This is a genomic window from Caballeronia mineralivorans PML1(12) (assembly GCF_001028175.1).
Taxonomy (GTDB): Bacteria; Pseudomonadota; Gammaproteobacteria; order Burkholderiales; family Burkholderiaceae; genus Caballeronia; species Caballeronia mineralivorans.
Map to the genome: position 1 here is coordinate 1 of NZ_AEJF01000121.1, position 94,982 is coordinate 94,982.

Here is a 94,982-nt window from a genome sequence, read left to right on the forward strand (position 1 = left end):
CGCCCGCGCGCTGCCCGCCTGGCGCGACTTGCTGCCGAAAGAGCGCGCAACGATCCTGCATAAATGGAACGCGCTGATCATGGCGAACCAGGACGCGCTCGGCGCGCTGATCTCGCTGGAACAGGGCAAGCCGCTGGCTGAAGGCCGGGGCGAAGTGGCGTATGGCGCGTCGTATGTCGCATGGTTCGCCGACGAAGCCACGCGCATCTACGGCGACATCATTCCGCAGCAGCAGCGCGGCAAGCGCATGACCGCGGTGAAGGAACCTATCGGCATTGTCGCGGCCATCACGCCGTGGAATTTTCCGCTCGCCATGATCGCGCGCAAGATCGCACCGGCGCTCGCGGCCGGTTGCACGGTCGTCGCGAAGCCCGCCGAAGACACACCGCTGACTGCCTCGGCACTAGTGCTGCTGGCACACGAAGCGGGCGTGCCGGCGGGCGTGCTGAACCTCATCACGGCTTCGCGGGATCACGCCGTGGCCACCGTCGCTGACTGGCTTGAAGACTCGCGCGTGCGCAAGATCACGTTCACCGGTTCGACGCCGGTGGGCAAATACCTGGCGCGTGAATCGGCCGGAACGCTGAAGAAGTTGTCGCTGGAACTCGGTGGCAATGCACCGTTCATTGTCTTCGACGACGCCGATCTCGACGCCGCCGTCACCGGCCTTCTTGCTGCCAAGTTTCGCAATGGCGGCCAGACCTGTGTGTGCCCTAATCGCGTGTATGTACAAGCTGGCGTGTACGACAAATTCGCGGACATGCTGAGCCGCCGCGTAGCCGAACTGAAGGTTGCACCGGCCACCGACCCCGACGCGCAGATTGGTCCGATGATCAACATCCGCGCACTCGACAAGATTGCGCGCCATGTCGACGACGCCCTCGCCCACGGCGCGCGCGTGCTCGCCGGCGGCAAGCGCCTGCCCGAACTCGGCCCGCATTATTACGCGCCGACCGTACTCGCCGACGCCACCCACGAGATGCTCCTGTGCGGCGAAGAAACCTTCGGGCCAGTCGTGCCGCTGTTCCGTTTCGACGACGAAGCCGAAGCCGTCGAAGCCGCGAACAACACGCCGTTCGGCCTCGCTTCGTATTTCTATAGCCAGGATGTGCGTCGCATCGACCGCGTCTCGCGCGCGTTGCAAGCCGGCATCGTCGGTATCAACGAAGGCGCGCTGGCAAGCGAAGCAGCGCCCTTCGGCGGCGTGAAGGAATCGGGCTACGGCCGCGAAGGATCGAAATACGGCCTCGACGACTACCTGTCGATCAAATATCTGTGCCAGGGGAATCTCGCATGAGCACGCCAGCCGAACATTATCCGATCGAGGTCACGTTCCCCGATATCTCGATCCACAAAGAGTCCGGGTCGGGCACTCCCTATGTGCACACCTTCGACTCCGGCGTGCCCGGTCCGCACGTGATGATCAACGCGTTGACGCACGGCAATGAAGTGTGCGGCGCGATTGTCGTGGATGCATTGTTGCGCCTGAAACTGCGGCCACGGCGCGGCCGCCTGACGCTCTCGTTCGCGAACGTCGCGGCGTATGCCAGCTTCGATCCGTCGAAGCCCGACGCCGCCCGTTTCGTCGATCAGGACTTCAACCGCGTATGGACCAGCAAGGTACTCGACGACACATCGCGTACGTCCAGCGAGCTCGCGCGGGCTCGCGAGATGCGCCCGGTCATCGATACCGTGGACGTTTTGCTCGACCTCCATTCAATGCACGAGCGCAGCAAGCCGCTGATTGTCGCGGGTCCGTTGGATAAGGGCATTGAATTGTCGTTGCGGCTCGGCACGCCGGCCACGGTGATCTGCGACGAAGGTCATCCCGAAGGCCGCCGGATGCGCGACTACGAGGGTTTCGGCGACGCCGAAAGTCCCAAGAACGCGCTGTTGATCGAATGCGGACAGCATTGGGAACGCAGCGCCGTCACGGTCGCACGCGATACCACCGCGCGTTTCCTGCTGCTGTCCGGCGTGGTCGACAGTGAAGACTTGCCCGGCGATTGGCTTGCCCCCTTGCCGCAAACAATGCATGTCGTGCGCGTGACGCAACCGGTCGTGGCCCAGAGCATGGATTTTCGCTTCGCCGCGCCTTACACCGGCCTGGAAATTTTCCCCGAGGCGGGTAGCCTGATCGGCTGGTCGAACGGCGAGCCGATTCACACGCCTTACGACGACTGCATGCTGGTGATGCCGTCGTTGCGGCAATTGCGTCCCGGCGTGACGGTCGTGCGCTTAGGGAAAATCGAGCGAAAGGTAGAGCGGGAAACTGCCGTCTGACATCACGGATAACGAATCGAAAAGGTCCACATGAAGGTTCAGCAAATCAAACAAAGCGTCAGCCTGCAAAATCTCGAGAATTGGGGCACAGCCGGCCTGCCGGGCACGACGCCGATTCAGGTGTCGGGCGTGCAGCGCGTGATCGAAGGCAGCGAAGCTATCGATACCGGTATTTTCGAATGTTCGGCGGGAACGTACCGGCGCTCGGTCAAGCAGGCGGAAGTGATGCATTTTCTCGCGGGTCGTGGCCGCTTTACGCCGGACGGCGAAGACACGATTCACTTTGCCAGCGGCGACACGCTGTTCTTCGAAGCGAACACGGAAGGGCTGTGGGAAGTGGAAGAAACCATGCGCAAGGTGTATGTGATCTTCTAAGTACTTGAAGTCGCCAGGTGATGTGAGCGCATGGACCCCATGGGCCGATAAACACTAGCGCTGGCGGCGCTAACCGATCAAACTCGGGCCCCTTGCGCTCGCGAGTCTTCAATACTGTTGCCCTAAACATACGTTTGATGCCACGCAGCCCCAGCCAGAGCGGGCTTGAGCAGGTGCATTGGTGACACTACCAATGTCCTGAACCTGGCAGTTGGCGCTTACTGGAAGAACACGAACTTCGGCTGTCCGGTGTTTAGTCTCGGGAACGCGCCATCGGGCGCATACGTCTACCTGACACGCCGTTGTTTGCGCCGATAAATAATCGAAGTGGTGTTCAACATGAAGACGTTCAATCATCTCAATGCCGTAACCTCATCGCTCGCAGGAAACCGTAGCAAAATCTCCAAGGCGAGTGTCAAAGCCGAAAAGCAGTGCTCTTCTTATATGTCCATGCTTCAGGCGCCCATGACCGTGCTGGCTTGCAACGTGTCCGATCGTGCCGACATTTCAGCCGTGGCGATACTTGGCTATAACTAGTCACGTTGTTGCAAGACTGCGCATGTGAAGCTGCAAGGAGAAAACCGCATCGACTATATCGATGCGGTTAACGACTTCGGTCAGGTCATGCCGTGACTGAAGCCGTGCCTCCTGCACCTCGTTCATGAACGCTGAGCCGTGCTTTGAACCGCGGTCAATTCATGCCAGCGGTTCCACGCATTCTTGCGACCTGCCCAGCTTGGTTCGCCGACTTAACTTAGTTAGCCGACACTACCGGCATTGACGCAGGGGCCGCAGCCGCCGTGTTTGCCGGTGCGCCGCCATGCGAAGCGTAAGCGTTATCCGCTGCTTGCACGCGTGCTTCAGCCGCTTGAATCTCATCGGGATAATGATTCTGCTTCGCTGCAGGCTGGTAGCCCGCTTTTTCCAGTTGAACGAGTTCGGCGCGTACTTCGGCACGCGTAACGGGACCATTGCTGGTTTGCGCGAACGATACAGCCGGAACGATCAGAACAGCAGCCAGTATTGCGCAGATAAGGTTTTTCATAATAAGCAGACCTCGCGAAATGTGGCTCCAGTCACCATGATTGAAGCCCGTGTCTCATCGTCTTAAGGTGGTGATGAGCAGGACTTCATTCTGCGTAACCAGCACTGTCCTTACGCTGACACCGCGATTACAAGCTTGTTATCTGCACGGTCGGGTCAACTCGTGGTCCAGCCGATAGTGGGTCGGACACCACGCAATTTTCGCAATAGAGAATTGCATGTCGCCGCCATTTATGACGATTTTAAAGTTCCCCTGGCGTGCCGCGGAGACCTCGATCAACGACGTCGAAGATCCGTGTCGCACGATTAAATCGAAGTCATCCAAGGGAATCGAAAATGAAAAAACTATTGGTCGCCGGCGCGACAATGGGCGTGTTTTCCTGTCCGCTTTCGAGCTTCGCTCAGAGCAGCGTAACGCTTTACGGCGTGATCGACGAAGGCTTCAACTACACGAGTAACGTGGGAGGTCATTCGAACGAACAACTGCAGAGCGGCTACGCTCAAGGAAGCCGCTGGGGCCTTAAAGGATCAGAGGATCTGGGCGGTGGGCTCAAGGCAATATTCCAGCTTGAGAATGGTTTCGACGTCAATTCTGGAAGCCTTAACCAGGGAGGCCGCATGTTTGGCCGGCAGGCTTACGTGGGCCTGAGCTCAGCGAAGTTAGGCACTGTAACCCTCGGCCGGCAGTACGACTCGGTTGTCGACTACCTTGCGCCGCTGACGGCAAACGGAAATTGGGCGGGCTACCTGATGTCGCACCCGCTGGACAACGACAACACTGACAACTCGTTCCGCCTCAACAACACGGTCAAGTACGCCAGCAACAACTATGGCGGCTTCACCTTCGGCGGCTTGTACGGGTTCAGCAATCAGGCCGGCGGCTTCGCGAACAATCGCGCGTACAGTCTCGGCGCACAGTATGCAGCGGGTCCGCTGACAGTCGCGGCAGCGTACATGCAGATCAACAACCCGGGCGGGACGACGGGCGGCTCGCTCGCCACAAATGACACTAACTTCTTCGCGAGCCGCGAGCGTGTCTGGGGCGGCGGAGTCAACTATACAATCGGGTCCGCCGCGACGCTGGGGCTGGTCTACTCGCATACCGACCTGACCAACGCTACGGGATCCACGTATGTCGGCAATTTTGCCAACACGGCGAGCTCGTTGAAGTTTGATAACTTCGAAGCAAATTTCAAATACCAGTTCTCCAAGGATCTTTTCGCGGGGGCCATGTACACCTACACGATGGGTCATTTCAACAGCTCTGCCGGAGACTCCAAGCCTAAGTGGAACCAGTTCGGCATGATGGTGGACTACAACCTGTCGCTCCGGACAGACGTCTACGTGCAGGGTATGTATCAACACGTCTCGGCCGTTTCCGCTTCGGCAGCGCCGCTTAACGGAGCCTTTATTCCCGGCACCGACGCTCCGTCATCGACGCAGAACCAGTTTGTCGGCCGCGTCGGGCTGCGGCATGTCTTCTAGAAAGATATCAATTTTGTAATCGGGCGGTTCGTCTGTCGTCACCAACGCTGCTGCAAGCTAACAGCAATGTTGGTGACCCTGGATGACAAGTCATGAATCAGCTCGATTCGATGCGCATTTTCTCGAAGGTCGCGGAGTGCCTGAACTTCGCCGACGCGGCACGCCAACTCGGCATATCGAACGCAGTGGTGACACGCAGCGTAGCAACGCTCGAAAACCATCTGCGTATCCGGCTGATCAATCGCACTACCCGGAGGGTGGCGCTTACAACGGCGGGCCAGGCGTATTTCGAAGGATGCCAGGACCTGCTCAGGCAATTGACGGCGATGGAGCAGCGCATTCTTTCGACGACGGCCCACCCTGTGGGATGCCTCAGGATCGCGTCGCCCGCTTCATTCTCGCAAAGCAAGCTTGCGATGATTCTGACCGCGTTTCGCGCGGAGCAGCCGCACGTGTCTTTCGATGTCACCGTGTATGAAACGATCAACGAGATCGCGGCGGAAAATTATGATCTTTGCTTCACGGCTGAGCGGCGCCTGCGCGACTCCTCGATGGTATGCAGGCCGCTGGTACGCATGCATGACGTGGTCGTCGCCGCTCCGGCTTACATCGCGCGCCGGGGGCAGCCGACCACGCCTGCTGCCTTGACCGAACATGACATCCTGCTGGCAACGGATGCGCCAAACCGCTATTGGGAGTTCAGGGACCTCAACGGCGCGCATCGGGTTTCGTTGAACCCAATCCTGACAACCCAAAGCTTGCTGGCAGTCAAAAGCGCTGCCGTCACCGGTCTGGGCATTGCGCGCATTGCGAACGTTCTGGTTGAGCGGGAGCTGGCCGAGGGATCGCTTGTTGCTCTGCTACGCGATTTCCAGCTCGACAGCAATGAGCGTACGGTCTGGATGCTTTACTCGGGCCAGCCGTTCATCACTCAGGTTGTGCGGTCTTTTATCGATTTCGTTGTAGACCGGTATCGTGATGAGGACGCTGTCCTGGCCCGGCCTACACGTTCGACACGCATGGCGCTTGGGAGTAATGACGCCAGGATTCAATGAGGGGATTTTTCGCTCGCGCTCGGGGTTAGCCAACATATAACGACCGCAGACCTAAGCAGCAGCAACCCAGCGCCAACCACGACGCCCGAAACCCCGTGCAACCCGCCCCCCCAACCGCCAACCGCCAACCCCACCGAAACCCGTCCACCGGCGCGAGCGAAAACAATCTCGCAACGGCTTCTTAAGCCAGCATCTTGAGGCGATAGCCGTTACCGCGAATCGTGATGATCTCGTCATTACCCAGTTTCTGACGAAGGTAATGCACGTGCACTTCGACCGCCTTGCTCCGGATTGATTCGCCACGCTTATAAAGCCGCTGCTCGAGTTCGGTCCGCGAAAACACGCGATTAGGTTCTTCCAGCAAGGCTTGCAACAGAGTGAACTCGCGGGGCGAGAGGTGTATGCCTACGCCGTTTTTGCTTGCGCTACGAGCGGCCGGGTCGAGTTCAAGCAGACCATGGGTATAGACGGGAGTCCGGCCAATTCGATGCCGGCGTAGCCATGTCTGTATCCGCATGGACAATTGCCCCATGACCAAGGGCTTGCAAAGGTAGTCGTTGGCCCCCGCGTCGAGCCCGACCAAGGCGTCTTCGATAGCCTCGGCTTCGGTCACAAGGATTACTGGTGCTTCCCCGCCAAGCCGCCGGTACTGCGTCAACGCGACAATGCCTTCGCGCCTGTCATGGCAGACATCAACAATAACAAGATCATAGTGCGCGCAGCCGAACGCCCGCCGCGCCGCTTCCCTTCCCTGCACACAATCGACCAGGTAGCCTTCGCGGCGCAAGGACACCGACACGTCGGTGTCGAGCTCGCCCGCGTCCATCAGCAATACTCGCATCTTCCTTGACTCTCCAGGAACGTCCCTTTAACCGGGACAAGTCGATCCGCTGTAAGCATTGTTGCGTTGACCGGATAACGTGAAAGTGACTGCAAGATTACGTTTTCGACATAAACCGGACGGCAACAACCAGAACGCGGATTACCCTGCCTTATTATAAAATTCGATTTCGCTTAAGCTTCTCATAAGCAATCCGGCAAAGTATTATGCTAAGCGAAAAACATTTACCGATGCGACGCATGAGTTTGAAGAATTAAATACCGAATGATCATTATCATTGAATTTTTACGCTAACCCGACATCAAGCTTTAAAACATAATTCACCCATCCATAAAATATCCGGGTCAGTCAAAAATTGATGAATAAATACAAAAACTACAGGCAGAAATGACAATTGATATTTAATCGCGCAAGCATTTGAATTAAAACAATAAATTCTTACCAATCATTACCCCGTACTTCACGGGCCTTCCCTGACCAATGTTTCCACCTATTACAAGTGCCGAACCGCGCGTTAATGTGTCGGTGACGCCCGTGCCAGTTCGGCGTTTCTCGATATAGACCGAGTGCGTCCTGCCTTCAAACACGCAGGGCACACGAAAACCAAAGCAGGTTCAGGAGATAGCGATGAAGATACAAACGTCGATCGCGGCGGGATTCTGTGCGATTGCAATTACCACCCTTATTGCCGGTTGCGGCGGAAGTGACAACTCCAACAATGGGCCCCGGATCGTCTCGACAATTTCGGTTCCCAATTCGGCATCGCCGCCATTTAACTTCGACATTAGCTACGCCGATTCGGGCAAGTATTATCTGGCGGACCGCAACAATACGTCAGTCGACGTCGTCGATACCAAGACCAATACGTTGATCGCGCAAATCAAAGGCCCCTATGCCGGCATCGGCGCCACCAGCAATGCGTCGGGTCCCGACGGACTAGTGGGCATTCCGGGCACCAACACCATTTACGTGGGCGACGTGAACTCGGTGAAAGTGTTAGACGTGGGGGCGCAGCAGGTGACAAAGACCATTCCCATCAGTACGTCCGGTTCGCGTGTGGATGAAGGCTGTTACGACCCGGACGACAAGCTCATCATGTTCGCCAGCCCCGGCGACTCTCCACCCTTCGTCACGTTCATCTCAACCACGACGCAGGCCGTTGTGTCGAAGCTCACGTTCACCGGCTCAAGCGGCCTTGAAGCGTGCGCGTACGATCCGAAAAACAAGAACTTCATCATTAACAACGACGGCACCACGGCCAACCCCGAGGGTGAAGTTAACATCATTCCCGCGGCTGCGGTCGTAGCAGGCGCACCCGCGGTCACCCGGGTGTTTCCGCTAGGTCACTGCAGTCCGACCGGACTCGATCTCGGTCCGAACAACGACATGGTCGTCGGTTGCGATCCCCTGCCCGGCAATCCGCTGATCACGCTGATCCTGGACCGGACAAGTGGCGCAACGCTTGCCACTGTTCCGTTCGGCGGCGTGGATCAGATCGCTTACGACAGTGCGACAAATCGATACGTCCTGCCCGCGCGCCACTATCAAACCAACAATATTGCGGCGGCGTCCAACTTCGTTCCCACGCTTGGCCTCGTCGATGCCTCCAGCCGCTCGATCATCACGACGCTGGCCATTGGCAATAACGCGCATTCGGTGGCGGTGGACAGTGCGACAGGGCAAGCGTACTTGCCGTTCGCGCCGGGCGTCGCAGCGTTCCCGAACGGAGGTATCCAGGTCGTGACCATCCATTGATGGCATAGCATGCCGGCAAGCAGCGAACCCGACGTTCAGGCTGGGTTCGCTGCACCCCATCACTCTCATTCTGCAACAGAAAATTACAGCTTTATCAGAAAAGTCATAAGCATCAACTAAGCCTTCTTCGATAAGCTCGCGGGTCATTCACGAATTTATCGACGGAGCTATGGAAGCACTCAACCAGACTCTTTTCTTGCTGATCAATGCATCGGCGCAACCGAACTCCGACGTCGTTGCATTGGCCATGCTGTTCGGCGAATACGCCATCTGGCTGGTGCCCGCCACGCTCGTCCTGGGCTGGCTGCGCGGCAACGACACCCTGCGGCAGCGGCTGATCGAAGCCAGCGCGTCGGCACTGCTGGCGTTGCTGGCGGCGCAGATAATCGGCGTGATGTGGCCGCATCCCCGGCCGTTCATGATCGGCCTGGGGCATACGTTGATCGTGCACGGAGCGGATTCATCCTTTCCGAGCGACCATTTGACGTTCTGTTGGGCGGTCGCCTTCAGCCTCCTGATGCACCCCGAAGCGCGCCGCGCGGGCTCGGTACTCGCGCTTATTGGTCTGCCGATGGCATGGGCGCGGATCTATATCGGCGTGCATTTCCCATTCGATATTGTGGGTGCCGCGCTGGTCTCGGGAATCAGTGCATGGCTGTGCGCACTCACCGGACGCTGGTTCGCGGCTCCGGTCGTGCGCGCCGCGATGATCGCTTACCGGCCGCTGTTCGCACCGCTGATCCGGCGCGGCTGGGTGACCCGATAACCCGCGCGTTCCTGACTCGACGCAAAGTCCGCCGCTGATCTTCGGCATCCGTAAAAAGCAAATGGCGACCTGCTGCAAATTGCCGGTCGCCACCAAGCTGGCCAGACATCAATGGCCAGCGCCCCCTACCGCACCGGCGCGCTTTCAGCCGTCACGTTGCTCTCACGCTTCCGGTCGATCCAGTGTGCGAGCCGGTCAAACCACAGATGCACCACCGGCGTGGTGAACAGCGTAAGCATCTGCGAGACGATCAAGCCGCCGACAATCGCGATCCCGAGCGGCACCCGCAACTCTGCGCCGGCGCCATGCCCCAGCGCCAGCGGCAAGGCACCGAACAGCGCAGCAAGCGTGGTCATCATGATCGGGCGAAACCGCAGCACGCATGCCTGCCGGATTGCGTCGTGAGGAGACAAGCCCTGCTCCCGTTCAGCGACCAGCGCGAAGTCGATCATCATGATCGCGTTCTTCTTCACAATCCCGATCAGCAGGATGATGCCGATCATGCCCATGATCGACAGGTCCTGGCCGCATAACATCAGCGCGAGCAGCGCGCCCACGCCCGCGGACGGCAAAGTGGAGATGATGGTCAGCGGATGAATTGCGCTTTCATACAAGATGCCGAGTATCAGGTACACCACCACGAGCGCGGCAGCAATCAGGTAAGGCTCGCTCTTCAGCGACGCCTGGAATGCCTGTGCCGTTCCCTGGAATGTACCGGTTAGCGAATCCGGCTTGCCCGCCGTTACTTCCGCTTGATGAATGGCGTTCACCGCATTACCCAGCGACTGACCCGAAGCGAGATTGAACGAGATCGTCACCGAGGGAAACAAGCCCTGATGATTGACCGATATCGGCGATACGGTGTTCTCGACTTTCGCGAGCGTGTTCAGCGGCACAAGCGAATTGGTGAGCGGCGAGCGCACGTACAGGTGAGCGAGAGCGTCAGCCGTCAGCTGGAACTTCGGATCGACCTCCTCGATGACGTGATACTGGTTGAGCTGCGTGAACAGCGTCGCGATCTGGCGCTGGCCGAAGGCGTCGTAGAGCGTGTCGTCGATCGCTTGCGCCGTGATGCCGAAACGCGATGCGGTGCTGCGATCGATCACCAGGTTCGCGCTAGTCGCCGACGCCTGCTGATCCGAGGTGACATCGGTCAGTTCGGGCAACACCGACAAACGTTGTGTCATCACCTGCGCCCAATGATTCAACAAGTTGACGTCGGGTGCCTGCAGCGTGTACTGATATTGCGCCGCACTGATCCGTCCGCCCACCTGGATATCCTGGCGCACCTGCATGGCGAGCGAAATGCCGATCACTGTGGCAAGCCTCGGTTTGAGACGGTTCAGCACTTTGCCGGCGCTGTCCGTGCGCTGCCCGAACGGCTTCAGGTTGATCATCACGCGACCCTGGCTCACGGTCGGATTGGCACCGATCCAGTAGTAGACGTTGTCGACGGCGGGATCGGCCTCGATGATAGACCCAAGCTGCTGCATCTTCGCCGCCATCGACTGCGGCGAGATATCGGGCGCCGCTTGCGCCACCCCCATGATCAGCCCGGAATCCTCTTGCGGAAAGAAGCCCTTCGGAATCGCGATGAACAGCCCGGCCGTTGCAATGACCGTTGCAACCGTCACACCGAGCATGATCTTCTGATGGCGAAGCACCCGGTCGAGCCCTCGCTCGTAATGCCGCTCGGTCCACGTAAAACCCCGTTCCAGCCAAACTTCCAGCTTGCGCATCCGGCCGCCGTCCGTGCCCGGCGCGCGGATGAGCCAGCCGCAAAGCATCGGCGTGACCGTCAGCGACACCACTGCTGACATCAGGATCGCCGCACTCACCGTCACGGCAAACTCGCGGAACAACCGCCCCACAATGCCACCCATCAGCAGGATCGGGATGAACACGGCGATCAGCGAGATCGTCATCGAAATGATCGTGAAGCGGACCTCGCGTGCACCTAGCAAAGCGGCCTGCATTCGCGGCACGCCTTCCTCGATGTGACGCATCACGTTCTCGATCACAACGATCGCATCGTCGACAACAAAACCCACCGCGATGGTCAGCCCCATCAGCGAAAGATTGTCGAGGCTGTAGCCAAGCACGTACATCACGGCGAAGGTCGCGACCAGCGAGAGCGGGATCGTCAGACTCGGGATCACGGTCGCCCAGAGGTTGCGCAGGAACGAGAAGATCACCATCACCACGAGTCCGACAGTCAGCATCAGCGTGAACTGCACGTCGTGGACGGACGCATTGATAGTCTGGGTCCGGTCGCCCACCACATGCAGATGCGCAGCGGCCGGCAGCGTCGCCTCGAGCGCGGGTAACGCTGTCTTGATGTTGGCAATGGTCTGGACAACGTTGTATCCGGGCTGCTTGTGCACGTCCAGGATGATCGCGCGTTCATGCTGCAGCCACGCGGCCTGTTGCGTGTCTTCGGACGCGCTTATGACCGTGCCCAGGTCCTGCACTCGAACGGGCGCGCCGTTCTTGTAAGCCACTACGAGGTCGCGGTATCCATCGACGGTGGTGAGCTGGTCCGTCGCGTTGAATACGACCGAGCGGTCGGGACCGTTGAGGCTCCCCTTAGGCGCGTTGACTGTCTGCACACCCACGATCGAACGCACGTCTTCCAGCGTGAGACCGCGTGCTGCGAGCTTGTCGGGGTCCAGCTGGATACGTACGGCCGGACGCTGCTGTCCATGAAAGTCGACGAGACCGACGCCCGGCATCTGCGAGATCTGCTGCGCGAGATAATCTTCCGCATAACCGTCGAGCTGCGTGAGCGTCAGCGAAGGCGATGTCAGCGCGAGCGAGAGCAAGGTGAAATCGGCGGGGTTGACCTTTTCATACGTCGGCGGGTTCGGCAGGTTCTTCGGCAGCGTGCCGCCGGCTGCGTTGATCGCCGTTTGCACATCCTGCGCCGCGCCGTTGATGTCGCGTGTCAGATCGAACTGGACGGCAATATTCGTCGTGCCGAGCGAACTCGACGAGGTCATCTGCGTGATGCCGGCAATCAACGACAGTTGCCGTTCGAGCGGCGTCGCTACCGATGTCGCCATGGTCTCCGCGCTGGCGCCCGGCAACTTCGCGACAACCTGGATGGTCGGGAAGTCGACCTGCGGCAACGGCGCGACCGGCAACAGGAAGTAGGCGACCGCGCCGACGAGCAGCACGGCGATAGCCAGAAAACTCGTCGCAATACGGCGCTGGATGAAACGTTCGAGAAGGCTCATGACGGATCGCCCACGGTGCCGGTGTTGGCGGCGTCAGCGGCCGTGTCGGGCGTTGCGGCTACCACCTTCGCCGCTACCCGCGCGCCGGGATTCAGACGGCTTTGGCCATCGAAGACGATCAGGTCCGCCGCCGTGACACCGCCGCGAATTTCCGTCATGCCGTCCACGCTGACGCCGACCTGAACCGGCCGCAACTGTGCCTTCCCGTTCGGACCGACCGTGTAGAGCTGCGTGCCGTTCTGTGTATTCACCACTGCGCGGCTGGGCACGGCCAGGCGCTGCTTGTCGGTGCGGATCAGCACGCGCGCGTTGACCAGTTCGCCCGGCCAGAGCTTGCGGTCCTGGTTCGTGAACGATGCCTTGAGCTTGATCTGGCCCGTGGTGGCATCCACCAGGCTATCGATGAAAACCAGTGAGCCCGAAGCGAGCTCTGTGCTTCCCGAACGCGTGGAGACGTCCACCGGCAGCGGTGCTTTCGCCTGTCCCGCGAGCAGGTCGGTCAAGCCGTCCTGCGGCACGGAGAACAGCACTTCGATCGGTTCCATCTGCGTGACGGTAACAATGCCGGTCGTATCCGCCGGATGAACGATCGCCCCCAGGTCGGCCTCGCGTGCGCCGACGCGGCCCGTGAATGGCGCGTACAGCGTCGTGAAGCCGAGTTGCAGGCGGTCGCTCTGGACCAGCGCGGCATCGGCTGCGACGCTTGCCGCGAACGACTCGACCTGCGACTTCGCGGTGTCCACGCTTTGCGTTGTCGCCGCCCCGATGCCTACCAACTTCGAGAAGCGGGCAAGGTCCAGGCGGGCGTTGTCGAGGCTTGCCTGATCCTTGCGCTGCGCGGCTTCCGCCTGCCGTAATTGTGCGGTGAGCGGACCCTGGTCCAGTTGCGCGAGTAATTGCCCGGCCTTCACGTCCTGCCCTTCATTGAACGCAACGCGCGCCAGTTGTCCGTCGACCCGTACTTTCACGTCGACTGTGTTGAGTGCCTGGACCGTCCCTACGGCCGCGAGGCGAATCGGGAAGTCGAGCAAGGTGGCGTGACCGGCGTTGACCGGAACGGCAGCAGCCGGAGCGCTGACCGGATGTTTCGGCCATAGCCACCAACCGAGCAGCACGATAAGGACAAGTATCGCCACGATAAACGGCGCACGCATGGACCGCTTATCTTGGCCGCGAGGTTCCGGCTGAAGAGGAATGTCTTCTTGTTTCATGAGTTGCCAGGATTCGATTGGGAACTTGATGGGGACGCCTGGGGTGCGGAATCGGTGACGCCAAAACCACCGCCGAAAGCACGGAACAAACCCACCGACGCTTGCAGCCGTAAGAGCCGTGCCTGCACCAGCGTGTCCTCTGCCTGATACAGCGTGCGCTGTGCATCGAGCACCGTCAGGAAGTCGACCGTGCCGAACTTGTACTGCGCCTCGGCGAGCGTCGCGGCCTGGCGCGCTGCGTCGGCGGCGGTCTGATCGGAGGCTTCCGCAAGCTGCTGTTGCTGCGCGGCCGTCAACGAATCTTCAACGTCCTGCAGCGCGGTCACGATCGTCTGCCGGTAGTCCGCCACGCCCTTGGTCACTGCTGCCTGGTTCGCATGAAGCTGGCCGTGCAACGCGCCGCCATCGAAGATCGGTGCAGCAAGGGAAGTCGCAATGCTCGCAAACGGGCTTGTCAGGAAATGCGACAGCGAACCGCTGCTCAAGCCGCCGTCGGCCGTGAGCAGGAGAGTCGGAAAGTACGCTGCGCGTGCCGCGCCGACGCTGTAGTTCGCGGACTGCAGGGTCGCTTCCTTCGAGCGGATATCGGGGCGCGTTTCCAGCAGGCTCGACGGCAAGTTGGGCCGCACCGCCGGGATGGGAATGGCGCTCAGCTGCACGTCGCCCACGTTCATTTGCTCGGGCGCGCTGCCTGTGAGCACGGCCAGCGAATGCAGGCTTTGATCGAGTTGCTGCTGCAAGACCGGCACGTTTGCCTGAAACGTGGCCAGCGCATTGCGCTGCTGCTGGATCTGCAACTCCGTCGCCACGCCGGCGTCCTTCTGCGCGATGAGCAATTGAAGAATGTGTTCGGCGTCGGTGGAAATGGTGCGTGCGAGCATCACGCGGCGCCGCAGGGACTGGATCTGGAAGTACGTGTTCGCTACCGATGCCGTCAGCGTCAGCGCGACCGTATCGCGGTCGAATTCCGATGCCCGCGCGAGCAGCATCGCGGCGTTGGCATTCGCCGCGTTCAGTCCCCAGAAATCGACTTCATAGCTGGCTTCGAGAAAGACGCTCTGGCTCTTTCCCGTCGAGCCTTTTTTGCCGCCGGCACCGCCCTGATGGCTGCGGTCGAAGGTTGCCCCAAACGTCAGCGACGGGTACAGCGGCGCACCGGCTTTCTCTGCATTGCCGCGCGCTTCTTCGACGGTCGCCACCGCCGACGCCAGCGAGAAGTTGTTCTGCAGGCTCCGCTCGACCAGCGCGTTCAGCGCGGGGTCTTGATACGCGCGCCACCATTCGCTTCGAACCGGCGTGGTATTGGCGAGCGAGGTTGACGCGGCGCCGTCGAAGTGTTGGGCGAGCGGTGCATCGGGGCGCTTGTACGCGGGCACGAGCGAACAGCCGGAAAACAGCAGCGCCAGTGCCAGTACGACCGCGCAGGCCGGACGCACCGGTTCGGCGCGGCAAAATGCGGGCAACAGCGCCGAACGAGGCGGTTCGGACATGGAGTAGTGTCTCTTGCAACAATGAAGTTGCAAGCGTAGCGAGACCGTCCTGTCAGCTCTTTCGCGCGATGATTAAAAAACTTTAATGCGGGAGAGAGGGGAACGAAAATCAGCCCCCCAGAACGTAACCAGCGCCTACTACGGTGCGAATCAGCGGCGTCGGGAAGTCGCGGTCCACCTTGGCGCGCAGCCGGTGCATATGCATGTCGATAATATTTCCGCGCGGCTCGAAGTCATAATTCCACGCCGCCTCGAGCAACATGCTCCTCGTCACGACCTGCCCGGCATGGCGCATCAGGCATTCGAGCAACAGGAATTCGCGATGCTGCAAGTTCAGGTTTCGTCCGGCCCGGGAAGCGGATCTGGCCCGTGTATCAAGTGAAAGGTCCGCGCACGACCACACGTGTCCCGTGCGCCCCCGATTGCTCCGGCGCACGAGCGCCTCGACCCGCGCAAGCAGTTCCGCGAACGCGTAAGGCTTGACCAGATAATCGTCGCAGCCGGCCTGGATGCCCTCTACCCGATCCTTCAGCCCACTGACCGCCGACAGCATCAACACCGGCGTAACGTCCCCGCCCGCGCGCAATTGCCGTACCAATTCCACCCCGTCCAGAGCGGGCAGCAACCGATCGGTGACCAGCAGGTCGTAGATCCCCTCGCGTGCGAGTACGAGGCCCGTGGCGCCGTCCTCGGCGGTATCGACTATGTGGCCGCTCTCCGTCAGCCCGCGGGCCAGGAACAGCCTGCCGCGCGCATCGTCTTCGATCACTAGAATCCGCATACGGGACTATCCTCGCGCGCTTGCATTAAAATTTTTTCATGCTGAGGCGAAATGCCCGACCGGTTCGGCGCGGCATACTGCCATGGCAAAGGGTAGTTTACAGGCGGTGCGCGGCGAATGTTCCGCCCGGGCACACCCGCAACAGGAGACAGTATGCCGAACGTACTCGTTATCGAGGACGACGCTCAAACCCTCGACGAGATCGTCGAGGCACTCACCGACCACGGCTGCGCGGTCGACACCGCGCAAACCGGCCGCGAGGGACTGATGCTAGCAATCGCCAACGCCTACGACGCGATCGTGCTCGACCGCATGCTCCCAGGCGGACTGGAGGGCCTCGGCATGCTCGCGTCGCTGCGCAGCGCAGGCGTCGTTACGCCGGTGCTGATCCTGAGCGCGTTGTCTGCGGTCGACGAGCGGGTGCGCGGCCTGCGCGCGGGCGGCGACGACTATCTGACGAAACCCTTCGAGTTCATCGAGCTGACGGCGCGGCTGGACGCGCTGATGCGTCGCCGCGACGCGCCGCCGAGCGTGCAGGAATATCGCGCAGGCCCGCTGCAACTCGACCTGCTCAAGCGCGAAGTCACCTGCGCCGGGCGGCCCGTGGCCTTGCTGCCGCGCGAGTACCGGCTGCTCGAGTACCTGATGCAGAACCAGGGCCAGGTGGTCAGCCGCACGATGCTCTTCGAAGCGGTCTGGGATTATCGGCTCGATGAACGGACCAACGTGATCGACGTGCATATCAGCCGTCTCAGGAAGAAGCTCGATCCCGCCGGGTCGATGCCCATGATTCATACCGTGCGCGGTTCGGGATACCTGCTTCGTGCGCCTGACTGAACTCCATCGCACAACAAGCTTCCGGCTCGCGACGCTGTTCCTCGCGATGTTCGGCTTCGCCTCCATCCTCCTGTTCGGTTATCTGTATGTGGAGATCACCGGCTTCGAGACGGAGCGTGTGGACGAGTGGCTGCGCCGCGAGCACGCTCAGCTGATTCGCGAGCATCCGGACGATCTCGTCGCCCGCTTCGAAAATCAGAACAAGTACGATCCGCACACGCAACGTCCGTTCGGTCTTTTCGACGCCAGCGGACATCATCTGGCCGGCGGATATCCAGGTGAGCGCCCGGTTATTCCGGCCTTCGACACGCCGTTCACGCTGCGCCTACATGGCCTGCAACATAATCCTCCGGGCCGTTGCATCGCCGCGCATTTCACGGATGGACGAGTCGCGCTTCAGTGCCAGAACACGCGCGAACTCGATCACTTCGATGAAGAACTGGTGCACGCCCTGCTCTCCGCCGCGGTGCTGACGCTCGTGGCCGGGCTGCTGGGCGCGGCGCTGATCGGCGTGGGGTCGGTGCGCCGCCTGGATGCGGTTACCGCGAGCATCAAGGAAATCGTCGCGGGCAACCTGAGCCAGCGTCTGCCCATGCGTTCGAAGCAGGACGATCTCGACCGGCTAGTGCGCGTGGTGAACGGCATGCTCGATGAAATCGAGCGTCTGATGCGCGAGGTCAAGGGCGTGTGCGACGCGATTGCACACGACCTGCGCACGCCGCTCACGCGGCTGATAGCCGGTCTTGAACGGGCGCAAAGGCGCGCGACGACGAAGGAGGAATATCGCGCCGCGCTCGACCATACGATCGTCGAAGCGGGCGGCATGTTACGCACTTTCAATGCGCTCTTGCGCATCTCCGAGATCGAGAGCGGCGTGCGGCGAGAGAGCTTCGAGCCGGTGGATCTTGCGGCGGTGGCAATGGATGCCGTCGAACTCTATGAGCCGGCAGCGGAGGACAAGGACATCACGCTCGTGCTGGAGCGGTCATCGCCCGAGCCTTATCCAGTGCATGGAGACCCCAGCCTGCTGTTTGAGGCGCTCGCCAATCTCGTGGAAAATGCCATCAAGTTCGCGCCGCCGGAAGGCCATGTTTGCGTGCGCCTGTTCAGCGACGCCAGCGGCTTCGGCGTGTCGATCCGCGACGACGGTCCCGGCATCTCGGTCGAGGAGCGCCAGGCCGTGCTGGGACGTTTCTATCGCGGTGAAGCGAGCCGACATACACCCGGCAACGGACTCGGCCTGAGCCTGGCGAATGCGGTAGCCGCGATGCACGGCATGGAAATCCGCTTCCCGGACGTTGAGTCTGGCTGCGAAGTTCAGTTGGCCAAGCCGCACGAATCGCCTGATACAAGGAGCAGCCGCCGGGAAGCGGCCAGCTCGCTGACTGCCACGAGTTGACGAGGCTCGCGCCCGTCAGCTCTCCTCATGCTCCCTGACAATGTAGCCGAGCCCGCGCAAGGTCATGATCCGCGCGGTGGAGTGCGCAAGATGCTTGCGCAGGCGGTGGATGTATATGTCGATTGCGTCGGCGCTTGCTTCGTCATCGAGGCTGAAGACGCTTTCTATCAGCGTCGCTTTCGAGACCGTCTTGCCCTGCTTGAGGATGAGCGTCTCGAGAATCGCATGCTCGCGGCGGCGCAAGGTAAGTAGCTCGTCACGCACGCGGAACTCGCGTGTGTCGAAGAGATACTGAAGGTCGCCGCAAACAATCTCCTGCCCTTGGTCACCCGCCGACTGCCGTCGTATCAGCGCCTTGATGCGCGCAACCAGTTCGCGGGCGTCGAACGGCTTCACGACGTAATCGTCCGCTCCGGCGGCGAAACAGGCGACCTTGTCATCCGTCGATCCGTTCGCGGTCAGCATCAGCACGGGCACGTTGTCGCGCTTGCGGCGCAATCTCGCCAGCACGTCTTTTCCGCCAATTCCCGGCAAGCGCATGTCGAGCAGCACCGCGTCATAACGTTGGGTGCTCAGCAGCGTGCCAGCATGCTCGCCGTCCGGTGCCCAGTCGACCGCGAAGTTTTCAACCTGCATCAGATTGATGACCCAGCGCGCGAGTTCGGCGTTGTCTTCGACCAGTAGCAGCTTCATGCTTCACTCCTCAGTGTCTTGTCGACCGTGCGTGTTTCCTCACGCCCGGTGCGCAACTCGACGGTGACCACCAGCCCAATTCCTCCCGCGCCAGCCGCGAGCGCCACTGTTCCGCCCTGCCGGTACGCAATCTCGCGCACGATCGCCAGTCCGAGACCCGTGCCCTCCGTATCCGACGACGCGCGGTAGAAACGCTCGAAGGCGCGACTGCGCGCTTCGGCCGAGATGCCGGGGCCATTGTCCACCACCCGCAGGATCACCCTGTCTTCATCGCGCTGGGCGGTGACTGTCACGCAACCGCCGGGTTGGGTATAACGCAACGCGTTGTCGACAAGGTTGGTGACGAGCGCCGTGGTCAGCGCTTCGTCGCCGATGACAATCAAGTCCTCCTCCAGTTCCGCCCCAAGGTCTATGTCGCGCTTCTGCGCAAGCACAATGAGCTGTTCGAGCACGCCGGCAATCACCATCGTCAAGTCGACCTGGTCCTGCACGCCCGATGGCGTCACCGACTCGGCTTGCGCCAGCAGCAGCAGCTTGTTGGTCAGCGTCGTCATCTTGCGGCTGCTGGTATGCATGCTGGTGAGCGCATCGGACAGCGGTTCGTCGTGACCACCGCGTTGCCGGGCAAACTGGATCTGCGCGTCGAGCAAGGTCAGCGGCGTGCGAAGCTGGTGCGCCGCGTCCGAGATGAACTGGCGCTGCGTGGCGGTCTGCTGGCTCATGCGCGAGATGCATTGATTGATTGCATCGACGATAGGCCTCAATTCAAAGTGCAGGTTCTCGGCGCGGATAGGCTCGAGCTGCAACGGACCGCGATCGGCGACGTCGTCCTTGAGCTTCATCAGCGGGCGCAGCTCGAATGTCAGCCCGAGGTAGACCAGGGACATGGCCAGCACGAGCATCAGGAACAAGCGGATGAGTTGCGGGTGCCAAAGCCGCGTCACCATGGCGTCACGTGAGCGCTGCGTCTTCGCGACCGCGACCGTGACCTCTTCGGTGCGCCCGGAGTCGAAAAGCTGGCGAACATAAGCAACCGCCCTGACGCGCCGCCCGTCGTCCAGTGTCGTGGTGTAGAACACGGGCACGGACGAAAGTCCGGCTGGCAAGCGCAGGTCGGGATTGCCGGCGAGCAGCCGGTGCTGCGTGCCCTCGACCCTGTAGAACACATTGTCCTGCTCGGGCGACTCGAACAACTCCAGTGCGGCGGGCGGGATCTGCACGACGATATTGCCGTTGTCCCAGTCGATATCCTCGCCAATCACACGCACCGACGACAACAACGCGTTGTCCTGGAGCAGGTCCGCGGTCTCCTGCATGTTTTGATAGGACAACGCACCGGAAACCGCGACGAACAACGCCAGGGGCAGTAGAAGCCACCACAACAACCGACCACGCAGGCTGCCCGAAATCACAGTGAATTGCCCCTCCGTGTGGAGAGTCCGGCGAACGTCAAAACGCAGCCGGCTTCCACTTTAATAAATGACGTTCGAGGCTGGTCAGCAAATAATCCGCGGCGAGTGCCACCACAGCGAGCACGATCATGGCAGCGAACACGCCGCTTGCGTTGAACGCGCCCTGCGCCGTCGAGATTAGCAGGCCTATGCCCTGCTTCGAACCGAGAAATTCCCCAACCACCGCGCCGACCAATGCGAAGCCGAAGCTCACATGCAGGCTTGCGAGAATCCAGCTTAGCGCCGACGGAATCACGACGCTCATGGTCACCTGATGCTTCGAGGCTCCCAGGATCTGCGCGTTCGCAATCATGTACCGGTCCGCTTCCCGCACGCCCTGGAACGCATTGCCAAAGACCACGAAGAACACCATCACGACGGCCAGCGCGACCTTGGACGCCATCCCGAGACCCAGTGCAATAACGAACACGGAGCCGAGCACGACACGCGGTATGGAGTTGGCGATCTGTATGTAAAGGCTGAATACATCGGACAGCAACTTGTTACGGCCCAGCACTATGCCACACACAATACCCGCCACCGAGCCGATCAAAAATCCCAGGCCCGTTTCTTCCAGCGTGACCAGGACTTGAACCAGCAGCGGCCCCTGCGACGTGCCGTTCGTGAACCATTCAACGAGCTGCTGATAAATCAGCGACGGCATGGAGAAGAAAAACGGATCGATCCATTTCTGGCGCGCCGCCACTTCCCAACCGCCCAGCACAAACACCAGCACTGCGATCCGCAACGCGATAATGGTCCACTTGCGCGCCCTGATGCGCCGTTGCGCGATCTGCTCATCCTTCGCCAGCGACGTCAGATCCGGATGGCCGCTTGCTGCCGGGTCGTTCATCTTCAAGCTTCCTTGCTTACCCAATTTTTACTTCCTCGCGCAAGTCGTGCCAGATTTGGCGCGAAATCTCAACAAAACGCGGTTCATAGCGGATCTCGGAGGTCACGCGCGGGCGCGGCAGATCGATCTCGTACACGTTCTTGAGGGTGGCCGGCCGGGCGCTCAGCACGAACACGCGATCGGCCAACGCGATGGCTTCTTCAAGGTCGTGCGTCACGAACACGACCGAGCCCGCGTTGCCCGACCATAACTGCAGCAGTTCGTCCTGCATCAGCGTGCGCGTCTGCATGTCGAGCGCCGAGAACGGCTCGTCCATCAACAAGATTTCCGGATTGTTGATGAAGGTCTGCGCCAGCGCCACGCGCTTGCGCATGCCGCCCGACAATTGATGCGGATAATGTTTGGCGAACTTGTCCAGTCCCACGCGACGAATCCACTCATGCGCCAGGTCGTGCGCCGCGGCCTTCGACCGCCCTCGATACAGCGGCCCGGCCGCCACATTCTCCAGCACCGTGCGCCAGGGAAACACTGCGTCGGCCTGGAACACGAAACCGATACGCGGATCGATACCGTCCACCGGCTGGCCCATCACGCGCACTTCGCCCGTGGTCGGTTTCAGCAAGCCGGTAATCATGCTGAGCGTGGTGGACTTGCCGCAACCGGTCGGACCGACGATGGCGACGAACTCGCCCTTCGCCACCGACATGCTGAAGTCCCGTAGCGCGAGCGTCGCGTGGCCGTCGGGTGAAATGAAGCGGCATGACACATGATTGAACTGGATTGCCGGCGTGTCCCGAACGGAAGGCTGATTCATCCAATACCTCACTTCACCTGATTCACGAACTGATTGGTGAAGGTCCTGGACAGGTCGATATGCTTGTCCTTGACCGACGGGTTGAAACCCGCAAGCACTTTCAGAACCGTATCCGGACCATCGGCGGGCATCTTGCCGTCGACGGTGTACATCGGCAGCGAGGCCTTTAGCGCACTGACGTACAGGGCTTTGTCGCTGCCGTAGTAATCCTTCGGCATCTGCGCGGCGATCTCGTCGGCGCTGTGGGTGTGCAGATACTGCAACGTGCGTACGAACGCGCGCGCGAGTTTCGCGGCTTCGTCCTTGTGGGTATCGAGCCAGGCGCTCTGGACATACAAACTAGATGCCGGGTAGGTGCCGCCGAGCGCGGCGCGCGTACCCGCCACGTCGCGCATGTCGACCAGCACCTTCGCGTCGCCCGACTTGAGCAGTTGCGAGACCGTCGGCTCCGTGGTCATGCCCGCGTCGATGCGGTTCTGCTTGATGGCCGCAATGAAGCTGTTGTCAGCGCCGACCGGCAGCACCGAATACTGCGAGCTGGAAATGCCGTTGAGGTGCGCGAGATACTGCGTCAGGAAGTTGGTCGACGAGCCCAGCCCCGTCACGCCCAGTGTCTTGCCCTTGACGTCGGCCATGCTCTTGATCGTGGCGGCCTGGCTCGACGCCACCATTTCCACTTCGCCCGGCACCTGGCCGAACACGACGATCGCCCTGACCTCCTTGCCCTTCGCCTGCAGGTCGATCGAATGATCGTAGAAGCCAACGACGGCTTGCACGGCACCTGCCAGCAACTCGTTTTCCGCATCGACGCCAGCGGGTTGCGAGAGCAGCTCGACGTCAAGACCTTCGTCCTTGAAATACCCAAGTTGCTCGGTAAGCCGTGCAGGCAGATAGATAAGCTTGGTGATGCCGCCGACCATGATGGTCACTTTTTGCGGATCCGCCGCTTTGGCCGGCGATGAAAACACGGACAGCGCCAGACAGGATGCGAGCGCGAATTTCGTGAGGCGGGCTGAGCGGCTAAAGGCGTGATTCATTATTGTCTCCGTTTTTGACCCGATGACCGGGCTGGCGTCTGATTGATCGCCTTATAAAAATTCTACGGGGGTGAATCCTTCTCCAACCTTTCACGTTTCCGCTTTGATGGGCTGCTGCGGGTTTGTCCTGAGTGATCAGAGGCTCGGATAGTGTGACGGGAAGGCTTGCTGTATCTGCCGCGAGCCGAAGCTACGCCGCGGGTCGTTTCCGGCGCAGGCAAGGCAACGTCACACGATGCTCTTCAACCGGTAACCCACGCCGCGAATGGTCATGATCTGGTCGGCGCCAATTTTGCGGCGCAGGCTGTGCACATGGACTTCAATCGTGTTGCTGCCGATTTCCTCGCCCCATCCATACAGCTTCTCTTCGAGTTCAGCACGCCTGAACACGCGCGCCGGTTGTTCAAGCAGGACCTGAAGCAACGCAAACTCGCGAGGCACGAGCGGCAACGGCACGCCGTTCTTCGTCGCTTCATGCGACACCGGATCAAGGCTCAGTTCACCATGCGAGTACGTCGTCTGCTTCTGGCCGGTGCGACGCCTGAGCAGCGCCCGCACCCGCGCGCTGAGTTCGTCCAGATCGAAGGGCTTCATGAGATAGTCGTCGGCGCCGGCATCCAGGCCGCGAATGCGATCGTCCACCGCGTCCCGTGCGGTCAGGATGATGACCGCTGCATCGCCCCCTGCTTTGCGATAACTGTTCAAGACATCGATTCCGTCCCGCTTCGGAAGACCGAGATCAAGCAGGACCAGGTCGTATACGCCGTTGCCCAGCGACAGTTCCGCCTCGCGCCCGTCCGCCGCCCAGTCGATGGCGTAGTCCGCGCGACGCAAGTGGTCGAGCACGGTCTCCGCAATCATGTCGTCGTCTTCAACCAATAGCAGTCTCATTGCCGCCTTCCATCTCTTAAGCATTCAGATTCCACCATTGTTCTTGGGGCGAGCTTAAGGGTTGCTTAAGGTGACTTTTAATCGATGAAGTTATCGATTTAGCGGTTTCCGTGTCGTGATAATCACCCTTTTTACGCGGCCGTAGCACACGGGCTTCGGCACTTGCTTAAGGCATGCTTAACCAGGTCGAATAATAAAAAAATATACCGCTCAATACGCTGTTAATACTGCCGATACACCGTAGGCATTACCGCAACTTACCTAACCCGGGGAATATCCAAATGAACGTCAGTCCACTCAGCCAGCCGGCAACGCCGCCGGCGACTGCCGCTGTTGCAACGACGACTGCATCAACGGCGTCTGCGTCAACGGCTGCATCGACAAGCACTACATCAACAACCGCAACCAGCAAGACGGCCGCTGCGAGCCCGGCAGCTCCGCCGCCGTCGTCGACGACAGTCAGCATCAGCAACGCGGCGCGCGCAGCGTTGGCGGAAGCCACTGAATCAGCAGCGACGACGGCAAAGGAAGCTGGCGGTGGCGATATGCAAGCGCAGAGGCTGTTGGCAAAAGAAGCCGCCAATAAGATCGGCTAAGCTGAAGTAGACGCGTTCGAGGTTGCGGGAGAGCAACCTCGAACGGCTGACTATGATGGACTGGGCTCAGATGGACTGGACTCAGCGCATTTTGCGCGTGCCGGGCAGCATCCTGCCCAGGGTGCCGTCACGGATGACGAACTGATGAAACAACGCAGCAGCGACGTGCACGCCAATGAGGACCAGCAGGACCCAGGCGGTGAGTTTGTGGACGTCACCGAGCGTATGCCCAAGCGCTGAACCTGTAGTCGCGAGTGCCGGCAGCGGCACGACATGGAACAGCGACACATCCCACCCGCGCGCCGACGCGTTGGCCCAACCCATCAGCGGCAGCGCGATCAGCAGCACGTACAGCAACCCATGCGTGACGCGAGCGGCCAATCGCATGACTGGTGGCACAATTTGCGATTCAGCAGGCGGCTTGTGACTGAAACGCCATGCGAGCCGAATCAACACCAGCAGCACGATCGTTGCACCCACAGACAGATGCAACCCGACCAGACCAACAGGTTTCGTGTCTCGATGTACATCGGGCATAAGCCAGCCGATCGCGTACTGCACGGCTAGCACCAGCACGGTGAGCCAGTGAAAGAACTTGGCGGGCGCGCTGAAGGCTGGGGTTTCACTTGTCTGCATCAGGAGGTCGCTGGAAGGGTTGTTTTTGGGGTCGACTGTTCGCGTTGCGGCCAGCATAAGCGAATGGAACCTATCTTACATACTAATAAAACAAGCGCCTTAGCAGAGACTTAGGAGTGGTCTCGCGCAAGCCTCTTACTTGCGAGCCGAAACGCCAACGCGCGCTAAAGCAAATGATAATAAGTCGCATGAAAACCATCGCTGGCATTCTCCAGCACCAGTCGCCCGCCGTTGCGGCGAGCGATCTCCGACACGATCGACAGTCCCAGCCCGCTGCCGCTGGACGCCGTACCCGGCACGCGATAAAACCGCTCGGTAATACGCACAAGCTGGTCATCGGGAACACCTTGTCCGGAGTCCTTGACGCTGCAGACGAGGAAACCCTCCCGGTTCACCACGGCCACGTCGACCTTCCCCCCTTCAGGCACATACCTCACCGCGTTGTCGACGAGGTTGCGCAGGGCAATGGTGACCGCCGACGCATCCAGGTCGACCTGGAGGTCGTCCACCTGCTTAAGCCCGAGATCCACATTTTTCGCATTGGCTACGTTCACTGCGTCCTGGATTGCATCCGTCGCGAGCTTATGAAGCGACACGAGCGAGCGCGCAGGCGCCGCCGCATGTTGTGAGCGCGCCAACGCGAGCAGTTGCTCGACCAATCGCGCAGTCCGGTGCACGGCGACTTGCAAGGCCATCAACCGCGTGCGCGCGTCCTCGGGATCGGTTGCGACCGTGAGACTCTCCGCCTGCAATGTCAGCGCGGCCAGCGGCGAGCGTAACTCGTGCGCAGCGTCGGCAATAAACCTCCGCTGCTGGGCCATGGCATCCTTGAGCCGGCTGATCAGGCGATTGATCGAGCGGATGAACGGCAGCAACTCCTTCGGGATTCCCGCCTCCGACAACGAGTCGAGCGTGACCTCATCCTGCCCGTCCACCGTTGCGGCCAAGCGACGTACCGGCGCTAGCGCACCGCGAACGATCAGCACGATGACGATCAGCAGGAGCGGCGTCAGTGCGAGCATGGGCACCAGGGTTCGCAGCGAGCCGTCGTGTGCGATTTCGTCCCGGATGGTCGACCTCTCAGCCACTACCAGGCGGTCGCCACCCTGCAGCGTCTGTACATTGACTCGCCAGCGCTTGCCGTCGAAGTCGACGTTCTGAAAGCCGTCGGCGAGCGTCTCGAGCCGCGGCAAAGGCACGTCCGTGCTCGTGCCGGCCCCACCCGGACTCACGCGTGAAATAATCAGCGACATACCGGCGTCATGCTCGTCTGGCCACATTACGGTGGGAGTCGCGGGCACCAGCTTGCCGCTGTTGACCAGGACGCCGATGTCATGGAGATGGTGGTCCTGCAGCCGGCTAGCTTCGCGATAACCGCCAACGAACGACAGCACGCTGCCTATCAACGCAAACAGCACAATGATGCCGATGATCGACCACGTCAGTTGCCTTGTCAGCGCGCGTGGTTTTCGTCCCGATCGACCATCCATCCCACACCTCGTATGTTGCGAATCGCGCTATGCCCGATCTTTTTTCTAATCGTATGGATCAGGTATTCGACGGCGTTGCTGTCGACCTGCTCGTTCCATCCGTACACCCGGTTCTCGAGCTCACTCCTCGAGAGAATGATGCCGGGACGCGAGAGCAACGCTCTCAGCACCGCAAATTCGCGACCCGACAAACGGCATTCGACGTTGTTATACACCGCGACCAGCGTACGCGGATCGAGCGACAGCTTGCCGCTCGAAAGCGTGGCGTCGGGATGGTGGCCGAGCTTGCGGGTTGCCGCGCGCAGCCGCGCCAGCATCTCGTTCAGGTTGAACGGCTTGACCAGGTAGTCGTCGGCCCCGCTGTCGAGCCCTTCGATCCGGTCATCCACGCCGTCACGCGCAGTCATGATCAGGACCGGCGTGTCCGTGTCACGCTTGCGCAGGTCGCGCAAGATGCTCAGGCCGTCTCCCTGGGGGAGGTTCAGGTCGAGTAGCACGGCGTCATGTTCACGGCCGAGCAAGGCGCCCATTGCCGAGGGCGCGTCCACGACCCAGTCCGCGACATAAGCCGCGTCGTGCAGTGCGCGAGCAATCGCGGTGCCGATCAGCTCGTCGTCCTCTACTACCAGGATGCGCATGCGAATATTTTCCGTTGCATGAGTTTACAAATGATTCAAGTTGCCTAATTATGGGCTAAGTATGTCGGTCTATTTTACTTTGAGGTGCGGCAGCACGCCGTTTTTTACATGCTTGCTTTCAGCGTTTTCCCTATTTGTCACGCTGCGGACATTTTCGCAGTGCTTTGTGCGTCTATTGCCGAAGTGCGGTCAGATAAAAATCACTAAAGGCTATCGGCTAACTTTCATTTTCATTTTGAAGACAGTTGCCCCTCTCTTTTCTCAAGACCGGTGTCAAACTCACCGTCCGCAGGACCTCGACTCCATTCAAAATGGTTAAGCCTTTCACGACTCCGCGGTTTCATTCGTTCCGCGCGATCGATCCCCGTATTTACCCATATTGCGTCTTCCCGGAGTACCCATGAAAACACTGTTCCTGCAGGCCCCTTCTTACGACGGCTTTGATGGCGGAGCGGGTTCGCGTTATCAGGCCAAGCGCGAAGTCCGATCGTTCTGGTACCCCACGTGGCTCGCGCAGCCGGCCGCACTGATTGAAGGAAGCCGCTTGCTCGACGCCCCCGCCGATGGACTCTCGGTGGAAGCATCGCTCGACATTGCACAACAATACGATCTCGTTGTCATTCATACGAGCACACCGTCGTTTCCGACCGACACGCTGTTCGCCGAGCAGTTGAAGCAGAGGAAACCGACCGTGCTCGTCGGCATGGTGGGCGCGAAGGTCGCCGTCGACCCGCACGATTCGCTCGCGGCGAGCGAGGCGATCGACTTCGTGTGCCGCGAGGAGTTCGACTTTACCTGCCGCGACATCGCGCAGGGCCTGCCGCTGGCCTCTATTCCCGGCCTGAGCTTTCGCCAGCCCGATGGCGGGATCATGCACAATGAAGCCCGGCCGATTCTCGAGAACATGGACGAGTTGCCGTTCGTCGCGCCCATTTACAAGCGCGACCTGAAGATCGAGAACTATTTCATCGGTTATCTGAAACACCCGTACGTATCGATCTATACCGGGCGCGGCTGCAGGTCGAAGTGCACCTTCTGCCTCTGGCCGCAGACCGTCGGTGGGCATCGTTACCGCACCCGTTCCGTAGAGAACGTGCTGGAAGAAGTGAAGTGGATCCGGGACAACATGCCCGAGGTCAAGGAGATCATGTTCGACGACGACACCTTCACCGACTTCAAGCCGCGGGTTGAAGAAATCGCGCGCGGACTCGGCAAGCTCGGCGTCACGTGGTCCTGCAACGCGAAAGCGAACGTGCCTTATGCCACGCTCAAGATCATGAAAGAGAACGGCCTGCGCTTGTTGCTGGTCGGGTATGAGTCGGGCGACGACCAGATCCTGCTCAACATCAAGAAAGGCTTGCGTACCGACATAGCACGCCGCTTCAGCGAAGATTGCCGGAAGCTTGACATCAAGATTCACGGCACGTTCATTCTCGGTCTCCCGGGCGAAACCCGCGAGACGATCGAGAAGACTATTGAATACGCGAAGGACATCAATCCGCACACCATCCAGGTGTCGCTGGCCGCGCCCTATCCCGGCACGACCTTGTACAAGCAAGCGGTCGACAATGGCTGGCTGCAGGAAAACAAGGTCATCAATCTCGTCAGTTCAAAGGGCGTGCAGCTTTCAGCAATCGGCTATCCGCACCTGTCGCGCGACGAGATTTATCACGGCCTCGAGGAGTTTTATAAACGCTTTTATTTCAGGCCGTCGAAAATCTGGGAAATCGTCCGCGAGATGCTTTCAAGCTGGGAAATGATGAAACGGCGCCTGCGTGAAGGCGTGGAGTTCTTCAAGTTTCTTCGGGCGCACGAGGCATGACCCCGGACGTGCCCGGTCAATTTTCCGGCTTGTCGCCTCCCCCGAGGCGTAGAAGGTTTCGAGGGCTGTACGTCAGAATCGCGTGGCTGGTAGTTGCCGTCCTGCTGACGGTGTTCGCCATCCACGAAGGCAGCCCTCACCTGGCGCGCGTTACGCTTGGATGGGCAGCCTATGTGTGCGGCGCGAGCGCGGTCTTCGGAATCCTGTACATGCTGGCTGCGGCGGCATTGACGAGGCGCTTTCTTGCGGGCGCCTGCGCCGAGCCCAGTTCGTTTCCGGGCGTGACTATCGTCAAGCCGCTGCATGGGAACGAGCAGGCGCTGCTCGAAAACCTGTCGGGATTCTGCAAGCAGAATTATCCCGGTCCCGTACAGTACCTGTTTGGTGTCCACGACAAGACGGACCCCGCCCTCGACGTGGTGGGACGTTTGCGGGAACTGCATCCGCAGGCTGAGATCTCGATCGTGGTCGATTCCCGGCTGTATGGTCCGAACCGCAAGATGAGCAACATTCTCAACATGTTGCCGCACGCCCAGCACGACATCCTGGTGTTCGCCGATAGCGACGTGGGGGTCGGGCCCGACTATCTGCGCGGTATTGTCGGCGAGTTGCAGAAGCCTGGGGTCGGCCTGGTGACCTGTCTTTATCGCGGGCTGCCGGATGCCGGTTTCTGGCCTCGCCTGTCCGCCAAGGCGAGCAACTACCACTTCCTCCCTAGCGTGGTGGTCGGCATGGCGCTTCGGCTTGCGCGCCCCTGTTTTGGGCAGACCATTGCGTTGCGTCGGGCGACGCTTGAGAAAATCGGGGGTTTCTCGCAGTTCACCCATCATCTCGCCGAGGACCATGCAATTGGCGAAGCAGTGCGCCAACTGGGAGAAAAGGTCGTCGTGCCGCCGATCATCGTGACGCATGCGTGCGTCGAGACCAGTGCCTCGCAGCTCATTTCTCACGAACTGCGCTGGAGCCGCACCATTCGAACGATCGATCCGGCCGGGCATCTCGGTTCGGCACTCACGCATCCGCTCGCGTTCGCCCTGTTTGCTATCGCTCTGTCCGGCGCCGCCGTGTGGACCTTGCCGCTCACGCTTGCGGCCTTGTTCACCCGGCTGGCACTGAAACTGCAATTGGACCACGCGCTTGGTCAGGCCTCGAGCGACCTCTGGTTATTACCGATCTGGGATCTCGTCTGCTTCGCCATTTTCGTCAGCAGTTTTTTCTCGACTCGCGTACTCTGGAGAGGTTTCCAGTTCAAAGTCGGCCGTGATGGCCTGCTTTATCCGCTTGGGGAGAAGTAAATCGTTGTTGTTCAAAATCCTGCCTTCGCATGGGCCACGGAGCGCTTGGCGCACTCGTGGCCCACGCGAGATTTCACTAGTATTGCATGACTAAATATCTTGGCCGTGCGATCGCCGCACTCGGACTGATCGTGGCATTGGCGCTCGTGTGGCGCGAAGACCCGCGCTCGGTATTCGCGCTGCTGCGCACGGCGGGCCCCGGCCTCGTCCTGGCCGCCGCGGTACATGTCCTGCCCATGCTAGCCAATGCTCGGGACTGGCAAACAATCATCGTTGGAAAACCGCGTCCCAGTCTGCTGACCATGCTTCGTCTCGTCTGGATTCGCGAGTCCGTCAACGGCCTGCTCCCGGTTGCACGAGTCGGCGGCGAGATCGTCTCGTTCAAGTTGCTGACCCGCGCCGGCTTACGGGCATCGACAGCGGCGGCGAGTCTTGTCGTCGACATGCAGCTCACGTTGATCAGCCAGCTCGTGTTCACGCTGGTCGGCATAGCGTTCCTGATGGGCCACGCCACGCCCGGTGAACGCCAGCTCGCAATAGATGTGCTCTGGGGAATAGCCCTGCTCGCCCCGCTCCTCGCCGGATTTGCGCTGATCCAGCACGTCAACCTGTTCGAGAGAATGACGCGCTTGTTCAATCGCATGACAAGCGGCCAGATCGCGGCACTAGTCGGTCCGTCGCTGCGCATCGACCAGTCGATCAGGCGGGTGTGGAGAAGGCGTGGAGTCGTCCTGCGTTACCTGTTTTTCTGGCAGCCGGTGCAGTGCCTCGCCACGTCTCTCGAGATCTGGCTGGCGCTTTATTTTCTCGGCGCGAAAATCAGTTTCGCTGAGGCTGTCGTGCTCGAATCGCTGATTCAAGCGCTCAGCAGCGCTGCATTTTTTGTACCCGGCGCATTGGGCATTCAGGAAGGTGGTTTCGTTTTGATCGGCGGCGCACTGGGTCTCGATCCGTCTGTGAGTCTCGCGCTCGCGGGTGCAAGACGCCTGCGCGACCTCCTCGTTTTTGTGCCCGGACTGTTCGCATGGCAGCTAGCGCTGGCACGCAAGAAGGGCTCGCCTGGCCTCGATGGTTCAGCAAACGAAGTCGAACGCCGCCCCGAACATCCCGAACATCAATACGCAGACCACTAGACTTTTCAACCCCCTCCGGCTCAGGATATTGACACCCCGAGCAGGTGCCCCACACAGAAGGTGAAGCCCGCGGCAATACATCCGATGATGATCTGCCGCAGGGCCGAAAACGTCGCGGTACGGCCATTGAACAGCGACGTGAACACACCGATCGCGGCGAGTGCCAGCGCGCTTAACGCGACGCACTGGATGATCGCCGAGAGTCCGCTGGTCCATAGGAAAGGCATCGCCGGAAAAATGGCTCCTACAGAGAAAAGACAAAACGAAACGCCCGCAGCCGACCACGGATTGCCACCCAGTTCGGCAGGATCGAGGCCGAGTTCTTCCCGCGTCAGGGTGTCGAGGGCCTTGTCCTTGTCTCGCATGATCTGAGCGGCGACACGCTTGGCTTCGTCACTATCAAGGCCCTTCGCCTGAAAGATAAGCGCAAGTTCATGCCGCTCTGCATCGGGCGTATGTTCGAGCTCGTCTGCTTCCTTCGCAATTTGCGTGCGTGCCAGTTCGCGGGCATTGGTCACGGAGAGCCACTCGCCCAGCGCCATGGAACACGCACCCGCTATCAGGCCGGCGAAGGCCGTGAGCAGGATGGTCTTGTTGTTGGTGCCGGCGCCCGCCACCCCCATGATCAGACAAAAATTCGATACCAGCCCGTCGTTCGCACCAAGGACAGCCGCACGCAGGTCGTTGCCCGACGAGACACCCTTGTGCCACGACTCCGCCTCGGCAATCTCCGCACCTTTCGACTGCTGCGGGCGCTGCTGATTCGCGACGCGTTGCACCATGTCCGCATGCCGATGCTCTTCCTCGGCCATTTGAGCAGCATCAGGCTGCCCCGCGTATTTGTCCCTGTCGGCATATTCCGTGGCAGCGACCGTACGTAGAACAAAATTCGGCCCGAAGACTCGCACGAGCGCCCGCATGACGTGGGTCTTGGCGCTGTACTGATGCGCCCGGACCTTGACGCCGTTCGCCCGCAGTTTCTCCAGCCATACCTGCGCGTGCTTGCGCTCGGACGCAGCGAGTTCCGCGTAGATGGCCTTCCTCGAACCGTCCTGCTCGACGGTTGCGAGCGTTTCGTATAGCGCTGCGCTGTCGAGTTCGTCGGCCAGATTCGACCTGAATCTCTTTAATTCTGTCTTTGAGGCCAAAGCTCGCTCCCCTCGCCGGATGACTGAAAGTAATTCTTCAGCGAATCCTAACGGATCAAGCGTACCAACCGGTTAAAGACCCTTAACGCGCTCGTAATTGCGAATAGCAATGGTTTGTACGACGTTCGTAACCGGGGGGGTTTCGTTCGCACTCAGGGTTCTGTTTGGGGGTTTTGGGGTTAGTGGTCGGGGTCAGTGCCGCGTTGCTGCTTTCGGCCTTAGCGGTCTGCGTGAGTTAGCTGATTTCTTTATCACTATTAGCCACTGTGCGTGGCCGCCCGTCATTTCTTTGCAAACGCGCAAAGAAACGAAGCAAAGAAACGCGTTCCAACCATCGGCAAGTTAGTGTCCCTAGCGTGCAGGCCTCAGTTTTTGGCACCTGATAGCACGGTGCTCGCCAGACTGAAGGATGTTTGAACCCCTCCTTCTCGCGAATCCTGACACGAACACGCTTCGCCCCCAAACGCTCTCGGGCAAGCACCATGACCCACAGACCAGCACGGCCTGACGTGTGCTGGTTGCCTCGTTTCCGGGTGGGTTGGCTACGTGGACTGCGAGGTTATTTCTTGAGGTGGTTGTACGCGGATAGCGCGGGGTGTCCCTGTGGCAGATTCAGTCACTGGTGGCGAAGCGTGTGGGTATCTGTGTTCGGAGAGGTCGGGCTTCAAACATCGGTGGCTCTTGCGAGCACCGTGCTATTTAAGTGCCAGAGACAATAAAACTGCACGCTAGGGACACTAACTTGCCGATTGTTGGGAGGCGTTTTCTTTGCTTCTGTTTCTTTTGCGCCGTCGGAAAAAGAAATGAAGTGCCGCCACGCACAGTGGCTAATAGTGATAAAGAAAATAGCCAACATATAACGACCGCAGACCTAAGCAGCAGCAACCCGGCATCGACCCAGTCCCACGAGCACCGACAGACCCAAACCAACCCCGAGTGCGAACGAAAACCCCGTCCACCGGCGCGAGCAGGACACCCGTCATGGGCTAAAGATCTCCAGGTACACCATACGACGGCGCCTGCTCAGGGCGCTTTGCACGCGTCGCGTAGTCGTTCATCTGCGGTTCGTAGCGCTGCCAGAGCGCACGCAAGTCGGCGATGGGTTCATCGGACCAGTCCACACGCAATTCCGCGAGCGGCCAGACGTCCCGCCCGTACACGCAAAAACCTGCCGAATGCACCTGGCCTGCCTCACCGCCTGCCGCCGCACCGGCTTCCAGCGCAACGATCAATCGCTCCGGAAGCGAGCTCGCGTGAGACGCTTCAAAGGCTGCGACCATAGCCGCCGGAATGCCGTCGTGCGCAAGCAGATTGCCCGCGGCGATGCAGTCGCGCCCCGCCTTCGTCGCGATAATGCCAAGCCCTTTCGCGCCCGTTGCCGCGCCCCGCGAACCATCCGCGTCGAGTACCGCAAGCTGTCGCCACTCGGCGTAAGGCCGCGCGTCCTGCAACTGCCGCAACGTACTCTCAGCGCCGAAGCCCTGCGCGAGCAATTGCAGGCCAAGCACGCCAAGCCGTGGATCAGTCACGTTCTGGCTCAGCACCACCCCGTGCGGACTGGCCCACAGGCAGCGGCTAGGCACCGCGATACTCGAACTGCATACAAAACCGCCGACCATGCCCGTGCGCTCGCATCGGCCAGCCAGTGAAAAGGTCATGAGAAGGCTCCGCTCAACTATTTGGAATCACGGCAATCACGTCGATCTCGACCAGCCACTCGGGCCGCGCGAGCGCTGAAATCACGAGTCCGGTGGACACCGGATACACGCCCTTCAGCCACTTTCCTACCACCGTATAAACGGCCTCGCGATAACGGACATCGACAAGATAGATGGTGATCTTGCAGATATCCTCGAGCTTGCTGCCGGCTTCGCCGAGCAGCATCGCGATGTTGGCCATGGCCTTTTCTGCTTGCGCGGCGACGTCGCCGATACCAACTGATTCGCGCGTATCCAGATCCTGCCCGATCTGGCCGCGTACGTACACCGTACCGTTAGCGACAACCGCCTGACACAGATCGTTATCCAGTTTCTGCTCGGGATACGTATGGCGGGTATTGAATTTGCGGATGCGGGTATGGCTCATGGACACCTCACACAACGCGCTTGAGCCGCGGCTCTGCGCTGGATTGAACAACACGGTCCGACAGGTTCGCGGCCTTCTTCACATAGCCCAGCGTGCTGTCGAAATCGAAGTTGCGGAACACCGCGCCCAAATGCGCGAACGGCGGCGATTGAGCAAACAACTGGAACGTGAGCCGATGCCCGGCGTAGTCGGAATTCAGCAAGTCACGGGCGAAGGCGAGCAGCTTGCGGCGGTCGCCCGCGACCCAGTTTTCATTGACGGTGTAGTACTTGTCGAGCCAGTCGCTGATCTCGGGATTGGCGAACGATGCCGCATCCGGCGTGACGCAAATCTGGCCACCGCACAACTCGCGCGCAAGATGCATCATCTCGTGAAGCCGCGAGCAGGCCTGCACTCGGCCCGTATAAAGCAGCGACTGGTTGGGCATCATCAACCCTGCTGGACTACGCTCACCGCATGCAATGGACGCCGTCAAATGCGCGTTGATAGTCTCGCGATACACGGCGAGCGTGGACAACTTCTCCTGCACGGCCTGCTGCTTTTCAAGCCCGGTCTGACGCGCATTGAACAGTGCCGTGCCGATCATCAGATCCGCCAGACGCAGGTTGCGCTGCACGAACGCGAACGCGCTATAGCGATGCAGCGTGGCGCGAATAAACGTGGCGGCCTTCGTGTGCTGATAAAACAACACGTCTTCCCACGGGATCAGGACGTTGTCGAAGATCAGCAACGCATCGATTTCATCGCAGCGGTTGGAGAGCGGATAGTCCTCCGCATTCGCCCGCCCAGTAAAGCCCGTGCGACAGATGAACTTGAGCCCCGGCGCAGACATGTTGACGATGAAGCCCACCGCGTAGTCGGAGAGCTTCGCATCGCCCCAGTTGGCGATAGTCGGCTTGACGAACGCCTGGTTCGCATACGCCGCCGCCGTTTCATACTTCGCACCACGCACCACAATGCCCGCATCGGTTTCTTTCACCACATGCAGCAGCATGTCGGGGTCCTGCTCCTGAGGCGGCTTCGAGCGATCGCCCTTCGGATCCGTGTTGGCGGACACGTGGAACGGATCTTCATGCAGCGTGCGATGAATGTGACGCTCGATGTTCTCGGCAAAACGCGGATCGACTTCATTCAGCACGTCCTTGCCGTCATATAGCGACCACATCTCGCCGATGGTTTCATCCCCCACCCGCGTCGCAATGCCGCCAACGTCGTCCAGCACGGTATCCACCGCCAGCCGCTTGTCGTGCCAGTCCTGCTGCGTGTACGGCAGCTTCAGGCCGACGGCGTTGCGCTCGCCGGTTTGAGTATCGACGTAGCTCATCACGTCCTGCGTCGCCTTCTCGTGAGCCATGTCGTAGATGCGCGCACGGATATCGACGATAGGCTTGAACATGGGGTGCGTGGTCACGTCGTTCACGCGTTCGCCGTTGATCCAGACCTGCCGTCCGTCGCGAATGGAATCGCGATACTGTTCGCCTGTTCTGATCATTTACTGTGCCTCGGTCCGTTGGGAATATCGTTCATGCCGGCAGCGCCCGCATATTCTGAGTCGTCTAAAACGCCAGGAACTGGCCGTAGTCGCGTTTGCAATAAAGCAGGGGCATGTGCTGCGCCGGCGCCCGGGTGATGGCCGCCACTTCGCCGAAAAACACCGTGTGCGTGCCAATGGTTTGCTGCGCGACCACGCGGCACTCGATCGCGGCAACCGCACCGTCGATGAGCGGCACGCCGAGCGTGCCGGGCGTATTCGTACAACACGAAAAATCGAAGGGCTTGGCCGTGGCCGACCGGCCCGCGAACGTATCCGCAATACCGCGCTGCGCCACGTTCAGTAGGTTCACCGCGAACACGCCGTTCGCCGCGACGGCTGCGTTAGCCGGACTGCGTGTATTGATGCAGACCAGCAACGTGGGCGGGTCTGCGCACACCGAACTGCAGGCGCTGACCGTCACGCCGAAACGCTCGTCGCCGCTACCGGTCGTCACCACATGAACCGAGGTGGAATTCGACGCCATGGAATCCAGAAACGCGGTGCGTAGGGTTTCCACCGTGCCGTCAAGTTCCGCTGTGTTTTCCGTTGAACCGCAGTCTCGTTGCATGTCGTCCCCCTCGCGTGTCCGCTAGCCTTTCGCAAAATCTACGCTCGGGCAACGCATCTGAAAAACATATTTCAAAAATGCAAATCATCGGTTTTGCCTATGCAAGCCGATTTATGTCCACGCACAATGAGACCGATAGAAGACCACGGGGCGGATCATGGAACCTGCGCAATTACGCTATTCGCTGCGACAGTTGAGGTATTTCGTCGTCACGGCGGAGGTCTTGTCGTTCACCGCCGCGGCCAAGCTGCTGCATATCTCCCAGCCGTCCATCTCAACGGCGCTCGCGGACCTGGAGGTGTCTTTCGGCATCCAGCTTTTTATCCGCCATCACGCCAGCGGGTTATCCCTTACTCAGGCAGGCCGCGAGATGCTCGGCCGCGCGCGCGACCTGCTGAAGAACGCTGAAGACCTGCAGACGGCGGCCAAGGAAATGGACGGCGGCATGTCCGGCGCCATCACGCTCGGCTGCCTCGTCTCTCTCGCGCCACCGCTCATGCCCGCCATGATGAGCCGCTTTATAGCGGGCCATGCGGGCATTGCATTCCGTACGCTCGAAGCGCATCAGGAGGATTTGCTGCGCGGCCTGCACGATGGTTCGCTAGATATAGCGCTGACCTACAACCTCGACCTGACCGATGACATCGCCTTCACGCCGTTGCTCTCGCTGCCGCCTTATGTGATTCTGCCGAAGACCCACAGGCTTGCACGCGCGCGCACGGTTGCGCTGGCCGACCTGCGCGACGAGCCCTACGTGATGCTGGACCTGCCGCACAGCCGCGAATACTTCGCCGGACTCTTCGACGCAGTCGGCGGCCGGCCCATCGCAGCGTTCAAGTCGTCGCAACCCGAAGTCGTGCGCGGTATGGTGGCGAACGGCCTCGGCTACAGCATCCTCAACTTTCCGCTCAAATCGAGCCGCACCGTGGACGGACAGGACTTCGTGATCAAGCAGTTCAGGGACGAAGTGAACGCGACCACGCTTGGCATTGCGCAATCCAGAAGCATGAAACCGCGGCAAGTCGTCCAGCATTTTGCAGCGTTCTGCGAGGCGGAAATCAAGCGCGAACGCGTAGGCTGAAAGCACGTTTGAAAACATCCTGCTAGATAGGGAAAAACTTGGTTCTACATGCAAAAACAATATTTTGGCTGATAATTTGACTTGATAGATTGATGTCCATGCAGCGAGCAGCCCGTAGAAAGGGTTGCAGCATTCACTGAACGGGACAGGGAGGCGCGATGAGTTCTTCAACGGCATCCTCGATGGCAGCTACGAACGCGTCCGGCGCTGGCATGGAGATCGTCCATCAGTTGCAGGCCAACTGCGAACGCCCCTTCAGCGACGCACGCTCGATGCCGCCCGCCGTCTACACCTCGCCCGACTTCCTCGCGCTGGAACAGGCGCGCATCTTTCATCGCGAGTGGCTTTGCGTCGGCCGTGCGAGCGCGCTGGCTGAAGCGGGCGACTACCTCACTGCCGACATCGACGGCCAGCCGATCGTCGTCTTGCGCGACGAGAACCTGGAGTTGAAGGCATTCTCCAACGTGTGTCTGCACCGCATGTCCGTCCTGCTCGAAGGGCGCGGCAACGTCAGGCGAATCGTCTGCCCATATCACGCATGGAACTACACACTAGATGGCGCGCTTCAAGGCGCACCGATGATGGAACGGCAAAGCGGATTTTGTAAGGAAAGCTACCGGTTGCCGTCCGTTCGATGCGAGACCTGGCAAGGCTGGATCTACGTCACGCTCGACGCCGATGCGCCGCCCGTTGCCGAGAAGCTCGCGAGCCTCACGGACCTGATCGCCAGCTACGGCATGACTGATTACAAGGAAACGTTCTACGAAGAGCACGTCTGGGATACGAACTGGAAGATCCTCGCCGAAAACTTCATGGAGAGTTATCACCTGCCCATGCTGCATCGGGCAACCGTAGGACCGCATTCGCGGCTGGACGAGATGGAATGCCCGCCCGGCAGCGACGCGTTCAACTACCACTGGATCACCAAGGAAGCGTCCCTGCCCATTGGCCAGGCGCATCCGGACAACCAGCGACTGCAAGGCCACTGGCGCAAGACCACCGCCCTGCTCGCGATCTATCCGACCCATCTCGTCACGCTGACGCCGGGTTACTTCTGGTATCTCGTGCTGCAGCCGGTGGGCACCGGCCGCGTTCATATCCTCTTCGGCGGTGGACTGGCGCCTGAGTTCATCGCCGATCCGAAGGCCGCTCAATATATGGCGTCGCTTAAAGAATTGCTGGACGCGGTCAATGAGGAAGACCGGCGCGGCGTGCAGGCCGTGTTCCGCGGCGTGCAGGCGCCGCTTGCGAAACCGGGCCATCTCAGTCATCTCGAACGGCCGAACTATGACTTCGCCCGTTACCTCGTGCAGCAGCTTGCCTGACCACCCCATTCACCAGAGCACGACACGATGTCAACCCACTCCTTCATCTCCTTCGCGGGCGTGAGCAAGACGTATGACGGCGTTCACTACGTCGTGGAAGGGCTCGACCTCGAAGTGGCGAAAGGCGAATTCGTCTCGTTGCTGGGACCTTCCGGCTCGGGGAAAACCACGACGCTGATGATGCTCGCCGGTTTCGAATCCGCGACGCAGGGTGAGATCCGCCTGAACGGAAAACGTCTCGACGATAAACCGCCGCATCAGCGCGATATCGGCATGGTGTTTCAAAACTACGCGCTGTTTCCGCATCTGACGATCGAGCAGAACGTCGCGTTTCCGTTGTCGGTGCGGGGCATCGGCAAGACCGAACAAAAGGCGCGCGTGAAGCGCGCGCTCGAGACGGTCGAGTTGCCGCATTTGGCTTCCCGCCGGCCGTCGCAGTTGTCAGGCGGCCAGCAGCAGCGTGTCGCCCTTGCCCGCGCGCTGGTGTTCGAGCCGAGCGTGGTGCTGATGGACGAACCGCTCGGCGCGCTCGACAAGCGGCTCCGAGAAACGATGCAATACGAAATCATGCGGCTGCATCGCGAGCTGGGGTTGACGGTGGTTTATGTGACGCATGACCAGGCGGAAGCGTTGACCATGTCGGATCGCGTGGCTGTTTTCTCCGATGGCCGCATCCAGCAGGCAGCCACACCCACCGAACTCTATGAGAACGCGCACAACGCGTTCGTGGCGAATTTTGTTGGCGAGAACAACGGCTTGACGGGCCGTGTGCTCGAACAGGATACAAGCTGGGCGACGCTGGAACTGCCCGATGGCGCGGTCATTCGCGGACGCTGCGGGCGCGGCCTCCGGAACGGCGAGGAAGCGATGCTGGCGCTGCGCCCCGAGCGCGCGCATTTAGCGTCCCCTGACGGTGCGCCAAGCGCTGCGGACACCAACGTGGTGACCGCGCGCGTGGAAGAACTCGTGTATTGCGGCGACCATCACCGCGTTCACTTGAAGCTCGGCCATGGCGACAACCTCATTGTCAAAGTGCCGAATACGCAGCACCACGATCTTCCGTCTCTCGGCAGTGCAACCGCCGTGGCATGGCGCCACGACGACTGCAAGATCCTCGCAACGGCCGTGACTTACGGCCCTGCTCCGTCCCTCACCGCAGGAGTCAACTGACATGAAAGCAACTATTATTCGAACCGGTCTGACGGGCATCGCCGGACTCGCCCTTGCCGCGGCGAGCCTGTTCTCCGTGACCGCGCACGCAGCCGATACCATCTCGGTCGTCACCTTCGGCGGCGCTTACGAGGCCGCGGCGAAAAAGGCATGGTTCGAGCCGTTCACGGCTGCGACCGGCATCGGCTTCTCGACCGAATCGTACGATGGCGGCCTCGCCAAGCTGTCGGCAATGGAACAGGCCAAGAACCCGACGTGGGACCTGATCGACCTTGAATCCAACGACGCGATTACCGGTTGCGATGAAGGTCTGTTGAGCAAGATCGATAAAAAATCGCTTGGCAACACTAGCGCCTTCATTCCCGGCTCGATCATGGATTGCGCGGTGGCAGCCATGGTGTGGTCGACCGTATACGCCTACGACACCACCAAGCTCAAGACCGCACCGACCACGATCAACGACTTCTTCGACCTGAAGAAATACCCCGGCAAACGCGGCTTGCGCAAGTCGCCGAAGGTGACGCTCGAATGGGCGCTGCTCGCCGACGGCGTGAAACCCGCCGACGTCTACAAAGTGCTCGGCACACCCGCCGGCGTCGACCGCGCGTTCAAGAAACTCGACACAATCAAGTCGAGCATCGTCTGGTGGGAAGCCGGTGCGCAACCGCCGCAACTGCTCTCCGACGGCGCAGTGGTCATGACGCAGGCCTACAACGGGCGTATAGACAATGCTGTGCATACGGACCACAAGCCGTTCGCGTCGGTGTGGGATGGCCAGGTCTACGACTTCGAATGGTGGGGTATCCCGATGGGCGCGAAGAACGCCGACGCCGCAGCGAAGTTCATTGCCGCATCCTCCACGGCGAAAAGCTATGCAGAGCTGACCAAATACATCGCTTACGCGCCGCCGCGCAAGGACTCCATTCCGCTGATCGCAAAGGAACGCCTGAACGACTTGCCGACTGCTCCTGCCAACTTCAAGCGCGCAGTGCAGATCAACGCGAGCTTCTGGGCTGATAACGCCGACCAGATCAACAAGCGCTTCCAGGTCTGGCTGACACAGTAAGGCGACTCGTGACCGTGACAGTGACCAGCAATCTGCGGGAACCGGCTGAATCATCGACCGGTCTCGACGGCCGCGCGGCGTACGACAAGACCCGCCGCCGGGCTTCGGCCCAGGCGCTCTTGCTCGCCCTGCCGCTGCTGTTGTTCCTGCTCGCCACCTTCATTGCGCCGATCGCGATCCTGCTTTCCCGGAGCGTCGAAAATCACGAGGTGCCGGTGAACCTTCCGGCGTTATCGGCGGCGCTCAATGCGTGGAACGGCGAAGGTTTGCCTGACGAGCACACCTACGCCATCCTCGCGGCCGATATGCGCCGTGCGTCGCAGGAGGGGCAACTGGGGACCGTCGCGCGGCGGCTGAATTTCTATCTGCCGGAGTTTCGCAGCTTGCTCATGCGGACCGCACGGCAGTTGACGCAGGACGCGCCGCCCGCGTGGAAGCCTGCGTTGATCGAACTCGATCCGCGCTGGGGCACGCATGACATCTGGCGCATCATGAAGCGCTCCGCCGCAACGCCTACGCCCGACTACCTGCTGGCCGCCGTCGATGCCACCGTTGCGCCGAACGGCTCACTCGCCTTCCTGCCCGCCGACAGTTCGGTGTTCCAGAGCGCGTTTGCACGCACCGTGTTGATCAGTGCGACGGTCACGCTGCTGTGTCTCGTGTTCGGTTATCCGGTCGCGTATTTGCTCGCCACGCTGCCACCGGCCAAAAGCAACCGGCTGATGCTGCTGGTGATCGTGCCGTTCTGGACGTCGCTGCTCGTGCGAACAACCGCATGGTACGTGCTGCTGCAACCGAGTGGTGTCATCAACAGCCTGCTCATGGGGATGGGTCTTGTCAGCCATCCGTTGCCGCTCTTGTTCAACCGTACCGGCGTGTTGATCGGCATGACGCATATTCTCCTGCCCTACATGATCCTCGCGATCTATTCGGTCATGAAGGGCGTGTCGCCGGTCTACATGCGCGCGGCGCAATCGCTTGGCGCGCATCCGGTCACGGCGTTTATCCGCATCTATATGCCGCAGACCATGCCGGGTGTCGGCGCGGGCTGCTTCCTCGTCTTCGTCCTCGCGCTCGGCTACTACATCACGCCTGCCTTGCTGGGCGGTGCCGGCGATGAAATGATCAGCCAGTTGATCGCAGCGCAGACCAACGAGCAACTCAACTGGGGGCTGGCCGGCGCGTTGTCGGCGTATCTCGTGATCTTTACGGCCGTGTTCTATTTCGTGTTCAACCGGCTTGTTGGTATCGACCGGTTGCGCTTCGGCTAGTTAAAGGTAACGGAGGGGAGAAACACTCATGAAAAGCCAGCGCCATCTCGTGCTCTCCGAACGCATTGCGTCGAAGTGGTTGCGCGTGCACTCCGCGCTCGTCCTGTTCTTCCTGATCGCGCCTATTCTCGCCATCGTGCCGCTGTCGTTCAACTCCGGCTCGTATTTCTCGTATCCGATGCAAGGCTTCTCGCTGCATTGGTATACGAAGGCGCTAGGCAGCAGCGACTGGCAACGCGCGTTCGTCAACAGCATCGGCATTGGCGCTGCCTCCACGCTGCTGGCCACTTGCCTCGGCACGCTCGCGGCACTGGGCTTAAGCCGGTCGAACTTTCCGTTTCGTGCGGTCATCATGCCGCTGCTTATCTCGCCGATGATCATCCCTATCGTCGTCGTTGCGGCTGGCTTCTATCTGGTCTTCGCGCCGCTTGGGCTGGTGAATTCCTACGTCGGCGTGGTGCTCGCGCACGCGGCGCTGGGCACGCCGTTCGTGGTGATCACCGTCACGGCGTCGCTGCTTTCCTTTGACCAGAGCCTCATTCGCGCTGCATCGGGACTGGGGGCTACGCCGTGGATTGCTTTTCGCCGCGTGACGTTGCCATTGATCACGCCGGCCGTGGCGACCGGCAGCGTCTTTGCGTTCGCTACTTCGTTCGATGAAGTCATCGTGATTCTTTTTATCGGCGGCCCGGATCAGCGGACCGTGCCGCGCCAGATGTGGAGCGGCATTCGCGATTCCATCGATCCATCGATTCTCGCTGTAGCCACCATGCTGATCCTGTTTGCGGTGGCGCTGTTCAGCAGCATCAACTGGCTTCGCGGGCGCAGCGCGGCGGCAGCGCTGCCTGGAAGCTGAATACGTTGAGGGAACCCGGTTCCTTCGCTAGCGGCAAGCGGGTTTGGACAAGGCCAAACGTGCGGTGTCGCTTGATCAATCGTCAAAGGAGAGCAGCATGCTGGCCACGGAACGGGAAGTGTTTGAGCGTGACGGCGCCGCCGTCTTGCGCGGGGTGTTCACGGACTGGATCGAACTGTTGCGCGAAGGCGTGGAGTACAACGCCACGCATCCGGGACCGTCGTTCAGGAACTACACGCCCGAGAAAACGACGGGACGCTTCTTCGGCGATTACTGCAACTGGCAGCGCATTGAACCGTTCAGGGATTTCGTCGAACACAGTACGGCTGCGTCGGTTGCGCAGGCTTTGATGGGCTCGCAGCGCGCGCGTATTTTTCATGAGCATGTGCTGGTCAAAGAGGCTGGCGCCGCGAAGCGCACGCCGTGGCATCACGATGAACCCTATTACTGCGTCAGCGCCGAGCAGGCCGTTAGCCTATGGATTCCGCTTGATCCGGTGCCTCGCGAAACTTGCGTCGAGTTCGTGGCCGGGTCGCATAAGTGGGGGAAGCTGTTCCGTCCGCGCAAGTTCAGCGGCGTGGCGTATGACCACAAATCGGATCGGCTCGAAGAGTTGCCGGATATCGATGCGAACCGGGATGACTATCGGATTCTCGGCTGGGATCTTGAGCCGGGCGACGCCATCGCGTTTAACTTTCATACGGTGCATGGAGCGCCGGGGAATCTCGCCAGCCAGCAATCGCGGCGGGTGGTGTCGTTCCGGTGGCTCGGCGACGGTGCGCATTATGTGGACCGTGGCGGAGAGACTTCGCCGCCCTATCCTGAGTTAATGGGCCGGCTCAAGTCCGGCGATCCGCTGCCTGAAGCGGAGTTTCCTTTTATCGTTTAGTGCCTGGTCACGGGGGGTTTTCGTTCGCGCCTAGGCGATCACGGGGCGTTAGCCTCAAGTCTCCAGCGCCAGTAAAACCCGCCTGAAACTCTCAGCATATGCCCGATGTTGTACGACGTCATTTAACATGAAAGCAACACTTAACACCGCCTCATCCCTCTTCAGTCCCGCCATTACGCGCGAAAACTAAAATAAAGCTCAATATTTAAAAGCTCGTAGGAAATTTAACTAGTGTAAACGCTGATGTCTAGCAGGTTGCGCGAGATAAGTCATCTGACATACGATGCGTTGACATTACGTAACCTACCTTACTTCTGCGAAATGTCGGGCACGGCGGACAAGGACTCACATCGGCCACGCGAACGAGCAACCGCCATGCATGACAGCGCGCCGCTCTGAGCAGACAGCGGCCGCACCCACCGCGCGCAAACACAGTAACGATTGGAGAGACAACCATCATGGCGATCAAATTAAGAGGCCTGCGCTGGTGGATGATTGCCCTGCTGACGCTCGGCACGGTCATGAACTACCTTGCGCGCAGCTCGCTGAGCGTTGCCGCCCCCACGGTCATGCAGGACCTGCATATCAGCACCGCCCAGTACGGCTGGATCACCGGCGCGTTCTTCGTGATGTACCCGCTCGGCGGCCCGCTGACGGGTTACCTGATGGACCGTATCGGCCTGCGCTTCGGCTTCCTGATCTGCGGTGTCATGTGGTCCGTCGTGTGTATCGGCCACGGCTTTGCGAACGGCTGGGTCGGCCTCTTCGTGCTGCGCGGTTTGCTCGGTCTGGCTGAAGCGTCGTTCATCCCTGCAGGCATGCGCATGGCCGCGTTCTGGTTCCCGGCACGCGAGCGTGGACTGGCTGCGGGTATCTTCAACATCGGCACGTCGATCGGTGCAATCGCCGCGCCGCCACTGATCGCCTGGTCGATCCTCAAGTACAACTGGGAGATGGCCTTCATCATCGCAGGCTGTCTTGGCCTCGTATGGGCCGTACTGTGGATCGTCTTTTACCGGCACCCCAGCGAGCACAAAGCACTCACGTCGACGGAAGCCGCTTATATTGTTGAAGGTGAACACGCCGAACTCTCCGACAACGGCGCCAAGCCCAACCTGCGTGCGATCTTCAAGCAACGCAACTTCTGGGGCATCGCACTGCCGCGCTTCTTCGCCGATCCGGTGTGGACCACTCTCGTGTTCTGGATGCCGCTCTACTTGCATCAGGCGCGCGGCTTCGACCTCAAGGCCATCGCCATGACCGCATGGCTGCCGTTCGTGGCGGCGGACGTTGGATGCCTGATGGGCGGGTCGATTTCGCTGTACCTCAACAAGCGCTTCAATATCGCCGTGATCAACGGCAAGCGGATCGTTTTCACGATCGGGGCCGTGATCATGACCGCGATGGCCGGCGTAGGTTACGTGAAGGATCCCGGCATGGCGATCTTCCTGCTGTGCCTCGGCGGCTTCGCGCACCAGACGCTTTCCGTCGCCGTCATCTCGATGTCCGCCGACCTGTTCCCGCGTCGTGAAGTGGCAACCGTCACGGGCTTTGCGGGTCTTTCTGCGGGACTCGGCAACCTGATTTTTACGCTCGTGATCGGCGGACTTGTCGCGACCATCGGTTACGCACCGTTCTTCGTCGCACTCGGCTTCGGCGACCTGATCGGCGTGGTCCTGCTCTGGACGCTCGTGCGGCCAGCTTTGGTCAATCGACGCACGGACGCCGGCGTACCGAGTCCCGCCAACGCCTAGCGCGCGGTTAGGGTGCAGATTAAGGACAGTGCAGCCAAAGCTTGCTGCACTGTCCGCCGAATACGACAGAATGAAAAATCCACAACTGGAAACACCGGTCGTCGAACGCGTGGAAGCTGCCGGTCAGGCTCCTTGCGAAGTAGGCGAAAGTCCCGTCTGGCGGGATGCGGAACAGGCGCTGTACTGGGTCGACATCCCCGCGCGCACGATCGCTCGCCTGGAGGCCGGAACAGGCAAGCGAACTGACTGGCTCCTGCCCGAAAAAGTAGCCTGCATCACCTTCGACCGGAACGGCACTGTGCTCGCGGGATGCGAGACCGGGCTCTTTGCAGTGACGCTATCGAACACGAGCGCGGCGAGCGTACGCAAGCTCGCCGCGCCGGCGTTTGCGCTGCCGGGCATGCGCTTCAACGACGGCCGCTGCGATCGCCAGGGCCGCTTCTGGGCCGGCACGATGGTGCAGGACATGGCGGCGGCCAACCCGGCGGGCGCGCTGTATCGATACGACGCTGAAGGCACGCTTTCCGCGCCCATCGTCAATGAGCTGATCGTGCAGAACGGCCTTGCGTGGTCGCCGCAAGGCACGACGATGTACCTCTCGGACTCACATCCGTCGCGCAGGCTTGTCTGGGCTTTCGATTACGACGCCGATACCGGTGAACCCCGCAACCGCCGCGTCTTCGCCGACCTGAACCGCTTCGCCGGCCGCCCGGACGGCGCTGCTGTCGACTCGCACGGCTGCTACTGGACCTGTGCCAACGACGCCGGTTTGTTGCTGCGTTTCACGCCCGAAGGCCGGTTGGACCGGACCATCGCGCTGCCGGTCACGAAGCCGTCGATGTGCACGTTCGGCGGTCGTGAACTCGACACGCTCTTTGTCACATCGATTCGTCCGGCGAGCGGAGCAAACGAACACGACGGTCATCTGCTCTCAGTCCGTCCGGGTGTAAGCGGCGCACCGGAATGCGGTTACGCGGGCTTTCTATAAGGATTACCCATGATTCTGACAAGCGGCCTGAGAGGAACTGCTTAAGGCTTGGCCTGGACCTGAAACATCAGAACACGATTTGTCGTTACGTTAGCAAGAAAAACCCGCGACGTTGCTGGCCGCGTCGCAATCATTGATACAACAAGAGGAGAAACCATGCAGTCACGTCACGCCAAGAAAGCCGTATTAATCAGCCTTGCCACCCTCGCCTCGCCGGTCTTCGCTCAAAGCAGCGTGACGCTGTACGGCATTGTCGACGACTCGATTGCTTATCAAAGCAGCCAGACGTCGCTCGGCTCGACCAAAGGCGGTCGCTCCAACATAAAAATGGCTTCGGGAATCTGGGCCGGAAGCCGCTTCGGTCTCAAGGGCGCGGAAGACCTGGGCGGCGGCACGAAGGCCATCTTCCAGCTCGAATCGGGCTTTAACATAGCGACCGGCGGCCAACAATACACGAACGCCATGTTCGGCCGGCAAGCATGGGTCGGCATGACCAACCCGACCTACGGTACGTTCACCGCGGGCCGGCAATACACGTCCTACTACTCGCTGCTGTCGCCTTATAGCCCGACGACCTGGCTTACCGGCGCCTACGGCGCGCATCCGGGCGATCTCGACGAACTGGACACGATCTATCGCGCCAACAATTCGCTCGTGTACACGTCGCCGAAGCTGCTTGGATTCACCGTCAGCGGTTCCTATTCGTTTGCCGGCGTTCCGGGCAGCGTGAACCAGGGCTCGACATGGAGCGGCGCGATCCAGTACCTCAATGGCCCGTTCGGGATCGCTGCGGGTATCACCCGGATCAACAACTCGACGCCGGGCGGCGGCGCTTTCGGCGCGGATTCCACCACAACTTCCGGCGGCCAGTCGGGCGTATCCGCGATCACGAACGGTTACCAGACCGCTCAGGCTCAGCAGCGGATTGCAGTGGCCGGCGGTTATACGTTTACGCCGACGCTGGATATCTCCTTCACTTATTCCAACGTGCAGTACATCCCCGGCATCAACTCGAGCTTCAGGACCACGGCGATCTTCAATACGGGCGGCGCCGTCCTGCACTGGAAGGCATTGCCGCTGGTCGACCTCGCGGCGGGCTACAGCTATACGCGTGCAACGAAAGCCAACGGCATCACGAGTTCGGCGCAGTATCAGCAGTTCAACCTGTCTGAATACTATTCGCTCTCGAAACGCACCGGCCTTTATGCATTGCAAGCCTATCAGCGCGCGAACGGTAAAACGCTCGGGACCGCTGGCGCGGGCAGCATCATCAACGCGACCGCGAGTATTGGCGATGGTTTTCAAAGCGCCCCGTCGTCGTCTCCCAGCCAGTTTGCCGCTGGCGTAGGCATCATCCACCGGTTCTGATCTGACCTGATCCGGCCGCGCGGCGCGCTGCTTATGCAGTGCGCCACGTCTGGACGACGCCCGGTATCAGGAGAGAACCGATATCGAGAAACCATCCCATCCCTTGCTTCCCACCGTCTGGACCGCCGTCGAGGTCAGCCGGGAATCCGCCGCGAGCAACTCCAGAAAGCTACGGACGCCCAGCACATCCGTGTCGTTGTCTTTCTCATCGGCAACCCGCCCGCTGCGCACGACGTTGTCGCCGACAATCACCGTCCCAGGCCGCGACAGCTTGACCGACAGCTTCAAATAGTCAGGATTACTCTCTTTATCGGCATCGATAAAGACAAGATCGAATGGCTCGACTTTGTCTTCAATCAACCGCTCCAGCGACCGGACTGCCGGCCCGACCATAACGGTCACCACACTCGACAACCCTGCCGTCTCAATGTTTTTCCGCGCGATCTCCGCATGGCCAGGATTCACTTCCATCGAGACAAGCGTGCCGTCGGCGGGTAAAGCACGCGCTAACCAGATCGTGCTATATCCGCCCAGGGTACCGATCTCGAGAATGCGGCGAGCACCTTTGATCTTCGCTAGCAGATGAAGGAACTTGCCCTGGTTCGGCGCGACGTTAATAGCACGCAGGCCGGACTCGGCACTCGTCTTTAACGTGGCGTCGAGCGCCGGGTCGGAAGGGACAAGCACGCGGGCAAAATATTCGTCGACAGCGCTCCATCGTTCCTGGCTCATTACGGTGCTCTCCTATTCCAACTAAATTGGCAAGATTAAATGTCGGTTACCGCGCCTTCGAAATTCTACGGGATGCCGGAGCCGGACTGCACTAACGGCCAGTCGCTTGGTCAGCGCCTACAGCCTTTGCCAGCGAATCCCTCAATGGCCATTCTGCCGGCGGCAGGCTGCCGCAACTTGTTGCGCAGCGTAGTCGTTTTCTATTCCTTGCAGGTTCTGTAGAAGACAGAGGTGGTAGTTTTTCTCTTTGTGATTCAGAAAAGCACTTCCATATTACCTTCAGCCGGAAAATAGCCCTGATGGGCCCACGTCCACGGTTTGTCCGCTGCCGCGTCGAGCGCTTGTCGATGCTGCGACGCAAAACCGGCACGCGCATTCCGACTCTGCATTGACCCACTAAGCGGGGTTGTCTCGAACTCACTAAGTCAATCCGCCGAATAGCGCTTCGTGCTTCTCCCTGGCGCTTGACGCGTCACAAAACCGCCATTGCCTTGTCTTCTTGCCCCCTGGCGTAAGCCAGAGCCGGCGCTGGGCATAACATCATATTTATTAGGGCAGCGGACTCATTTACCGGGATAATTGGCATCAGAAAAAAGCCAGCCGCGCCGATAACCAAGTACCTACCTATATTGCGCACTCCATGGCGTTCAGTGAACCAAGGTCGCCATTTTTCAAATGGCTAGTGGGGTCCGCTCAAGACCTGAGCGCTGATAATCGACAAGTATTGCTGTCCAATCTGTTCACCAGGACGGCCTCGATCGCCCTTGCGTCGATCTGCGAGATCAGCGTTTGCGTGACCGCTTATTATCTGCATCCGAACATCGGTTACGCGCTATGGACCCTCGCCGTAGTCGCGCTCCTGATGGTGCGCCTGTCCCTGATCACCCTATGTTGCAAGCTGAGCGCGCGCAACGAACCCACGCCAACCTCGCTTTTCCTGCTTGCCAGCATCCTTTGGAGTGCGCTTCTCGGACTCGGCAGCCTGCTGTGCAATATCAGCGGAGACCAGACGCTGTTCCTGCTGGGCAACGTATGCGCCGTTGGGGTTGTCGGCGGGCTGGCCGGCCGTAACGCAGGCACGCCTCGCCTCGTCATGATCCAGATCTCGATCATCTTCACACTGCTGGGAATCGGCGCCGCGCTGTCTCCGGGCTCGGGGAAAATCGTCTTGCTGTTCCAGGCCCCGTTTTGCGCTGCCGGTTTTTTTACTGTCGCCGTTCGCAGCAACAAGGACACCATCGCTCTGCTGCTGGCGCAGGAAACCAGTAATCGCCTGGCTCGTCATGACAGTCTCACGGGCCTGCCGAACCGCGCGCGGATCAGCGAACTCCTGCTAAACCGTACCGATGCCGAGCCGGCGCAAAGGTCTGGATCCTTTGCGGTTCTGCTCATCGACCTTGACGGTTTCAAGGCAATCAACGACAGCCTCGGACATGCAGCCGGCGACCTGGTGCTTCAGGAATCCGCTAAACGCCTAAGGGCGGTCTTACGCAAAGGCGACATTGTCGGACGCCTGGCCGGCGATGAATTCGTCGCTATTTCCAATGAAGCCTCCATGAGCGAAGAGGTCCGGCTGCTAGCAGACCAGATCGTGAAAACCCTGGCACGCCCGTTCGTGCTTAACGAGGCGCTCGTGCGTATTGGCGCAAGCGTGGGCATTTCGCAGTATCCCGAGCATGGGGAAACGGGACCGCAGCTCTTGATATGCGCCGACCGCGCCTTGTATGCGGTCAAGCGCAGCGGTAAGAGCGCCTTTGCAGTGTTCGATGCCAAAACGCACGCCTCCGACGACAGCCTGAGCCTGCTGCGAAGCGACCTGGAAGGCGCGCTTCAATCGTTTGGCAGCGGCTTGCGGATGGAATACCAGCCGATCGTCAATCTATGCAGCGGCCTCGTCACGGGTCGCGAAGCGCTGGTCCGCTGGGCCCATCCCACGAGAGGCGAGCTGCCGCCCACGACCTTCGTTCCCATTGCGGAACGCACGGGACTGATCCTTCCGTTAGGGGAATGGGTTCTTCGGCGTGCCTGCGCGGAAGCGACCCATTGGCGCGAGCCGGTGGTCGTGGCCGTGAACGTTTCGCCTGTGCAACTGCGCGAAGAATCGTTCGCCGAACTGGTGGCCGCAGTCCTGCAGGATTCCCGGTTGCCGCCCTCGCGCCTGAACATCGAGGTCACGGAAACCGTGTTCATGAGCGACGATGGCCCAACCCGGTGCAATGTGGAAAAACTTCGCGCAATGGGTATTGGACTGGCGCTTGACGATTTCGGAACGGGCTTTTCAACGCTGTCGAACCTGTGCCGTTTTTCGTTCGATACGCTGAAGATCGACAGCTCTTTTGTCCGGGAAGCGGTGCATCGGCGAGAGTCGGCAGCGGTGATTCGCGGGATCGTGGCGCTGGCCCACGAACTGGGGATTCCCACCACGGCGGAAGGCATCGAAACGCACGAGCAACTGATCTTTGTCCGGGCGTGCGGATGCACGAGCGCGCAAGGCTTTTTCTTAGGGCGCTCGGAACGCGCGGAATGCATTTCACAGACCTGAGAGGTCGACTGGGCGAGCGTTACGGGCATTTTTGGCGATGCACCGGCTGATTACTGCCGGCGCATCGCCCAAAAAAATTTACCCATATCTGCTCGTTTACGATAATTTATGCTCGTTTATGCACGATTCATTCTTGACGGAGATCGACGTAATGCAAAGAACGCGGCGTGATGCGGTAGACGGGCTGCTGCCCGACGAACGTGCAAAGTTGATTCTCGACCGGCTACGCGCGCACGGCCGCGTGCTGGCCGCCGAGCTCGCGCTCGAATTCAACACCTCCGAACACACGGTTCGCCGCCATCTGCGCGATCTGGCGGACGCGGGTCATTGCAAGCGTGTGTATGGCGGCGCGCTGCTGACCTCGCCCGCTGCGCAGGCCGGATCGACGCGCATGCGTCAAGCTGCCGATCGAAAAGCGCGGTTGGCTGTCGCGGCGGTGTCCATCGTCCGGCCGCGGCAGATCATCCTGCTCGATGCGGGATCGACCAATGTCGCTATTGCGGCGGCGCTTCCGGATAACGCAGACCTCACCGTCGTGACGAATTCCCCGGATGCCTGCTCGCGTTTGCTGGATCGCCCAGGCTTCGAGGTCATCCTGATTGGCGGACGGATGAGTCCGCGCGGGGCGGGATCGCTGGGATCCACCGCGCTTTTGCAGGTTCAGCAGATCAGGGCCGACATATGTTTCCTCGGCGCTTGCGCCATCGATCCAGCCGAGGGGGTGGCTGCGTTCGAGGCAGAGGAAGCCGAGCTTAAACGCGCGATGGTCAAATCAAGCGGCCAGATCGCCATTGCGATGACGTCTGAGAAGCTGATGACCGCGGCACCGTTTTTTGTCGTGGCGGCGTCCGGCGTTGAACACCTGATCGTGGAAGCGGATGTGCCGGCACAACGGCTAGGCGAGTTCAAAAAAATCTGCAGCAATGTAATCGTGGCTCAGGGGTTGACTCCAGTTGCTCCGGGGGCTCGATCATGAAACCTGTTGCCGAACGAATCGCAACAACAGCGGTGTTTCTCGCTAACGGCTTAGGCATCGGCGCCTGGGCTGTCGAGATTCCACAGATCAAAGAAGGCTTGTCGCTAAGCGACACATCGCTAGGGATCGCGCTGTTCGCTTTTGCGTTAGGCGCAATCGTCGCCATGCCGCTTGCCGGCCGGCTAGCGCCACGCTTCGGAAGCGGTCGTGCGACAGCAATCCTTGGCATTGCATTCGTCATCGCGCTGCCCTTGCCTGCGCTGGTCCCGAACTTCGCATTGTTATGCGCCGTGCTCTTTGCATTGGGAGCCGCGAATGGCGCGCTGGATGTATCGATGAACGGACACGCCAGCGCGATCGAAGGCGAATGGAAGACACCGATCATGTCGTCGTTTCACGCGGCGTGGAGCATGGGCGGTCTGCTGGGTGCTGCGTCGGGCGCGGCGCTTCAGGCCCACGGCATCGGCACGATGGGCGGGCTACTCGTCCCCGACTTGGTGATAGGCACACTCATTGTGACAAGCGCATTGCTGGCATTGCGGGATATCGGGCCACGCGCCTTGGCGTCGGCTAGCGGTTTTGCATTGCCTAGCGCGGGCGTGATGAAACTGGCGGCCTTAGCATTTCTTTGCATGCTGGTCGAAGGCGCGGTGGCGGACTGGAGTGCGGTGTTCCTGCGCTCCGCGCTCGACACGCAAGCCAGCGCAGCGGCACTCGGTTATTCGTCGTTTGCATTCGCGATGGCAGCATGCCGCGTGGTCGGCGACGTATCGGTTCGACGCTTGGGCTCGAGCGTAGTGGTGGCAACCGGAGGGCTTATCGCCGCGCTTGGATTGGCGTTGGTGCTAGGTTATCCGAACGTGGTCACCGCTTGCGTGGGCTTCGCGCTTGTGGGGATCGGCTTGGCGAACATCGTCCCTGTGATCTTTAGCGCGGCGGGCCGTTCGACCGCGACGCCGGCTGTTGGGGTTTCGATGGCCGCTACGGCGGGTTATGCCGGGTTTCTCGTGGGTCCGCCGCTGATTGGGCTGGGCGCGGGCATTATGGGTTTGCGGCTTGCCTTATGTGCGTTGTTATTGGCCGCGGTGATTGTTTGTCTCGTGGGCGGCAAGGCCGTGGGCAAAGCTGGTGTCGGGCAGGCGCTTTAGAAGTTTGGTTCGCTCACGAAAAATCAATGCAATGCCGGTATCAGATCGCCGTCTGCCTGACGCTGAAGATCCTGCACCTTGGTCTGTAACGCACGCAATTCAGCTTGCGCCGCGTCCTGCTGGGCACGCAACGTACGAATCGCTTCCTGCTGCTGTGCCTGACGGTCGACCACCTGGCTTTGCTGCGCGCGCGCCACATCGACATCCGCTTGCAGGCGGTCCGCCCGCTGCTGCTGCAAGGCGATCAGCCGATCCGCGAAAGCATTTTCCGCCTGCAACTTCTCACGGCGGATTTCCGAATCCGCTAGCTGGGCAGTGCTCTTGGCGAAGTCGGCATAGACGGCTTCGGCGCGAGTATCGGTCTGCGTCTTGATCACCCGCCAGAACTTCTTTTGCTGGAAAAGCGCGACGTAATACAACATCTGATCGGGATAGAACAACAGGCTTGCACCGTAGCTGCCGTTATAAGTGGTGCGCATTTCGACCACCTTGCCGTCGCGGATCATCTGCTGCAACTCGGTAACGTTGCCGTTGCCCTGCGCCTGCGGTTCGTCCGCCGCACCGTTGGTCAGAAGACTGCGCCGTGCGCTCGCGTCGCCGAGTGCATTTCCCGGTGTCGATGCCGGATCTTGCGCCGCCAAGGCGGTTGTCGCGGTTGTTGCAGCGTAAGTCGTCGTGCAAACCACCGCGCATGCCAATAGAACTACCCCGTACGGCCATTTATTATTGGATTTCATGGAATTTCCGAGTACTTTGAACAAAGCGAAACCGACGGAATTATGGCAGATAGAATGCCTGGACATTAATGAACGATGGCCAAAAACCTCGTTCGTTAAATGGAAATGGGAGCGCCGGATAATCCCGATGGTTAGTGAGGCAGCTACGGAGGCAGCTGCGGAATCAACTGCGATATTTTTCAAACACCTTGCTAAGAACAAGGCCCCCGCCCCGACGCCCCGGCGTCACCTGAAAATATCCGCAACAAGATTCGACACCGCCCGGATCCGCTCGCTCCCGCGAAGCGCCGGGTGCAGCACCATCCAGACGTCCTGATCCAGCTCCCTGATATGCGGTTCGACGCAGACAAGATCGCTGGTCGTATCGCCGGCAAGTTGAGCCAGCACGCCCAGCCCCGAGCCGCCCAGCACGCCGTCGAACACACCCAGGACGTAACTGCTGCGAAGACTCGGAGCAGGCGCACCCGGCAATGTCTTCAGCCAGCGGGCCGCGGGATGATCGCCGCGGCGCTCGTCATAACCCACGAAGGACAGCTTGCTCCACTCTTTTTTCTTGATGGCCACCTTGTGGCGCAGGTAATAGTCCCGCGATGCATACAAGCCAAAGCGGACTTTGCCGATCCGGCGTACATACAGGTCGCCCTCGTCGGGGCATTCCGACCAGATGGCGATATCCGCTTCGCGCCGGGCAAGGTTGTACGGCCGTTGCGAGGTCAGCACTTCGATAGCCAGTCCGGGAAACCGCTCCTGGAACGAGCCAAGCAGCTTCATCAGGATGTAGGACATCCATTCGACCGCATTGATCCTGACCGTCCCTTCCAGCCCATGAGAACCTGTGACGTCTCCCGCGCGCTCGATCTGATGCGCGAGCGCCTCCATCTGTTCGGCCCACGTAAGCACCCTCTGCCCGAAAGCCGTTACTGCGCACCCGGAGGGCACCCGGTCAATCAGGGGTTCACCTAGTCTCCTTTCAAGCTCCGTCAGCCGGCGCGACAACGTCGCAGCGCTCAGATCGCAGGCCGTGGCGGCGGCTCTCATGGTTCCTTCGCGGGCGATGGCGAGCAAAATTCGCAGGTCGTCCCAGTCAACGTGTTCCATTTTTGAAACGCTCGCTTTCGATTTTAGACGTAGCATATCGCGAATCGCGAGGATAGCATTAGACCCCGATGGGCCGGATTGGCACTCGCTATACACCACGGCTCATGCATCGCCTTTTCTCGATGCGGCGTTAAAGGATGTGCCAACAAGAATGTCCTTTCAAATCGATTAATTGACTAATCGACCAACCGACTAACGACTCGCCGGCTATCACTCAGTAGACCGAAGAGCAAACTAACGGAGACTCTATGACCCGCAAGGCCAACCAAGCACGGCGCCGTGTACTCGCTGCAACCGCCGTATTCGCCGCATTCTCGCTGCTGCCTGTCTCATCGGCATTCGCTCAGTCGGCGAAAAAACCCACCGTCGCCCTCGTGATGAAGTCGCTCGCCAACGAGTTCTTCCTGACCATGGAAACGGGCGCCAAGGATTATCAGGCCCATAACGCGAGCAAGTTCACGCTCATCACCAACGGCATCAAGGACGAAACCGATACCGCGAACCAGATTCGCATTGTCGAGCAGATGATCGTCTCGAAGGTCGATGCGCTCGTGATCGCCCCCGCTGATTCCAAGGCGCTCGTCCCGGTCATCAAGAAGGCCGTGGACGCCGGGATCATTGTGGTGAACATCGACAACCGGCTTGATCCGGACGTGCTCAAGTCGAAAGACCTGAACGTGCCGTTCGTCGGCCCGGACAATGCGAAGGGCGCAAAGCTGGTCGGGGATTATCTTGCCAAGAAGCTCAAATCCGGCGATGAAGTCGGCATTATCGAAGGCGTGTCGACCACAACCAACGCGCAGCAACGCACGGCCGGCTTCAAGGACGCGATGCAGGCGGGTGGCATGAAGGTTGTTGCGCTGCAATCCGGCGACTGGGAAATCGACAAGGGCAACGCAGTGGCGTCGCAGATCCTGAATGCGAACCCGAATGTGAAAGCGCTGCTGTGCGGCAACGACAACATGGCAATCGGCGCAGTTGCTGCAGTGCGGGCGGCCGGCAAGGCGGGCAAGGTGCAGGTGGTCGGTTACGACAACATCAACGCCATCAAGCCGATGCTCGCCGACGGCCGCGTGCTCGCCACCGCCGATCAATACGCCGCGAAGCAAGCGGTATTCGGTATCGACACGGCTTTGAAGGCGCTCTCCACGCACCAGAAGCAGTCGGAATTGTCGAGCGTGGTGGAAACGCCGGTCAACCTGGTCACCAAGTAAGCGCATCAAGTCATCCAGCATGCGTCATCGCGGTTAGCTGCGGCGACGCATACATGAACGCTGCATGAGCGTAGAGTGTCCCGACGCGTCTTGCTTTGGTTTCAAGTGTTCAAACGCGTAGTGCGCCCCGGCTCTTTATGGCCGGGGCGTAACTCGCATTCAAGTACTCGCCCCAGCCTCTCATAAGCGATGCCAAGTCCAATCGTTCCTTCCGCAGACATAGCGCCAGTGCTGACCATTCACGGGATCGGCAAGACCTACGTCGAACCGGTGCTCGCGGACGTCTCGCTCCACCTGCGCCCCGGTGAAGTACTCGCGCTGACAGGCGAAAATGGCGCCGGCAAGAGCACGCTGTCGAAAATCGTAGGCGGTCTTGTGACGCCCACGACCGGTTCAATGCAGCTGGGTGGCATCTCGTACACACCGACGAGCCGCAGCGACGCCGAAGCGCTGGGCGTGCGCATGGTGATGCAGGAACTGAACCTGCTCCCCACGCTGTCTGTAGCTGAAAACCTCTTTCTGAATCGCCTGCCCAAACGCGGCCTCGGCTGGATCGACCGCGCCACGCTACGCGAAGATGCGCGTCAGGCGATGGCCCAGGTCGGGCTCGACGCCATCGACCCGGACACGCTGGTGGGTGAGCTCGGCATCGGCCATCAGCAGATGGTCGAGATCGCGCGCAACCTGATCGGCGATTGCCGTGTGCTCATCCTCGATGAACCCACCGCCATGCTCACGGCTCGCGAAGTCGACCTGCTGTTCGAGCAAGTCGATCGCCTGAAATCGCGCGGCGTGGCGCTGGTCTACATCTCGCATCGGCTGGAAGAATTGGCAAGAATCGCTGAACGCGCAGCGGTGTTGCGCGACGGCCGGCTCGTCCACGTTGACGCCATGCGCAACCTCACCAGCGACAAACTCGTCACGCTGATGGTCGGACGCGATATTGGCGAGCGCATCGATCTCGGCGAACGCCGGATCGGCGCAACGGCATTCAAGGTGCAAGGCATGACGCGCGGCAACGCCGTGCGCGACGTATCGTTCGAAGTAAAAGCAGGCGAGATCTTCGGCATCAGCGGTCTGATTGGTGCGGGACGCACCGAACTCATGCGGCTGATCTATGGCGCGGACCGCGCGGATAGCGGCAGCATTGAAGTCGCGCATCGCGGTTCGGCGCTCAAGACGGTCAACATCAAGTCGCCGTCCGACGCGGTGAATCAAGGTATTGCGCTTATCACCGAAGACCGCAAGGGCGAAGGTTTGTTGCTGCCTCAACCGATTGCCGCGAACATTTCGCTGGGCAACATCGGCGCGGTATCGAAGCATGGTTTCATCGACGCCCGCCGAGAAACCGCGCTCGCACAAAAGCAGATCGACGCCATGCGGATTCGCACGTCGAGTGCCGCGCAACCGGTGTCCGAGCTCTCGGGCGGCAATCAGCAGAAGGTGGTGATCGGCCGCTGGCTGGCACGCGATTGCACGGTGCTGCTCTTCGACGAACCCACGCGCGGCATCGACGTCGGCGCCAAGTTCGATATCTACGCGCTGATGGGCGCCCAAGCTCGCGAAGGCCGCGCGCTGGTGGTGGTGTCCAGCGACCTGCGCGAGCTGATGCTGATCTGCGACCGGATCGGCGTCATGTCGGCGGGACGCATGACCGGCGTCTTCGAACGCGATAACTGGTCGCAGGACGCACTGCTTGCCGCAGCATTCGCGGGTTATGCGGGCCGCGATAAAATCCTCAGCGAATCTATCGAACCGGAAAAACATATTACGGAGCACCAGTCATGACGCTACAAACCACTACGCAGAAATCGCAGACGGAGCCGCCCAAAAGTGCGAAACCGATCGGCACGCGGCTGGGGTTTTCCAATTATCTGGGGCTGCTCGGTGCGCTGATCGCGATGATCGCGCTGTTCTCCGTGCTGAGCTCGCACTTCCTGACCTACGATACGTTCAGCACGATCGCGAACCAGATTCCCGATCTGGTCGTGATGTCGGTGGGCATGACGTTCGTGCTGATCATCGCGGGCATCGATCTGTCAGTGGGTTCGGTGCTGGCTCTAGGCGCGGCCGTCACCAGCGTTGCGGCATTGCAATGGCACTGGGGCGCGTTGCCGGCAGCGTTGCTCGGCATGGCCGGCGCCACGCTCACCGGGTGCGTGACCGGCGCCGTGACGGTGGGTTGGCGCATCCCTTCATTCATCGTCTCGCTGGGCGTGCTGGAAGCGGCTCGCGGCCTTGCGTACCAGATGACAAACTCGCGCACCGCGTACATAGGCGACGCCTTCGACTTTCTCTCGAATCCCATCGCGTTCGGCATTTCTCCGTCGTTCCTGATTGCTATCGTCGTGATGGTCGTGGCGCAGCTTGTGCTCACCCGAACGGTTTTTGGCCGCTATCTGGTCGGCATCGGCACCAACGAGGAAGCAGTGCGGCTGGCCGGGGTCAACCCACGGCCGTACAAGGTCATTGTGTTCGCGCTGATGGGCCTGCTCTCGGGTCTCGCGGCGCTGTTCCAGATCTCGCGGCTTGAAGCGGCGGACCCCAACGCCGGCTCGGGGATCGAACTGCAGGTGATCGCCGCGGTGGTGATCGGCGGCACGAGTCTGATGGGCGGACGCGGTTCCGTCATCAGCACCTTCTTTGGCGTCCTGATCATTTCCGTGCTTGCGGCAGGTCTCGCGCAAATAGGCGCGAACGAACCGACCAAGCGGATCATCACCGGCGCGGTGATTGTCGTGGCGGTCGTACTCGATACCTATCGCAGCAAACGGCGCATCATGTGAGCCAAGTGTTGGCAAGCCCGGTGCTTAGCGCTTTTACAGCGGCGCTTTGGACGTTTCATTCGTGGTTATCAGGCACGAATGGCGGGCGGCTTGTGAAAGTGCTTCCCTATTACCGGCGACGTTCGTGAGGTCCGGCTTGGCTTAGCGTGCTCAATTGAGGCGCTTAGGCCCGATGACCAAGACGTTCGCCAGCAGGAGATCTGAAAATGTCCAAAGAAGTAAAGCAAGGCTCCGTCCTCATCATGGGGAGTATCAATACCGATCTGGTCGCACGTTCTCCGCATCTGCCCCGGCCGGGTGAGACGATCAGCGGGCATGAGTTCTCGCAAATCTCCGGCGGCAAGGGGGCAAACCAGGCGGTCGCGGCCGCACGTATCGGCGGTCGTGTGGTCATGGCGGGATGCGTTGGCGCAGATGCCAACGGCGCGTTGCGGCTGGCCGGTCTCGAAGCGGAAGGCATTGATTGCAGCGCGGTCGAGACCGATCCGTCGGTACCGACAGGCGTCGCAATCGTCACGGTGGCGGACGACGGCCAGAATACGATAGTCGTTGTGCCAGGCAGCAACGGTCAGGTTACGCCCGAGATGGTCAAGCGCCATGAAGCGGTGATCAAAGCCGCCGACGTCGTGGTGTGCCAGCTCGAGACACCTTGGGATTCGGTATATGCGACGCTTCTCACCGCGCGAAGGTTCGGCAAGCTGACCGTGTTGAATCCAGCACCGGCTACCGGTCCGCTTCCCGCCGAATGGCTGCCCCTGGTCGACTATCTGGTTCCGAACGAAGTCGAAGCCGCTATTCTCGCGGGACTGCCGGTCGAATCGCAAAGCGGTGCACGCAGGGCCGCGAAAGAGCTACAGAGATCGGGCGCGCATAACGTCATTGTCACGCTCGGGTCGCAAGGCGCTTATCTCTTGCCTGAAACAGGGGAAGGCACGCACTTCCCTGCCCCCAAGGTTAATGCGGTCGATACGACCGCCGCCGGCGATACCTTCATCGGCGTCTTTGCCGCGCAGTTGGCGGCACGCCAACCGATAGAAGCCGCGATCAGCCTCGCCCAGCGAGCCGCCGCCATTTCCGTCACGCGCGCGGGCGCGCAGCCGTCCATACCGACCCGACAGGAAGTCGACAACATGCCCTCCTAGTCTGGAATGGTCGCAGGGTTCGGGTCACTCGATTTAGATTGAAACGTCGGAAACGTGCTGCCTGATGCAGGGGTTAGGCACGCTCTCGCCCAAGCTGCTGCATGGCGACATGCAGCAGCGGTTTTTCGTCATCCAACTAATCTCGAATGGGAAAAGCAATGAACCTGAGACCTGCGTTTGTCCTGATGGCTTCTGTCGTTCTGGCGGCTTGCGCTGGAAACGGAAGCACGAACCCCGGGCCTTTGGCGAATGCGCCGAAGGTCATCATGGATTCCGACTTCAATACGATGGGCGACGACGGCCAGCTCTTTGCGATGACCACGCAGTTAATGGCCCAAGGGAAAGTGAATCTGCTCGGCTTGACGGTAGTAACCGGCAATGACTGGCTATTGCAGGAACAAGCGGATGCGCTTAAGGCCGTGGAACGAATGGGCGTGCAGAACGTGGTCGGTGTTTATGCCGGCGCGAATTACCCGCTGCAATACGATGTCGCCAGCATCCGCGCCCAGCAAGCAGCCAATCCCAACGGATATTTCGGTGCGTGGAGCCGGCCCGAACCCACTCAGGCTTCCCAACTGATCGCGCCGCCCGATGGCTTCGCCACCAGCACGAAACTGCAGGCGCAGAACGCATCTGACTTCATGATCGATACGATCAAGCGTTATCCGAATCAGGTCACCATTATCGAAGTCGGACCGCCGACTAATCTCGCGACCGCGCTGCGCAAGGCGCCGGAAATCGCACCGCTTATCAAGCAGATTGTTTATATGGGCGGCGCCATGGCTGTGCCGGGGAATGCGAATGCCGTGGGTGAGCTTAACTGGTGGTTCGATCCGCTCGCGACGCGCACGGTGCTGCAAACCACCATTCCTCAGTCCGTGATCCCGCTGGATGTGACTAATACCGTGCCGCTAACCGAAAGCGTCTACAACCAGATCGCCAACAATCCCAGCAAGCAGAACGCCGTCACGAAAGCGTATGCGACGACCAATGCCAATGCCTTTGCCACCAATACCCACATCTACGATACGCTGACCATCGCCTATTTCCTCGATCCGACATACGCGACGCAGACAAAAAGCGCGTACCTGGATATAGATACAACCAGCGGCGAGGATCAGGGTCACGTCATGGTCTATCCCGGTCAGCCGGCCGCGGGTGCTTCGCCGCAAAAGATCACCTACGTCACTCAATTCGATAACAACCGGTTCTTCAATCTTTACATCGATCTGTTGACACGCCCCGTTCCGGTGACCATGCCTTAGGTTGGTTTTTGCTCGCGCCGGTGGACGGGGTTTGGGTTTTGGTCTGCTGGCGCGGGTGGTCGGGGGTGGTGCTGGGTTGGTGCTTTCGGCGTTAGTGGTCTGCGTGAGTTAGCTGTTCTCTTTATCACTATTAGCCACTGTGCGTGGCGGCACTTCATTTCTTTTTCCACCGAACGGCGAAAAAGAAACAGAAGCAAAGAAAACACCTCTCAACCATCGGCAAGTTAGTGTCCCTAGCGTGCAGGCTAGGCGTTTTTGGCACCTGATAGCACGGTGCTCGCCAGACATCACCGATGTTTGAAGCCCGACCTCTCCGAACACAGATACCCACACGCTTCGCCACCAATGACTGAACCTGCCCAAGGGTCATCCCGCGCTATCCGCGTACAACCTCCTCAAGAAAGAAGCGCGCGGTCCACGTAGCCAACCCACCACGAAAACTTAGTGCGCATGCTCAGGTTGCCCAATCGAGCGCGGTGAACGCGACGTCTTGTAGGCTTTGCGCAGATAGGCACACAAGGGCTTTTCAATCGACAGGAAACTGAAGATCGATACGGCCGTCAATGCAAGCAAGAATCCGAGGAACGGCACGGGCGAAGTGGCAACGCTCGGGAACAGCATCTTTGCGTACCGGAAGAGCGGCACATGCAGTATGTAGAACGCAAAACTCGCCTCCCCAAGCAGCACCATGGGCTTGCTGCCAAGCCAGCGGCTAAGCGGCCCCGCCGCACGTGCCAGGAAATAGAGAAGCAGGATAAACGCAGGAAACAACAGGGCCTTAGCCAACAAGTGATTGGCCAGCACAATAACCGCGATTGCTGCGGCTAAAGCCGCGAAAGCGGCGACATCGAAGCGAAATTTCCTGGCCAGACCCTGGCTCAGGTAAAGCCGCGCCATGCATATCCCGGCGATAAACTCACCTATACGAAGCACCGGGGTAAAGTTCACCAGCTCTCGCAGCCAATACGCGTCTCCCAATGATGACGGCAGGAACGAAAGCGTCAACGTAGGAATAACGGAAAACAACCAGCAGGCGCCAATCAAACTCAAAAGCACACCAACGCTGCGATTTTTCAGGAAAGTGAACAAGAAGGGAAACGACGCGTAGAAGACCGCTTCTGCGGAGAGCGACCATCCGGGCGTGTTCCAGGCGGTAGCCGTGGTGGGCGTCCAGGCCTGCAGCAGCGCGAGAGAGATCACGCCATAAAACGCTAGCCGCGCGTACAAGCCGGCCGAGTGCCCGTGCAAAGAAGCCAGGTTCGTATAAACCAGCGGTGCGAAAACGATCCAGCCCAATAAATAGATCGGGTAGATTTTGGCGAACCGTGAGAAATAGAACTGTCGTACGGCAGGGGCTTCCGCACCGCTCACTTCGGGATGTGTGTAGGTGAGGATAAACCCCGAGAGGATGAAGAATAATTCGACAGGGTCCCCCGAATTTTCATAAAAATAAAACGGCGAAATCCCTAAGGACGCGGCAACGTCAGGCGAAAGGTGATAGAGCGCCACGCTCAGCGCTGCCAGGAAGCGAACGCCGGTTAATGCGGGAATGACTGGCCTTCTTGCAACTGTTGTCATCATTCATTGTGTTCGCCGCGTGCCCCAGCTCGCCTGGCCGCCTTATGGTGCACGTTAAAAAAATCGAAAATTAATGCGGAATCGCCGGTTTTCGTGAAAATAAAACGTGTCGTGCATCCGGTTCTGAATGGCATGACTTGCTTGATTGGTGCCCGAGTGGGCCGGCCCAGCAATTGCACTGGCCCCCGAGGCTCATCAGATCGCCTGTGAATAATTGACTACCCGCCCAGACCTTCGACCGGGTAGCGAACAAGATTCCCGCTAGCTAGAAACTGTGTCGCAATCCAGCCATGGCACCCAGTTGCCCGGCCCCCGCGGCAGGCGTCGTGCCACCACCACCCTGACTCACCGTATAGGCCGCCTTCGCGCTGTTCGCCAGATACGCTCCCTGCAGATAGACAGCCGTACTCTTCGACAAGAAATAGGTCGTGCGCAACACCCCGATCGTGCCCCGGGTATCGTCCTGCCGGTTGACGATCCGGTAAATACCGCCATCCACCAGCAGCGCGGGTGTCACCGGCCACGCGGCGGTCAGATAGAACTGATCCGACCTTACGTTAGGCGTGGCAGGCGAAACGGTCTCGACCCTGCGCCCGAGCCAGCCGCCGCCGATCTTCAGTTTCCCGATCGCTCCGTAGCCGTTCAACTGCATGCGGATATCTTTGTCCCCAGGGTTGGTCAAGGCGAACGTCGGCGTACCGTCGAAGAAATTCGCCGATGCACCCGGGCCACCGTGTTGTTCGTCGTAGGCGGCGGCAGCGCCGAAACCGCTCCAGTCATAGCGCAGCATGGCAGACCATTCGCTGCAGGTTTGAGTACTGCCCGGAACCGAGCCGACGCACGTGCCCTGCCCCGGCGAGTTGCCGGTGCCAGCCGAATCGCGGCCAAAGGAATAGGTCGCACCAGCGGTCAGGCCACCGAAGGTTCCCTTGTACGCGATCGTGTTGTCGCTGCGGGCGCTTGGCAAGTACTGGTCGAAGGAACCCGTGCCGCCATAAATATCCGGGCCGAGCAGATCGGAGTCGAGGATGGCCCAGTACGTCATCGTGTACTGGCGCCCGAACGTCAGGGTGCCGTACGGTCCTTTAAAGCCGACATAAGCCTGTCTGCCGAAAAGGCGCCCACCCTGGTTCAGTGTTCCGGCTTTCGTATTGAAGCCGCTCTCCAGTGTGAAGACGGCCGACCATTCGCCACCCAGATCCTCATTGCCGCGAATGCCCCATCGCGACGGCAGTTCGCCCGTCACGCCCGGCATCCGCACCACGCTGTTGCCTGATGCATCGGCATGCGTAACATACTCGATACCGGTATCGATAATCCCGTACAGCGTCACATTGCTTTGCGCAAGCGCTGGCGCAGCGGTGATCCCAAGCAGTGTTCCCAATAAGGCAATTTTGTATTTCATGGTCTCCGAGTCTCCTGACCTGCGCTTTGGAATGCAGGATCTTGTTACGACGACGGTTAAGCGCATTGCGCGCTCGGCCCGCCTGGTTACTTACATTAAAAATCCCATAGATTCGCTTACATGTTTTTTTGATAGGTATACTAATTTATTGAGAAGTGAGTAAATCCTGATCGCGCCCAGCGGTTTGGCTAATTCAAGAAAGTGCGAGAATGAGGGCCGCTCAGCCTCGCGTTACAGATACCACCGCAAATAATTCCAGTGCCCTACCGAATAGCGCTGGGTATATGTCGCCGCACCAGCGCAAGCGCGATCAGCACAACCGTCATTGCCGCGCCCAACATCACCAGGTACGACGACGCGCCGCCCGCGGTAATGACCGCGGCACCGGCAAACGCGCTGACAATGGCGCCTATACGCCCGAATGCAAGCGCCGACGCAGTGCCGGTCGCACGGACTCCGGTCGGATAGACATACGCGCAAAGTGCATACATGGTCGACTGCACGGCATTGACGAACAAACCGTGCGTAAAGAGGCCGAACATCAGCACGCTCAGGTGCTGGGAGACGTTCAGCGTCAGCAACAGCCACGCGCTCGCGGCGGCTCCGAAGCAGCAAATGAGCAGCGGCCAGCGCGAACCGAACCGTGTGATGGTGACCGCACAGGCCAGCGCTCCGATTGCACCGCCGAGGTTGTATGCCGTCAGCCCGTAGCCTGCAAACTGCACCGATAAACCCTCGTTGGTCAACATGGTCGGCAGCCAGCTAAAGGCGGCGTAGACAGCCAGCAAGCACATGAAGAACGCACACCAGATAGCGATGGTGTCCAACGCGCGGCCGTCCTTGAAAAGCGCGGTGAAACCCACGTGCTTTTCGGAGTCGCGCTCGCGAATGTCGGTGAAGCTTGCGTCTTTCGCAACATGGCGCGACATGCGGCCCAGCAGCGCAGTCAATTCGACCCAGCGATGCGGCCGACGCGACAGGAAACGTGGCGACTCAGGCAGCGCGAACAGCAAGAGGACGGCAAGCACGAGCGGCAACACACCGCCGGTCAGAAACAGGGCACGCCAGCCATAAGCCGGCAGGATCACGCTGGCGAACAGTCCCGCTACCATCCCGCCCAGAGGCACGCAAAGGATCGTGACCGTGACCGCTACGGTCCGAAAGCGTGCTGGCGTATATTCCGCCGTCAAGGTGGTGGAGGTGGGTAATGCCCCGCCTATTCCCAGTCCCGCGATGAAACGCAGCGCGGCAATCACCGCAAGGTTCGGGGCAAGGCTGATCGCACAGGTCGCGACGCCGAACACCAGCACACTGCCGATCACCGCCCAGCGCCGGCCGAAACGATCCGCGAATAAACCGGCGCAGGCGCTGCCGATGCCCATGCCGACCAGTCCTGCGGCAACTACCGGGGCAAACGCATTGCGGGCAATGCCCCACTCCTTGATCAGCACGGGAATGGCAAAACCGATCAACTGGCTATCGAAGCCGTCGACAATAATCGACAGCGCCGCCAGAAAAACAATCAGCTTCTGAAACGTGGTGAATGGACCGTCGTCGAGCACGCTCCCGATGTCTACCGTCTTGCTCTTGTCCTGCAGCTCCATCGCTTCATCGTGTTCCGTCTGCGCGGACCCGGTGAACCCAGCGGGAGGTACGTAGCTGGTCATATGACTGTCTCCTGTTCGTGCGTGGGTTCGACCCGCGCGTCTTTATTTTCTTTAGCGAATTATGCGAGCGCGGTTTACTGTTTTGATATTGCCGATTAGCGGAAAAGTCATGACCTGTGTGCATGACCTTGCGCTTGCGTGGCGTCCGTTTTTGCTTACTCCACCAAGAGCTTCGTTCGCTGGCCACGAACGCTTAAGCCGCTTTAAGAAGCGCGGCAACGAGCCGTTGCCGCGCTTCCGCGCGCCAGGCCCGGCATCATCAGAATGGGTATTGGCGCGGTGTCGTCTGCACGGTGATCCAGCGCAGATCGGTGAATTCGGCGATACCCGCCTTGCCGCCAAAGTGACCGAATCCACTGCCCTTCACGCCGCCGAACGGCATCTGCGCCTCGTCATGTACGGTGGGACCGTTGATGTGACAGATGCCCGATTCAATGAGCTTTGCGACGTTCATCGCCCGTGCGATATCGCGGCTGAACACCGCCGATGACAAGCCGAATTCGTTGTCGTTGGCGCAGGCAATCGCCTCTTCGTCGCCGTCCACGCGCACGATTCCTTTGACGGGTCCAAACGATTCGTCGTGGTAGATCCGCATATCGGCTGTTACGTGGTCCAGCAGCGTGGCCGGCATCAGCGTGCTGTCGGCTTTGCCGCCGCACAGCAGCGTGGCGCCCTTGGAGAGTGCATCGTCGATCAACGCATTGCACCGCTCGACCGTATTCATGTCGACCACCGAGCCAAGCACGACCGGCCCGTTGCGCGGATCGCCCAGCGGCAGTTCGACCGACCGCGCGGCGAGCCGCTTGACGAACGCGTCGGCCACGCGGCGATCCACGACAATGCGTTCCGTCGACATGCAGATCTGTCCCGAGTTGGCGAACGCACCGAAAACCGCGGCGTCGACCGCTGCATCGAGATCGGCATCGGCCAGCACGAGCAGCGGCGCCTTGCCGCCCAGTTCCAGCACGACCGGCTTGAGGTACTTTGCGCAGCTTGCTGCAATCACCTTGCCGACCCGGGTCGAACCCGTGAAATTGACCCGCCGCACTTTGGGATGGGCGATCATTGCTTCAACGATCGGGCCGGCATCGGCCGGTGCGTTCGTCACGAAGTTCACGACGCCTGCGGGCAAGCCTGCCTCCTGCAACGACTCGATGATTAAACCGTGCGTTGCGGGACATACTTCAGAGCCTTTGAGAACGACCGTGTTGCCGCACGCAAGCGGTAGTGCGATTGCACGAACCGCAAGAATCACCGGCGCATTCCACGGCGCTATGCCGAGCACGACACCGGCCGGTTGACGCACGCCCATTGCCAGGCTGCCTGGCACGTCGGATGGAATCACCTCGCCTGTAATCTGCGTGGTTAGCGCTGCGGCCTCCATGAGTCCGGCGGCAGCCAGATGCACATTGAACCCGGCCCAGATACCGGACGCACCGGTTTCGGCTGCCATCGCGGACGCAAAGGCCGCTTGTTTTCCCTCGAGCACAAGTGCCGCGCGCATCAACAAAGCGCGCCTCTCGCCTGGACCTAGCGCAGACCATGCGGGAAACGCGTTGGCTGCGGCATCTACAGCAGCCAACGCATCAGCAACCGATGCCGCCGGAGCGCGTGTAGCGACTTCGCCATCCAGCGGATTCTTGCGCTCGAAGGTCGCACCGTTGCTGGCCTGTACCGCCTCGCCGTTGATCAGCATGGCAATCGTTTTCATCTTCTGTCTCCTGATAATTTTTATACAAGCAGTGATCGATAGGCAACGCGCTTCAGGCCACGACCGTTTCAACGAGCATCGGCCCGGCAGTGTGCAAAGCGTCGTTCAATACACCGCGCAACTGAGAGGCCTCCTTGACCGCGACGCCGCGGCAGCCCATGCCCGCCGCAAGCGTCACGAAATCGAGACCGGGGAGATCGGTTCCCTGCACGGGATCGGTCGGCGCGAAACCGAACACCGGCGCGAAATCCTGCAAGGCAGCGTATCGCGAATTGTTAAGGATGACGAATGTAATAGGTAAATTCAGCTGCACCGCGCTCCATATGGCCTGAATCGAATACATGCTGGAGCCATCTCCGATCAGCGCGATCACACGCGTGCCCGGCTTGGCGAGCGCAACGCCCACCGCTGCCGGCATCCCGTAGCCAAGGCCACCGCTCTCCATGGTCAGAAACGTGCCGCTGCGGGTGAACGGCAGATATTCCTGCATGACCGGCCGCGCACTTGGCGCTTCTTCAACGACAACGTCGGCCGGGTTGCGTATCTCGGCGAGCGTTTGCAGCACGAACGCCACCGACATAAGCGGCGACGCCTCGGCACGCGGAGACGCACGGCGAGCCGCCGGCAACGGACGCGTCTTGGGCGCCGGCCGCGCCAGCAAGTCCGTGATGCCCAGCCGGATGTTCCCCACCGTCGCCGTGCCGCTTGGGGTCCAGGCGGCCACACTAGGGTCGTCGATCAGCTGGAACAACTGCGCGCCCGGGGGAATATGCGGACCGCTGCCCTCTACGTGATAAGTGAAAGCCGGAGCACCGAGCACACAGATGAGATCATGGCCGCCCAGCAATTCGACGATCTTCTCGCGCATCGCGGGAAGGAAGCCAGCGAACAGCCGATGATCTTCGGGAAAGCTGCAGCGTCCCGACATGGGCGCAACAAAAACACGTGCCTGATGACGTTCCGCCAGGCGAACTACTTCCTCCACCGCGCCCGCACGGTCCACGCCGCCACCTACGACAAACGCCGGCTGCGCACATAGATCGAGCGCGTCGCCCATTCGCGCCAGCATCGACGGATCGGGGCGGGTCACGGTGCTGACTTCGCTGACCGGAACGTAGTCCGCCGGTTGGTCCCAATCGTCGGCGGGGATAGAGACGAACACGGGGCCACGCGGCTCCTGCATCGCGATGTGATAAGCGCGCGCGATTGCCAGCGGCACATCGGCGGCTCGCGCCGGTTCGATGCTCCATTTCACGTAGGGCTTAGGCAACTCGGTTGCATGCGTCGACGCCAGGAACGGGTCGAATGGAAGGATCGAACGGGCCTGCTGCCCGGCGGTCACGACGATCGGCGTGCGGTTGCGAAATGCCGTGAAAATATTGCCCATCGCGTTGCCGACACCTGCCGCGGAATGCAGGTTCACCAGCGAAGCGTTACCCGTCGCCTGCGCATAACCGTCCGCCATGCCGACCACGACCGCTTCCTGAAGCCCAAGCACGTAGCGAAAATCGGCGGGAAAATCGCGGAACATCGGCAACTCCGTCGACCCCGGATTGGCGAATACCGACGTCATCCCTACGCGTCGCATGAAATCGATCACGGCGTCTCGTACCGTGATGCGGGCGGGTTGAGTGCGACCTGACATCCCCTGCTGCGCCGTGCTGCCTGTCATGCAAATGCCTCCTGAAAATCTAGCGAGTGAGCGCTTATCTGAGGGGGATTATCTAAGCCTGCACACATTATGAATATTGCCTTTTTGAGAAAAAGGCATTACTTTTGTGCATGACTCTCGACTCTTGTCGCCATGACGACCGTGCAGTATCGCGTTGATCTGCTTCCCCTTCCGACTTCCGCTCCCGATCGATAATGACCTTTAGTCTCCAACAACTTCATGCGTTCACGACGATCGTCGAAAGCAGTAGTCTCGGTCGCGCGGCAGAGGTTCTGCATGTGACGCAGCCGGCGCTGAGCCGGACAATCAAAAGACTGGAGGAACAGCTCGGCGCCCCTTTGTTTGAGCGTCACTCGAAAGGCATGCAACTGACCGCGATCGGCGAGGCACTGCTGCCGCACGCAACGTTGCTTCTACACGAAGCCGACAACACCCGCGAAGAAATCGATGCAATCCGCGGCCTCGCCAAAGGCACGATCCGGGTCGGGGCAGTAGCGAGCATCGCAACCCTTGTGCTGCCGTTGGCGGTCAGCGGCGTACTGGCTCGCTGGCCGAATCTACGCGTGCAGATCATCGAGGGTGTGTGGGACCGGCTTGCCGATAGCTTGCTGAAGCAGGAGATCGACCTCGCGCTCAGCATGGCAGTACCCGATACGGATGAGATCACCGCGATCACCGATTGCTGCTGGGAAGACATGAGTTATGTTGTCGCCGCGCTCGATCATCCGCTGCGTGCCAAAGCGGATCTGTGCCTCGCGGATACACTCGATCAGCAGTGGTGCGTGCCGCCTCGGGGAACAGGTCCGTTCGAGCACATGCAGCGTGTGTTCGCCGAGCACGGGCTGCGCATGCCCGAGATCGCAGTGGAAACCCGCTCTATCACCGTGCTGAAGAGTCTCGTCACGCGCGCGGGTTTTTTAAGCTGGATGGCCGCGCCGATGTACGACACCGAGAGCGCGGCGGGCGTATTCGATACGTTGCCTATTCCAGGGCTCGTCGCACGTCGCACGCTGACGGCGTTTCGACGTCGTCAGGGCATTCTGCCGCGTCCGGCGGTCATGCTACTGGAGCAGCTTAGGCAGTTGACGGCAACCGCTGCATGAACCCGATAATCGGGCGGTTTGATAAAACTTCCACACCATTTCGCCAATGACGGCGGCAACATCCTCTTAGGGAGCGGCAGACCATCATGGATCAGATCCTGGCTATTCGACCTTTCGTACCCGCAAAGGATTTTGACGCATCAAAGCGTTTTTACCGGGCGTTGGGCTTCGCGCTGACCCACGAGGACGAGAGCATCGCGATATTGAAGCTGGGTAGTTTCAGCTTCATTCTGCAGAATTTCTACGTAAAGGAATTTGCCGAGAATTGCATGATTCAACTTCTCGTCCGCGATGTGGATTCGTGGTGGCAAAAAGCGAAACCCAGCGAGCTGGTTGATCAGTTTTCTGTCAACGCACCTCGGGAGCCGGCGCTGCAAAGCTGGGGAATGAAAGTCGGGTTCATCTTCGATCCTTCGGGCGTGCTCTGGCACGTGGCTGAAGTCCCGTTCTGAACCTGGAGGTCTTGACCTGCAGCGCAAGGGCAAGATCACGAACCCTTGATACGATCGGTCGTCATCCAGCCCTCCCCCACGCCGATCTGTGCGACCTGTTTCGCGATGGAATCGGCCAGCCGCTTGGCATCCGCCGACACCCCGGCGCGCTTCGTTTCGGACACGGCGTGCAACCCTACACCTGCAGCAGCCGATGTCGCGACATGACCGGCCGCAGCCCCGATGCCCGCTGTTTCCGCCACACCAGGCGCCTTGCCGCTGTCCGCCTTCGCTTCGAAACTCTGTATGAACCTCGGCGCTTCGCCCGCCGGTTGATAGAGAACCTGAACGGACGTGCCGACCTGGCTCTTTCCCGCACCCAGACCGACCAGCATCCGGCGCCGGCGATTCCCCGCATCGATCGTCTCAAAGCTGCCTTGCACGATCAGGGCATTCCGATCGGTTGGCGCGGGGGCATCTGCACGTATTGCACGCAGGCCCATCGACTGTAGCTGCCGCACGATTTCATCAGCGACCTGCTCGCGTACTTCGGTTGCATCGTCGGTTTGCTTCTTCAGCGTCGCCGTGCCGTCGAACTGCGACTGCATCTTCTGGATCAAGCCACCATCGAGTTTCACCTGGTCCGGCGAGTTCTGGAACGCATAGACATAAATGGTTTCCGGCCGCACCTGCGTCGCCGCATTATAGGCACTCACATTGGTGATGCCGCTAGCGCAACCGGTAAGCAACACAGCACAAAAAACCAATGCGGACAGCGCACGCAGAGCGCTTCGTCCAGCCAGCATCTTGAGAAAAGTAAGCATGTTCATCCTGTCATCGACACCATCGTGTCTCGGTTATTCAAACACGTTGTCCGATGAGATAAACAAGTATGGATAGCTGATCATCGGCGCTCTTTGTGCGCGAAATGCCTGATCGAATCTGCTTGTTCAGGCGTCTCTGCAACTGAGGCAAGTATGAATGAACGGACGCGCAATCTCTATTCAACAATTATGTCGCGCCATGTCACGAGGCAAGCCCACATAGCGGATTGGGCCCGTGTTCTTTCATCAGATCATTGGCGGGATATTCGGTATAAATTGTTTTCCCCGCGCCGACCGAGCCGTCACTCTAGTCCACGACCACCGGATCGATCTCCGTTGCGGTCAACCCATACCGCCCCATTCTGTCTCGATGATCAGGCGACCCGAGATACTTGCGCAGGTGCAGATCGAACTCGCGACGCAGGTCAACGTTAGCCTTGGAGAATGAAAATGCGCCCTTGGGCGGCGCGTGCGTGGCTGCTTCCATGAGATCGTGCGAGACGGCACACACGACTGTATCGCCGATGCGTTGCACGAGAGTGCGATTTCCCAGGGCCGTGCTCGCGTAGGCATCAATCCGCCCTTCCAGCAACGCATCGATCGCCTCTTGTTGATGCTCGACCTGTTTTATCCGCGTCTCGGGGACACCCGCGCGCCTGGCCGCGTCGTGCTGAACCTGTCCGGTGATCACGCCTAGCTGCGCGTCGCTTGTTCGCGCCAACGCGTCATAGCTCGTCAGATGTTTCGGGTTCCCGGCCCGAACCAGGAACCCGTCGTGCAAGGCCCAGACAGGCAGGCTGAAAGCAACGAGGGCCGCTCGCTCCGCTGTGACGAACAGAGGCACGTTGATGTCCCACTGCCCCGCTGCGACGCCGGGCAGCAACTCGGAAAACGTCGTCAGCTTGCATTCGACCGTATGTACGCCGATGGCATGCAAGATTTCCTCAGCAAGCTCGATATCCGAACCCGTTGCAAAGCCACGCTCATCGCTCGCCCCGAAAGGCGGCTCCTCGATGTAGGCAAGAACAACTCTGTCGCGCCAATTTCTCATGAACGATGTCCTCTCGAGTAGCACACATGCAGGAAGATCCAATTATGGCATCCGGCAAGGACTATTCTTCAGCGAGGACGCATCTGTTCGATCATCAAGGTCCGATCACCGAGAGGTAAGCTGCTGCCTCTTCGATCTGCGTGTCATTCAGCTTTGCCGCGATGGCTGTCATGGATCCGGCCGCGGGAGGTTTCACTTTCGCGCGCGCCTGGAATTCGTGCAGCCGGTCAACGACAAACGCAGCGGGCTCCCCCGCAATAGCCGGAAAGCGCGCACCATTGCCTTTACCGCCTGCCGCATGACAGCTGAAGCACGCAGGAATTTCAGCGCCCGCGCCCATCCCGGCGAGCTGCCTGCCGGCCATCACCAGCTTCTCCGAAGGCGGCTGGGCACCCGTTGCAAGCGGTGGATGCTGCTGCGAAAAGAACACCGACAGCTCGCGTATGTCGCCGTCGGAAAGACCGCGCGCGACCGCCTGCATGGTGGCGCTCGCACGCGTGCCTGCCTTGAACATGACTAGCGCGTGGGCGAGATAGTCAGGATCCTTGCCGGCTAGCCGCGGCCCGCCGCTTGCAGTGCCCGCGCCCAATGCGCCGTGGCACGCTACGCACGTTGTGATCGAAGGCGAGGACATCCCAGGAGCGGCAACCTGTTCCGCCACCGCGGATTGCGCGTGACAGAGGCTCGCAAAGCCGATCAGCGCCGCCACTGAAGCCGAATACAAGCCTGCGTGCAGCAGGTTGGTGGAACGCGAGCCGAACATAAGCATCTTCCCGGTATCTTGTTGACGAGCGTCGTGCAAACGATGCTGTGGTCGAATTCTGCGGGGGTGACACTGACGCGTAGGTGGCTAGCGAATTACAAGTTTGTTATGTTGATCGGCACGACGTTTAATACAATCTTCGACCCGACGCGGCCGTTTTCCAGCCAATTAAACAGAGCGCAGCAGGCCGCTGTGTGCTGACCGCTTTGTCGCAGCCAGATGCGCGGCCCTGCTGCCTCTTTAGCAACTCTTCAATTCACACGTGTTGCGACGGCGTTTGCCCATACCAGTAGCCACAATTGTGAGCGGTGTATGCGTCATACGTGTTCGAGACCGGATAACCAAAGTCGAGAATCTGACGCGTCGCAGACGTATAAACCGGCCAGTTCGCGACCGTGCTTCCGGTATTCGGATTGCCCGAGTGCGCGAACGCCGACAGCGCTGCCGTCATCGCACTCGACAGCGTCGCCTGATTCGCGGTGGGAGTGGGAATCAGTTGCCACCAGTAGTCGAGATCGGACGAATGAAAGCTGCCGTAGTTCAGGGAGGTCGGCGGCAAAATGGAAGTCAGGCCACCCACGTTGTACGGCGCAGGATCGGAAAAGCGGTACATGTACACCGCCGGCGAAAACTTCGCCAGGTTGTCGCCGTCCTGAAGAGCCGCGCAAACGAACCGGTAGTCGCCATCCGCCGCTGCCAGCGCCTGACTCGGCGACGAATACTGGCTAAGCGGATATAGCGCGGCCGTGCTGGTGCCTGGGACGCCAAGGTACCCCGCGATCGTGTTCGTATAGTTGGCGGCCTGAACCGGATTGCCCTGGGCGTCGAAGGCCGCTGCGACGAAAAATGTGCCTTCGTCCTGTGTGAATCCCGATATCAACGGCACGCGATTGAATGTGCCGGCAGCGAACGCCACGGACGTCGAAGTGGGCAACACCTTACCGTCGACAATCGCGTACCAGGCGTTTGGATTGCCCTGCAGCGTCGTCGCGGCGGGAAGCTGCCGCAGACAATCCGCACTTGCGGTCGGACCACAGCCCCAGTTATTCGCCAGAGTCGTGCTGCTGGTTTCAGCTTGCGCCAGCGTCGATTGAACCCGGTTGAAGTCGCCGCTTTGCGCGACCGCCTTCGCAAACAGCCCCGCCGCTCCGGGCGACGCAAGTTGAACATAAACTGAATGACCACCCGCCGAATCGCCGAAGATTGTCACGTTCTTCGGGTCCCCGCTGAATGTAGCAATGTTCTTCTGCACCCATGTCAGCGCCGCAGCCTGATCCATGATCCCATAGTTGCCCGCCGCGCCAGCCGGGTCCTCGGCGGCAAGCGCGGGATGCGCGAGAAAGCCCAATGCATTGAGCCGGTAGTTGATCGTCACCACCACTGCATTTGCCTTGATCGCCAATGCCGAACCATCTGTGGCGATTCCCGACCCATTGATAAACCCGCCGCCGTGAATCCAGAACAGCACCGGCAAAAGAGTCGTCGCCGTCGTCGGTCCAGGCACATAGACGTTCACGTACAGGCAGTCTTCGCTGCCCTTCGGAGCGGCCTGCGTACCCTGCAGGCATTCCGATCCGGCATGCGACGCGTCGTAGACACCCGAATATGCAGCCGCCGCGGCAGGCGCTTTCCAGCGGAGCGCTCCGACAGGTGGAGCCGCATACGGCAGACCGAGAAATTCGTGCACGCCGTTGACGGTGATGCCTTTCGCCTGACCCTGAGCGGTATTGACTACATTCGGATCACTAAGGGTATTACTGTTGCTGCCTCCACAGCCTGCCACGATCAGCGGCAGCGTCGCCGCGATGGTCCACCCAATGGATCTTTGCTGATACTTTTTCATGATTGTCTCCTGATTTGTCATTTAAAGCGGCACTACCTGCGGCCTTCTTCGTTGCGTTACCTGCTCGTGTCGATTTTTTTTAGGCAAAGCAAGACCCTGCCCCTCGATACGGGGGCTCTTGACTGACGGCCGTCGGTCAGCGGGAAAAGCGTCGAGTCACGCGGTTGTCCGGAAGCGTTGCGCCCCGGTTACGCGTTCAGCCGTCGAAGCGGTACAGCACGCTGTCAACACGAAAGCGCACGTCATCCGCCAGGCTGTTGCTGACCAGCAGGTAGCGCTGGCCATCCGCCATGAAGGCGGCGGCATCCGTGCCGCCCGATGTCGGGAACGCGTCGGCGAGTTCGAATCGGCCCGCTCTCCACAGGAATATCTGCGATTGTTGTTGCGTACGCGGCGCGTGCGGGGTGCCGGTGATGAAACACACACGCACGAGATAGCGGCCCTGCGCACCGTCGACAAGACACAGTTCGCGACCGCCCGCCGCGCCTAGCGATTGCACCGGATCGAACCGAACCCGATCTTCATCGAACTGAAACAGGCGCGTTTCTCCCATCAGGTTGGCGTGCACCATCCACAATCGATCCTGATCGATGAAGAAGCTGAATGCGCGGCCGCCCGGTTCGTCGAAGCGTTGAACGACCTCGAAACGCTCGCCCCGCCAGCGATGAACAGATGAACCGCTGACGTGGTCCGCGTAAGCCAGGTAGTGTTGCCCGCCGAAGGCGATAAACGCCCAGTTATAGCCCCAGCGTCCATCTAGTGTCTGTAGTAACCCGAATTGTTTTCCATCCCATTCGAAGATGCAGGATTCGCGCGGGTTCTTCGGCGTCACGCCCTCGACTGTGACTCCCTGCGCCAGCGCCAGGAAATGCCGGCTGCCGATGGAGAAAAAGCGCCACTGTTTGCCGGCGAAAGTCGGGAAGCGCTGAAATGGCGTCCACTGGTTGTCGTCGCGTTCGTATAAGACCGCGTCGCCGTCGAGCACATAGGGACCGCTGCCGGAGCGCACGCCCAAGGTCGCGAGAAAGCGCCGCTCGCCGATCTCGAAGTACTCCGCGTCCTCGCCGCCCGGCATCGGCAGTGCATCGTACTCGACAAGCCGCCCCGCTTCCCAGCGATAGATCAACGCGTCGATGTCGCTGTCGCCCGCGTTCATTCCAGGCGCCTGTCCGGGGATATCGCGCGCCAGTTGCGGAACGACGACGAAGAGCTGGCGGTCTGTGTTGAAGACTTCGACTGCACGCGCGCCGCTAGTCGCTAGCGTCTGAACGGGCTTGAGAAGTGGAACAAGCGTCTCAGTGCTTACCATCGCTAACCTCCGATCCAGTCATCATGAACTTCGTGAGCGGCCTGTGGTGCGCCGTGTCGTCACCGCGTGAGCGCCATAGATTGGCCAGCATGATGCCGAGCGCCGCGAACAACGCCAGTAGCGCCGCTGCCAGGAACAAGTGGCCGAGCGACCAGTTCTGCGCAAGCAGAATGCCCCCCACCACCGGACCGATGATCGACCCGGTGCGCCCGATGGCCAGCGTCCAGCCCACGCCCGCCGCGCGTACGCCGGTCGGAAAGAGGCAACTCGCGATCGCCGGGAAGGTGAACTGACCGCCGACAACGCATGCCCCCACGAGGAACAGCAACCCGAAGGCCGCGTTGCCCGCGCCGATCACACGGCCGAGCGTGAAGACCATCACGGCCCCGGCGACAAAAGCTACGGCCACGGCGACGAATGGCGCGCCTCGCCTCACGATCAGCGAGATCGGCAACGCACCGGCGATCGCACCGACATTGATCACGACCGCGCCCAGCGCCGCCCGGTCGGGCGCCACGCCGTTGAGGTTGAGGATGGTCGGCATGAAGCTCACCAGGAAGCCCGACAGGATCATGCTGGCGAGCACGCCGAACCAGAGCGCGAACGTCGCGGCGAAACGTCCTTCAGCGAACAGGTTGCCCACGAACCGGCCCAGCATATTGCCGACAAAACCCTCGCTTGCTTGCCCACCCGGTTTGATCGTTGCCTCTGCCGGCGTGGTAACCGGAATCACGAGCAGGACCGGGATGATTGCGGCGAGCGCGCACGATCCACCCATCAGGAACACGAACGGCCAGCCGAACTTCATCATCAGCGCAGCCGTGATCGCGCCGCCCACTACCGCACCGAGCGGGAAGCCGATGAACATCAGGATCACCAGAGACGAGCGCCGCTCGGACGAAGCGCTTTCGGCCGTGATCGCGGCTATCGGGGGAATCGCGCCACCCATGCCAAGGCCACCGAGAAACCGCAATGCAGCGAGTGCCCCCGCCGAACTGGCGAACGCGCAGGCCAGCGTGAACCCGCCGGTCACGACCAGTGCCAGCACCAGCATTTTCCTGCGGCCGAAGCGGTCCGCAAGCGGGCCGATGATCAGCGAGCCCAATACCGTGCCGACAAAACCCGCACCGAACACGCGACCGAGCGAGGCATGGTCGATCTGTAATGACTTCGCCAAAAGCGGCGCGACGAACGACAGCATCAGGGTGTCGAATCCATCGATCATCGACACCGCGAAGCAGACAAGCGTGATGCTGATGACCGAACGCACGGCCCGGCCGCCAGAGGGTGCAGCTTCAAGATGATTCATGATGTAACGTCTCCTGTATGCGGGCTTTCTATACCAATCGGCATCACCGCCCTGTTGTGCCAATGTCTCGCTGCGTGCTGCCGTTGCTCCGTCATTGCCTCGATGGCCCCGGATACGTCACGTTCGTGAAGCCGGGAATCTCTACCCGATCCGGGCGATTCCCGTTGTCCTGCAACTGATCGACAATGTAGTCGGCCACGCAGTTCGACAACAGTTGTGTCGGGTCTTCCATGATGCGTCTGAGACGCGCGGTAGTGGCGTCCCGGTCGTTCACCGACGTGATTGGCGGCATCTGTTCGGCGGCCGCCGGTTCGAAACGATATCCGGGATAATCCGGAAACAATTCACGCGCCACGTCGATGCTCGCGCGTGTGTTCAGCCATAACATCCGGTATGTGTTTTCCAGTGCGGCCAGACCAGCGGCATCGGGCAACTCGGCCACCGAGAACGACGGTGCATGGGGCGCCACGAACAAGCGTTCCGGCGGCAACGCGCCACTGGAGACGCGCCAGATCAGATGGCACATGTTGTTGGTCGCCCAGGTCGCGCCGGCCGTCGGGCGGCCCGACCTGCCGCTGACCAGCACCATCAGGCGCGGCCAGTCGAATTCCTGTGCACGCAGCCAGTTGCCGATCCGATAGACGATGTCCAGGAACGCGAGACCAAACGTTGCGAACATCACGTCGTTCATGGGCACCGGCACCGTGTCCGGATCCAGCGGTGCGAAGTAGCGATCGCGCAACGAATCGAACGTCATCAGCGAGGGTTCGTCCGCTACACGCTCGAGCAAATCGATCGTCGTGCCGCAGGTGTAGTCGACCAGATTCGCGAGCTGGACATCGAAGCCCGCCAGACTCTGGATAGCGATCTCGTCGCGCCATAACGCCGGCGAATTAGCCTCTCGTGTCTTGCGCGCATGAACCATCAACTTCGCGGCGTCGCGCTGCCACGCGTTGTCATGCGGCGCGAGCTCGCGCATCCGCGCGAGGTAGGCGATCGCGAGCGGCAGATGCGATACAGCCGTCAATTCGATGAAACCCCGCGTCGATTTGCGAAAGCTCTCGATCGATGCGGGGCGCCCGCCGCCGGGAAACAGCGCGACGTCCGAAGCGGTCGATACCAGCAGCGGCGTGTCCGCCTCGCGCTGCATCATCTGCTGCGTCAACTGGTTGCCGATGCTGGCCGGGTCCGAGGTAAAAGCGCGGAACAGCTCGGCGAAGGCGGAATGCGGTTGATAAGTCATCGTTTGAAGACTCCGTGATGCATGTCAATAATCGAACAGCCGCGCGGGGTTATCGGCGAGGATCATCTGGCGAACCGCGGGGTCTTCCGTCCACGCGCCTAGCAGGTTGAGCAGCTCGTCGGTGTCGCGGGTCGAGTCGGGAATGTGTGGCCAGTCAGAGCCCCAGATCACCTTGTGCGGCGCCGCTTCAATGATCTTCTGCGCCATCGGCGCGACGGCATCGTAGCCTCGATGCTTCGCGATCCGGTACGGTGCACTGAGCTTGAGCCAGCAGTTGCCATCCTTGAGCAGGTTCAACAGGCGCTCGAAATCCGCTGGCGTCAGGCCGTCCTCCTCAAGCATGTAGCCCATGTGATCGATAACGAAATCCGATTGCACGTCGGCGAGAAATGGAATCAGGTTGCGAACGACCCAGCCGGGCGCGTAGAACTGGACATGCCAGCCCAGGCTCGTGCATAAGCTCGCTATGCGCGTGATGTACTGCTGGATCTCCTCGGTGGGCAACGCCGAACGTGCAAACAAGTCGAGCCGCACGGCACGAACGCCTGCCCGGTGGTAACGATCAAGCGTGGCTGCGTCGGTGTCCTCGTCGATCATGACAACGCCGCGCGCAATCGGTCCGACAGAATTCAGGGTGTCGATCAGGCAGCGGTTATCCGTGCCGTAGAAGCTCGGCTGCACGATCACGAATCGTTCGAGTTCAAGCACGTTCATCAACTGCAAGTAATAGTCGAGCTTGCCGTCGGGCAACGTGTAATGCGGATGCTCTACATGCGGATACAGTGCCTCAGGACCGAACGCGTGCATGTGCGCATCGCAGGCATGGGCGGGTATCTCGAAAGCGAGGCGTGACAGCGTGTCGGATGCACGCATCGGGGTGGAAATCAGCGGAGTTTCGGCCATGACAATGTGTCGTGAATAATTGATTTAAGGGCGGCTTAGAGGAATGCGGCGCGGCTGCTCTCCATCCGCTGACGCAGCGCGTTGAGGAACAGATCGGTATCGATGCCCGCAAAGATGAACGGCGCCGCGCCCTCCTTTCGAAGGCTCGTCAACGCGTCGCTATCCGGCATGCCGCCAACGATCGCGACCTTGCCGCAACGGTGAGCGGCGGCAATCACGTGCCGGCATGCTTCCACCACTTCAGGATGCGTGGACTCGCCGGTGTGTCCCAGGTCGGCGCTCAGGTCGTTACAGCCGACCGCCAGAATATCCACGCCTTCTACCGCCGCAATCGCATCGGCCGCCTCCACGCCCGCGCGGCTTTCGATCAGCACCTTGATTGCGGTGGCATTGTTGAGCGTTTGGTTGAGTTCGCGGGCGTGTAACTTCTCGAAGTTCACATAAGGCAGCGTCGCGAGTTGCGAGCGCTGTCCCTGCGGCGGGAAACGCGTTGCCGTGACCACGTCTCTTGCTTGCGCAGCCGTTTCCACGCGCGCAACGATGATGCCAAGCGCGCCGCCATCGAGCACGCGATTGATCGTGCCGTAATCGCGCTCAGGAACCCGTACCCAAGGCGTCAAGCCGAGATCGACCGCGCATGAGCACAGTTGCGCGACGGTATCGACGGGCAGCGTGCTGTGTTCCATGTCGATCCATATGGTGTCGTAGCCGGTCGCCTTCGCCCAGCGCACCACGTCGGTGGTTCGCGACGCGCGGATACCGAGCGCATAGACGGGAAGGCCAGCCCGCAGGCGCTCAGTCAGTTCGATACCATTCATCTCGGCTCCATCCGTTATTGGCTTCTGAAGAAGTATCGCCTCAGAATCCATTCTGATTTATTCTCCAGAAAATCTTATTGATTTACAGAGACAATCAATGCACGTCAGGCATCTGGAGTATTTCGTCGTGCTCGCCGAGGAACTGCATTTCCGGCGTAGCGCCGAGCGGCTTGGCATCACGCAAGCGCCTTTGAGCCTTGCGATCCAGGCGCTCGAAACCGAACTTGGCGCACGCCTCTTTCATCGGACGAGCCGCACGGTCGCGTTGACCGAGGCCGGGTTTTCCCTGATGAACGACGCCCGGCACATCCTCGCGCGTATCGACCTCGCTAAAGAAAATGTCTGGCAGACGGTTAGCGGACAGGTTGGCCGGCTGCGGCTTGGTTTTACGAATGCGTCGTCGCTCTCGCCGCTTTTTCCGCGTCTGATTCACGCGTACCGCACGCAACGGCCGAACGTGCAGATCGGGCTGCATGAGTTGTCTTCATCGCAGCAAATCGAACAGCTCGATGCGCGCGAGCTCGACGTCGGACTGCTGCGCCTGCCGCTCTCCACGCCGCTGCCGTCGAACCTGGTATTTACGCCGCTGCTAGAGGAGCCGTTGCTGCTCGCGATGCATGCGGCACATCCGCTGACCAAGGCCACGTCCATCAGACTCGCAGATCTGCGCGGCGAGCCGTTTATCGCTTATCCCCGGCAAGCGGGTGTAGCCGTGCACGAGCAGACAGTCGCGTTATGTGCGAAGCGCGGCTTTGAACCTTATGTGGTTCAGGAAGCGCAGCAGGCGTCGACGCTGATCGGCCTGACAGCGACGGGCCTCGGGATCGCGCTGGTGCCGGCCACGCTGAAGGCCATCGCAATACCGGGTGTTGTGTTCAGGGAGCTCGACGACGACGATACCAAGACGACGCTTTACATTGCTCATCGTCACGGCGACGTTAATTCACGCGTCCAGCAGTTCGTGGAGCTGGCGCTCGCTCTGCGATAACGCTGCTGAGTCGAACTCGCATATATAGTGACGACAGCCCGCGATCTCCCACCCGACGGATATCACCACAAGACATGACCATCACGCCGCCTAAAACATCCCTCTTTCGCCGCGCGCTTGCGGCAACAGCGCTTCTTGCCATTGTTGCGAGCCATGCCGCCTACGCCGAAGATAGCGCCATGCCGGTTCGTACAAGCGCACGGGATCTCACTCAGGAAGAGAACAACCGCGCACTGGTCGTGCACTTCTACGACACGGTATTCAACCGGCACGATCTCGGTATCGCCAGCACCGTGCTCGCGCCGAATTACATCCAGCACAACCCGCGCGTGCCTAGTGGGTCAGCACCGTTTATCAGTTTCTTTACAGAGCGCTTCAAAGCAAACCCAGAAGCGCGTTCGACGATCGTGCGCAGCGCGGCCGATGGCGACCTCGTTTTCCTTCATGTTCATTCGACCAGCAATCCGCAGGATCGGGGCAATGCCATCGTCGATATCTTCCGCGTCGATCACGGCAAGATTGCGGAGCATTGGGACGTCATTCAACCGGTGCCCGAGCACGCGGCTAACGACAACACGATGTTCTAGAGCAGCGGTCTTGCTAAAGCTCGACTCATTGCCGATTCAATGATCGCGGCGAGCCCCCAGATAAAAAATTGGTAATCGGCGGAAACAGGTCGTAAGCACTGCGGGAAACCGCGCACTCCTTCTCATATCGCACGCCAATACCCGGTGCGATGATTCGACACGAAATACGCTTCGCCGCACCTCGATCCCGCCAAGCCCGGGGCTTTGATGCGCGGTGTCGAATCGAGACTGGGAATCAACGCGCTACGCGAGGCTTATCATGACCCATCACGGCAATCCAGAACCTGCCCGTTTTTTTACCTGGCTTTGTTCGCCTTCGGCAACGTGCGCGCCGGCGATCGACTGAGTCATGAAACCCCAACTGTGTGTCTGCGCGCTTGCGCTAGTTACCGGGGTGCTGTCGCTCACTCCTTTTGTCGCCGTTCATGCTGACCCGATGATGCGCAATCCCGGCGCATCGAAGAGCAAGACCGCCGATATGAGAAGACGCGCCCGTGAAGCGCCGTTCGCGTTTCGCGGCATCTCGCTCGGCATGACACTGGACGACTTTCAGGCAGGCGCAACTGTACGAGCCACGCCGATCGACAGCGTGCCGGTTTGCGAAACCGACGTGATAGCCGGCTCGCTCGGCATGAGCCTGAAGACGCGTGAGAGCCTGACAGTCGCTTGCCGCTGGGCGCATCAACGAGCAAATGGCTGGGCTGTATCGCAGGCCGTGGTCGACGGCGTGCCGGCGCAGGACCACATGCTGCGTTTCGCCCGAGCCAGCGGACAAACCACTTTCCGCTTGTATGAGATGTCCTTCGTCATAGACGAGGGCACCGCGGCTGATCTGCGCCACGCTCTTGCAGACCGCTACGGCGCACCGCGAGCTAGCGCTCAACCCTCTGCATCGACTAGCAGCACGCTACCCGTCTACGAATGGGAAAACGCGGTGAGCTCGATCACCTTGCGTTTCTTGCCAGCCACGCGTAACGCCACGCTCGTCTATCTGCTAAAAGCATCCGACGCCTGGGTCAAGTCGGTCGACCAGCAATGGCGGACCAGCAGCGTGGATGCGAGCTGACAGGCGTTGATAGATACCTCTCTTGAGCAGGCGACACGGCTTTTCGACATCCATGGAAAGACTCAGAAAGGACTTTCGGGAGCCCTCTGTTGCTTGCCGTTTCACCGTTTGTTGAAGTGCGCGACCATGGCGTTATGGACCAACACCTTCTTCATCCTCGGAAATCAATCATGCAGGCCGGCCTGAATACCACTCATCGCTATCACGCAACGTGCGCGCTTTCTTGCATCGTCACGAGCGCAACCGGTCGAGTCAGCCTTACTGCAAGCATGCAAGGTTCACGCGCATTGCGTCTGCTCGCGTCCCGCTGAAAAGCGCAAAACAGGAGTGGTGGCGTTATGGATAGCTCGATCGAATGCGGAACCGAAGGATATGGTTCGGCTATTGTCGAACCCTCCACTCGCCCCGGCATGACAGACCTCCTGAAACCTATGGGACTCGTGGCCTCCCGGGTTAAAAGATCCCTGCGTATTGCTTCGATCATCTGCGCGACGATCAGCCCATGCTCTTTATCCGGTTGTGCATGGACGGTAATAACCGCCGTCGATGCGGCCGGGTCGGTCGTGCAAGCTGGCATAAGCATTGCGTCGAACCACTCTTCTCCTACCGCCGTCAATGGCGATCAGGCATCGGTCCATGCTGTTTGCATCGAGTGGAATTCGATGGTCTCCGTTGGCGACTTCGTCCCCGCGTTGCAATATGCGCTGCATAAACGCGGGGTGGAGTCGAGCGTCTATGGCGCAGGGAACTCACCGTCGAACTGCGAAGCGACACTCGTGTACAGCGCGGCCACGGATTGGGGTCATCGCTCGTTCACCGAGGGATACACCCAGTACCTCTCCGCCATCAATCTCACCTTGATCCAGCGCGGCAAGATCGTGGTTGCTGCCAGCTACCAGACCAGCGGGGCGAAGCTCGACCGCTACGCGAGCACGACGACCAAGGTCACGGCACTCATCAACAAGATGGTGGTTGCAACAAAGGACTGAAGGAAGGATGAAGTCCCGAGGACCGGGAGGAAGCCGCGATCTCATCACGGGTCCGGGAGAACAATCCCGGACCCGCATATTCTATTTTCTCGATAGCGGCTTATTTGCAGCTGCTTAGGCGGCCTGCCCGCATGAGGCTTCGCACTGCTCCGGCAACATGCCCGCGCTGCTGGATAAGGTCGAACTGGACTCTTCTCCGGCGACTGACTCGGCGACCGTGCATTCCTCGACCGCTTCATCTTCCGTGATACGTGGAACCGCCTTGGCGCTTTTGCCGGCACGCGACGGCGGTTGGCAACTGCCGCACACCGCACCGTGCGCGGAGTCCTGCTTGCGGGTGACGAACTTGCCTGTACAACTACAGCACCGTGTCAACTGCAGGATGCCGGCGTCGAAGAAACGCACGAGCGTCCAGGCGCGCGTGAAGCTCAACATGACATAGCTGCTGTGACGCTCGCAATGTTCGAGATAGAGCTTATAGCCCTTCGTCAACGCCTCGAAACGCGTACAGCCCGCGAGATCCTTCAGGAACAGATAGATGTTGTAGAAGAGGGATGCATGGATGTTCGGCGACCACGTCATGAACCAGTCGACCGAGAACGGCAGCATACCCTTCGGCGGCGACACGCCTTTGACTTCCTGATAAAGGCGAATCATGCGGTCGCGCGAAAGGTTGACTTCGCTTTCAAGCACTTGTATGCGAGCACCGAGTTCGATCAGGACGGCCGCCCGCATCACGTCTTGAGCGTCTTCAGTTATGCTTTTTTTCGCCATTGGCGTACTCCCCTTCCTCTTGTACAAACCGCCCGACTGATACATCGGCCAGCGCTATAACACTGAGCCAGGTCTTCAGGCGCGGGAACCACGCACTCCCCAAAACACCGGGTCACGCAGCGTACGCGCTTTCGCCGGAGTGTGCGTAATCAGACTGCCGGTGACGTCGTCTGACCGGTCTTCAGGCACCCGAAGTCCAAGGAGAAAAATCATCAGCAGAACGCCAGACATAAAACCAACTACATAGCCGATCAGCAACATGCTTCCTCCTCCGCGAATTTTACAGAGCTCAATAAAAATATCGTCGATGAATTGATCGTTTGACGCGGACGTTAGGAAAAGCGTTGCATCGTATAGACAACGACACGTCCCAGAACGAATGATCCTCTTTTCTACTCAAGTAAATTGCCTGGAAAAGACAAGGCTTTGCCCTAACGCTTACTGAACCTTTCCTTAAGCTTCTTGCTGTTTCGAATAGATATTCCCTTAGTTCGACTGCCTTAATAAACGCGGCGAAATTCTTTATAAGATTTAGGAAGGACTTGCGGGAGGCGCATGTTACTCGCCGTTTCACTGCTTGCTGAAGTGCGCAATCATAACCCTGCGAATGGACGAAGTACCGCGTGCGAGCGATTTAATCGCAACCATGCCCTCTTCACTCTCAGGAGTCGATTCATGCCAGTCTGCCGGCACGTCGCTCAGCGCGATCATGCACCCCGCGCTGTTCGAGCTATTGATCGTATGAATTGCCTGCGGCTAGGGTCGGCTTCACGATTAACGCTGACGTCCATGGAGGTCGCTTGAACCTTAGCGCTACCGTATCGGCCCGGCGTCCGTCAGGACGATCAGGACCGCTGCACAGTTCGTTACCCACAGAGGGTGAGGTTTTGTTGCCGTCCTCTCATCGACCTCTTCTTTCTGGCAGTCCTACTCGATAACCATGAAACAACTTACCCAAACTCTCCTGCTCGCAAGCGTTCTGGCTACCGGCGCCTGCAGCGCATTCGCCCAAAGTCAGTCGTCATCCGGCATGGACGATGGTCATTCAAGCCACGAAGGTTTCGGGCCGAGCTTTGCCGTGGTCAACGATCTCGAACATTTACAAAGGCTGTACGACCTAAGCGGCCGCGAAAGCGAAATGAGGGAGATCTATCACGACGTTTTGCTAAAGACACAGGTGCCAGCGATTCGCCAGTACGTCTACGAGGCGTTGGCGCGTAACCTGCTGCGGCCGGCTAACGTGGACCAGGCGATAACGACCATTCGCACGAGCCTGGATGAGGACCTGGGCACGCTGGCCAAACGCCCGTCCGCTCCGTGAAGGGCACGTGCTGGGTCAGGGGAAAGACGAGGGGCAGACTATTGCCCCGTCCGTGGCATACAAGGAAAGAGAGTGGCGCGATCAGATTGGCGCCTAACCCATCGTAGACAGACCGTAGACAGACGCACTCAGCTACCCGGCCTTAGGAAAATCGAACTGACGCCAGGACCTCACTCGCGCGTTACGTTCTAATCCGCACACCCTCGCCGGATCAGAATGTCAGCACGCTAAGAAACATCCGCTGCAGCCAGCCAAGTGTCGTCGCATCGGCAAGCATGCCGACTCCCGCCTGCTCAATACGCGCATTGGCGACCTTGCTCGACGACACGTAGTTGCCAACTTCAATATCTTTAGGATTGACGATACCCGATAACCGCAAGCGATCCCGGGTCGCGTTCGTCGCGATTATCTTGTCGCCTGCGACGACCAGATTGCCGGTAGGCAGGGTCGCAATAACCGACACGGCCAGCGTGCCTGTCATCCCCGTGGTGTTCGTCACGGCGCCTTTCCCTTTGAACGTCGTGCTCGCGGACCCTATGTTGAACAGCTTGGCAAGTTTTGCAGCCGCGTTCGTCGACTTATCCGCAGCCTCCGCGGTGATATCGCTTGAACGGTCAGCCGATGCGTCGTCGCTGTTATTGGCTGAATACGACTCGGCGAGACGGATCGTCAACACGTCGCCCACGTGTTGCGCGCGAGGCGTTTCGTAAAAGGCGAGCGTGTTGCCGCCCTGGAAAATCGCCCCCCCTGTTTCAATATTCAGCGGGCTCGAGACCACGACCGGTGCGAAGGTCGGCATATCGACAATGGACTTCTGCTGGTCGCCCGCGCACCCAGCCAATGAGACCAACCCGCTAGCCAGGATCACAAACTTTAACGAGTTCATGTTTTCAATGTATCGCCAGATTAAGGATGTTGCTCAAGCACTGCGCGATGGTGATCCTGGCCAGCGTTTGGTTGCTGAGACCTGCCGCTGAACGCCGCTCGCACGCCCGTCATGTCGCGCCGTGGCTCAACCATCATCAATCGATTGCAGCAGCGCACGTATCAAACGGCGCGGCAGCCGCGTTACCCACGCCTGGCACAATCTTGACCGTGGCCGATACCAACCGGCACGGCAGCGCAGCCAACCCGCAACCTTCCATTGGCAATACGACCGCGCCGGCTATCAGGCATGCCACTAACCGCGCATATGATTTGTAAGACCGAAAATTAAGCATAGGAAAGACCGCTACCTTGTTATGCGCTGGTGTTGATACGCGTGCCAACCAAGCCGTTCGAAGGCGGCGCTGCAGGCGTTGGCTCAACCGGCAGTGATGGACCTGACTTGGCGCTATTGCCGGCGGCACTACCCGCGCTACCGCCGGCAGGGCGCGTCGGCGTCGGTGCAACACGTTCCGCAGGGGCATAACTGTTGACGTTCATGATCAAACTCGCTTTCAATAAAGATGAAGGGATCGAGGCAGCATCAGAGCGGACTTGAACGCATGCCAGGTCGCTAGAATTCTCTTTCGACATCGAATGATCACGCGTTACGGCTTGCGCTGATTAATGAATGACCATAGGCTTTTCTCGACTCCTTACGAGCACTTACCGCATAATCAGGATCGCAACTAATCCTAGATCTTCACGTCGACTAGCAACCCAAGCGGGTTCCAGCTAAGGCCTTTAGTCTCGGAGCCCAAACCGTCGAGAACATCGGCAAGCGACACCTCTCCCGTTTGACTCGCAGGCGTTACATAGGATTGCAACGCGTTATCCAGCGTGCTGACTGCGCCCGCTATTGCGCTGCTGTCTGCGTAACCCGGATCGCTGGTGGGCGTTGACTGGTGTACGTCGTCGAGTTGCCAGTCCCATGTGTCGCTGGGACTACTGCTATTGGCGGAGGTTGATCGGACAGTCTTCGCAAGCTCTTGTATGGACGAGCCAAGATCGGCATAAGCGGAAGTTACTGCGTCTGTTGGCGCGGCGTCGCCCTCTTGCTGAGCAGGTCCACCGATCGCATTCTGCAAAACAAGCGCCTGGTACAGCGCAACAAGGAACTGCTGACCGGCGTTCCTGTTCGCCTGCCCTCGTGCCTGGGGGTCGGCTGTGCCCGAGCTGCCTGCAAAGGAGTCCGTGTCAGTGAGGCTGGTGCTGGTGGGTGGAAACCCGTTCGCGTCGAGCCCCAAGCGCTGCAGGGTCAGCTTGAGCGCCTCCAACAAGGTATCCCCGCTTGCCGACGACGTCACCGCCGACCGCTCAGGAAGTGCGCTGGGTACATTGGAAGGAGGTTTCGCCGTGCTATTGGGCAAATCCGAGGATGAAACTGACATGCTGGAATCGAGTGCCATGGCTTCTCTTGGTTGGTTGTTCCGCGATACCGAATCGGCTGCGTCGAGCAGGGATCGCAGTGCCGCGCAGAGTTGAATGGCGAGCGCGCGGAATCGTTCGCCCAGACGTCATATCGACCGGCGGGGGAGAATCTGTAGCATTGGAAAGACGAGGTAAGAAGCCGATTCGCGCTTGCGTGCCAGCAGCCTTGCGGGCTATGCGATGCCCGGAATCACGATGAAAGATACGGTAACGCATGCATCACTTCGCACCCCGGACCGGCTTGTAAACCGTGCAGGTTTTTTATGAATTGTCTAAGCTTGGAACATTGCGAATGCAGCTAAGAAGAACGCCGCTAAGAGATCTGTCTAATGATGCCTTATCTGCCTGATGACCTGAGCTCCTTAGCTCATTCTCTTACCGGGCCTTTCGTATCCTAAGGTTGTTCGTACCGCTGACGTTATCACTGAGTATTGAACGTACTTGGAGGATGAAATGGATTTTTCTACGACAGGCGAGATTGCTTGCAAAGTGCGCATCAACCCCATCATGCTTGTTAGCGGCCACGGTGTATCGAGCCGCGCAATCCGGTATCGCGGAAAACATACGCTGCGGGCAATACTGGGATTCCTCGATAGCCAGCGCGAGGTTCGCGCGTTGGTCTTCAGCCACTCGTCCGACGGAGAGATGTTATGGGTCGACGTTCAGACGGGGGAATTAAGGAGCTTTGAGGAATGGCGTTTCGAAGCGGCGTGAACAACCTCCCTTGTGAGCCGCCAGCACCCCGCATCAACGGGGTGTCGCACGTGGCGATCAGGTAATAAAGACGATCCGATCCTCTGCCTTCGAACCGCATTCCACGAAATACGCAGTACGGGCGGCCCTCACGTCGAGGAGAACGCGTTCCACGCCTTCAACACCGGGACTTTCATGCAAATGCGTTTTAACGATGACTTCCGAACTCGGATTGGCTAACGCCTCACGCCTGATTTCCACGAGATACCTGACGGCATCCCGCTGGTTCATAAAATACAGAATCATTAACAACGTGTCCTTACCGCAGTTAAAACGGCGCTAGTCGACGCTACTTTCCGTCGCGCCCGCAAACGGCACAGGAAACGCAGGGAGACGTTGGCGCTCCACTACCGGGTGGTGACTTCACCCGACATCACGTCGATCCAGACAGGGCCCTCATCAGCTTGGTGGCTATAAACGAGCGCTCGTGCTTGCGGTCCCGCTATTCTTAGAAAGCGTAGTACGTCGCTACGACGCTGCTTGCCGCGATAAGGGACGCGACGCATCCTTTGGTCGCACTCCATGAGCAATACAACATCGTTATGCTTCAGGAGCCGCTCTATCATTGTTTCGGTCAACCCAAGGGTTGATTCGATCGCCGCCGTTCGCTGACTGATGTGCGAAACGCCGTTATCCGGTGGCAATTCGAACTGTGCGGGCGGTGAAAGGAAGAGAGTGACATTCCTCAGACCTTGATTGGCATACCGAACGTCTTGCAGAGCAGTGGCTGCATGCCGCCTGGGAACGTCGCGAACCTTGGCCGCCCGTTTTGTGGCGCGAGTCATTTACATCCGACCGCGCATACGATGGCCGACACGCCCGCCACCGCACCAAAAAGTCCGCCAAGCGCAAACGTTTCCACCGAGCTGGCGCACGCTTGAAGATTGAGTATGCAAAAGAGCATCGCGATGAAAATACAGCGCCGCAAGATTTTTCTCCCTCAAGCGTCGTTGCTGCGGTTTGGACTGGCTGGAATTACGACATGCCTAGCCTAGCTTCCCTTGGTAGATATCGCGTGCGTCTGGGGAGTCCATGCCTCTGGACTCCATGCACGCATAGAGAGATTAGAGCGGTTTGGGGAGGGGCATTTCGGCAATTACGGGCTGTAGATGCCATCTGCTTACAGGGCATTACCCGGTTGACCGCGCAAAGGCAACAAGGCTCTCAAAGGTCTTTTAACGCGTCGTGTTCGGCAAATATCGGCGGCGCGCCGACACTCTAGCGCCGACACTCTAATAAGCGGCAGCTACCTGCATCACTTCCGAACCGGAAGGCATGGCAAGCGCCCTGATTTCGTGAATCAGTCCATGCGTCTTGGCTTCATCGGCGTTCATCGTGCGGCCGTGGAGAAAAATCCCGCCTATGTTCGTTTTCTCAATCAACGTTTCCTGAGCAATGATCGTTGCCATGCGCTCGTTATCGGACCTTAGCGAGCTTAGCGCTTCCTCGACTGCGGCAATGCCTTGCGGTCCATTGAAGGTGCGATTGCTGCTATGAAGATAGAAGGTCGCGCTAGGCACGGCGATGCGTTTTGCGCCAGCCAGGAACACAATGCTCGCGATCGAATCGACGTTTCCAACGTTGATGAAATTGATCGGCGCGGGAAGCGCCTTGATGAAGGAATATGACGCGACGCCCGCGTGCACCTGTCCACCCAACGAATTCATCAGCACGGTGATGGACGTGGGAGGTGTCGGCCGGGTCAGAACGATCGTGAGCAGCGTGTGAAGATTATTGATGCTCGGCTCGTTGATCGGCGCCTGGTAGTTCAAGAATAAATCACCCACGAAATTGCCCTTGCATGGTCACGTTGAAATATTAGCGGCGCAATAGCCCGCTTGAGCTCCCGCGCGAGGAGGCGGGTGCAGCCCGGATGAGTTCGCTAAGACGATGCGAGGGCGCCACCGGTGCCGCTCAAATAAAGGGGGCGGCCTGATTTAACCAAAGCTCGTCGACTGGCGGAAGATTCCACAGCCTGGGGTCTTCGATTGCCACTATCCGGTCCGCACCTTTAATTTTCCTCAGGTCCACGACCTGAGGCAAAACAGGCTGGTTCGACTTGCACGAAAAGAACATCTTGACGATCGGCGTCAGGATGGATCCACTGCCCTGATCGAGCACGACAGCAAGAAAGCCCGATTCCAGCCGAACCACTGCGCCCACGGGGTAGATGCCGACCGTGCTGATGAAAGCCGCGAGAATGGTCTTGTCGAACTGCCCGTCCCACGAAGCCATGCTGCGCAGCGCCTGAGTCGGATGCCAGGACGATTTATACGGGCGATCGGACGTGACGGCGTCATACACGTCGCAAACCGCGCCCATCCGCGCAAGCAGGGGGATAGCCTTGTCCGCGAGTCCGTCCGGGTAACCCAGGCCATTGATCTTTTCGTGGTGGTGTAGCGCAACCTCCAGCACGCCAGCAGTGACGTCGGCTGACTGCAGCATTTTCCAGCCATCGTATGCATGTTTCTTTGCAACCTCGAACTCTTCGGTGCTTAGTTTTCCCGGCTTGTTAAGCACGGCGAGTGGCATGAGCGCCTTGCCCAGGTCATGCAGCAAGCCGGCCACGCCGGCCTCGAGGACGCCCGGTTCATCGAAACCGAGTTCGCGCGCCAGCGCCGTCATCAGCGCGCATACGGCGACAGAATGCATGTACGTGTAGCCGTCGTGGTGTTTGAGGCGCGCCACGCTGATCAATGCATGCGGGTTACGCATGACGGATGCGGCAATAGTCTCGACCAGGGGCATCATCGTGCTGCCTGCGACCACCTTCCCCATGCGGGCTTGCTGAAACACCAGCTTCATTTCATTGGACGCCGATTCGAACAAACGCTTCGCGTGTTCGATTTCCTTGCCGATCGGTTTTCTCGATGTTTGCGGGCGTGTCGTAACGGGCAGTTGATCGTCCTCGGTCTCCCCGTTGGACTCGACCGGATCCAGGGAGTCCTCAGCGCACCCCAGACCTCTGTCCGTATCGATCACAATCGACGTAATTCCGCTTGAGACGATCTTCTCTATATCACCGGCTGTGAGCAAGAACGAGTTCTTCCAGAACGGGTGATCGATCCAGCGCCGATCCAGACTGTGCAGGAACATGCCAGGACGCAATGATGAGGCTGCGACCGTTTTCAACATAAGCCAACTCCGATGAGCCATGTTTTGGAACTGGTGAGGGGATAAGCAACAACACCGTCAGCTTCGACCCACATGCACGCGCTCCACCAATGCACTAATCAGATCCTTGATTTCTTTCACTCGATACCTTGCTTGCCAACGCGAGCGGCCTGGACCGTCCGGTTCAACGCGAGAGCATGGGCCTTGAGCACGATGCCCTCGATAATAGTGACAATCTACACGACTCGCTCCAGGCAACTGAAACCTATTGCATCGTCAGGACCGAGGTCCCGCCGTAAATGTCCTGGATAGGGAAAAGTCGGCTACCAGATCATGCGCTGGTGTTAATGCGCGTACCGACCAGACCGGTCGACGGCAACGCCGTAGGGGAGGTTTCCTCCGCAGGCAGCGACGACGAAGCCGGTTTAGCGCCTTCGCCAGTTGCCCTGCCCGTGCTTGTGCCGGTCGGGCGGATGCGCGCCGGTGCAATGGGTTCCGCAGGCACTTGACTGGTCACTTTCATGGTCAGGCTCCCTTTCAATAGAGATGACGGGATCGAGGCAAGCTCAGGGCTGGATCGAGCGTGCGCCAGGTCGCCAAGCTTGTTTTGGACATTGAATGATCGCGCGTAACGGCCCGTGATAATTAAAGAATGACCGCAAGATTTTCCAGACTCCTTACCGGGAATTACCACTCACCCAATATCGCAATCCAGCGTTGCCAGGCAACCGTGCAAGCTTTATGTAAATGTCCGC

86 protein-coding genes are annotated in these 94,982 nt (G+C 60.0%); 39 read left to right on the plus strand and 47 right to left on the minus strand.

Annotated features, from left to right (window positions below; all coding sequences use genetic code 11):
- The 4 genes from EOS_RS18870 to EOS_RS18885 all read left to right on the plus strand — a co-directional run.
- The coding region (locus EOS_RS18870; RefSeq protein ID WP_047848204.1) for an NAD-dependent succinate-semialdehyde dehydrogenase at window positions 1–1,297 on the plus strand (1,297 nt) is incomplete at its 5' end.
- Entirely contained in the window at window positions 1,294–2,283 is a 990-nt protein-coding gene (locus tag EOS_RS18875; RefSeq protein ID WP_047848205.1) for a M14 family metallopeptidase, read from the plus strand. The genes EOS_RS18870 and EOS_RS18875, both read left to right, overlap by 4 nt.
- Before the next feature lie 30 nt (window positions 2,284–2,313).
- Window positions 2,314–2,658: a cupin domain-containing protein gene (locus tag EOS_RS18880; protein WP_047848206.1), complete on the plus strand. Its 345-nt coding sequence runs from the start codon at window positions 2,314–2,316 to the stop codon at window positions 2,656–2,658.
- Window positions 2,659–2,997: 339 nt separating this feature from the next.
- On the plus strand, window positions 2,998–3,195 hold the full coding sequence (locus EOS_RS18885; protein WP_152693146.1) for a hypothetical protein: 198 nt from the start codon (window positions 2,998–3,000) through the stop codon (window positions 3,193–3,195).
- Window positions 3,196–3,412: 217 nt separating this feature from the next.
- On the opposite strand, the gene EOS_RS18890 is transcribed toward EOS_RS18885, so the two are convergent.
- Window positions 3,413–3,703: a DUF4148 domain-containing protein gene (locus EOS_RS18890; protein ID WP_047848208.1), complete on the minus strand. Its 291-nt coding sequence runs from the start codon at window positions 3,701–3,703 to the stop codon at window positions 3,413–3,415.
- Window positions 3,704–4,038: 335 nt separating this feature from the next.
- On the opposite strand from EOS_RS18890, the gene EOS_RS18895 reads away from it, so the two are divergent.
- Both EOS_RS18895 and EOS_RS18900 read left to right on the plus strand, forming a co-directional pair.
- A complete protein-coding gene (locus EOS_RS18895) occupies window positions 4,039–5,187 on the plus strand; it encodes a porin (RefSeq protein WP_047848209.1) in 1,149 nt (382 codons plus the stop codon).
- A gap of 92 nt (window positions 5,188–5,279) precedes the next feature.
- Window positions 5,280–6,242, plus strand: coding sequence for a LysR family transcriptional regulator (locus EOS_RS18900; protein WP_047848210.1), 963 nt, complete (start codon window positions 5,280–5,282; stop codon window positions 6,240–6,242).
- Window positions 6,243–6,423: 181 nt separating this feature from the next.
- On the opposite strand, the gene EOS_RS18905 is transcribed toward EOS_RS18900, so the two are convergent.
- Window positions 6,424–7,083: a winged helix-turn-helix domain-containing protein gene (locus EOS_RS18905; protein WP_047848211.1), complete on the minus strand. Its 660-nt coding sequence runs from the start codon at window positions 7,081–7,083 to the stop codon at window positions 6,424–6,426.
- A 627-nt stretch (window positions 7,084–7,710) separates the two neighbouring features.
- On the opposite strand from EOS_RS18905, the gene EOS_RS18910 reads away from it, so the two are divergent.
- Entirely contained in the window at window positions 7,711–8,838 is a 1,128-nt protein-coding gene (locus tag EOS_RS18910; RefSeq protein WP_047848212.1) for a YncE family protein, read from the plus strand.
- Window positions 8,839–9,007: 169 nt separating this feature from the next.
- A complete protein-coding gene (locus EOS_RS18915) occupies window positions 9,008–9,604 on the plus strand; it encodes an undecaprenyl-diphosphatase (RefSeq protein ID WP_047848213.1) in 597 nt (198 codons plus the stop codon).
- Window positions 9,605–9,729: 125 nt separating this feature from the next.
- Here the strand turns inward: EOS_RS18915 and EOS_RS18920 are convergent, their stop codons facing one another.
- The 4 genes from EOS_RS18920 to EOS_RS18935 all read right to left on the minus strand — a co-directional run bounded on the left by EOS_RS18920 (window position 9,730) and on the right by EOS_RS18935 (window position 16,322).
- Window positions 9,730–12,840 (minus strand): efflux RND transporter permease subunit, encoded by a 3,111-nt coding sequence (locus EOS_RS18920; protein WP_047848214.1) that lies wholly within the window; start codon window positions 12,838–12,840, stop codon window positions 9,730–9,732.
- A complete protein-coding gene (locus EOS_RS18925) occupies window positions 12,837–13,994 on the minus strand; it encodes an efflux RND transporter periplasmic adaptor subunit (RefSeq protein WP_047848276.1) in 1,158 nt (385 codons plus the stop codon). The genes EOS_RS18920 and EOS_RS18925 overlap by 4 nt, the downstream gene beginning before the upstream one ends.
- Window positions 13,995–14,047: 53 nt before the next feature.
- Entirely contained in the window at window positions 14,048–15,541 is a 1,494-nt protein-coding gene (locus EOS_RS18930) for an efflux transporter outer membrane subunit (RefSeq protein ID WP_053063963.1), read from the minus strand.
- Window positions 15,542–15,650: 109 nt separating this feature from the next.
- On the minus strand, window positions 15,651–16,322 hold the full coding sequence (locus EOS_RS18935) for a response regulator transcription factor (RefSeq protein WP_047848215.1): 672 nt from the start codon (window positions 16,320–16,322) through the stop codon (window positions 15,651–15,653).
- Window positions 16,323–16,475: 153 nt separating this feature from the next.
- On the opposite strand from EOS_RS18935, the gene EOS_RS18940 reads away from it, so the two are divergent.
- The gene (locus tag EOS_RS18940; RefSeq protein WP_047848216.1) at window positions 16,476–17,159 is read left to right on the plus strand and encodes a response regulator transcription factor; all 684 of its coding nucleotides are present in this window, start codon (window positions 16,476–16,478) and stop codon (window positions 17,157–17,159) included.
- Window positions 17,146–18,558 (plus strand): sensor histidine kinase, encoded by a 1,413-nt coding sequence (locus EOS_RS18945; protein WP_053063964.1) that lies wholly within the window; start codon window positions 17,146–17,148, stop codon window positions 18,556–18,558. The genes EOS_RS18940 and EOS_RS18945 overlap by 14 nt, the downstream gene beginning before the upstream one ends.
- 15 nt (window positions 18,559–18,573) lie before the next feature.
- On the opposite strand, the gene EOS_RS18950 is transcribed toward EOS_RS18945, so the two are convergent.
- From EOS_RS18950 to EOS_RS18995, 10 genes are all read right to left on the minus strand, one after another.
- Entirely contained in the window at window positions 18,574–19,251 is a 678-nt protein-coding gene (locus EOS_RS18950) for a response regulator (RefSeq protein ID WP_047848217.1), read from the minus strand.
- Window positions 19,248–20,660 carry a sensor histidine kinase gene (locus EOS_RS18955; RefSeq protein WP_047848279.1) on the minus strand — a complete coding sequence of 471 codons (1,413 nt, stop codon included), beginning with the start codon at window positions 20,658–20,660 and terminating at the stop codon, window positions 19,248–19,250. The genes EOS_RS18950 and EOS_RS18955 overlap by 4 nt, the downstream gene beginning before the upstream one ends.
- Before the next feature lie 40 nt (window positions 20,661–20,700).
- A complete protein-coding gene (locus tag EOS_RS18960; RefSeq protein ID WP_047848218.1) occupies window positions 20,701–21,555 on the minus strand; it encodes an ABC transporter permease in 855 nt (284 codons plus the stop codon).
- A gap of 16 nt (window positions 21,556–21,571) precedes the next feature.
- The gene (locus EOS_RS18965; protein WP_047848219.1) at window positions 21,572–22,369 is read right to left on the minus strand and encodes an ABC transporter ATP-binding protein; all 798 of its coding nucleotides are present in this window, start codon (window positions 22,367–22,369) and stop codon (window positions 21,572–21,574) included.
- A gap of 8 nt (window positions 22,370–22,377) precedes the next feature.
- Window positions 22,378–23,406, minus strand: coding sequence for an ABC transporter substrate-binding protein (locus EOS_RS18970; protein ID WP_047848220.1), 1,029 nt, complete (start codon window positions 23,404–23,406; stop codon window positions 22,378–22,380).
- A gap of 228 nt (window positions 23,407–23,634) precedes the next feature.
- A complete protein-coding gene (locus EOS_RS18975) occupies window positions 23,635–24,297 on the minus strand; it encodes a response regulator (protein ID WP_047848221.1) in 663 nt (220 codons plus the stop codon).
- 247 nt (window positions 24,298–24,544) lie between these two features.
- Window positions 24,545–24,799, minus strand: coding sequence for a hypothetical protein (locus EOS_RS18980; RefSeq protein WP_047848222.1), 255 nt, complete (start codon window positions 24,797–24,799; stop codon window positions 24,545–24,547).
- A 175-nt stretch (window positions 24,800–24,974) separates the two neighbouring features.
- On the minus strand, window positions 24,975–25,529 hold the full coding sequence (locus EOS_RS18985; RefSeq protein ID WP_047848223.1) for a cytochrome b: 555 nt from the start codon (window positions 25,527–25,529) through the stop codon (window positions 24,975–24,977).
- 164 nt (window positions 25,530–25,693) lie between these two features.
- On the minus strand, window positions 25,694–27,019 hold the full coding sequence (locus tag EOS_RS18990; RefSeq protein WP_047848224.1) for an ATP-binding protein: 1,326 nt from the start codon (window positions 27,017–27,019) through the stop codon (window positions 25,694–25,696).
- Window positions 26,983–27,657 carry a response regulator gene (locus tag EOS_RS18995; RefSeq protein ID WP_047848225.1) on the minus strand — a complete coding sequence of 225 codons (675 nt, stop codon included), beginning with the start codon at window positions 27,655–27,657 and terminating at the stop codon, window positions 26,983–26,985. Before EOS_RS18995 ends, EOS_RS18990 begins: the two co-directional genes overlap by 37 nt.
- Before the next feature lie 400 nt (window positions 27,658–28,057).
- Here EOS_RS18995 and hpnJ point away from each other — a divergent pair, with 400 nt between their 5' ends.
- From hpnJ to EOS_RS19010, 3 genes are all read left to right on the plus strand, one after another.
- Complete coding sequence (gene hpnJ / locus EOS_RS19000; protein ID WP_047848226.1) at window positions 28,058–29,479, plus strand: hopanoid biosynthesis associated radical SAM protein HpnJ; 1,422 nt, start codon at window positions 28,058–28,060, stop codon at window positions 29,477–29,479.
- Complete coding sequence (hpnI, locus tag EOS_RS19005; RefSeq protein ID WP_082163424.1) at window positions 29,476–30,774, plus strand: bacteriohopanetetrol glucosamine biosynthesis glycosyltransferase HpnI; 1,299 nt, start codon at window positions 29,476–29,478, stop codon at window positions 30,772–30,774. The genes hpnJ and hpnI overlap by 4 nt, the downstream gene beginning before the upstream one ends.
- Before the next feature lie 86 nt (window positions 30,775–30,860).
- Window positions 30,861–31,907 (plus strand): lysylphosphatidylglycerol synthase domain-containing protein, encoded by a 1,047-nt coding sequence (locus EOS_RS19010; protein WP_047848228.1) that lies wholly within the window; start codon window positions 30,861–30,863, stop codon window positions 31,905–31,907.
- Between the two features lie 20 nt (window positions 31,908–31,927).
- On the opposite strand, the gene EOS_RS19015 is transcribed toward EOS_RS19010, so the two are convergent.
- The 5 genes from EOS_RS19015 to EOS_RS19035 all read right to left on the minus strand — a co-directional run bounded on the left by EOS_RS19015 (window position 31,928) and on the right by EOS_RS19035 (window position 37,242).
- The gene (locus tag EOS_RS19015; protein WP_047848229.1) at window positions 31,928–33,055 is read right to left on the minus strand and encodes a VIT1/CCC1 transporter family protein; all 1,128 of its coding nucleotides are present in this window, start codon (window positions 33,053–33,055) and stop codon (window positions 31,928–31,930) included.
- 986 nt (window positions 33,056–34,041) lie between these two features.
- Window positions 34,042–34,713 (minus strand): DUF1028 domain-containing protein, encoded by a 672-nt coding sequence (locus EOS_RS19020; protein WP_047848230.1) that lies wholly within the window; start codon window positions 34,711–34,713, stop codon window positions 34,042–34,044.
- Between the two features lie 13 nt (window positions 34,714–34,726).
- Window positions 34,727–35,140, minus strand: coding sequence for a RidA family protein (locus EOS_RS19025; protein WP_047848231.1), 414 nt, complete (start codon window positions 35,138–35,140; stop codon window positions 34,727–34,729).
- A gap of 7 nt (window positions 35,141–35,147) precedes the next feature.
- On the minus strand, window positions 35,148–36,632 hold the full coding sequence (locus EOS_RS19030) for a 4-hydroxyphenylacetate 3-hydroxylase family protein (RefSeq protein ID WP_047848232.1): 1,485 nt from the start codon (window positions 36,630–36,632) through the stop codon (window positions 35,148–35,150).
- 64 nt (window positions 36,633–36,696) lie between these two features.
- The gene (locus EOS_RS19035; protein ID WP_047848233.1) at window positions 36,697–37,242 is read right to left on the minus strand and encodes a flavin reductase family protein; all 546 of its coding nucleotides are present in this window, start codon (window positions 37,240–37,242) and stop codon (window positions 36,697–36,699) included.
- 157 nt (window positions 37,243–37,399) lie between these two features.
- Here EOS_RS19035 and EOS_RS19040 point away from each other — a divergent pair, with 157 nt between their 5' ends.
- The 10 genes from EOS_RS19040 to EOS_RS19085 all read left to right on the plus strand — a co-directional run bounded on the left by EOS_RS19040 (window position 37,400) and on the right by EOS_RS19085 (window position 49,010).
- A complete protein-coding gene (locus tag EOS_RS19040) occupies window positions 37,400–38,323 on the plus strand; it encodes a LysR family transcriptional regulator (RefSeq protein WP_047848234.1) in 924 nt (307 codons plus the stop codon).
- 182 nt (window positions 38,324–38,505) lie between these two features.
- The gene (locus EOS_RS19045; RefSeq protein ID WP_047848235.1) at window positions 38,506–39,648 is read left to right on the plus strand and encodes an aromatic ring-hydroxylating oxygenase subunit alpha; all 1,143 of its coding nucleotides are present in this window, start codon (window positions 38,506–38,508) and stop codon (window positions 39,646–39,648) included.
- 27 nt (window positions 39,649–39,675) lie between these two features.
- Entirely contained in the window at window positions 39,676–40,818 is a 1,143-nt protein-coding gene (locus tag EOS_RS19050; protein WP_047848236.1) for an ABC transporter ATP-binding protein, read from the plus strand.
- Between the two features lies 1 nt (window position 40,819).
- Window positions 40,820–41,884, plus strand: a complete 1,065-nt coding sequence (locus tag EOS_RS19055; protein WP_047848237.1) for an ABC transporter substrate-binding protein — start codon at window positions 40,820–40,822, stop codon at window positions 41,882–41,884.
- Window positions 41,885–41,898: 14 nt separating this feature from the next.
- On the plus strand, window positions 41,899–43,155 hold the full coding sequence (locus EOS_RS19060; RefSeq protein ID WP_407639159.1) for an ABC transporter permease: 1,257 nt from the start codon (window positions 41,899–41,901) through the stop codon (window positions 43,153–43,155).
- A gap of 28 nt (window positions 43,156–43,183) precedes the next feature.
- Window positions 43,184–44,011: an ABC transporter permease gene (locus EOS_RS19065; protein WP_047848238.1), complete on the plus strand. Its 828-nt coding sequence runs from the start codon at window positions 43,184–43,186 to the stop codon at window positions 44,009–44,011.
- A gap of 97 nt (window positions 44,012–44,108) precedes the next feature.
- Window positions 44,109–44,900 carry a phytanoyl-CoA dioxygenase family protein gene (locus tag EOS_RS19070; RefSeq protein ID WP_047848281.1) on the plus strand — a complete coding sequence of 264 codons (792 nt, stop codon included), beginning with the start codon at window positions 44,109–44,111 and terminating at the stop codon, window positions 44,898–44,900.
- Window positions 44,901–45,358: 458 nt separating this feature from the next.
- Entirely contained in the window at window positions 45,359–46,654 is a 1,296-nt protein-coding gene (locus EOS_RS19075) for an MFS transporter (RefSeq protein ID WP_047848239.1), read from the plus strand.
- Window positions 46,655–46,724: 70 nt separating this feature from the next.
- On the plus strand, window positions 46,725–47,642 hold the full coding sequence (locus tag EOS_RS19080) for an SMP-30/gluconolactonase/LRE family protein (RefSeq protein ID WP_047848240.1): 918 nt from the start codon (window positions 46,725–46,727) through the stop codon (window positions 47,640–47,642).
- Window positions 47,643–47,798: 156 nt separating this feature from the next.
- On the plus strand, window positions 47,799–49,010 hold the full coding sequence (locus tag EOS_RS19085) for a porin (protein WP_047848241.1): 1,212 nt from the start codon (window positions 47,799–47,801) through the stop codon (window positions 49,008–49,010).
- Between the two features lie 66 nt (window positions 49,011–49,076).
- Here EOS_RS19085 and EOS_RS19090 read toward each other — a convergent pair whose 3' ends face one another.
- A complete protein-coding gene (locus EOS_RS19090; RefSeq protein ID WP_047848242.1) occupies window positions 49,077–49,742 on the minus strand; it encodes an O-methyltransferase in 666 nt (221 codons plus the stop codon).
- Between the two features lie 640 nt (window positions 49,743–50,382).
- On the opposite strand from EOS_RS19090, the gene EOS_RS19095 reads away from it, so the two are divergent.
- From EOS_RS19095 to EOS_RS19105, 3 genes are all read left to right on the plus strand, one after another.
- Window positions 50,383–52,284, plus strand: a complete 1,902-nt coding sequence (locus EOS_RS19095; RefSeq protein WP_047848243.1) for a putative bifunctional diguanylate cyclase/phosphodiesterase — start codon at window positions 50,383–50,385, stop codon at window positions 52,282–52,284.
- A 151-nt stretch (window positions 52,285–52,435) separates the two neighbouring features.
- Complete coding sequence (locus EOS_RS19100; RefSeq protein ID WP_047848282.1) at window positions 52,436–53,260, plus strand: DeoR/GlpR family DNA-binding transcription regulator; 825 nt, start codon at window positions 52,436–52,438, stop codon at window positions 53,258–53,260.
- Window positions 53,257–54,408 (plus strand): MFS transporter, encoded by a 1,152-nt coding sequence (locus EOS_RS19105; RefSeq protein WP_047848244.1) that lies wholly within the window; start codon window positions 53,257–53,259, stop codon window positions 54,406–54,408. Before EOS_RS19100 ends, EOS_RS19105 begins: the two co-directional genes overlap by 4 nt.
- 23 nt (window positions 54,409–54,431) lie before the next feature.
- On the opposite strand, the gene EOS_RS19110 is transcribed toward EOS_RS19105, so the two are convergent.
- The gene (locus EOS_RS19110) at window positions 54,432–55,328 is read right to left on the minus strand and encodes a DUF2968 domain-containing protein (RefSeq protein ID WP_235442878.1); all 897 of its coding nucleotides are present in this window, start codon (window positions 55,326–55,328) and stop codon (window positions 54,432–54,434) included.
- 42 nt (window positions 55,329–55,370) lie between these two features.
- Window positions 55,371–56,243 (minus strand): LysR family transcriptional regulator, encoded by an 873-nt coding sequence (locus EOS_RS19115; protein ID WP_047848246.1) that lies wholly within the window; start codon window positions 56,241–56,243, stop codon window positions 55,371–55,373.
- 248 nt (window positions 56,244–56,491) lie between these two features.
- Between EOS_RS19115 and EOS_RS19120 the strand changes: the two genes are divergently transcribed.
- The 5 genes from EOS_RS19120 (at window position 56,492) to EOS_RS19140 (ending at window position 62,650) form a co-directional block, all read left to right on the plus strand.
- Window positions 56,492–57,457 carry a sugar ABC transporter substrate-binding protein gene (locus EOS_RS19120; RefSeq protein WP_047848247.1) on the plus strand — a complete coding sequence of 322 codons (966 nt, stop codon included), beginning with the start codon at window positions 56,492–56,494 and terminating at the stop codon, window positions 57,455–57,457.
- Between the two features lie 189 nt (window positions 57,458–57,646).
- On the plus strand, window positions 57,647–59,245 hold the full coding sequence (locus EOS_RS19125) for a sugar ABC transporter ATP-binding protein (protein ID WP_047848248.1): 1,599 nt from the start codon (window positions 57,647–57,649) through the stop codon (window positions 59,243–59,245).
- Entirely contained in the window at window positions 59,242–60,243 is a 1,002-nt protein-coding gene (locus EOS_RS19130; protein WP_047848249.1) for an ABC transporter permease, read from the plus strand. Before EOS_RS19125 ends, EOS_RS19130 begins: the two co-directional genes overlap by 4 nt.
- A gap of 206 nt (window positions 60,244–60,449) precedes the next feature.
- Window positions 60,450–61,385, plus strand: a complete 936-nt coding sequence (rbsK, locus tag EOS_RS19135) for a ribokinase (RefSeq protein WP_047848250.1) — start codon at window positions 60,450–60,452, stop codon at window positions 61,383–61,385.
- A 158-nt stretch (window positions 61,386–61,543) separates the two neighbouring features.
- Complete coding sequence (locus EOS_RS19140; protein WP_053063965.1) at window positions 61,544–62,650, plus strand: nucleoside hydrolase; 1,107 nt, start codon at window positions 61,544–61,546, stop codon at window positions 62,648–62,650.
- Between the two features lie 441 nt (window positions 62,651–63,091).
- Here the strand turns inward: EOS_RS19140 and EOS_RS19145 are convergent, their stop codons facing one another.
- From EOS_RS19145 to mdlC, 5 genes are all read right to left on the minus strand, one after another.
- A complete protein-coding gene (locus tag EOS_RS19145; protein ID WP_047848251.1) occupies window positions 63,092–64,231 on the minus strand; it encodes an acyltransferase family protein in 1,140 nt (379 codons plus the stop codon).
- Between the two features lie 262 nt (window positions 64,232–64,493).
- Complete coding sequence (locus EOS_RS19150; protein WP_047848252.1) at window positions 64,494–65,633, minus strand: porin; 1,140 nt, start codon at window positions 65,631–65,633, stop codon at window positions 64,494–64,496.
- 263 nt (window positions 65,634–65,896) lie between these two features.
- Window positions 65,897–67,237 carry an MFS transporter gene (locus tag EOS_RS19155; protein WP_047848284.1) on the minus strand — a complete coding sequence of 447 codons (1,341 nt, stop codon included), beginning with the start codon at window positions 67,235–67,237 and terminating at the stop codon, window positions 65,897–65,899.
- Window positions 67,238–67,559: 322 nt separating this feature from the next.
- Window positions 67,560–69,011: an aldehyde dehydrogenase gene (locus EOS_RS19160; protein WP_047848253.1), complete on the minus strand. Its 1,452-nt coding sequence runs from the start codon at window positions 69,009–69,011 to the stop codon at window positions 67,560–67,562.
- 52 nt (window positions 69,012–69,063) lie between these two features.
- Entirely contained in the window at window positions 69,064–70,683 is a 1,620-nt protein-coding gene (gene mdlC / locus EOS_RS19165) for a benzoylformate decarboxylase (protein WP_047848254.1), read from the minus strand.
- Between the two features lie 194 nt (window positions 70,684–70,877).
- Between mdlC and EOS_RS19170 the strand changes: the two genes are divergently transcribed.
- Window positions 70,878–71,786, plus strand: coding sequence for a LysR family transcriptional regulator (locus tag EOS_RS19170; protein ID WP_047848255.1), 909 nt, complete (start codon window positions 70,878–70,880; stop codon window positions 71,784–71,786).
- 86 nt (window positions 71,787–71,872) lie between these two features.
- Window positions 71,873–72,238: a VOC family protein gene (locus EOS_RS19175; protein ID WP_047848256.1), complete on the plus strand. Its 366-nt coding sequence runs from the start codon at window positions 71,873–71,875 to the stop codon at window positions 72,236–72,238.
- Between the two features lie 35 nt (window positions 72,239–72,273).
- Here the strand turns inward: EOS_RS19175 and EOS_RS19180 are convergent, their stop codons facing one another.
- From EOS_RS19180 to EOS_RS19220, 9 genes are all read right to left on the minus strand, one after another.
- The gene (locus EOS_RS19180; protein WP_047848285.1) at window positions 72,274–73,041 is read right to left on the minus strand and encodes a DUF4410 domain-containing protein; all 768 of its coding nucleotides are present in this window, start codon (window positions 73,039–73,041) and stop codon (window positions 72,274–72,276) included.
- Window positions 73,042–73,348: 307 nt separating this feature from the next.
- Window positions 73,349–74,092: a transporter substrate-binding domain-containing protein gene (locus EOS_RS19185; protein ID WP_047848257.1), complete on the minus strand. Its 744-nt coding sequence runs from the start codon at window positions 74,090–74,092 to the stop codon at window positions 73,349–73,351.
- A gap of 94 nt (window positions 74,093–74,186) precedes the next feature.
- Window positions 74,187–74,855, minus strand: a complete 669-nt coding sequence (locus EOS_RS19190) for a c-type cytochrome (protein ID WP_235442879.1) — start codon at window positions 74,853–74,855, stop codon at window positions 74,187–74,189.
- 256 nt (window positions 74,856–75,111) lie between these two features.
- Window positions 75,112–76,698, minus strand: coding sequence for a carboxylesterase/lipase family protein (locus EOS_RS19195; protein ID WP_053063966.1), 1,587 nt, complete (start codon window positions 76,696–76,698; stop codon window positions 75,112–75,114).
- A gap of 196 nt (window positions 76,699–76,894) precedes the next feature.
- Window positions 76,895–78,007, minus strand: a complete 1,113-nt coding sequence (locus tag EOS_RS19200) for a hypothetical protein (RefSeq protein ID WP_047848258.1) — start codon at window positions 78,005–78,007, stop codon at window positions 76,895–76,897.
- A complete protein-coding gene (locus EOS_RS19205; RefSeq protein WP_053063967.1) occupies window positions 77,994–79,316 on the minus strand; it encodes an MFS transporter in 1,323 nt (440 codons plus the stop codon). The genes EOS_RS19200 and EOS_RS19205 overlap by 14 nt, the downstream gene beginning before the upstream one ends.
- Window positions 79,317–79,407: 91 nt before the next feature.
- A complete protein-coding gene (locus EOS_RS19210) occupies window positions 79,408–80,559 on the minus strand; it encodes a DUF5624 domain-containing protein (protein WP_047848259.1) in 1,152 nt (383 codons plus the stop codon).
- A gap of 24 nt (window positions 80,560–80,583) precedes the next feature.
- Entirely contained in the window at window positions 80,584–81,462 is an 879-nt protein-coding gene (locus EOS_RS19215) for an amidohydrolase family protein (RefSeq protein ID WP_047848260.1), read from the minus strand.
- Window positions 81,463–81,497: 35 nt separating this feature from the next.
- Window positions 81,498–82,280, minus strand: coding sequence for an HpcH/HpaI aldolase family protein (locus tag EOS_RS19220; RefSeq protein WP_047848261.1), 783 nt, complete (start codon window positions 82,278–82,280; stop codon window positions 81,498–81,500).
- Between the two features lie 97 nt (window positions 82,281–82,377).
- Here EOS_RS19220 and EOS_RS19225 point away from each other — a divergent pair, with 97 nt between their 5' ends.
- From EOS_RS19225 to EOS_RS19240, 4 genes are all read left to right on the plus strand, one after another.
- Window positions 82,378–83,268, plus strand: a complete 891-nt coding sequence (locus EOS_RS19225; protein ID WP_047848262.1) for a LysR family transcriptional regulator — start codon at window positions 82,378–82,380, stop codon at window positions 83,266–83,268.
- 74 nt (window positions 83,269–83,342) lie between these two features.
- Window positions 83,343–83,855 (plus strand): nuclear transport factor 2 family protein, encoded by a 513-nt coding sequence (locus tag EOS_RS19230; RefSeq protein ID WP_053063968.1) that lies wholly within the window; start codon window positions 83,343–83,345, stop codon window positions 83,853–83,855.
- A 349-nt stretch (window positions 83,856–84,204) separates the two neighbouring features.
- Entirely contained in the window at window positions 84,205–84,921 is a 717-nt protein-coding gene (locus tag EOS_RS19235) for a hypothetical protein (RefSeq protein ID WP_047848263.1), read from the plus strand.
- Window positions 84,922–85,259: 338 nt separating this feature from the next.
- Window positions 85,260–85,910, plus strand: coding sequence for a hypothetical protein (locus EOS_RS19240; RefSeq protein ID WP_235442880.1), 651 nt, complete (start codon window positions 85,260–85,262; stop codon window positions 85,908–85,910).
- Between the two features lie 114 nt (window positions 85,911–86,024).
- Here the strand turns inward: EOS_RS19240 and flhC are convergent, their stop codons facing one another.
- Both flhC and EOS_RS19250 read right to left on the minus strand, forming a co-directional pair.
- On the minus strand, window positions 86,025–86,684 hold the full coding sequence (gene flhC, locus EOS_RS19245; protein WP_047848264.1) for a flagellar transcriptional regulator FlhC: 660 nt from the start codon (window positions 86,682–86,684) through the stop codon (window positions 86,025–86,027).
- A 75-nt stretch (window positions 86,685–86,759) separates the two neighbouring features.
- Window positions 86,760–86,945, minus strand: a complete 186-nt coding sequence (locus tag EOS_RS19250) for a hypothetical protein (RefSeq protein ID WP_047848265.1) — start codon at window positions 86,943–86,945, stop codon at window positions 86,760–86,762.
- A 679-nt stretch (window positions 86,946–87,624) separates the two neighbouring features.
- Here EOS_RS19250 and EOS_RS19255 point away from each other — a divergent pair.
- Window positions 87,625–88,005 carry a hypothetical protein gene (locus tag EOS_RS19255; protein WP_047848266.1) on the plus strand — a complete coding sequence of 127 codons (381 nt, stop codon included), beginning with the start codon at window positions 87,625–87,627 and terminating at the stop codon, window positions 88,003–88,005.
- A 211-nt stretch (window positions 88,006–88,216) separates the two neighbouring features.
- Here EOS_RS19255 and EOS_RS19260 read toward each other — a convergent pair whose 3' ends face one another.
- The 3 genes from EOS_RS19260 to EOS_RS19270 all read right to left on the minus strand — a co-directional run bounded on the left by EOS_RS19260 (window position 88,217) and on the right by EOS_RS19270 (window position 90,338).
- The gene (locus EOS_RS19260; protein ID WP_047848267.1) at window positions 88,217–88,891 is read right to left on the minus strand and encodes a flagellar basal body L-ring protein FlgH; all 675 of its coding nucleotides are present in this window, start codon (window positions 88,889–88,891) and stop codon (window positions 88,217–88,219) included.
- Between the two features lie 136 nt (window positions 88,892–89,027).
- Window positions 89,028–89,414, minus strand: a complete 387-nt coding sequence (locus tag EOS_RS48985) for a DUF6726 family protein (RefSeq protein ID WP_326972937.1) — start codon at window positions 89,412–89,414, stop codon at window positions 89,028–89,030.
- A 210-nt stretch (window positions 89,415–89,624) separates the two neighbouring features.
- The gene (locus tag EOS_RS19270) at window positions 89,625–90,338 is read right to left on the minus strand and encodes a hypothetical protein (protein WP_152693148.1); all 714 of its coding nucleotides are present in this window, start codon (window positions 90,336–90,338) and stop codon (window positions 89,625–89,627) included.
- A gap of 475 nt (window positions 90,339–90,813) precedes the next feature.
- Between EOS_RS19270 and EOS_RS19275 the strand changes: the two genes are divergently transcribed.
- Complete coding sequence (locus tag EOS_RS19275) at window positions 90,814–91,074, plus strand: hypothetical protein (protein WP_047848270.1); 261 nt, start codon at window positions 90,814–90,816, stop codon at window positions 91,072–91,074.
- Window positions 91,075–91,131: 57 nt separating this feature from the next.
- On the opposite strand, the gene EOS_RS19280 is transcribed toward EOS_RS19275, so the two are convergent.
- The 4 genes from EOS_RS19280 to EOS_RS19300 all read right to left on the minus strand — a co-directional run bounded on the left by EOS_RS19280 (window position 91,132) and on the right by EOS_RS19300 (window position 94,750).
- A complete protein-coding gene (locus EOS_RS19280) occupies window positions 91,132–91,359 on the minus strand; it encodes a hypothetical protein (protein WP_047848271.1) in 228 nt (75 codons plus the stop codon).
- Between the two features lie 986 nt (window positions 91,360–92,345).
- Entirely contained in the window at window positions 92,346–92,900 is a 555-nt protein-coding gene (locus EOS_RS19290) for an ATP-dependent Clp protease proteolytic subunit (protein ID WP_047848273.1), read from the minus strand.
- Window positions 92,901–93,027: 127 nt separating this feature from the next.
- Entirely contained in the window at window positions 93,028–94,248 is a 1,221-nt protein-coding gene (locus EOS_RS19295; protein WP_047848274.1) for an HD-GYP domain-containing protein, read from the minus strand.
- 310 nt (window positions 94,249–94,558) lie between these two features.
- Entirely contained in the window at window positions 94,559–94,750 is a 192-nt protein-coding gene (locus EOS_RS19300; protein WP_047848275.1) for a hypothetical protein, read from the minus strand.
- Between the last annotated feature and the right edge of the window lie 232 nt (window positions 94,751–94,982).

What these genes read in the sequence shown, in the direction of transcription:
- EOS_RS18875 (WP_047848205.1), top strand. Translation starts at nt 1,294, where the DNA reads ATGAGCACGCCAGCCGAACATTATCCGATCGAGGTCACGTTCCCCGAT.
- EOS_RS18880 (WP_047848206.1), top strand. Translation starts at nt 2,314, where the DNA reads ATGAAGGTTCAGCAAATCAAACAAAGCGTCAGCCTGCAAAATCTCGAG.
- EOS_RS18885 (WP_152693146.1), top strand. Translation starts at nt 2,998, where the DNA reads ATGAAGACGTTCAATCATCTCAATGCCGTAACCTCATCGCTCGCAGGA.
- EOS_RS18890 (WP_047848208.1), bottom strand. Translation starts at nt 3,703, where the DNA reads ATGAAAAACCTTATCTGCGCAATACTGGCTGCTGTTCTGATCGTTCCG.
- EOS_RS18895 (WP_047848209.1), top strand. Translation starts at nt 4,039, where the DNA reads ATGAAAAAACTATTGGTCGCCGGCGCGACAATGGGCGTGTTTTCCTGT.
- EOS_RS18900 (WP_047848210.1), top strand. Translation starts at nt 5,280, where the DNA reads ATGAATCAGCTCGATTCGATGCGCATTTTCTCGAAGGTCGCGGAGTGC.
- EOS_RS18905 (WP_047848211.1), bottom strand. Translation starts at nt 7,083, where the DNA reads ATGCGAGTATTGCTGATGGACGCGGGCGAGCTCGACACCGACGTGTCG.
- EOS_RS18910 (WP_047848212.1), top strand. Translation starts at nt 7,711, where the DNA reads ATGAAGATACAAACGTCGATCGCGGCGGGATTCTGTGCGATTGCAATT.
- EOS_RS18915 (WP_047848213.1), top strand. Translation starts at nt 9,008, where the DNA reads ATGGAAGCACTCAACCAGACTCTTTTCTTGCTGATCAATGCATCGGCG.
- EOS_RS18920 (WP_047848214.1), bottom strand. Translation starts at nt 12,840, where the DNA reads ATGAGCCTTCTCGAACGTTTCATCCAGCGCCGTATTGCGACGAGTTTT.
- EOS_RS18925 (WP_047848276.1), bottom strand. Translation starts at nt 13,994, where the DNA reads ATGCGTGCGCCGTTTATCGTGGCGATACTTGTCCTTATCGTGCTGCTC.
- EOS_RS18930 (WP_053063963.1), bottom strand. Translation starts at nt 15,541, where the DNA reads ATGTCCGAACCGCCTCGTTCGGCGCTGTTGCCCGCATTTTGCCGCGCC.
- EOS_RS18935 (WP_047848215.1), bottom strand. Translation starts at nt 16,322, where the DNA reads ATGCGGATTCTAGTGATCGAAGACGATGCGCGCGGCAGGCTGTTCCTG.
- EOS_RS18940 (WP_047848216.1), top strand. Translation starts at nt 16,476, where the DNA reads ATGCCGAACGTACTCGTTATCGAGGACGACGCTCAAACCCTCGACGAG.
- EOS_RS18950 (WP_047848217.1), bottom strand. Translation starts at nt 19,251, where the DNA reads ATGAAGCTGCTACTGGTCGAAGACAACGCCGAACTCGCGCGCTGGGTC.
- EOS_RS18960 (WP_047848218.1), bottom strand. Translation starts at nt 21,555, where the DNA reads ATGAACGACCCGGCAGCAAGCGGCCATCCGGATCTGACGTCGCTGGCG.
- EOS_RS18965 (WP_047848219.1), bottom strand. Translation starts at nt 22,369, where the DNA reads ATGAATCAGCCTTCCGTTCGGGACACGCCGGCAATCCAGTTCAATCAT.
- EOS_RS18970 (WP_047848220.1), bottom strand. Translation starts at nt 23,406, where the DNA reads ATGAATCACGCCTTTAGCCGCTCAGCCCGCCTCACGAAATTCGCGCTC.
- EOS_RS18975 (WP_047848221.1), bottom strand. Translation starts at nt 24,297, where the DNA reads ATGAGACTGCTATTGGTTGAAGACGACGACATGATTGCGGAGACCGTG.
- EOS_RS18985 (WP_047848223.1), bottom strand. Translation starts at nt 25,529, where the DNA reads ATGCAGACAAGTGAAACCCCAGCCTTCAGCGCGCCCGCCAAGTTCTTT.
- EOS_RS18990 (WP_047848224.1), bottom strand. Translation starts at nt 27,019, where the DNA reads ATGGATGGTCGATCGGGACGAAAACCACGCGCGCTGACAAGGCAACTG.
- EOS_RS18995 (WP_047848225.1), bottom strand. Translation starts at nt 27,657, where the DNA reads ATGCGCATCCTGGTAGTAGAGGACGACGAGCTGATCGGCACCGCGATT.
- hpnJ (WP_047848226.1), top strand. Translation starts at nt 28,058, where the DNA reads ATGAAAACACTGTTCCTGCAGGCCCCTTCTTACGACGGCTTTGATGGC.
- hpnI (WP_082163424.1), top strand. Translation starts at nt 29,476, where the DNA reads ATGACCCCGGACGTGCCCGGTCAATTTTCCGGCTTGTCGCCTCCCCCG.
- EOS_RS19010 (WP_047848228.1), top strand. Translation starts at nt 30,861, where the DNA reads ATGACTAAATATCTTGGCCGTGCGATCGCCGCACTCGGACTGATCGTG.
- EOS_RS19020 (WP_047848230.1), bottom strand. Translation starts at nt 34,713, where the DNA reads ATGACCTTTTCACTGGCTGGCCGATGCGAGCGCACGGGCATGGTCGGC.
- EOS_RS19025 (WP_047848231.1), bottom strand. Translation starts at nt 35,140, where the DNA reads ATGAGCCATACCCGCATCCGCAAATTCAATACCCGCCATACGTATCCC.
- EOS_RS19030 (WP_047848232.1), bottom strand. Translation starts at nt 36,632, where the DNA reads ATGATCAGAACAGGCGAACAGTATCGCGATTCCATTCGCGACGGACGG.
- EOS_RS19035 (WP_047848233.1), bottom strand. Translation starts at nt 37,242, where the DNA reads ATGCAACGAGACTGCGGTTCAACGGAAAACACAGCGGAACTTGACGGC.
- EOS_RS19040 (WP_047848234.1), top strand. Translation starts at nt 37,400, where the DNA reads ATGGAACCTGCGCAATTACGCTATTCGCTGCGACAGTTGAGGTATTTC.
- EOS_RS19045 (WP_047848235.1), top strand. Translation starts at nt 38,506, where the DNA reads ATGGCAGCTACGAACGCGTCCGGCGCTGGCATGGAGATCGTCCATCAG.
- EOS_RS19050 (WP_047848236.1), top strand. Translation starts at nt 39,676, where the DNA reads ATGTCAACCCACTCCTTCATCTCCTTCGCGGGCGTGAGCAAGACGTAT.
- EOS_RS19055 (WP_047848237.1), top strand. Translation starts at nt 40,820, where the DNA reads ATGAAAGCAACTATTATTCGAACCGGTCTGACGGGCATCGCCGGACTC.
- EOS_RS19065 (WP_047848238.1), top strand. Translation starts at nt 43,184, where the DNA reads ATGAAAAGCCAGCGCCATCTCGTGCTCTCCGAACGCATTGCGTCGAAG.
- EOS_RS19070 (WP_047848281.1), top strand. Translation starts at nt 44,109, where the DNA reads ATGCTGGCCACGGAACGGGAAGTGTTTGAGCGTGACGGCGCCGCCGTC.
- EOS_RS19075 (WP_047848239.1), top strand. Translation starts at nt 45,359, where the DNA reads ATGGCGATCAAATTAAGAGGCCTGCGCTGGTGGATGATTGCCCTGCTG.
- EOS_RS19080 (WP_047848240.1), top strand. Translation starts at nt 46,725, where the DNA reads ATGAAAAATCCACAACTGGAAACACCGGTCGTCGAACGCGTGGAAGCT.
- EOS_RS19085 (WP_047848241.1), top strand. Translation starts at nt 47,799, where the DNA reads ATGCAGTCACGTCACGCCAAGAAAGCCGTATTAATCAGCCTTGCCACC.
- EOS_RS19090 (WP_047848242.1), bottom strand. Translation starts at nt 49,742, where the DNA reads ATGAGCCAGGAACGATGGAGCGCTGTCGACGAATATTTTGCCCGCGTG.
- EOS_RS19095 (WP_047848243.1), top strand. Translation starts at nt 50,383, where the DNA reads ATGGCGTTCAGTGAACCAAGGTCGCCATTTTTCAAATGGCTAGTGGGG.
- EOS_RS19100 (WP_047848282.1), top strand. Translation starts at nt 52,436, where the DNA reads ATGCAAAGAACGCGGCGTGATGCGGTAGACGGGCTGCTGCCCGACGAA.
- EOS_RS19105 (WP_047848244.1), top strand. Translation starts at nt 53,257, where the DNA reads ATGAAACCTGTTGCCGAACGAATCGCAACAACAGCGGTGTTTCTCGCT.
- EOS_RS19115 (WP_047848246.1), bottom strand. Translation starts at nt 56,243, where the DNA reads ATGGAACACGTTGACTGGGACGACCTGCGAATTTTGCTCGCCATCGCC.
- EOS_RS19120 (WP_047848247.1), top strand. Translation starts at nt 56,492, where the DNA reads ATGACCCGCAAGGCCAACCAAGCACGGCGCCGTGTACTCGCTGCAACC.
- EOS_RS19125 (WP_047848248.1), top strand. Translation starts at nt 57,647, where the DNA reads ATGCCAAGTCCAATCGTTCCTTCCGCAGACATAGCGCCAGTGCTGACC.
- EOS_RS19130 (WP_047848249.1), top strand. Translation starts at nt 59,242, where the DNA reads ATGACGCTACAAACCACTACGCAGAAATCGCAGACGGAGCCGCCCAAA.
- rbsK (WP_047848250.1), top strand. Translation starts at nt 60,450, where the DNA reads ATGTCCAAAGAAGTAAAGCAAGGCTCCGTCCTCATCATGGGGAGTATC.
- EOS_RS19140 (WP_053063965.1), top strand. Translation starts at nt 61,544, where the DNA reads ATGAACCTGAGACCTGCGTTTGTCCTGATGGCTTCTGTCGTTCTGGCG.
- EOS_RS19145 (WP_047848251.1), bottom strand. Translation starts at nt 64,231, where the DNA reads ATGATGACAACAGTTGCAAGAAGGCCAGTCATTCCCGCATTAACCGGC.
- EOS_RS19150 (WP_047848252.1), bottom strand. Translation starts at nt 65,633, where the DNA reads ATGAAATACAAAATTGCCTTATTGGGAACACTGCTTGGGATCACCGCT.
- EOS_RS19155 (WP_047848284.1), bottom strand. Translation starts at nt 67,237, where the DNA reads ATGGAGCTGCAGGACAAGAGCAAGACGGTAGACATCGGGAGCGTGCTC.
- EOS_RS19160 (WP_047848253.1), bottom strand. Translation starts at nt 69,011, where the DNA reads ATGAAAACGATTGCCATGCTGATCAACGGCGAGGCGGTACAGGCCAGC.
- mdlC (WP_047848254.1), bottom strand. Translation starts at nt 70,683, where the DNA reads ATGACAGGCAGCACGGCGCAGCAGGGGATGTCAGGTCGCACTCAACCC.
- EOS_RS19170 (WP_047848255.1), top strand. Translation starts at nt 70,878, where the DNA reads ATGACCTTTAGTCTCCAACAACTTCATGCGTTCACGACGATCGTCGAA.
- EOS_RS19175 (WP_047848256.1), top strand. Translation starts at nt 71,873, where the DNA reads ATGGATCAGATCCTGGCTATTCGACCTTTCGTACCCGCAAAGGATTTT.
- EOS_RS19180 (WP_047848285.1), bottom strand. Translation starts at nt 73,041, where the DNA reads ATGCTTACTTTTCTCAAGATGCTGGCTGGACGAAGCGCTCTGCGTGCG.
- EOS_RS19185 (WP_047848257.1), bottom strand. Translation starts at nt 74,092, where the DNA reads ATGAGAAATTGGCGCGACAGAGTTGTTCTTGCCTACATCGAGGAGCCG.
- EOS_RS19190 (WP_235442879.1), bottom strand. Translation starts at nt 74,855, where the DNA reads ATGTTCGGCTCGCGTTCCACCAACCTGCTGCACGCAGGCTTGTATTCG.
- EOS_RS19195 (WP_053063966.1), bottom strand. Translation starts at nt 76,698, where the DNA reads ATGAAAAAGTATCAGCAAAGATCCATTGGGTGGACCATCGCGGCGACG.
- EOS_RS19200 (WP_047848258.1), bottom strand. Translation starts at nt 78,007, where the DNA reads ATGGTAAGCACTGAGACGCTTGTTCCACTTCTCAAGCCCGTTCAGACG.
- EOS_RS19205 (WP_053063967.1), bottom strand. Translation starts at nt 79,316, where the DNA reads ATGAATCATCTTGAAGCTGCACCCTCTGGCGGCCGGGCCGTGCGTTCG.
- EOS_RS19210 (WP_047848259.1), bottom strand. Translation starts at nt 80,559, where the DNA reads ATGACTTATCAACCGCATTCCGCCTTCGCCGAGCTGTTCCGCGCTTTT.
- EOS_RS19215 (WP_047848260.1), bottom strand. Translation starts at nt 81,462, where the DNA reads ATGGCCGAAACTCCGCTGATTTCCACCCCGATGCGTGCATCCGACACG.
- EOS_RS19220 (WP_047848261.1), bottom strand. Translation starts at nt 82,280, where the DNA reads ATGAATGGTATCGAACTGACTGAGCGCCTGCGGGCTGGCCTTCCCGTC.
- EOS_RS19225 (WP_047848262.1), top strand. Translation starts at nt 82,378, where the DNA reads ATGCACGTCAGGCATCTGGAGTATTTCGTCGTGCTCGCCGAGGAACTG.
- EOS_RS19230 (WP_053063968.1), top strand. Translation starts at nt 83,343, where the DNA reads ATGACCATCACGCCGCCTAAAACATCCCTCTTTCGCCGCGCGCTTGCG.
- EOS_RS19235 (WP_047848263.1), top strand. Translation starts at nt 84,205, where the DNA reads ATGAAACCCCAACTGTGTGTCTGCGCGCTTGCGCTAGTTACCGGGGTG.
- EOS_RS19240 (WP_235442880.1), top strand. Translation starts at nt 85,260, where the DNA reads ATGGATAGCTCGATCGAATGCGGAACCGAAGGATATGGTTCGGCTATT.
- flhC (WP_047848264.1), bottom strand. Translation starts at nt 86,684, where the DNA reads ATGGCGAAAAAAAGCATAACTGAAGACGCTCAAGACGTGATGCGGGCG.
- EOS_RS19250 (WP_047848265.1), bottom strand. Translation starts at nt 86,945, where the DNA reads ATGTTGCTGATCGGCTATGTAGTTGGTTTTATGTCTGGCGTTCTGCTG.
- EOS_RS19255 (WP_047848266.1), top strand. Translation starts at nt 87,625, where the DNA reads ATGAAACAACTTACCCAAACTCTCCTGCTCGCAAGCGTTCTGGCTACC.
- EOS_RS19260 (WP_047848267.1), bottom strand. Translation starts at nt 88,891, where the DNA reads ATGAACTCGTTAAAGTTTGTGATCCTGGCTAGCGGGTTGGTCTCATTG.
- EOS_RS48985 (WP_326972937.1), bottom strand. Translation starts at nt 89,414, where the DNA reads ATGCCCCTGCGGAACGTGTTGCACCGACGCCGACGCGCCCTGCCGGCG.
- EOS_RS19270 (WP_152693148.1), bottom strand. Translation starts at nt 90,338, where the DNA reads ATGGCACTCGATTCCAGCATGTCAGTTTCATCCTCGGATTTGCCCAAT.
- EOS_RS19275 (WP_047848270.1), top strand. Translation starts at nt 90,814, where the DNA reads ATGGATTTTTCTACGACAGGCGAGATTGCTTGCAAAGTGCGCATCAAC.
- EOS_RS19280 (WP_047848271.1), bottom strand. Translation starts at nt 91,359, where the DNA reads ATGATTCTGTATTTTATGAACCAGCGGGATGCCGTCAGGTATCTCGTG.
- EOS_RS19295 (WP_047848274.1), bottom strand. Translation starts at nt 94,248, where the DNA reads ATGTTGAAAACGGTCGCAGCCTCATCATTGCGTCCTGGCATGTTCCTG.
- EOS_RS19300 (WP_047848275.1), bottom strand. Translation starts at nt 94,750, where the DNA reads ATGAAAGTGACCAGTCAAGTGCCTGCGGAACCCATTGCACCGGCGCGC.